The following is a 115,343-nucleotide window of genomic DNA, read 5'->3' on the forward strand; positions in this document are numbered from 1 at the left end:
GCTTTTAGGTTGAATAAAAACAAAAGCCTTAAAGACGAACGAATCACGAACACCGAATCATGAATCACGATTTACATCCTACAAAAAGCCCCGCCAGACAGCTATCGGAACGGGACTTTGGGTTTTATAAACTACAAAAGTCTTTGAAACTTTTGTTTTTGAATAGCCTTTAATTATTTGAAAGCAGCTATAAGCTGCCATTCTTGCGGGACGTAGGCAAATAGCCTAAGCCCAGTTGGGGGTTTTGGTCCAGAGGTCTAAAACGAGTTGTGTAGGTAGCATTTTGTTTGATTTTGAGGTTAAAAAATGGATTTATGATAGAGCCTTGAAGGCGATGTTTTCGATGATTTTAACATAAAAACAGAAAGATTTCGAGGCGAGCGTCTCCTATTTTGAAAAACAGACATCCTATTTTTGAAATCAGATGTCAAAGTTGAGGAGGCAGACGTCAAACCTGACGAGTTAGACATACAACCTGACGAGTTAGACGTCAAAGTTGACGAGTTAGACATACTACCTGACGAGGAAGACGTCAAACCTGACAAGATGTATGTCAAAGCTGAGGGGTTAGACGTCAGAGCTGACGAGTTAGACATACAACCTGAGGGGTTTGACATACAACCTGACGAGGAAGACGTCTTGGTGGATGAAAAATACTTGACCTCCGAATGCTGCAAATGCAGAACGGTGATGGCAGGTTTTCTAAATATTAAAAGGGTATGGGTGGCAAAACTGCTTACCACAGCACCAAAGATAACTGGTGTTTGAGAGGAGAAAAAGAATTTTTGTTTGTAGAAAAAACCATTTTGTGCGGATGATTTTTTAATCTATGCTTAAACAAAAATAGCCTCAGTTTTTAATTCAACGAATATTTATTAAATTTTTTTGAGGCTTTGGCAAAATAAAAAAAGCCTCCCGCATAATTGCGGGAGGCTTTGTATTACTGCTAACAGTGAGCTGTCAGCCGTGAACTGATTCTTACATCATTCCACCCATTCCGCCGGGCATTCCGCCGCCCATGCCGCTCATGTCCATGCCAGCACCTTTGGGTTCTGGTTTGTCCACGATTACTGCTTCTGTTGTCAACAACATAGAAGCAATCGAAGCTGCATTTTCTAATGCGATACGAGTTACTTTGGTAGGATCAATAACGCCTGCTTTCTTCAAGTTGGTGTATTCATCAGTACGGGCATTGTAACCGAAGTCATCTTTGCCTTCACGAACTTTCTGAACCACAATCGAACCTTCTAAACCAGAGTTAGCGATGATTTGACGAAGAGGCTCTTCAATAGCTCTGCGGATAATGGCGATGCCGGTTGTTTCGTCATCGTTTTCGCCTTTCAGTTTTTCTAAAGAAGATTGTGCGCGGATGTAAGCTACACCACCACCGGCAACAATACCTTCTTCAACCGCTGCGCGTGTTGCATGCAATGCATCATCTACACGGTCTTTCTTTTCTTTCATTTCAACTTCAGTTGGAGCGCCGATGTAAAGCACCGCTACACCACCAGAAAGTTTAGCCAAACGCTCTTGAAGCTTTTCTTTGTCGTAATCGGAAGTTGTTTTTTCGATTTGCGCCTTGATTTCTTCGATACGAGCTTTGATTTGGTCAGCTTCGCCCTTACCGTTCACAATCGTTGTGTTGTCCTTGTCAATAGATACTTTCTCAGCAGTTCCAAGGTAAGTGAAGTCAGCGTTCTCTAACTTGTAACCCATTTCTTCGCTGATTGAGATTCCACCAGTCAAGATAGCGATGTCTTTCAACATCTCTTTTCTGCGATCGCCAAAGCCCGGAGCCTTCACAGCACAAACCTTTATGGTTCCACGCAGTTTGTTCACCACCAAAGTAGCTAAGGCTTCGCCTTCTACTTCTTCAGAGATAATCAAAAGTGGACGTCCGCTTTGAGCTACCTTCTCAAGGATAGGAAGCAATTCGCGCATGTTGCTGATTTTCTTTTCGTAAATCAGGATGGCAGGATTTTCCAATTCTGCTTCCATGCTTTCGGTGTTGGTCACGAAGTAAGGAGAAGAATAACCACGGTCGAACTGCATACCTTCTACGGTCTTCACTTCGGTTTCGGTTCCTTTCGCTTCTTCTACAGTGATAACGCCTTCAGTGCCTACTTTCTTCATCGCATCGGCAATCATCTTTCCGATTTCGTTGTCGTTGTTGGCAGAGATAGAAGCTACTTGCTCAATCTTGCTGAAATCTTTTCCAACGTTCTCAGACTGCTTCTTCAGGTTCTCAACAATAGCTCTAACAGCCTTGTCAATACCACGCTTCAAATCCATTGGGTTTGCACCGGAAGCCAAAGCCTTCAAGCCCGGACCAACAATAGCTTGCGCCAAAACCGTAGCCGTAGTGGTTCCATCACCAGCCTGATCGGCGGTTTTAGAAGCTACTTCTTTGGTCATTTGAGCACCCATGTTTTCGATAGGATCTTCCAGTTCAATTTCCTTTGCAACGGTTACACCGTCCTTAGTGATTGTTGGAGCGCCATACTTTTTGTCAATGATAACGTTGCGACCTTTAGGCCCCAAGGTTACTTTCACTGCATTTGCCAATTTGTCAACGCCGGCTTTCAATTTGTCGCGAGCGTCGGTTTCAAATAAAATTTGTTTTGCCATTTTGTTTTGATTTTAAATTTTAGAAAATGAAAAATGAGATCAAACGATTGCGAAAATGTCTGATTCGCGCATGATCAGGTAGTCCTGACCGTCCACTTGGATTTCAGTACCAGAGTACTTGCCATAAAGGATGGTGTCTCCTGCCTTCACAGTAACAGGCTCATCCTTCTTTCCCGGACCCGCTGCGATAACGGTTCCTCTTTGTGGTTTTTCTTTAGCTGAATCGGGAATGATAATTCCTCCAGCGGTTTTTGTTTCGGCTTCTGCCGGCTTTACCAGAACTCTGTCTGCCAAAGGCTTAACTTTTACGTCGGTTGTTGCTTTTGCTTGCGCCATGATTTAATGGTTTTAATTGTTTAAAAAATTTTAGCTGATAGTCCAGATCAGCCGCTTTTTAGCGGATGCGAATGTAGCATTATTCGTGCCAATAGCCTTGAGCAGCAGGAAACTGCTTTTTTGTCTGAATGTGGCGGAAAATATTGCCGTTGGCATGACAACTTTGCATTAAAAGGCTTGAAAGACATCAATCCACCTGCCTAATCTTCCGAATGTTTCTATTGTTGTTCTATGATATTAGTTGATAATCGGAACAATACTGACCCTTACTTGAATCTTGCCTTGGAGGAATATCTGATTCGCCATATTGACTGTCAGCAGGACGATTATGTACTATTTTATATCAATGAGCCGTGTATTGTGCTGGGGAAAAACCAAAGTATATATAAGGAGGTCAATTTTGAATATTTAAGGAATGGACGCCTGAAATTGGCGCGCCGAATCACTGGCGGAGGGACTGTTTATCACGACGCGGGCAACCTCAGCTTTTCCTTTATATCCAAATTTGCAGACGATAAGGTAAATAACTACCGCTACTTTAACAGGCCAATTGTGGAGGGCTTAAGAAAGGTGGGCCTTAAAGCAGAAATGGATGCGCGGAATAATATACTGCTAAACGTGAAAAAGATTTCGGGCAGCGCTCAATTCACCGACCGAAAGAATATTATCAGCCACGGACACTGCTTTTGATTCTAATTTACCCGAACTCCGCGCTTGCCTACGGGAAAACGAATTTCAGATAGAAACCAAGGCAGTGAGTTCGGTCAGGAGCTCCGTCATGAATATCAAGGAGGCATCCGGCCATTTCAAATCTTTGGAAGAGCTAAGGCAGCAATTGATTAAAGAGTTGGACGCAAACACAACCCTTCAATTGAGCGAGGCCCAGTGGAATGAGGTAAATCAAATAGCAGATGAAAAGATGAGTTCGTTTGAGTGGATTTATGGAAGAAGTCCCATCACTATAATAAAGAAAGACGATGTGGAGATTGAAGTAGAATATGGCATCGTCCAATCGCTAAAAGGAATTGGTGAAAGGAATGTAAAACTGATTGGGGCGAAGTATGAATACTCTGAAATCCAAAAGGCCTTAAACGACGACCTTAATCAGGCTGAAATACTACAAAGGGTATTCTAAGCCCAGCTACTCCGTGGAAGAAAGCATTGGCTTTAAGGAAGGGTTCCAATTATTATCGCGTTTCCCGTCTATGTATTTAGCTACAAAAGCATCTTTAATACCCATCTTACGAATGTCAAACATAAACTCCTTGGCTGCGTCTTCATCAGTAAAGTATCCAATATTATAGCGATTCAATCCATTGGCTTTCTCATGATTGATACATCGCGGCTCATTGAGAGCGCCACTAAAGTCGAATTGTTTATAAGCACCTATTTGTACCTTGTAAGCCACCCCCATCGTCGGAACTGAGGTGGATTCGGAAGAAGTAGAGACTACTTTTCTTACCGCTCCTTTTTTCGCGTGGGCTTTTGGAGATGTTGATGGATCTCCTTTCAATACAGCGTTTTCCTGTTGCAGAGCCATAATCATTGAATCGCAAAAACTTGCTTTTTTGCCCATTTCATTTTGTATCAAGGTCGAAGCTATTAAATCCTTGTTTAGAGATTGTAACTCGACGCTACTTGAATCTATTTTTGTCTGAAGGGCTACCATAAGGGCATGATAGCTCTCTATATCATTCAGATAGTTTCTCAATTCCTTTTTCAATTGCTTTTTCTCTTCATTCGACAGAGACTGCGAAATAATATCACAATTAAAACAGGAAAGAAACAAGAAGAAGATAAATGTCTTTTTCATAATGACCGCAAAACTTTTCGCTTTCAAACCAAAGATAGCTTTGCAGATATTATCAACCTATCATTATTTTCACAAAATATAAACAAGGTATCGTATTTTGTGCTCTTAACTTTACAGATTCATGCACCAGATAGAAAACGGTTTACTGCGTGTGAAAGCCCGAGAATATGGAGCGGAACTCACTTCGCTTTACGATTTAAGAAGTAAAACGGAAAGACTATGGCAGGCAGATGAAGCCATCTGGGGATGGCATGCTCCTGTACTTTTCCCGGTAGTCGGTCGCTGCCTAAACGATGAAATAAGAATCAATCAGCGGACATTCAAAATGGAAAAACACGGATTTGCCCGACGTTCCACTTTCCGGCTGTTGGAACTAAGTGATTCTAAAATGGTTTTTTCCCTTACGTCAGACAAGGACACCCTTCTTTCCTACCCCTATCTATTTGAATTTCTGATCAGCTATCGGCTAGAGGCACACTGTTTACTGGTTTCCTACGAAGTGGTCAACAAGGACGACCAAGACATCTATTTTTCTTTAGGTGGACATCCAGCCTTTGCCGCGCCACTATATAATGACGAAAATTATGAGGACTATTATCTGGAATTTGAACAGACCGAAAATGTATTCCGTCATAAGCTAAACCAAGATGGTTTCTTTACTGGAGAGAAAGACCTAGTCCTGAACCAGGAACGAACTATCAACCTAAAGAAGGACATATTTAAAAATGATGCACTGATTTTTGAAGGACTGAAATCCAATTCGGTCACCTTGAAATCCAAGAAACATCCGCATTATGTCAAAATGAATTTCGATGGATTTCCCTTCCTCGGTATCTGGGCCAAAGAAAATGCACCGTATGTGTGCATAGAGCCTTGGAAAGGCTGTGCAGATACGAAAAATAGACCAGTGGATATTTCAAATAAAGAAGGTATAGTTTTATTGGAAACCGGTAAAACCTTTTGCATTACTTATAAAATAGAAATTGGATAAAATGTACAATTTGGCATTTCAATAATTCCTCTTTACTTTTGTTGTAATTAAACGTCCTAAATATGAGTTCAATATATCAACCCAATCAAGAGCAAGAAACTGATCTTTTAGAACAGGTAGACATTGAAAAGAAGATTATTATTCATAATGACGATATCAACACCTTTGAATGGGTGATTGAAACTTTGGTTGAAGTTTGTAAGCATAACAAACCGCAGGCGGAGCAGTGCGCATACATCATTCATTATAAAGGAAAATATGCTGTGAAACATGGCTCATACAATACTTTGAAGCCCATGAAAGATCAAATCACTGACCGAGGTATTGATGCTACAATAGAATAGCTGACCCGATTTATCTCTTTCTTCACAAGCAAACGTTCAAATCTTTTGCAAAGGTTTAACGGTGTACTACGTACATAAGAATTAGTTTTATCCAATCATTAATTAAATAGTTGACAGATGAAAAATAAAGTCTTGACCGCACGCGATATGATATACTCTCTACCACAGCGACTGAAGAAAGAGAAAGTTCAGGACAATGCGCTGCACCGTTTTCATTTAAAGCTAGATGGAGTCAACGGGGGTAATTTCACCGTCACATTAAAAAACAAGGAAGTCGTAATTCTGGATGGACTAGTGGATGAGCCTACCTGCGAGATCAAAGCATCGGCCAAAGCCTTTGAGGACTTGCAACAAGGAAAAGGAAACCCTGCCATGCTTTTTATGATGGGGAAAATTAAAGTTTCCAACTTGAATGAGGTTCTAAAGTTTGTTGAATACTTTGACCGGATCATCTAAACATAAAACCATAACTAAAAAAACATGATGAGCCAGACTCAACTTATAAAGACATTTACCCTCACCGTTATTATTGTCCTGTCGTCTATAGTAACTTTTGCGGGTGATGTAGATAAGGCCTTTAAATATCTCAATACCGGTGATTATATCAATGCAATAAAATATCTCAATGAAGCATACAGAGATGAGCCTGAAAATGTAGCCGCTAATTACGGGCTTGCCAAGTACTACTCTCTTCGTGACAACAAGTCTTTTAATCTGGATTCCGCCAACAGTTACATTATCAGAGCAGCGAATAAAATACCCTTGAATCCAAACGAGAAACAAACAAAAAAATACCTCGCTCTGGGAGTGCGTGATTACACCATTGAGACTTTAAAGCGAGATATTAACCGCGCGGCATATTCTAAATGTGAAGAAGAAAATAGCGAAGACGCCTATCAGCATTTCATTAACCTTTATACCGACCAAGGCTATCTGGACAAAGCCATCAACATGCGTAACCAGTTAGCCTATATTAGTGCAAGAGCCAAAAACGAACCAGAAGCTCTGCTCGTATTTATCAATAAATATCCTAAGTCCAATGAATATAAAGAGGCAAAAGAACTTTACGAAAAGCTACTTTACGAAAAAATCACCGCTGACCATTCTTATTCTTCCTATAAAAATTACCTCGACTCTTATCCTACCGGAGCCTATGTGAAAGAAGCACATCGCCTTTATCAGGAAAAGCTGTTGGATTATTATAACCAAAAACATGATCTCGATTCATACAATGATTTTTTAAAAAAATATCCCAACCATATTTCACGGCCAGCTATAGAAGACAGTATTTACGTCATTGCCACCGCTTCTGGAACTAAAGAATCTTTTGCAGACTTCATCAATCATTACAAGGACAACAGCCATATTCGTGAAGCTTGGGAGAATCTCTATCTCCTTTATACGATGGATGCTACGGAAGACCTTTATCGCCAATTTATGGAGGAGTTCCCTGAATACCCCGATCGTGCCAGAGTTGCAAAAGACATGGAACTCGCCCATATTGACTTGAAGCCATATCAGCAAGGTGACAAATGGGGATATGCCGTTCAGCCAACGAAAGACTCTATCTCCATTATTATTCCTTTTCAATATGAAGAAGCCTACGATTTTCATTGCGGTTTAGCAGCCGTCCGACTTAAACCCTGCTCAGACCGCTGTACTTACTTCTACATTGACAAAACAGATCACCGGGCTATTATACGCGACTTTAATTATGCAGGTGATTTTGCGGATGGGTATGCCGTGGCCGGTACCGGTAATTGCGAAGAAGATTCATGTCTCTATGGCATTATCAATAAATCAGGCACCTGGGTGGTACCTCCGTCTTACGATGAACTCAATGACCCAACCGAAGGGCTTTACCTCGTTTCTAAAAATGAACGGTATGGTTTTATAAATCATTCCGGTAAAATCGCAATCTCTATTCGTTATTCAGATGCGGTCCCCTTCAGTGAAGGAGTCGCGGCGGTTGCGCTTGACTCCAACTGGTTTTTTATTGACCATGCCGGTGTACAGCTTTTTTTCGATGGATTTCACAATGTTTCTTCATTTCACGACAGCCTTTGTGCCGCAACTAAAGATGGCATCAATTGGGGTTATATAAATAAAGAGGGCATCTTTGTCATCCAACCTCTCTATGAATCCGCAGAAAACTTTGAAAATGGTTACGCTATTATTTCTAAAAGGGAACGCGACCCTAAATACAAATCGCTGACCACTTCTGTCCGGTACCGGATTGACAAAAAGGGAAAAGTCATTGAAAAACTAACGGCTCCAAAAACGGAGAAGCCTACTAGTAAGAAGAGAAGAAAGAAGTAGGTTTTCCGTAAAGTTACTATCCCATATTTTGGGAAATGGTTTTCTATACCTAGAATAGTAGGTAGAACTGATTTCCTTCTTTACGGATAATAGGCTCCATCCCGTACGCCGCCTTAATATTTTCCTTGCTTAGAACATCCTCTTTTCCACCGGAGGACATTATCCTCCCTTGATTCATCAGAACTAGGTAATCTGCAAACTTCGCCGCAAGATTTAAGTCATGCACCACGGCCACAATGACTAAATCCTTAGCTTTAAGAAGTTCCAAAGACTTTTGCATAAAATCAAATTGGTAATGAATGTCCAGCGAGGTAAGCGGTTCATCCAACAACAAATACCGGAATTTGCCTTTGATAGGATACCAGATTTGTGCAGCAACTCTTGCAAACTGCGTTCTTTGTTTTTCTCCTCCACTTAACGTCATATAATTTTGATCCGCCAGCCTCTTTACATCAAAAAAAATCATAGCCTCTTCACAAGCAGCATAATCCTTTTCAGAAGCGTCTCCGCTAAAATGAGGATACCTTCCCATCATCACAACCTCCTGCACTCTTAATGGAAACGCTAGTTCAATATTCTGAGATAAAACCGAACGGATACACGCGAGTTCAGCAACAGATTTTTGGCGAATATTTTCCTTATCATAAAATACCGCTCCATTTTCAGCTTTAAGTTGGTTGGAAAGAATTTTTATTAAAGTTGATTTGCCTGCTCCATTAGGTCCGATAATAAGATTCAACTTTCCAGGAAAAAATGTAATGGAAACTTGTTCTAGCAGTCTCTTTGATCCAACACTATAAGTAATGTTTTCTGCCCTAAGCATCTTAAAGAAAATAATATTTCCTCCTCAACAAAAAAATAAAAACTGGTACCCCTACCACCGAAGTAATGATTCCTATCGGCAATTCGGCCGGTCTTAGAAGCATTCTTGAAATCAAATCGGCCATGCTTAGCATTATGCCTCCCAGAAGTGCGCTATGACGAAGTAGGTGCCGATTGTCTGAACCATGAAGCATTCTAAGTAAATGGGGCACGACAAGGCCAACAAAACTGATAATCCCTACAAAAGCGGTGGCCACAGATATCATCACCACGTTAACCCCCAGTACATAAATCTTCAGGCGTTTAATATTAGTGCCCAAAAGTTGTGCTTCCTCCTCTCCTATCATTAAAGCATTCAATCCTTTGGCAAAGCGAAAAGCAACCAAGCCACTTAAAACAGTCGAAATGCCAACGATGATAACCGAATGCCAATTCGCGCCTGAAAGAGTCCCAAGCCCCCAAAAGGTGATGGAACGAGCCTGTGGATCGCGGGCGATATAAGAAAGAAATCCAACCCCGCTCATAAACAAAGCATTGATTGCTATACCGGTAAGCAGAACCGCAACAATTGAACTCTTTCCTTGTTCCCTCGATTGCGAGAGTATAAATACAAGTACCGTAGATACTATAGCTCCGGCGCATGCTGCCAATGGCAAAGTCCATTCTCCCGTATTGAACTTAAACAAAGCTCCCAACACAAAATATAGAGACGCGCCAAAGGCTGCACCACTAGATGTTCCTATCAGTCCTGGTTCCACTATCGGATTACGAAATAAAGCCTGCATCAGCGTCCCCCCCATAGCTAAACTTGCACCGACAAAAATACATAGAAGTGCCCGTGGCAGACGAATCTCCAGAAATATCCTTTCGTTAAGACTCATCACACCTATCTCTGAAAAATATTTTTGGATAGATGAACCAATTTCCTCCACAGAAATATTTACCGCACCAAAGCGAATAGAAAACAGAGTCGTCATTACAAGTAGTATCAATAATAAAAGGGTGATAGTCCTTTCTTTATTCTTATTCAGCATCCTGATGAATTAACTTTTGAAGCATCAGTGTATTCTCTCCTGTTCTCGGTCCAAAATAAACAAGGTCGTGTTCTTCCACCCTGTAAATACGATTATTTTGTGCAGCTTTCGTACCCGATACTCCCGGAAGCTCTTTGATTTTCTCATTTGTGCCCAACCGGTCATACCCAAAATCAGTCAGGATAATTACATCCGGGTCAGAAGCAGCTACTACTTCCGCAGATAGTTGCCTCATACCTTTTTCATCTGTGACAGCCATTTCACCACCGGCCCATTCAATCATTCGGGCAGCTGTACTCTTTTTGGTCATTACCAGAAATACATTGGATGCCTGTCCAAAATGTATGACCAATACCTTCACCGTTTGCTTATATTTTTTTGAATTATCCAACGCCAAACTCATGTCTCTGTCAAGTTTTGCACAAAGCGAATCCGCCTCCTTTTCTTTATGAAAATAGACACCCATTTCACGCATCATAATCTTTGTACTGTCAATGGTAGTTCCGCTTGAAAACACTTTCATAGGAATTTTCAGTTGCTCCAATTGCCTCACTACATGTTCAGGACCAATATTGTTATCGTGCAAAATGAGTGTTGGCTTCGCCGCCATAATCCCCTCCAAGCTCAAAGCCCGGTGATAGCCTACGGTAGGAAGTTGTTTTATCTCTGGGGGATAGGTGCTTGAAACATCTACTGCCACTATATCTGCCTCTGCACCTAGCGCAAAAATAATTTCGCTGTATTGCTTGGCTATACATACTATCCGCTCCCGGTGTTCCTCCTTTATGTCTGCATTTCCAAATCGTCCGCAGGAAGCAAGAACAAAAGAAAGGCTGCATAAGAATAATATCCTTGTCATGGTTTTAATTTAAAAAATGGGAGGCTACCATAGAATGTAGCCTCCCGTTTAGAGTTAGAAGATGTATTTAAGATTTACTCCTCCAAAGAAGTTTACCTTCCTCGGTGCCGGCAAGTATGCATCTGGCAATTGATTCAGGAATACCATTTGGTAGTAATGTGAACTGGTAATATTATTAGCTCCAACGTATGCCTCTATACCATAGTGCTTAGCAAATACTCTTTGAAATCCAATCTTCGCATTCAGTAGGTGATAGCTGGATGTTCTATTCGCGTTGTCAGACGTGTAGAAAATAGCATCTCGGAAAGAATAGGTAATATTAGCGTATAAGCCCGGTTTAGTATAAAAGTCCAAACCTGCATTGAACGTAACCGGTGGTACTCCGGCCACACTGTTCTTGCTATAGTCCACCTCTACTACTGATTTCTTGTCGGCACTTAATTGCTGGTATTTAAAATCACCATATCTGAAATAGGAATAGGCCAAATTGGCGAATGGAGTCAGGCTTTGTACAAAACCTTTATTCGATTCGTATGCTGTTACTCTGATTAGTGCCTCAAGACCCAAGTTGTTTTGCTGACCGCCGTTTGTAACATAAACGTAAGACGTAGCCGTATTAGTTTCATCGGGAACCGCTACGGTGGTCATCTTATCCGCAAAGGTGGCATAGAACACTGCCAACTGATAATTGATTCTCTTCTTCCAAGTAGAACCCTTTGTGCCTAGTTCATATTGTGTTCCCAGTTCAGGTTTCAAACCGGTCACTACTTGGCCCGTAACGGGAATGAAGAAGTAGGAACTAACCGGTGCTTTATAACCACGACTAAAAGAAGCATAGACCGAGAATTCCTTCGAGAAAACCTTATTCAAGGCCACATGTGGTGAAAACATCTTGTTGTAAGAGGCCTTGTATTTAGATGGTTGGCGAACTACATTCGGATTGCTAGGATTGTTGTTGTTGATTGAATAGAAACGGTCGTTAAGTTCTATCCCCATAGCACTATAACCCAAGCCCGCTGTCAGCGAGATATCAAAAGGCATTGCTAGCGTCCACTCAGTAAATGCTGCTAGTGTTTTAGTAACCGTATATTGATCGCTGCGCAAAGCACCTATGATATTATAACCGGTCAGGTTAAAACTATCTGCTACCATCGGATAACCCAGAGTCTGTGCATTTTGCATTTGTGCTTCCACACCCGTCACACCAGAAAGACCAAACTTCTTTCCCAGATCAAACTTAGTGTCGAACGATGAGCGGAAACCATAATTAAAAGCTGATTTATCCGTCCAGCCACCTGCAGAACTGACGTCGCTGAAAACACCGGTTCCGAATATCGAAGTTGTGTTGGACACCGTTTTATGAAAATTGTAAGTATGGCTGATGCCCGCTCTAAAACTATTTACGTTGGAGTGAGCATTGTTTTTGACGTATCTCGGATTTCCAGAATAGTCCAATGTGTCATATTGAAGAGTGGTTAACTCTCCATTTCTTTCATCATAACTTTTACTGTATCCAAAATAGAAACCAACAGTTTGCCTTTTGTTGGGAGTGAATTCCCCGATAGCATTCACAAAGTCTTTGTTCGACTTGGTGTGGGGCATAAATCCACTATACAATTGCTTACCATAATTCACCAGTAGAGAAGCCTTTTCGGTCCCTACCTGAAGGTGGGTAGTATAGCGCTGTAATCCATAAGTGCCCAACATGACATCTTGCCCGATAGATACCTTGCGAGGTTCCGGCTTAATAGTTTTTAGATTCACCACGCCGGCAATAGCCTGTCCGTATAATGAACCGGCCGGTCCTTTCACTACTTCCACGTTGCCTATAGAACCAAAATCAATATCATCCATCAGGGTGATACCTTCTGCATCGGTAATCGGTATGCCATTTAGATACACTTTATAGCCTTGCCCGTCAAAATTACTGTTCACTCCATTGGTTCCTCGTGCGCCATTGCCATATCCGCGAATATTAAATTGCTGACCGGCAGACACCGTTCGTCTCTCCATAAACACTCCGGGAATATTGGTGTTAATGGCATCATCCATAAACAAGCCTGTACTTCTCTTTATTTCAACCGTACTCAACTTGGCAATAGAACTAGGTTGATACAACACCGATTTGTTGGTACCGGAGGTAGCCGTCACTTCCACCGTGTTTAGGTTTTTTCCCGAAGTGGTCAAGTACACCGTCAATTCGTCTTCACAGTTCTTGACGACTTCCTTATGTGGTTCATAACCCAAGTAAGATACGGTTATCTCCATAGATTCTCGACACGTTATGTAAAAGAATCCCTCCTTGTCTGAGGTGGTTCCCTCAGTCGCTGAAATCTGAATAGTAGCTTCAGAAAGCGGCATGTTATTGCTTGCATCCACCACCTTGCCTTTCAACTGTGTGGATTGTGCAAATGAAATATAGGCTAACATCATAGCAATGCCTATCAAATAAATTTTTTTCATGTTCTTTATAAATTAATGATTTAGAAAATAGAACAGCCTCTTGGGCGGCCCATTAGAAAGATTATCAATGCTCCCCCGTCTCAAAACCGAGCCGGTATATCTAATGCCAGAAATAATCAGGGGAAGGCTATCAAGCCCACGGTGGAGGAGATAAAACTTCTTTTACTCGACATGGATATTGATGGGTGTATTCTTGGAAGGATAGCAGGATATCGGGGGTGCGAATCCATAAGGAAGGTGCCGGTTCATAAAACAAACTGAACAGTATGCGCAACAAGTTTTTCATCGGCACGGTAGAGGATTTTCTCGTATCGTCGTTCTTATCAAACTGCTGCTCTATACTCGCCAGCAAGCCGGTCTCTTGTTCATCATTAATGCAATAATAAATCGTGGCTTGCTCTACTCTTCGTTTTCGAACCACATCATACATTACTCCCTGATAGCGGAATTCATTTTTATCTTCCCAAAGAAACATAGCTGCATTACCAGGATAGGCAGTAATGACATGAAGTTGATCATTCGACAAGCCCCTCTTTATTTGTGCTTTAATTTCAGTTCTTACCCGATACTGCTGCACTTTAAAAATGAGCAAAAGCCCTGTCGAATAAAAGATGAAAATGAAAAGTAAAATCAGCAGCCCTAATCTCTTCACGAAGCAATAATAACAAAGGCCGCTGAAATGCGGTTACCATCGCTGCAAGGCACCGCAGGAGACAGGGGCAAGCCCTCTCCCGCCCAAAGCATTTTCAATTATCTGATAGCGTACTCCACAGAGATAACCACCCGCACATTCTTAGTGATATCAGAACTACTGCCCGGATTATAATTTTCACCCGAGGATTGTGATAGAGATATATCTCTATCCATAATGGTAAAAAGCCCCTGATTGGCTTTTCTCATTTTACCCAAACCGGTATTACTGTTTTTAGCAAACTGCTCTGCCGCCTTTTGTGCATTGACGGTAGCTTCGGCAAGCATGTCGGGTTTAATAGAGTTCAGTTGGGTATAGATGAATTTCAAATCACTGCCTCCCCATTCAGGGCCGGAAGAAAGCACCACTCCGGCATTCAGCAAGTCACTGGTCATGCGGCTTACTTTTTGAATCTGATCCACATTGTTTGACCGCACCTCTACCGTCTCTTCAAGAATATAACGAAGTCCTGTCCGGTCGTTTGCCGATTCATATTCACGCGCCTGCTTGTCCACCACTGTCAAATTTTTCCGAATGATTTCTTCCGGGTTAATTCCATTCTTAGTTAAGAACTCAATCACCTTCACTCGTGCGCTCTCCATAGATTTACTTCCCGTCTGAATATCTCCCACCGCCATCCTGATTTTGAGCGGCCAGATAGCCAGATCGGCTTTCACCTCGCGTTCAGAAAATCCTTTTACTGAGATATAGCGATCATCTGTTTTGAACCGTTCGATTGATTTGCCGAGAATAAATGCTCCGACCACCATACCTACCAATATGGCCAAAGCCAGAATTGATAAACCTCTTTTTTCCATCGTTCTTAATTTTCAATTGATTTAAAAATAAAAAATAATCGTCGCGTTCTGCTATCTATTATCCAACATTGAATCGGTACATATCCTTTCTAAGCCACCACCTTCAATACCTGCCTGATTCTATCGGCTCGGTCCAGTAACTCATCCTTATCTTTTCCTAGAAGCGTAACGTGCCCCATCTTTCTGCCCGGCTTGGTTTCCTGTTTGCCATACAAATGCACAAACGCATCTTTCATCTGTTGCACTTCCTCCAGTCCTTCATACTTCACCGGGCCGCTGTGGTCTGCTTCACCGATCAAGTTAAGCATCAGCGAGGGGCTGACAATACCGGTATCGCCTAAAGGCATGTTTTGCAAAACGCGCATTTGCATATCATATTGAGAACTATGATTGCCTTCTATGCTTTGGTGTCCACTGTTGTGAGTGCGCGGCGCGGTTTCATTCACCCATATCTTTCCCTCCTTATCCAAAAACATTTCCACGGCAAAAATGCCCGGCGAGTCAAAAGCAGTTGCCACCTTCACAGCTATCTGTTGTGCCAACAAGGCCTTTTCTTCCGAAATTTCTGCCGGCGAAAAAAGATAATCTACCAAATTGTATTTAGGATTGAAAACCATTTCTACCGCAGGGTAAACAGCCGTCTCGCCCCGTTCATTCTTCGCCACGATGACCGAAATCTCCTTATCCATCACCACCAGTTTCTCCAGCACACTCGGTTTGTCAAATGCCTTATGGAAGTCCTCCGTATCATGCAATATCTCTACGCCCTTTCCATCATATCCCCCACTACGCAATTTCTGAACAGCGGGTAGAAAGCCAAGGTAAGTATGCAATTCATATTTTCTTTCTATCAGATGAAAGTCCGGTGTAGGGATTTGATGGTGCTGGTAGAACTCCTTTTGCAAACCTTTATCCTTGATGGTTTTCAGCGCTTGAGGTCGTGGATATATTTTCAATCCTTCTTCTTCCAACTTGAATAAGGCCTCGAGGTTTACATTTTCAATCTCGATGGTCAACACATCTACCATTTTCCCAAACCGATAAACGGCTGCATAATCTTTGATATCTCCTTCTACAAAATGATTAGCCAGCGAAGCCGCCGGTGGGTTTTTACCCGATTCTAACACAAAAGTTTCTACCGAATATTTTGTCGCAGCCTGCAGCAACATTCGGCCTAATTGCCCGCCACCTAAAATTCCGATCTTCAATGGATTGGTCATGCGCTCATAATTCGGGGCGCAAGATAGGTTTTGATTTATTTAATAAACAAATGACATTTTGTAGGATTACCCTCTATTTGCCACCATTTCCGTCCTTTTTCCAGAATATTTGATTGTTTACAAACAAAGCTTGTATAAAACACAAAGAAAAGGAGCTACTTTTCTAAAAAAAGGAGCTACTCTACAAAGAAAAGTACCTACTTTTCTAAAAAAAGGAGCTACTTTACAAAGAAAAGGAGCTACTTCTCAAAGAAAAGGAGCTACTCTACAAAGAAAAGTACCTACTTCTCAAAGAAAAGGAGCTACTCTACAAAGAAAAGTACCTACTCCTCGAAGAAAAGGAGCCACCCCACGAAGAAAAGGAGCTACTTTGTTTTGGATGGTGTCTAGTTTTCAAATATAATAGCATAACTAAGGGCACCATGCAGCTACTCGCATTATGATTGTTAATGAGGATCATTAGGCCTCTTCTGAAAATCATCCATTTGTCTCCCTTTGAAGGGAGTGATGAGGGAGGTCATTAAAACAAATCTGATTTTCCGAAGAGGTCTATTATATTTATTTTTCAATGGCGGAATTAACCGTTGGTAACAACAAATAAATTTAAAGAGATGAATTGGATTGTTTTAATTATTGCAGGCCTGTTTGAAGCCGCCTTTGCTTTTTGTTTGGGGAAAGCAAAAGGAACAACGGGAACCGAAATGTATTTGTGGTATGCGGGTTTTCTAGTTGCGCTGAGTATCAGCATGGGGCTTTTAATTAAAGCAACTCAAACCTTGCCTATCGGAACGGCCTATGCCGTATGGACAGGAATTGGCGCCGTGGGAACCGTTTTGATAGGAATTTATGTATTTAAAGAACCCGCCACCGTCCTGAGGCTTCTGTTCCTTGCCACTTTGATAGGTTCTATTGTAGGACTAAAAACCGTTGCTCACTAAAATTAAAAAAAGCCTTTTGTCCTAATGGATTGTTTCATTCATTAACCATAGCTGACAGAAATCATATCAACCATAACGAATCAAATTATCTTTGCAAAAAGCAACTTTAATGAATCCAACACATCTTCATTTATTGATAAACCATCTGCCTATATTTGGTTCGCTTTTCGGCGGCCTTGTTTTGGCTTATGGGCTGTGGGCTAAAAGCAATCAGACAAAAATCGCGGCTTACTATCTTCTTATCATTTCTTCCATCGGGGCGGTGATTGCTTATGTGTCGGGAGACGCTGCCGAAGATGTCGTTGAGAATATACCGGGCATTTCCAAAGCTATTCTTGACCAACACGAGGATGCCTCTGTCTTTGCGCTGGCTGCTTTGATTATTTTGGGTATCGTGTCGCTTGTTGGTTTGTTTTTGACCATCAAGAATTTATCATTTGTACGGCAGATTGCTTTCGTAACGCTTTTTATTTCGCTTATCAGTTTCGGGATTATAGCCAGGGTTGGTTATTTGGGTGGGCAAATAAGACATACTGAGATTAACTCACCGCCAGCAACGCCCCAACAAGAAGGAGTGAAACAACATAACCATTGAACGTAAGCCGAGTAGGTTATAAATGAGATAACAAATCAACTTTTATAACGCAATGAAAAACATAGTTCGCTATTTATCAGCAGTTGTTCTATTAGGGTTTGGACTTATAACCTTGTTTTTAAGTACCTCAATAATTCTTGACCTTTTTGATATTAGAGCCAAAGAAGGCAACTATGTTTTGTTTATTGTTTGGGCAAACTTTATCTGTAGCATTCTCTATCTGTTTTCGGGATATGGTTTTATCAAAACAAAAAAATGGACCACTCCTTTATTGGGAATCGCTTCAGCTTTACTCATAGTCTCCTTCATCGCGTTGATTGTTTACATTAATAACGGTGGTGTTTACGAAACAAAAACCGTGTTTGCCATGATTTTTAGAATCGGGGTGACTTTAGCTATTACGCTGTCCGCTTACTTCATCATTTCCAGAAGTCCAACAAACGGAGAGAGGGTAGCCGCTGGATAGAGCAATCTGCTTCTTAGCCTTTAACGCTGTATAACTTTCAAATGGACTGGCGGCTCAGACCGTGTCGCCAACCAGCGGTTTTTTTTACCCAACTAACTTCTCACATTATACCATGATAAAAGTCAACATTCAAGGAGGAAAAACTTTCGGGAAGCGATTATATTTGTCGCTCACATAATCCAATTTATTTTTTCTATGCAGCGAAACTATGACGTGATTATCCTCGGAGGAGGATTGGCCGGACTTACCCTTTCAATACAACTAAAACTGAGCAAACCTGATATTAAAATATTGGTGCTCGAACGCCGCAAGACTGCCGCACCCGAAGCAGCACACAAGGTGGGCGAGTCCACGGTGGAACTGGGCAGCCATTACCTGCGCGAAGTTTGCGGGCTGAAAGATTATCTCGAAAAGCACGAACTGCCGAAATACGGATTGCGTTTCTTCTTTAAGAGCAATACCAAAGAAGACATCGCCTCTCGCGTGGAACTTGGTCCCCGCAAATGGCTTTATACCCCGAGCCATCAACTGGATCGCGGCACCCTCGAAAACCATCTGATGGAAAAATCAAAAGAGATGGGTTGCGAAGTGATGATAGATGCAACGGTGAAAGATGTAGCGTTTGGAAAGGAAAAAAGCAGCGTAACCTATAAACATAAAGGCGAAGAATATACCGCCACCGGTCGCTGGGTGGCCGATGCCAGCGGTCGTGGCAGTGTGTTGAAGCGTAAACTGGGATTTGAAAAACCGATGGAACACCATGCCGATGCCGTATGGTGGAGGTTGAAGGGCGTGGTGGATATCACCAACTGGAGCGACAACGAAGAGTGGAGAAACTATCCCGAAGTGAAGTTGCGCTATCTCAGCACGGTTCACTTTCTGGACAAAGGATATTGGGTTTGGGTGATTCCTTTGGGAACCAAAAACACCAGTATCGGCATCGTCGCCGATCCGGCGTTCCATCCGCTCGAAACTTATGATACGTATGAAAAGGCATTAGAATGGTTGAAGGTGAATGAGCCTTTGTGTTACAAAATGCTGGAGCCTGAAACACCGAACAAGTTAGATTTCATGCGCCTGAAACACTATGCGCACGACACCGGTAGAGCCTATGATGGCGTAGATCGTTGGGGTGTTGTGGGCGAAGCCGCCGCATTTCTTGATCCCTTCTATTCTCCCGGCACGGACTTTATCGCCATGAGCAACACCTGGCTCGGCGATTTAATTATCCGGGAATTGAATGGAGAAGATGTGGGCTTCCGCGCAGAAATCTACGAACAAACCTATCTCAACTTTGTGAAAAGCTGGATTCCTATCTATAAAGATAAGTATCAGTTGATGGGCCATACGCAGGTTATGAGCACCAAGATTCTATGGGATTGGGCGATCTATTGGGCAATTCCTTCTTTGCTCTTCACCAACAAAGGCATGACCGATTTGCAAGTATTGAAGCAGTTGTTCTCGGCCTCTGATAGTTTGGGAAAGAAATTCGGACAACTTCATGAACAGATGCAAAAGCTATTCCTTGATTGGGCACCTTATGATCAAGAAATATTTTCTCACCGCTTTATTGATCCGGTAGATTTGAATTGCATGTTGGATTTTCAACACGGCATCCGAACACAACATGGCGACAAGCTGATGGAGCAGATTGCGAAGAACATGGATATTCTTGAAAAAGTAGCAGCAGAAATATTCCGTCGCGTCAGCAATCATGCCAAAGGAACACCGCTTGATATGCCCGTGGATCCTTACCTAATGGACCTGAACGCCGAAGAAAACAAAACCAATGGCAGAGCCATATTGCCCGATGAAGCGACGAAGCGCGACATTGATGTATTATGGTTTTATGGAAAAAAGGAGCTGGCGTGAACGTGGCTACCGACAGGGTAAAACACAAAATGGAAAATATCCAGCATATTTTCCGCGAAGTGCAGGATAGCTTTCCCGAAACCTATCTGCTTCAGGAACTGACAGAAAGGCTGGATGCTTATGAGCAGGAGTTCCGTTCGGTGGCTTATGAAGCGGCTTCCATGTGTATTGCTTTGAAGGCCTTTCCCTCTTGGCAAGAGTTCTTGAAATTTGCAGATGACAAACACCAAACGCAAATACATATCGGGTTGGGTTGGGCACTTGCCAACCAATCTACAGACCCTACGGATTATTTAGCCCGTACTGCACCCATGTCGCGCTATCGCGTGATGGATGGATATGGTTATTATGAAGGGATTTTCCGCAAGCGAAAAAGTATCCTCAACCAAGAACGATTAGTGCTAAAGGATGAAACCGCGTTGAAAACCTATGATCAGGGATTGGGTAGAAGTATCTGGTATTTGAATCAAGGTGATTGGGAGCAAACCATGAAAACCCTGAATACTTTTTCGGAAAAACGGAAAAACGATCTATTCAGAGGATTGGGAATTGCCATCACCTATGTAGGAGGAATGGGGGTGAATATCCTCAACGAGATGCGCTCTTCTTCCGGAATTTACCAAACACAAATGGCCACCGGTGCAGCGATGGCAGTAGTCAGTCGTCATACTGCGGGATATATACCGGAAGATACGCAGCACATTTGTCGTGCATGGTTCAGCCAAGATTCAAAAGAGATTATGAAGGAAAATGAATTGATAAAATGCGATTTGGATTTAACCAAAGATGATGCCTACGAAAAGTGGATTCAGCGCCTTGAAGGGAGTATCGTGTCTAAATATTTATAAAATTGTTTTGTTTCATTGAATAGTTATGTTAGTTCGCACTCGAAAAAATGAAGAACCTATTATCAAATTGAATTATGTCATCGAAGGAAGTATATATTAACCGCACCGCACACTTTTTGCCGAATAATCCTGTTTCAAACGATGAAATAGAGACTTATTTGGGCCTGATCAACGGCAAAACATCCAAAACCAAGAATCTGATTTTGAGAAGTAACGGAATCGTAAGGAGGTTCTATGCCTTAGACAAAAACGGAAAAACAACCCACACCAATGCACAGTTGGCTTCCCTTGCCATTCGCGAACTATTTAAAGAGAACCCTGAAGAATTACAAGATATTGAACTGCTGGCCTGCGGCACTTCATCACCAGACCAAATCATGCCCTCACACGGGGTGATGGTGCATGGCTGGCTTCCCGAAACAGACGCCATTGAAGTCATTACGCCTTCCGGCAATTGCTGCACGGGGCTTCACGCCATGAAGTATGCTTATCTGTCTATCAAATCTGGCGAAATACAAAAGGCGGTGTCCACCGGTTCAGAGCGCACCTCACCACTGATGTGTGCGTCTATGTTTTCAGAAGAAGCTAAAAAGTTAGAGGCACTTATAGAAAACCCATATATCGCTTTTGAAAAAGATTTTCTGCGCTGGATGCTTTCTGACGGCGCGGGTGCATTTTTTCTGACCGACAAAAAGAACGACAAAGGATTATCGCTGCGCATCGAATGGATGGAGTGTTCCTCCTTCGCTCATAAATTAAAACCTTGCATGTATCAGGGTTGCGATAAACTTCCCGACGGAACTTTGCAGAGCTATATGGAATATATGCCCGACGAGATTGCCGGCAAATCCATCCTCGCCATGAAACAGGATGTGAAACTGCTAGACGAACACATTATTGAATTAGGCTACCAAACCCTGAAAAGTATCATTGACAAGAAGGAAATAGACATCTCTTCCCTTTCTTGGTTCCTGCCGCATATCTCCAGCGAGTTTTTCAGAAAAAAAATTGCTGCCAAATTAGAAGAAAAAGGGATTAGTATTCCACGTGAAAAATGGTTCACCAATTTGTCCTCTGTTGGAAACATCGGCGCCGGTTCCATTTATGTCATGGTGGATGAGTTGTTCAAAGCCAACCGCCTCAAGGCAGGAGAAAAAATCCTTTTGATGGTACCGGAGAGCTCACGCTTCTCCTATGTCTATGCCTTGCTGACCGTCTGTTAAATAATATAGAACACAGATGATGCGGTCCCGTACGGACAAAACCTGATTCTAAAATTTAAGCAGATATTTGTCCGCGCCTATCTGTTGCATTCGCGTTAGCAGCGTTCCATTCCTATGAAAAAAGAAGAAATACCACAAGACCACAGCGCGCTCGAAAAGTTCACCAAAGAAGTATGTTATGCGGTGGATGATTCAGGCAATTATACCGTTGGACTCAGCACCGGCTGGCAGGTAAAGGCCGACGCACTCGGCATCACCTGGGAAGAAGCACAAGAGCGCGTGGCGCAGGCACGACAAAAGGTAGAGAAAGGAGAAGCCAGCCCCCTCCTATTTTTCATCGAATTAAACATGATGGATATTTCTTTGGTGGCCTCCTACACCGGCTTCTGGCAATGGACGGTCAAGCGACATCTGAAGCCATCCGTTTTCAAAAACCTTTCTGAAGAGAAGTTGCAGAAATATGCGGAGGTTTTCGACGTAAGCGTTGAAAGCCTCAAAAAGATGAAGCCCGAATGAAAATTGATTATCAGCACATTCAGGCAGCGCATTGCGAAAACGGAGTGACCACCAATTTACTTCGCCATGCGGGTATGCACCAAATGACCGAACCGCTTGCTTTTGGTATCGGTTCAGGTATCTTTTACATCCACATTCCTTTTCTGAAAATAAATAACGGTCCCGCAATTTCCTTTCGCACCATGCCCGGATATATTTTCGACCGCACTTGTAAGGCGCTGGGAGTTACAGTAGTCAGAAAAAATTTAGCTCACACGAGAAAGCACAACAGTTTTTAGATGAACGCATTGCCGCCAACCAACCGGTAGGATGCCAAGTGGGCGTATATTACCTCACCTACTTTCCCAAAGAGTTCCGCTTTCACTTCAATGCGCACAATCTCGTCGTGTATGGGAAGGAGGGTGACAACTACCTAATCAGCGATCCGGTGATGGAAACCGTTACTACTTTAAGCAGCCATGATTTAGACCGGGTTCGTTTTGCACAAGGTCCTTTAGCCCCCAAGGGACAAATTTATTATCCGAAGGATGTAAAAGAAGTGAGCGAAGAAAGAATCCGCAAGGCCATCATCAAAGGCATTAAACACGCCTCTTGGTTCATGACCGAAACACCGGTGCCGATTCTCGGCATCGCCGGTATCCGCTTCACCGCCGGGCGCATCAGAACATGGCGCGAAAGCCTCGGCGTGCGCAAAGGAGGTATCTACCTCGCGCAGTTAGTCCGCATGGGCGAAGAAATAGGTACCGGTGGCGCCGGCTTCCGTTTTGTCTATGCCGCCTTCTTGCAACAGGCGCACGCATATATTTCCAACGATCAACTTTTAGCATCCTCCAAAGAGTTCACCGCTATCGGCGACCTGTGGCGCAATTCATCCGTTCAGGCATCGGCTATTTATAAAGGTCGGCTCACCAGCCAGCAAGACTTCAACACCATGAGCGATATGCTGCTCGAAATTGCGGCCAAAGAAAAAGTGGCTTTTAAAACTTTATTAAAAACAAAATGGAAGTAGCCCGCGCCTCCGCCATCAGCATTGAGCATCTGAACTTTCGCTATTCCGAAAACTCCGGTGTGGTGTTTCAAGATTTCAACCTCCAGATTGCCGCCGGTGAACGCTTTGGTTTGCTCGGCCCCAACGGTGCCGGCAAAACCACCCTGATGAATCTCATGACCGGAGTGCTGCAAAAGAATGAGGGCAGCATAAAGATATTAGGTCGTGACACAGAAAGCAATCGAAACGAAGTCAAGAAAACATTTGGATTCATTCCTCAACAACATTCTTTCTATAACGAGCTTTCGCCGGTAGAGAACCTCCAGTTCTTCGGTGCTTGGTCGGGCTTGGAGGGAAAAGAAATCAAGCAAAGAACCGAAGAACTGTTGGAAGTATTGGGATTGAGTGCAGTGGCGAACAAAGCCGTGTCCAAGTTCTCCGGCGGCATGAAAAGCCGCGTCAACCTCGCTATCGGCGTAATCCATCGTCCGCAGATTCTTTTTCTGGATGAGCCCACCACCGGTGTGGACGTACAAACCCGCCATGCCATCATTGACTACCTCAAACAACTGAACGCCACAGGAACTACTTTGGTTTATACCTCCCATCATTTGACCGAAGCCGAATCTCTATGCACCCGCGTAGCCCTGATTGACGAAGGAAAAATCATCGCACAAAACGACACCCAAACTCTCCTCTGCGAACATCAACAAACCGGACTGGAAGGATTATTCCTACAACTCACCGGCAGGTCCTATAGGGATTCCTGATTTGAAGATTAGATTACCGAGAGACCAACAAAGCTCAATTACCTAATTGTAATCTCAATATACTTAGGAAGCGCAAAACAGCCCTGTGGAAACTACGTCGGCATTTGTTTTATCGAGAACGGTATGGTGGGGTCCAAGGCCCCATTTGCCAAATATTGAAAAAGAGACTCTACGGCGGAGGTAACTGGTTAGTCCCTCCGCTCGTACTCAATGGTCGGGAGCCGACAGGTCAATCTGTCCGCTGGTACTCGATAGTCGGGAGCTATTTTATGCCACCTCGCGGATTCTCCTTTTGGGGACTCTGCAGCAGGGGAAATAAATCTTTGGTTTACAGAAACACCGGGTTCCAGTACGCAATTTTGTTGTGGTCCCCGCTTTCCGCCTGTTGGATGGTCTTTTCCAGAAGGTTACACATATCAACCTGTATGGCAAGTGAAGATAGCGGCATTAGCAGTTAAGATGTCGGCTATATTGGTTATTACCCGTGCTATAGCGGTTAGGATTGTCGCTATAGCGGTTAATCCCTGTTCTATAATAGTCAGCGTAAGCGACCCATTCATAAGTTAGGGTTGCATCAGACAGAAGCTGATGAGCATCTTGTATAGGGGACCGCTTTTTTAACGGCGCTTACTTTTTTGATTTCTTCAGAAAGCAAAATCCTTTAACCGTTTTAAGTATTTTCGGCTAAAATCCACTTTCATTGCCCTCAAAAAACAACAAATGAATATAGAGCAAATAGCAGGGTTCATGGCACCGGTGTTGGTCTATGCACTTATTTTCATTCTCAACGCCTTGCTGCCCGGTCGTTGGGTGACCGGCTATGTCACGAAACCCGGTACAGAAGAAAAATTGAAATACCACCTCAATGGAATAATCGTTTTGTTTACCGTAGTAGCGGTTTGGTTTTTGCTTGGCTATTTAAAACTGATGCCCTGGGACTGGCTTTATCTTTATCGCTGGGAAGGACTCACCGGTGCGGTGATATTTGGTTTAATCTTTTCGTTTGCCTTCGTGCTGCCGAATGCACCGGTAAAACGATCATTCCTCGCTGATTTCTTTTTAGGCAGACTGAAGAATCCGCAATTATGGGGCGGAAGAATAGATGCCAAGATGTGGCTTTATTTAATAGGAGCTGTGATGCTGGAACTGAATGCACTCAGTTTTTGCGCGCATCACTATCTGGTATTCGGCGCAGAAGCATCTACAGGGATTTATCTCTGTACAGCCCTGCTCACATTCTTCCTTACGGATTATCTCACCTTCGAAGAGGTCCATCTCTATACTTATGATTTGTTTGCAGAGCGGGTCGGATTTAAATTGGGATGGGGCTGCATCGCCTTTTATCCATACTTCTATGCCATTCCACTATGGTCCACTGTAGATCTGCAACCGGCTGTTTTATCCAATTGGGTATGGATGATATATGCGCTCATATTTTTTGGCGGCTGGGCAATATCTCGTGGGGCAAATTTGCAGAAGTACTATTTCAAGAAAAATTCGCAGCAGTCCTTTTTAGGAATAAAACCAGAAGCGATCAGCGATGGAAATAAAACACTGCTCGTTAATGGATTTTGGGGCTTGAGCAGACACATCAACTATCTGGGTGAAATTCTCATGGCTACCGGTCTGGTGCTTTGCACCGGCCATCCTGATTTAATCTGGCCCTGGCTTTACCCGCTTTATTATGTAGCGCTCCTATTCCCACGGCAAATGGATGATGACAAAAGATGCGCTCTGAAATATGGAGCCTTGTGGAACACTTACATAAAAAGAGTGCCTTACCGGATTATTCCTTTTGTCTATTGAGGAGCATCAATGCCCGTATAATTTTCGGGTGGTGTCTCCCATAATGTTGATGGCCATCTTTCTGGGCAGCAGTCTGTGCATGATGAAAGAGGCTATCCTGTTGCCACCACCGGCAACCATCGAAGGCCTTTTACCTAATTGCTCAAAACATTCTGCTACCACTTCTTCCGGGGTTTGGACTTTGGGCGCAAAAAAACTTGCTTTGGCTGGGTTTGTTCGATTGAAGTTAGGCGTAGAAGTCGCTCCCGCACAGCAGGCCATTACATCTACTCCCCTACTTTTCCATTCGTACCACAATCCTTCGGCCAGAGTGCGATCAAAAGCCTTCGTGGCTCCATAAACTGATAAAAACCCACTGCCCTGAAACCCCGCTAATGAAGCCATCATGATGACTGCCCCTTTTCCCCTTTCAAGCATTGGCTCTCCAAATATTTGAATCAGGTTCATCGGTGTAATCATATTAGCCTGAGCCATTCTATTATTATCCTCGATTGATTTTTTTTCAAACGCTCCGATATGAGAAAGCGCCGCGTTATACACCAACAGGTTAATTTCTCGACCATAAACAGCCTGTTGTATATGTAGCGAGGCATTAGTATCCGCTAAATCGCAGGAAATGTTGGTCACATTAATTTTATATGCAGATTTCAAATGTTCAGCGAAAATGGCTAAGGGTTCTTTGCGTCTGGCAACGAGAATCAGATCAATCCCCTGAGCCGCAAGAAAAGTGGCGAATGCTGCTCCAATACCCTCTGATGCTCCTGCCACTAAAGCTGTATTACCGTATTTGTGTTTTAGCTGCATAAAGATGAGGGATTTTGTTTTCTGTGTACGATGATAATAAATTGGAGTTCATATAGCAGCCTCTCATTACGATTAGCTATGGTTCGTATTATCTGACTACGAAATTAGAAGCAATGTAAGCCGAGTCGGTGTAACAACCGAAAACAAAAAATCCCACTATTGGGCAGGATTTAATATAGCGGAGAGAGGAATCCAAATCCGCCTGGCGGACTCATCATCTTCATCGCGACTTTCACGCGAGATACAATCAACCGATCTTTACACTCAGTCAATATCGCGATACAATACGTAACGGAATACTAATAGGTGCACCTCCTCTGCGTTTACATTCACCGATTACCACGGAGCGGATAATTCAAGCATCTACCTAAAGGCTTTTTCGCCACTTATCATCCCTCAATCTTATATAACTAGGGCCTATTTTTACAAAATTAATTAATGATAGAACCGAGCTATTTAAACAATTACTATATATTGCACTCGGAACATACACGTTAGTATCTATTTAAACTAACCCCCTTATTATGAAAAAACACAGCAGAACCACTGTGCTTTTTACACTATTTGCGAATTGTTTGTGGGCTAATCTCACGATTACTTCCACACGTGTTTGCCATGGTGTAAATACAGAGATTCATAACACCAGCCACCTACCTAAAACTAAATTAGTAGATTGGGATTTGAACAACGATGGCTTCTTTTCCGACGCTTCGGGTGATAGCATTACTCATATTTTCTCCACGGCAGATACCTTTCAAATCCGCTTGAGGGTTACCGATTCTACAGGTAATGAATTTTTTTCTGCCTACCAATCAGTCATTGTTGATCCAGTCCCAGAAGCAGCTTTCATCACGTCTGGTTTGTGTCTTGGCTCACCGACATCGTTCACTAATCAAACGATAATCAAAGGCAATACCCCCATCACGTATGAATGGGATTATACCAACGACGGTATGGGTGATAATACGTCCATGAACACGATGTTTACTTATCCATTTGGTGGTGATTTCACCATAAAACTTAAAGCTACCTCCGATCAAGGCTGTAAAGATTCATTCGTAAAAAACATTACGATTAAGCGTCCGCCAAATGCAGACATCACCGTTCAGAATACCTGTATTAATTCACCGGTCCATCTGGTGAATACTTCTACATTGGGTGATAGCCCCGTGAAACAAACTATTTGGAGCTTCGGTGATGGAACACTGAGTTTTGATTCGGATACAGCCACACATATTTATTACTCCGCAGATACTTTTTATGTAACGCTTAAATTAATTGATAGTTCTAGCTGTGTAGATTCTATTCGCAAATTGGTAGTGGTTGATTCTTCAGTGATGAATTCCTACACATTGTCTCTCGGTAATCAGTTTTTCGAAGGGCAGTCTAACATAGCAACCGTAACCGGTGACTTCATATCTGTTTTTTGGAGTGACAGTACCGTTGATGCTACGAAAACGATTACTCAAGCAGGTTATTACTCTTATGTTGTCACAAGTGCTACCGGCTGCATTGCCTCTCAACAGTTTACGGTATCCACAATAGAACGACCGACAGAGTTAGCGCCGGCAAACGACTTTCTTACACCAAACGGTGATGGCAAGAATGATATTTTGCTTTTCACGAACGCAGATGCTTTTAGCAATTGTGTGTTGAAAGTTTATGACCAAAGAGGTCTATTGGTTTATACTAATAACAATTACAAAAATGATTGGCACGGAGACAATAACAATGCAGGAGCTTATTACTACTTACTGCACTGCGATGATACACCAGAAGTAAAAGGAGTAACAAATATTATTCGGTAAAAACTTTTTATGGGGAAAATCTACACTGCTCTATTATTCACATTTTTACTGGCAAAGTGTTCACATGCCCAAAGTTCTTCACTCCGGGATCAGGAGTTTATCATCAATCCCTATTCTATTTCGCCCGCTTATAGCGGATTTAATACGAATCATGAGATATTCGTCAACTATATCAATCATTTCAGCGGCACGAAAGGAGCACCTTACAGCGCATGGGCGAATTATAATGGAATTGTCAAAAGCAATTTGGGATTAGGCGCCTCCTTGCGTTTTGAAAAATTTGGTGCATTCAGAAATATCCGGGTAGATGTTTCTACAGCTTATCATCTGAAAATTGGTGCAGATCAAAAAGTGTCGGTTGGAATCGGTGTTTCAGTAACCCAAACAAATCTTGATTTCAACAATAGTAATTCCGACCCAATAAATGACCCTTCCCTGAATTCTGATAATGTAAAAAACGGAATGGGAATCAATGCTTCGTTTGGCATCTCTTATGCGTGGCGAAAACTCAATATTGGCATCGCTGCTCCAGCCATAATACCTATGAAGATGAATGGAAAATCAATTCTATATTCTCAGCCTATACACGCGCGGGTTTATGCAGCGTATGAAATGATGATTAACCGGAAATTTGCTGTGAAGCCTGCCTTTGTCTTGGACTATATCCTTCATTCTCCGATTAACTATAACGCTGTTATAACGGTTAAATACGACAATCTGCTTTTCGTCAATGTAGGCTTTGGCGCACAAAATATTTTCAGTGGAGGAGTTGGAGTCATCATCGCACAGCGATTCACCGGCCAATACACCTTTAAATATGGACTAAATGGAATCGCAAATTCCACCTATGGCAGCCACGAAATCTGCATCGGCATCTTAGTAGGGAAAATCAAAAATGCAACTACCAGTAATTCGATTTTTGGTAAAAAAAATAAATCACCATATCATGATTGGGAATAAAAGAATAATTGCCGCCTTACTTCTATCGTTTCTCCTTTTGGGGAAATATTCCATTAGCCAACCGGGGTCCCGCAAAGATCAACTAATCGGGCGATCGCTCGAAATAGCACTGGCAACGTATTGGCTAACAAAAATCTGATCGTCAGATTCGATTTAAAAGATCAACTCCAGAACCTCATCTGGGAAGAAGAACATTTTGTTACCACCAATCAATTCGGGCTCTTCAATTTAGAAATCGGACAAGGAACAAATACCGGTGCTGGTCTAGTGCCATCTTTTTCAAGAATAAATTGGGCTTCAGAACAAAAATTTCTTGAAGTGAAAATTGATATGGGTAGCGGTTTTATTGCTTACGGAAATGTGCAACTTATTTCAGTCCCTTATTCTTTAGTCGTAGATACAGCGTTACATGTTCCATCTCCCAATATTTACATGCAGGACATAAAAACGTTGACGTCACCGGATTAGATGTTAATGAGATATTAAGATGGGATGGTCAGAAATGGGTTCCGGCTGGAACTGTTAAGGTTGACCAACTCGTAGTTACAGGTAGTTCCTCCTTTCAAGGAGGAATAAAAGTGAATCAATACTTCATTTTAGGACAGGATACCATTGCCAAGATTAGTACAGACCCTACTTTAAGTGACAGTAGTAATTATTCTGTACCCACCGAAGCGGCTGTTAAAGCCTATGTTGATGCTATGCTCGGCAATGGTTCCAATGGCCCAACTGGTCCAAGTGGCGCAACCGGTGCCACAGGGGCGACTGGCGATACGGGCGCTACAGGAAGTACGGGTGATACCGGAGTTATAGGTGCAACGGGAAGTACAGGTGCAACCGGTGCTACAGGGGCGACTGGTGATTCGGGAACTACAGGAAGTACAGGTGCAACGGGTGATACCGGCGCTACTGGCGCTACAGGAGCAACAGGCCCTTCAGGTGCAGATGGAACGAACGGTACGAACGGTACTAATGGAGCTACGGGCGCAATCGGTGCCACAGGGGCGACTGGTGATTCGGGAACTACAGGAAGTACAGGTGATACCGGAGTTACAGGTGCAACAGGCGCCACCGGTGATACCGGCGCAACTGGCCCTTCAGGTGCAGATGGAACAAACGGTACGAATGGTACTAATGGAGATACCGGTGCAACCGGAACAACTGGCGCAACCGGTGCCACAGGCGCGACTGGTGATATGGGAACTACAGGAAGTACAGGTGATACCGGAGTTACAGGTGCGACGGGTGATACCGGCGACACAGGTGCAACGGGCCCTTCAGGTGCAGATGGAACGAACGGCACAAACGGTACTAATGGAGCTACCGGTGCAACGGGAACAACGGGCGCAACCGGTACCACAGGGGCGACTGGTGATACGGGAACTACAGGAAGTACAGGTGATACCGGAGTTACAGGTGCAACGGGTAATACCGGCGCCACAGGTGCTTCAGGTGCAGATGGAACAAACGGCACGAACGGTACTAATGGAGATACTGGCGCAACCGGTGCCACAGGGGCGACTGGTGATACGGGAACTACAGGAAGTACAGGTGATACCGGAGTTACAGGTGCAACGGGCGCCACCGGCGCTACAGGTGCAACTGGCCCTTCAGGTGCAGATGGAACGAACGGCACGAATGGTACTAACGGAGATACCGGCTCAACCGGAACAACTGGCGCAACCGGTGCTACAGGGGCGACGGGCGATACGGGCACTACAGGAAGTACGGGTGCTACTGGAGTTACAGGTGCAACGGGTGATACTGGCGCTACAGGTGCAACTGGCCCTTCAGGTGCAGATGGAACAAACGGCACGAACGGTACTAATGGAGCTACCGGTGCAACGGGAACAACAGGCGCAACTGGTGCCACAGGGGCGACTGGCGAAACGGGAACTACTGGAAGTACGGGAGCTACTGGAGATACAGGTGCAACCGGTGATACGGGAGCTACAGGTGCTACAGGTCCTTCAGGTGCAGATGGAACTAACGGCACGAATGGTACTAATGGAGCTACCGGTGCAATGGGAACAACAGGCGCAACAGGCGCAACAGGTGCCACAGGGGCGACTGGCGATACGGGTGCTACAGGAAGTACGGGTGATACCGGAGTTACAGGTGCAACCGGTGATACGGGGGCTACAGGCCCTTCAGGTGCAGATGGAACGAACGGCACGAACGGTACTAATGGAGTTACAGGTGCAACGGGAACAACGGGCGCAACAGGTGCCACAGGAGCTACAGGTGGTACGGGGGCTACAGGCGCAACGGGTGATACCGGCGCTACAGGTCCTTCAGGTGCAGATGGAACAAACGGCACAAATGGTACTAATGGAGCTACCGGTGCAACCGGAACAATAGGCGCAACCGGTGCTACAGGGGCGAATGGTGATACTGGAGTTACAGGAAGTACGGGTGCTACCGGAATTACAGGTGCCACAGGCCCTTCAGGTGCAGATGGAACCAACGGCACGAATGGTACTAATGGAGCTACCGGTGCAACGGGAACAACAGGCGCAACAGGTGCAACTGGTGATACGGGCGCTACAGGAAGTACTGGTGCTACCGGAGCTACAGGTGCAACGGGCCCTTCAGGTGCAGATGGAACGAACGGCACGAACGGTACTAATGGAGATACCGGTGCAACAGGAACAACAGGCGCAACAGGGGCTACAGGGGCTACAGGGGCGACTGGTGATACCGGAGTTACAGGTGCAATGGGTGATACAGGCGACACAGGTGCCACGGGCTCTTCAGGTGCAGATGGAACAAACGGCACGAATGGAGCTACTGGTGCAACAGGTGCTACCGGACCATCAGGAGTAGATGGCACCAACGGAACCAATGGGACGAACGGCACTAATGGAGATACCGGTGCAACAGGAACAACAGGTGCAACCGGGGCGACTGGCGATACAGGAGCTACAGGTGCAACAGGTGCCACGGGCTCTTCAGGTGCAGATGGAACAAACGGCACGAATGGAGCTACTGGTGCGACAGGAACAACAGGTGCCACAGGCGCGACTGGTAATACTGGCGCTACAGGTGCCACAGGTCCTTCAGGTGCAGATGGAACAAACGGCACGAATGGCACTAATGGAGATACCGGCGCAACTGGAACAACAGGCGCAACCGGTACTACAGGGGCGACTGGTGATACCGGCCCTACAGGAAGTACAGGTTCTACGGAGCTACAGGTGCTACAGGTCGCAGCCCTTCAGGTGTAGATGGACGTACGACTGGAGATACCGGTGCAAAGGAACAACAGGAACAACAGGCGCCAGGTGCTACAGGGGCGACTGGTGATACCGGCGCCACTGGAAGTACGGGTGATACCGGAGTTACAGGTGCAACGGGTCCTTCAGGTGCAGATGGAACCAACGGCACGAACGGTACTAATGGAGCTACTGGCGCAACGGGAACAAGGGCGAACCGGTGCACAGGGGGCAGATGGAGGTGATGACCAACAACTCGCTTACGACCCATCAACTTATTGGCTAAAACTCTCTAATAGTGATAGTGTTAGTCTTTTTAACCTTTCCTGCGAATATTGTGATAGTACAAGTGGCAGCGGCTCTGATGCTCAAACACTCAGCATCTCTAACGATACACTTTCTATTCTAAATGGCAATTTCGTGGTGTTGCCCAGCGGAATAGATGGCTCTACAGGAGCAACGGGTGCTACTGGAGTTACAGGAGCGACGGGTCCTTCAGGTGCAGATGGTACTAATGGAGATACCGGTGCAACAGGAACAACGGGCGCAACCGGTGCTACAGGGGCGAATGGTGATACTGGAGTTACAGGAAGTACCGGGTGCAGGTTCAGGGCCACAGCCTTCAGGTGCAGATGGAACCAACGGCACGAACGGTGCTAATGGAGATACCGGTGCAACCGGTGCTACTGGGGCGACTGGTGATACAGGAACTACTGGAAGTACAGGTGCAACAGGTGATACCGGCGCTACGGGGTGCTACAGGTGCAACTGGACCTTCAGGTGCAGATGGAACTAACGGCACGAATGGTACTAATGGGAGTACCGGTGCAACAGGAACAACAGGCGCTACAGGCGCGACTGGCGACAACCGGTGCAACAGGAAGTACAGGTGATACTGGCCCAAGCGGAACAGATGGAGCAACAGGAGCCACAGGTTCTACCGGAGTTACAGGTGCAACGGGCGATACGGGTGCCACAGGTGCAGATGGAACGAACGGCACGAATGGTACTAATGGAGATACCGGTGGAACGGGAACAACAGGCGCCACAGGTGCCACAGGAGCAACAGGTGATACGGGGGTTACAGGTGCAACAGGTCCTTCAGGAATAGATGGAACAAACGGCACGAATGGTACTAATGGAGCTACCGGTGCAACAGGAACAACAGGCGCCACAGGCGCGACTGGTAATACTGGCGCTACAGGTGCAACAGGTCCCTTCAGGTGCAGATGGAACAAACGGCACGAATGGCACTAATGGAGATACCGGCGCAACTGGAACAACAGGCGCAACCGGTACTACAGGGGGCGACTGGTGATACTGGCCCTACAGGAAGTACAGGTTCTACAGGAGCTACAGGTGCTACAGGTCCTTCGGGTGTAGATGGAACGAACGGCACGAATGGTACTACTGGAGATACCGGTGCAACAGGAACAACAGGCGCAACAGGTGCTACAGGGCGACTGGTGATACCGGCGCCACTGGAAGTACGGGTGATACCGGAGTTACAGGTGCAACGGGTCCTTCAGGTGCAGATGGAACAAACGGCACGAATGGCACTAATGGAGATACCGGCGCAACTGGAACAACAGGCGCAACCGGTACTACAGGGCGACTGGTGATACTGGCCCTACAGGAAGTACAGGTTCTACGGGAGCTACAGGTGCTACAGGTCCTTCAGGTGTAGATGGAACGAACGGCACGAATGGTACTACTGGAGATACCGGTGCAACAGGAACAACAGGAACAACAGGAACAACAGGCGCAACAGGTGCTACAGGGGCGACTGGTGATACCGGCGCCACTGGAAGTACGGGTGATACCGGAGTTACAGGTGCAACGGGTCCTTCAGGTGCAGATGGAACCAACGGCACGAACGGTACTAATGGAGATACCGGTGGAACGGGAACAACAGGCGCCACAGGTGCCTACAGGAGCAACAGGTGATACGGGGGTTACAGGTGCAACAGGAGCAACGGGTGATACCGGTGCCTAGGAAGTACAGGTGATACTGGCCCAAGCGGAACAGATGGAGCAACAGGGCCACAGGTTCTACCGGAGTTACAGGTGCAACGGGCGATACGGGTCTGCAGGTGCAGATGGAACGAACGGCACGAATGTACTAATGGAGATTCCGGTGGAACGGGAACAGCAGGCATGCAGGGGTGCCACAGGAGCAACAGGTGATACGGGGTTACAGGTGCAACAGGCCCTTCAGGAATAGATGGAACAAACGGTACGAATGGTACTAATGGAGCTACCGGTGCGACAGGAACAACAGGTGCCACAGGCGCGACTGGTAATACTGGCGCTACAGGGTGCAACGGGTCCCTTCAGGTGCAGATGGAACAAACGGCACGAATGGCACTAATGGAGATACTGGCGCAACTGGAACAACAGGCGCAACCGGTACTACAGGGGCGACTGGTGATACTGGCCCTACAGGAAGTACAGGTTCTACGGGAGCTACAGGTGCTACAGGTCCTTCAGGTGTAGATGGAACGAACGGCACGAATGGTACTACTGGAGATACCGGTGCAACAGGAACAACAGGAACAACAGGCGCAACAGGTGCTACAGGGGCGACTGGTGATACCGGCGCCACTGGAAGTACGGGTGATACCGGAGTTACAGGTGCAACGGGTCCTTCAGGTGCAGATGGAACAAACGGCACGAACGGCACTAATGGAACTTCGGCGCAACTGGAACAACAGGCGCAACCGGTACTACAGGGGCGACTGGTGATACTGGCCCCACAGGAAGTACAGGTTCTACGGGAGCTACAGGTGCTACAGGTCCTTCAGGTGTAGATGGAACGAACGGCACGAATGGTACTACTGGAGATACAGGTGCAACAGGAACAACAGGAACAACAGGCGCAACAGGTGCTACAGGGCGACTGGTGATACTGGCCCTACAGGAAGTACAGGTTCTACGGGAGTTACAGGTGCAACAGGTCCTTCAGGTGCAGATGGAACCAACAGGCACGAACGGTACTAATGGAGATACCGGTGGAACGGGAACAACAGGCGCCCAAGGTGCCAGGAGCAACAGGTGATACAGGGGTTACAGGAGCAACAGGTCCTTCAGGAATAGATGGAACAAACGGCACGAATGGTACTAATGGAGCTACCGGTGCAACAGGAGCAACAGGGCCACAGGCGCGACTGGTAATACTGGCGCTACAGGTGCAACGGGTCCTTCAGGTGCAGATGGAACAAACGGCACGAATGGCACTAATGGAGATACCGGCGCAACTGGAACAACAGGCGCAACCGGTGCCACAGGGGCAGATGGAGGTGATGACCAACAACTCGCTTACGACCCATCAACTTATTGGCTAAAACTCTCTAATAGTGATAGTGTTAGTCTTTTTAACCTTTCCTGCGAATATTGTGATAGTACAAGTGGCAGCGGCTCTGATGCTCAAACACTCAGCATCTCTAACGATACACTTTCTATTCTAAATGGCAATTTCGTGGTGTTGCCCAGCGGAATAGATGGCTCTACAGGAGCAACGGGTGCTACTGGAGTTACAGGAGCGACGGGTCCTTCAGGTGCAGATGGTACTAATGGAGATACCGGTGCAACGGGAACAACGGGCGCAACCGGTGCTACAGGGGCGAATGGTGATACTGGAGTTACAGGAAGTACGGGTGCAGGGCCCAGGCCTTCAGGTGCAGATGGAACCAACGGCACGAACGGTGCTAATGGAGATACCGGTGCAACCGGTGCTACTGGGGCGACTGGTGATACAGGAACTACTGGAAGTACAGGTGCAACGGGTGATACCGGCGCTACGGGTGCTACAGGTGCAACTGGACCTTCAGGTGCAGATGGAACTAACGGCACGAATGGTACTAATGGAGATACCGGTGCAACAGGAACAACAGGCGCTACAGGCGCGACTGGCGATACCGGTGCAACAGGAAGTACAGGTGATACTGGCCCAAGCGGAACAGATGGAGCAACAGGAGCCACAGGTTCTACCGGAGTTACAGGTGCAACGGGCGATACGGGTGCCACAGGTGCAGATGGAACGAACGGCACGAATGGTACTAATGGAGATACCGGTGGAACGGGAACAACAGCATGCACAGGTGCCACAGGAGCAACAGGTGATACGGGGGTTACAGGTGCAACAGGCCCTTCAGGAATAGATGGAACAAACGGTACGAATGGTACTAATGGAGCTACCGGTGCGACAGGAACAAGCAGGCGCACAGGCGCGACTGGTAATACTGGCGCTACAGGTGCAACGGGTCCTTCAGGTGCAGATGGAACAAACGGCACGAATGGCACTAATGGAGATACCGGCGCAACTGGAACAACAGGCGCAACCGGTACTACAGGGGCGACTGGTGATACTGGCCCTACAGGAAGTACAGGTTCTACGGGAGCTACAGGTGCTACAGGTCCTTCAGGTGTAGATGGAACGAACGGCACGAATGGTACTACTGGAGATACCGGTGCAACAGGAACAACAGGCGCAACAGGTGCTACAGGGGCGACTGGTGATACCGGCGCCACTGGAAGTACGGGTGATACCGGAGTTACAGGTGCAACGGGTCCTTCAGGTGCAGATGGAACAAACGGCACGAATGGCACTAATGGAGATACCGGCGCAACTGGAACAACAGGCGCAACCGGTACTACAGGGGCGACTGGTGATACTGGCCCTACAGGAAGTACAGGTTCTACAGGTGCTACAGGTGCTACAGGTCCTTCAGGTGTAGATGGAACGAACGGCACGAATGGTACTACTGGAGATACCGGTGCAACAGGAACAACAGGAACAACAGGCGCAACAGGTGCTACAGGGGCGACTGGTGATACCGGCGCCACTGGAAGTACGGGTGATACCGGAGTTACAGGTGCAACGGGTCCTTCAGGTGCAGATGGAACCAACGGCACGAACGGTACTAATGGAGATACCGGTGGAACGGGAACAACAGGCGCCACAGGTGCCACAGGAGCAACAGGTGATACGGGGGTTACAGGTGCAACAGGAGCAACGGGTGATACCGGTGCCACAGGAAGTACAGGTGATACTGGCCCAAGCGGAACAGATGGAGCAACAGGAGCCACAGGTTCTACCGGAGTTACAGGTGCAACGGGCGATACGGGTGCCACAGGTGCAGATGGAACGAACGGCACGAATGGTACTAATGGAGATACCGGTGGAACGGGAACAACAGGCGCCACAGGTGCCACAGGAGCAACAGGTGATACGGGGGTTACAGGTGCAACAGGCCCTTCAGGAATAGATGGAACAAACGGTACGAATGGTACTAATGGAGCTACCGGTGCGACAGGAACAACAGGTGCCACAGGCGCGACTGGTAATACTGGCGCTACAGGTGCAACGGGTCCTTCAGGTGCAGATGGAACAAACGGCACGAATGGCACTAATGGAGATACCGGCGCAACTGGAACAACAGGCGCAACCGGTACTACAGGGGCGACTGGTGATACTGGCCCTACAGGAAGTACAGGTTCTACGGGAGCTACAGGTGCTACAGGTCCTTCAGGTGTAGATGGAACGAACGGCACGAATGGTACTACTGGAGATACCGGTGCAACAGGAACAACAGGAACAACAGGCGCAACAGGTGCTACAGGGGCGACTGGTGATACCTACTGCCACTGGAAGTACGGGTGATACCGGAGTTACAGGTGCAACGGGTCCTTCAGGTGCAGATGGAACAAACGGCACGAACGGCACTAATGGAGATACCGGCGCAACTGGAACAACAGGCGCAACCGGTACTACAGGGGCGACTGGTGATACTGGCCCTACAGGAAGTACAGGTTCTACGGGAGCTACAGGTGCTACAGGTCCTTCAGGTGTAGATGGAACGAACGGCACGAATGGTACTACTGGAGATACCGGTGCAACAGGAACAACAGGAACAACAGGCGCAACAGGTGCTACAGGGGCGACTGGTGATACTGGCCCTACAGGAAGTACAGGTTCTACGGGAGTTACAGGTGCAACGGGTCCTTCAGGTGCAGATGGAACCAACGGCACGAACGGTACTAATGGAGATACCGGTGGAACGGGAACAACAGGCGCCACAGGTGCCACAGGAGCAACAGGTGATACGGGGGTTACAGGTGCAACAGGCCCTTCAGGAATAGATGGAACAAACGGTACGAATGGTACTAATGGAGCTACCGGTGCGACAGGAACAACAGGTGCCACAGGCGCGACTGGTAATACTGGCGCTACAGGTGCAACGGGTCCTTCAGGTGCAGATGGAACAAACGGCACGAATGGCACTAATGAAGATACCAGCGCAACTGGAACAACAGGCGCAACCCTATGCCACAGGGGCAGATGGAGGTGATGACCAACAACTCGCTTACGACCCATCAACTTATTGGCTAAAAACTCTCTAATAGTGATAGTGTTAGTCTTTTTAACCTTTCCTGCGAATATTGTGATAGTACAAGTGGCAGCGGCTCTGATGCTCAAACACTCAGCATCTCTAACGATACACTTTCTATTCTAAATGGCAATTTCGTGGTGTTGCCCAGCGGAATAGATGGCTCTACAGGAGCAACGGGTGCTACTGGAGTTACAGGAGCGACGGGTCCTTCAGGTGCAGATGGTACTAATGGAGATACCGGTGCAACGGGAACAACGGGCGCAACCGGTGCTACAGGGGCGAATGGTGATACTGGAGTTACAGGAAGTACGGGTGCAGGTGCCACAGGCCCTTCAGGTGCAGATGGAACCAACGGCACGAACGGTGCTAATGGAGATACCGGTGCAACCGGTGCTACTGGGGCGACTGGTGATACAGGAACTACTGGAAGTACAGGTGCAACGGGTGATACCGGCGCTACGGGTGCTACAGGTGCAACTGGACCTTCAGGTGCAGATGGAACTAACGGCACGAATGGTACTAATGGAGATACCGGTGCAACAGGAACAACAGGCGCAACAGGTGCTACAGGGGCGACTGGTGATACCGGCGCCACTGGAAGTACGGGTGATACCGGAGTTACAGGTGCAACGGGTCCTTCAGGTGCAGATGGAACCAACGGCACGAACGGTACTAATGGAGCTACTGGCGCAACGGGAACAACGGGCGCAACCGGTGCCACAGGGGCAGATGGAGGTGATGACCAACAACTCGCTTACGACCCATCAACTTATTGGCTAAAACTCTCTAATAGTGATAGTGTTAGTCTTTATAACCTCTCCTGCGAATATTGCGATAGTACGAGTGGAGGCGGCTCAGATGCTCAAACACTCAGCATCTCCAACGACACACTTTCTATTCTGAATGGCAATTATGTAGAGCTTCCGTGCGTCGCAAGCTCCGGTTGGAACCTCACCGGAAATGCTGGCACTGATACAACTGTAAACTTTATCGGAACTAAGGATGACCAACCTCTGTTATTTAAAACAAACAGCAATAACAATACCCGAATGATTTTTGACCAATACGGTCGTTTAGAGTTAGGCTATAATGATGACGTTATTCTAGGCAACGGTGCAGGGGGAGCATCCATTGGTGCTTACGGATCTGGAGGCATTACGGCTATAGGGTTTAATGCATTAGGCTCAGCTGCCGATGTTGGTCAATCAACAGCAGTAGGATCTGAAGCACTCAAAAGTGCCTATGATGGCTCTTGGAATAACACAGCCGTAGGATACCATTCATTGCGTAATTTAATGTATGGATGGTATAATACAGCTATAGGAACCTTTGCAGGCGAAAATGCAGGAGGTGCTTACAACACAGCAGTAGGTTACAAAACTTCTGTGAATGGGAGCAACCGTACAGCCATTGGCGCTTTAACTCAAGTTGACGCTGACAACAGCATGGTGCTTGGTTCTATCAAGGACGTAAACGGAGCTACTGAAAATACCAAAGTAGGTATCGGCACTACCACTCCTCAACAAGCATTGCACGTAAACGGGCAAGTAGAAATTGATACAGTATTACATGCCACCGATGCCGATAGCATTCTCACCATTGATGCAGGGGGTGTAATCCGCAAACGCACTGCTGCTAGTTTAACAAGTGGAGGCGGCTCCGATGCACAAACACTCAGCATCTCTAACGACACGCTCTCTATTCTCAATGGAAATTCTGTAGTGCTTCCAGGCGGCGCGAGTTCCGGTTGGAACGTAACCGGCAATACGGCTGATGATTCCGCTTTTATCGGTACTAACAACTCAGAGGCCTTGCGATTTAAAGTGGGTGGAGAAAAGGCAGGGCTTTTAGATTTAAGCGGAAATAACTCGCTCGGTCGTTTCGCTCTTAGTAATTTAACTACCGGCATACGCAATACAGCATTTGGTACCGGTGCATTAGAACAAAATGATGAGGGGAATCAGAATACCGCCATCGGAAATGGAAGCATGGAATATAATCAATCAGGTACAGACAATGCAGCTGTAGGTTTTCATAGCTTGCTACAGAACACCACCGGTACCGACAACGTAGCCATGGGCAGCAATGCCCTTGCCAGTAACGTTGATGGAACCTATAACGTAGGTATCGGGAACGGTGCGTTGAACGGAAACACAAGCGGCATAAGAAACGTTGCCGTGGGCTATACTGCACTTCAATCCGGTAATGGCTCCGACAACGTAGCTCTTGGCACTTGGTCTATGCTCAATAACCAATCCGGGAATGGCAACGTAGCAATAGGCCTTCAAGCTATGGTAGGGATTAACTCCGGCGGTTGGAACGTGGGAATAGGCGAGAATGCACTCATGCAAAATCAATCAGGCTATAGCAACATAGCTATTGGGATGCAAACGATGTACACTAATACTACCGGCGAAAACAACCTAGTTATTGGAGCATTTGGCGATGTAGGTTCCGGTAACCTCACTAATGCCAGTGCTATTGGGTACCAAGCTATGGTGAGTGCATCTAACACGATGGTACTCGGCTCCATCAATGGTATAAACAATGCAACTGCGGATACTAAAGTTGGTATAGGAACCACAGCCCCTGTCAGTAAGTTGAACGTAGTGGGCGATGTAGGTTTGAGCAATGGTTCTACAGTAGCTTCCAATGGAGTAGTTACCATCCTGCTTATCAACCGCACAGGCTCAGCATCTGTCGCAGGTGATATAGTGATTGCCGACCCATCTAACGACAATTCATTTATCACCACTACCGCCCAAGGCAACACAGCCGTAATTGGGGTAGTGTATGAAAGTGGTATTGCAAATGGTTCTGTTTGTCGTGTCGCAGTTTCGGGTATTGCCAATGTAAAAGCCAACGGCACTATATTAAGAGGACAGCATTGCATCACCAGCACCACCGCCGGGGGAGCAGATGCCATTGGCAGCCCGGGTGCAGGAACCAGTATTGGTGTTTGGCTCACAGCCCCTTCATCGGGCAATTTGGGTAAAGTATTGTTGAAATAAAAACAGGATTATAGGTTGGGCAGCTTTCGGAGCGGTCTAATAAAAATTTGAAGAAAAGATGAAAACGTACTATCAGAAATTGGGAAGCATTCGGGAGGTTTCCTCAAACTTAGGAGCACCTTTTGTCTGGTTTGGTGACCTTTCTGCAAGGTTTGGTGACTGCTCACCAAAGTCTGGTGACTGCTCACCAAGGTCTGGTGACTGCTCACCAAGGTCTGGTGACTGCTCAACAAGGTCTGGTGACTGCTCACCAAGGTCTGGTGACTGCTCACCAAAGGCTGGTGACCGCTCAACAAGGTCTGGTGACCGCTCAACAAAGTCTGGTGACCGCTCAACAAAGTTTGGAGAAAGTTCACCAAACATTGGAAAACTTTCTGGAATGATCCAAAAGACCTCTTTTCTTGTTAAAATGAGTGGAAAACAAAATAAAGTAACAGTATTAAATAGTTGATTAGCTTTTTAAGGATAACGATTAGTAAGATAAAGAAACAAAGAAGTAAAGGTTTAAAAAGAATTTTATGAAAAAGTACTTAATCATTTTGCAGTTCGCCATCTGCCTCTCGGCCTATTCTCAGGTTCAATTGGTTTCAGGCGGCTCATCCAATGCCTATACGCTTACCTTTCCGGGCGTGTTTTCTTATAGCAATGGAATATCGGTCACCTTTAAAGCCAACTTTGGCAACACCGGGGCGGCCACTATCAATGTGAATAGTTTGGGGGCAAAGACACTTAAAAAGCAGGCAAATACTGACATAGCCTCCGGCGACATTCTAATTGGACAGATCGTGACCTTGGTTTATGATGGAACCAACTTCCAGGTTACCAGTGCCTTGGGCAGTTCGGGTGGTGGTGGTGGCGGAAACGATGAGCAGACCCTCAGCATCTCAAACGATACGCTTTCTATTCTTAATGGCAACTATGTGGTGTTGCCGGGCGGAGCAAGCTCCGGTTGGAATATAACCGGCAACCCAGGCACCAATACAGCTACTAACTTTATAGGCACCACCGATTCTATCGGCTTTATCATAAAAGTTGATAGTATTACAAGAGGTATATTAACTCCGGAAGGCGACGTATCATTTGGTACGAGCAACACCATTGGCGGCAACGGCGGTGGTGATCCTACTTATGCAACGGTCAGCGGGGGCTATGGCAACGGTGCAACGTATAAGTATTCAACCATTGGTGGTGGCATGCTTAATACAACATTTGGACAAAGAGCGACCATAGCTGGTGGTGGATATAATACCGCTCTAGATGAAGCAACTGTGGGTGGTGGGTTCAACAATCACGCCAATAGCAGTTTCTCGGTTGTTGCGGGTGGCAATAATAATAATTCTTTAGGCGCTGCTAGTTTTATTGGTGGCGGCTATAATAACAATGCCAGTAGCGAATATACCATTGTTGCGGGTGGAAGTTCCAATAATGCTAGTGGTTCTTTTTCAACTATTGCAGGGGGTGAATCTAATTCTACCCAGGGAGATTATTCGTCCGTAGGCGGCGGTGTTGGAAATTTTGCAAGTTCGTTTGGCGAATTTATAGTTGGAATTTATGGTACCGCAGATCCAGCTTATAGCACCACTGCTTTTGATTCAAGGGACAGGATATTTTCGGTGAGCAACGGTACTGATGATATGACCCGATCTACTGCCTTAACTTTACTTAAAAGCGGTTATATGGGTTTAGGTACTACCACCCCTACTGCCACTTTACATGTGGATGGCACCATGCGTTATCGGGTAAATGGGGCAAGCCCTCCGGCTAATTATGTACTAACCAGCGATGACGAAGGTAATGCCACCTGGCAAGCCGGTGGCGGTGCCGGTTCCGATGGACAGACACTTAGTATATCTAACGACACCCTATCCATATACAACGGTAACTTTGTGGTATTGCCGGGCGGTGGCGGCTCAGGCTGGAACGTAAATGGTAATACCGGAACAGATACTAGTAATTTCATTGGCACTATTGATAGTGTAGGCTTGCGGTTTAAAACTAACAATCATTATGCGGGAGGGGTTTCTGCTCTTAATACCTCTTTTGGTTATGGTAGCATGGAAATTGAATCATCTTATAGCGGAGGAAATACAGCCATAGGCGAAAGAGCATTGAACCACCATGTAGATGGTGAAATGAATACTGCCATTGGCTGCATGAGTATGTTTAATAAAAGCTCGGGGCAGTATAATACTGCGGTGGGGGTTCAGAGCTTATATGCCGATGGCTATGGATATCGCAATACAGCTCTAGGCACCTTCAGCCTCTTCGGAAACGGTAGCGGGATTTCTAATACTTCTGTTGGGTATAGTTCTCTTCAAAACAACATAATCGGAAATAATAACGTAGCAATAGGTGGTCAGGCACTGTATCTTAACTACAGCGGAAACGATAATATTGCTATTGGTACCGACGCTCTATTCAATTCCTCAGCATCTAACAACATGATTGCCATTGGCGACAGCGCTTTATATAGCAACACAATAGGGGCTGATAATACCGCCATCGGCTCAAAGGCATTGGCGGGAAATACGGAGGGCATTCAGAACACCGCCTTGGGTTTTCATGCTCTAAGCGCAAGTCAGTATGATTCTGGAAATACAGCAGTGGGTTGGTATTCAATGGCAAACAGCACCATGGGTAGCTGGAATACTTCATTAGGAAGCGAAGCGCTTCATAACAATATGGGCTTTGGCAATGTGGCGGTTGGACAAGCTTCAATGCTGCTTAATTCATCTGGAAGCTACAATGTGGCCGTAGGCCTAAGTTCGTTACAAAATAATACAACAGGAAACGATAATGTAGGCTTGGGAACGTCAGTATTACAATTCAACACAGAAGGATATGGCAACACCGCGGTTGGTAAAGAAGCTATGCTTGCCAATACTTCCGGTACCGGTAATGTCGCTATGGGTTACCAGACATTTAAAGCTAATACTGTTGGTTCCAACAATACGGCAGTTGGCACTTATTCATTACAACTTTCCCAAAGCGGTGGTTCTAACGCAGCTCTGGGTTACGAAGCATTGGGTTCGGTTACTACCGGCTCCTATAACACTGGTGTTGGACACGGTGCCAATGTGAACACAGGCACATTAACCAACGCCACAGCGATCGGCGCCAATGCCACAGCCACCGCCAGTAACATGGTGATGCTGGGCGACGGGCGGTGACCTACGTGGGTAGTTCGGGTCAAAACTTTATCACCTCCGATGCCCGCTTTAAACAAAATGTAAGCAGCAGCAATGTTGCCGGGCTTGATTTTATCTCAAAACTCCGCCCTGTTCAATACAACCTTCAGGCCCGTGCGCTCGACATTTTCCGCCGGGGCGGAAGCACTAAAAGCATTGAAAAAACCGACTATTCTAAAGCCGAATCCATGCTAAGAACCGGGTTCATTGCCCAGGAGGTGGAGCAGGCCGCCCGCGAAACTCATTTTAATTTTGATGGAATCCATGTGCCCGAAAACGATAAAGACTTTTACTCCATATCCTATTCCTCGCTGGTGGTGCCTTTGGTGAAAGCCGTACAGGAATTGAACCAAAAAGTAGAAGTGCTTGAATCAGAAAACGCCAGACTAAGAGGCACGAATACTGTTGCTCCGGTCACAAAAGAATCGGATGTTTCTAAGGGAGAAGGAAACCCTGTATTGACCGAGCAGCAAAAAACCATAAACCAGTTGACGTTGGTGAATGGCACTACCCGCGCTAAGTTGGCTGAATTGCAGCAGCAGTTGGATGAGATGAAGAAAATATTAGAAGGTATAAAGAAGAAGGATTAAAAAAGTACGATCATGAAAAGCATATTAATTGTGTTGGTTAGTCTGGCGCTTTCACCCGCCTCTTTTGGAGCTAAGGACGACACCAGTTCAGTAAGCAAAACAAAAATAGCAAGCCCCAACGTGAGTAAGGCCGATATTCTTTTCACCAACCAGCAATATCGCGAAGCGCTCAATGCCTATTATCCTGCCTATCAAAACAACAGCAGCAACGCCGACCTAAACTTTAAAATGGGTTTGTGTTACCACTATCTCTTGCAATATCCTGCATTATGCAAAAGTTTTTTTACCCGCGCGGCAACTAAACTTTCTTCTAAATACGATTTCTATAACAACAAAAATGCCCAAAGCAGTTTAGATGCTAAATACTTCCTTGGCAAAACCTATTTAGAGCTAAACAATGCCGATAGCGCCATGCTTTACCTCGCCGACTGGAGTAGCGAATTGAAAAATCAGGTGCCGATGGATGGCTCGCGCCAGATTAAAATGTGCATCAACTTTAATACGCTGAAAAGTCATCCGCATCATGTTACCCCAGAGCGTTTGCCTCTTCCTGTCAACACCCTTTTCAGCGAAACTAATCCTGTCCTTTCGATAGACCACTCCACTTTATTCTTTGCGTCGCGCAAACCCGAAACAGAAAAGGAAGGGGAGGTGATGGCCAATAGTAATATCTACTCCTGCACCATCCGCCCCGACGGAACTTGGAACGACCCCGTCAGTTTTACACATAATACCGCCTTTGATGAAGAGCCTCTATACCTCACCACCGACGGAAAGAAACTTTATTTCCGCCGCACAGATAAAACCGGTAAGGGAGATATTTATTTCAGTACACAAGATGGTGGCATCTGGGCAGCACCGCAAAAATATAAAGAGGCAAACAGCAGCTCCGATGAAAACGGCATCGCGTTTTCTACCGATGGAAACTGGATGGCAGTATCCAGCAATCGGCCCGAAGGTATGGGAGGCCATGATTTATATATCGCCAAAGGTAAGGATGGCAAATTTGGCAAATTGAAGAATATGGGAAAGAAAGTGAATACAGCGTTGGACGAATTGTCGCCTTATTTCCATCCGGTTGATAAAAGAATATACTACAGCAGCAACGGCAATACCCAATATGGCATGGGCGGATTTGATGTTTTCTTTACCCAATTCGATTCAACTGATAATTGGTCGGAAGCCTTTACTATGGGCTATCCGGTGAACAAAGGAGGCAATGAAATGAATTATTACGTCGTGTCTGATGCAGTGAGTTATTACACTGCTATAGGCGACAATGGCGATTTTGACATCTACGAACTGAAACGCGGCAATGGACCTGCGGAAGATATTGAGGACAAAATTATTGCCGAACATAGGATTGCTGCTCCTGCTGACAATTCTATAGTAGAAATTTTGGAGGTGGAGAAAGAAAAAATTGTAGAGAAGGAGAAAGAAGTAGAAGTATCGAAGGTAGAAGAAGTGAAAGTGGAAGTGCAGAAAAACGTTGGAATGGTGGAGGCATCTCAGGCTAAAGATCTAGATAATGTCATTGCGATTGAACAGCATGAAGTGCAGGTGCAGGTACCGGTAGAAGTTGAAGTGGTAAAAGCCAGCGGTACTCGTCCCGTGATGCAAACAGATGGAACGGTGATAAACCAGGACGGCACTATTCACCAAGAGTTGACAGATCAGAATAAAGGGGTCTCCGCTCCTACCCCATCTTTGGATATAAATGCAATAACACCTTCTGCTGATAACCCCAACGACGCCAGCAGCAGCTCATCGTATAACAACACGGATAATTCATCCAGCTATAACAGTACAGATGGGAATACCGGTCAGGATAATTCAGCCAGTAATATCAGCTCGTATAACAAGTCGCCTGCTTCTGCTACCCCTGTGGTTACAAAATCACAAACAGGGAAAAGCGAAGAAAAAATATCGGATATAGAGTTGCCGGACATTTCTCACGACACCATTGACCCTGTAAAGGCAAAAGAAAATTATGAACTGGCAATGAAACAACTCGACCAGGCAGGAGTGAGTGACGAAGGCAAGGTCGGCATCATTGCGAACGTTACACGCATGTTGGAAGAAAAACTGCGCCATGAGCGAACAGCAGTATTCAAGAGTATCTATTTCGACTTCAATAGCAAATCCTTAGGTCTGTCAAAGGTGAACTGGATGTTCTGATCAAGTATATGAAGGACCACAAGGATGTAAGTATTGAGGTAGTGGGGCATACGGATAATATAGGTAGCTGGGAAACCAATTTCTGGCTATCACACAAAAGGGCTAAAAGTGTTTACGATTATCTCTTCACTAAAGGCATCACCACCAACCGGATGATATATAATGGCAAAGGAAGTATTGAGCCGGTGGCCGACAATGACACTGATCTTGGAAGAGCGAAGAACAGACGCGTGGAAGTTATATTGATACAGTAATCAAACTCATAGGTACTCTAACAAATCTGAAAAATGAGCAGCGCACAATGACGAAATTGAAATGCAGCCCATTTACACAGAAGGGACATTTATCCTCTACAAAGTTGCTTATGTCATCTACTATGCGGGTGTCATAATTAAGCATTTTGTATTTTTATGACTAGACCTTATACGGATTCATATAGTTATGATAAACTATAAACACAACTTCTACTACTCCATTAATACCTTTTTATTCCAAAATTCAAGTTATTGCTCCAATAATCTAACTTATTGCCGCAATAACTTGAGTTTTTTCTCTAAAAACCCAAGTTATCAGAGAAAAAACTCGAATTACCACTCCTAAAACAACTGTTTTTAGCGCAGAAACTCGAGTTATTGATGCGATAACTGGAGTTTCAGGAGCAAAAACTCGAATTTTTAGTGTGAAAATTCAATCTTTTTAAAATCTCTAAGAATTGACTTGTTCCAAAAAATTTCATCTTTGAAAGGCAATTCAATGCCCTATGAAATACAGCCTGCTTATAATAACCATAATTACCTTCTTTATTTCTACGGCTCAACAGCCAGAGCGTACCATCAGCAATGCACACACTTCGGCTATTAAATGCCTCGCCATCTCTTTCGATGCCAGTAAAGCGTTAACTGGAGGTGCAGACAACCGGGCTTATTGTTGGGATCTAAATTCCGGTTCTAAACTGCGCTCCCTTGCTGCACAGGACGACGTTATCACCGACGTAGCGTATAATAATGATCAGACGCTGTTTGCTACCTCAAGCCAAAATAAAACCGTAGTGATATGGGATGCCAACACTTTCAAACCTCGCAAAATACTGAAGGGACACTTAGCAGCAGTAGCAGCCATTGCTTTCCATCCATTCCGGGATGAAATGTTAAGTGTGGGTGCTGATGGAAATATTAAACTCTGGGACGCACAGGGAGGAAGAGTAACCAAAGACACTTTTATTATTTTTCAGAAAAACAACTTCACTTCTGCTAGGGCTAAGTATGCAAAAGATGCCAGTTGCATCGGTATAAATGCCGGAGGGTCTTTTAATCTTTATAAGACCGATGGTGCCCTCATTAAATCATTTCCGGCCAGTCTCACGGCAGCTTTTGATATTTGTGGAGATTCAAAAACCGCCGCTTACTTAACTGCTACCAACAATATAGAAATCATAAACAGTAAAACCGGCACCGTTTTGCAAAATCTGACCGAAGATTTCTCAAATGTTACTTCTATCCGTTTCGCTCAGAGCAGCTCGAAACTTTGTTTAAGTCGAAGTAACGGAAAGGTGGAGATATATGACCTAGACGGAAAGCAAGTCATCTATAATGTGACGGCCCACACTACCGGTGTGGTGGACGCGGAACTCAGTGAAGATGGAAAGGTTCTTGTTACTGCAGGTAATGACCTTGCCGTAAAAAAATGGAATGTAGAATCTTTAGATTTAGGATATGTACAACTTCCATCAATGGCGGCCAAGGGTGATTTATCAGTTAACCGGCCCACTTTGCGGGAAGATAACAACAACGGAATGCTAGAAGCCGGAGAAAACGCCTCGCTGAGTGTCACCTTGGTAAACCCGCAGCAAAAGTTCTTATACGACATTTATCTACGTATATCTTCGGATAAGCAGTTACAGGGTTTAGTATATCCCCAAATGTTTTTCGCCGGTCAGTTTCCGGGTAAAGGCAACAAAACATTCTCTATACCGCTTAAAATGTCTAACGACCTCGGTTCAGGTTCTGCTAACTTGACCATCACTGCCGAATCAGGCGGTGTAGAAATCGCTTCACAAAATGCAACTATTCAAACAGGTTCTAAAAACAATGCCGGTGTGGCGGTACAGTTGTTTCGCTTCTTTTCACCATCGGGGAAAGCTGCAATTGGTGAGCCAATTACTTTACAACTAACCATTGAAAATATTACCGGCGTGACTGCCGAGAATATTGAAGTAGTATATTCTTTCCCTCAGGGAATAAATGCGATTGATAAAGCAAGGGAAACAATCCCCAAACTCGCTCCCGGTGAACGGGTGAATATCGCTATGCAATTTATGGCTCAAAAAGGATTCACCGGTGATAAGTTAAGTGTCCGACCGGAGATAAACGGCGTAGGATATTCCAATGTGAAAGAAATGAATATCTCCTCCCCTATTAATGCGACTATCGGTACCCGCGATGAATTTCTTGCTATGACCAATGGCACATCCCGTACCTTAAACAAAGGCAGTCAGACCGCTACAGAAGACTATGGCAGTGGCGAACCTATTGAAAAGACAAGGTATGTAGCTTTGATGATTGGTATTAATTCCTATACCGGCACCTGGCCTGTTTTAAACAATGCTGTTAATGATGCGAAAGGGGTAGCCCTAGAACTTCAAAAGAACTATAACTTTTCTTTGGTTCGTGCAGTTTATGACAAAGAAGCCACCCGCGCAAAAATCATTGACGAGTTGGAATGGTGCGTGGATAATCTCGGAGAAAAAGACAATCTCGTTATTTTTTATTCAGGACATGGAGAGTTTAAAGAGTCGCTTAACAAGGGTTTTTGGGTTCCGGTAGATGCACTGACCGGCTCTACCTCTCAACTAATATCGAATGCTGACCTGCATACGTTCCTTGCTTCTATCCGAACTAAACACACCTTGCTTATTTCAGACGCTTGTTTCAGTGGTGATATTACTCGCGGAAGACCTAATTATGGAGAAACGGATAACGATAAGTTTTACAAGAAAGCACATAGCCTGATGTCAAGACAAGCAATTACTTCAGGAGGTATAGAACCGGTTATGGACGGCGGCAAAGATGGACATTCTATTTTCACCTATTACCTGATTAAAGCATTGCGGGAGAACAAAGCTAAGTTTATTGATGCCTCGCACATGTATGAGAGCATTAAAGTACCCATAGTTAACAACTCTGACCAAAGTCCTAAACTATCGCAACTAAAGAATACGGGTGATGAAGGCGGTGAGTTTATTTTCTACCGTCCATAATAGCTACTGTTTAGCTAGCACCCCGCTATCGAAATCACTGAGGATATTTCGGAATGTTTCATTGCTCGGTTCAGCAATACAAGCCTTTACATAACAATTACGGGCGTTCTCATAAAACCCCTTCGATTCAAAGAATTTACCGATAATAGCTTCTCTCATTCCACCGTTATAGTCCATCTGTAATTTCAATTTATTCAATTCAAAAGTCATTTTGTCCTGTTCCTCTTTAGTCATAAATGAAAATGAAAAGATTTCGCACGGGCGGCTATTCTCCGCAGTTATCGTCCAGTAATAAGTTTTTCCTGATTCAAACTTCTGAGCAAAACGATTCACCGACAAAGCAGTGTCTTTGACCACTTGCTTTAATTTTATTGACTTGCGGTCAATATCATTGTAAATAACGATTGAATAGTTATCGCGATGAAAATCACTCCACTCAAATCGAATATTGGAATCCAGCACATAGGTAGCATTTACCGGTCCCTGCAAACAATGATAGTTGTTGGGCTCTCGATACACCTCCCAGGTTCTTCAGTTGTTCCTTGTAATTCTTTTCCGGATTGGATTCTTTGTGAGTTACCTGATGGGCTATGAAACTCAGATAATAGGCTGATAAAGACGATTTATCGCTGGACGTAACGTGATTCTGAAACTCCGTTACAGGATAAGTGTCCGGTTTGTTTAAATGAATCGTTTCTCCCTTTACACCCGTAAAAACCGCTTCTGATTTGTCAGCTAATTTTACCGACTGATTTTTGCCAACAACAGCGCCGATTGTATTTAAAGATGTCCAGACGCCTCCGTTCATCACCTCAAGGTTTCCCTTAAAATAAGCCAGCGTATAGTTTTGAGACTGTAGGTTTAGTCCGATTAATGAAAGAAAAATGATAGTAGCTGTTTTCATGTTTATTATTTAGTGTGCCTTCATAAAATAAGTGTGATAACCAAATCGTTTGTGGAGCCATTTCACAAATGCATCGTAAAAGTATAATAAGTCCACTGATAATACCATAGGCACCAACATTATTTTATCGGAAAAACGAATGTTCAGTTTACTTAGAAAAAAGAGTTCGATAAAAAGTAATAACACCACAAAAACAAACTGTGTAATCTTTGCCACTAAATGATACCAGATATGCTTCTCCACGTAATAATAGGTGTAATATACAACGGTTACATAGGTAAATAGAACAGAAAACAACAGCATCAACCAATCCGGTATTTTATTGACATAATCCTTGTGTAATATCATATCAACAATATTGGCATGAATAAAAACACCCGGCATGTCAGGTTTTGATCTACCTGACATTTGGTCATTCATTGGGGTAAAGTGAAGGTCATCCAGATTGTCTTTATCAATGGCCCCAATAATTACAATCTTATCCTTCAGGAAAGCGAGAGAAGAATTATTTTCAGTAATATCTTCCGGTTTGAGTACTGGAAGATATTGATCTGGGGACTTGCGGTAATTAATATACTCCACTTTTGCTTTACGCTTCATCAACTGATTGAACTTCACACTATCATACTGTCGCACTATTTCTGAAGCAAATGAATTAACTGACTGGCCTTCTGCTTCTAAATGTGGGCTAAACAACCGGATGGTCTTATTCTCCTCCCCCACAAAATTGATAAATCCGTTCGTTGTGAACCGTTCAACCGGGCTAAAACTTTTGACATAATTCAACTCCTTGTTGTCCTCTCTTTTTTCCAAAAAACATCCTACAACTAAACTTTTCACACCACTGAACGATGCTAAAAGCACGGAGTCCTGCAAATCTTCCTTAGGAGCAAGAAAGTAGGCATCAAGAGCAATCACTCTAGGATTAAAGGAATTAATCACATTTATCTGATGCGCTATTTCTTCTCTTGTATTGCCAATGCCCACAATGACTATCGGGCTATTGATATCTCCTGAATTTCTATCCCGCTGGTAATGATAAACTATATCCGAAAATTCAAAATCCTCAAAAGCTGCATTGATAGGATCTAAATGCGGAATATGAACCAACGACAACTTCAATAAGCCAATAAAAGCGAATACGAAGAGCGTTGAAAAGATTACATCCTTGTCCTTAAAAAGACTGGGCCTCATGAGTCAGAAATTGCGGCTAATATAAACTTGTCATAATCAAAGAAGACTAAAAGTGATATAAATGATATTCACCAGTAAAAGAAAAAGTTCTTAAAGACACAGTCACAAAAATGACTTGGGTGAAACGATATTCCGAAGTGGATGCCTACCACTTGTCCATCCCGTTGATTCAGCTATCTCCGAGTTAGCTGCGCTCCCACAGAGTTGAACTGCCTATTACTGAGCCTAATAAAAATTATCTGTCCTGATTCCTTTCTCCAGTTCACACTTTCACGTCGGGATGAAATCAACCACTACTTTAAGTAAAAAAGCGACCCTAAAGTCGCTTTTTTTGATGCGGAGAGAGAGGGATTCGAACCCACGGTAGGCTCATCACCTACGGCTGTTTTCAAGACAGCTGCAATCAACCGCTCTGCCATCTCTCCGGGGGCGAAAATAGTAAGTTGATTCAATAATCCTACTGGTTATAAAACCGGTTCTGATTCTTCTTTTATTTCCAGTTCGCGGGTGCGCAGCCGTTTGTTGTAGTGGATACTGACATTGATTTCATATCCTACCAACAATATAAAGGAATTGATATTCAGCCAAATCATCAAAAGCATAATTGTGCCGATGGAACCGAAGATAACATTCAGCTTACTGAAATTAGCCACATAATAAGAGAATCCCACCGAGACAAAAATAGAAAGAATGGTGGCTACCGTGGCACCAGTAGAAATGAATTTGTATTTGGTTTTGGTGGCTGGGCCGTAATAGTAAATCAGCGAAATTCCCACGAAAAACATTATTAGTATCAGCGCATATCGAAGGATACCAAACAGCACCTCATTAATACTTCCATCCAAGGGCATCATCGAAAAAAGAAAGTTAAATAAAGTACGTCCCAGTACAATAAGCGAAATAGAGCTGATGAAAAGTAGGGTAAGCAGCAAGGTTATTTTAAAAGCTACCAGTCTGGTTTGTATGGCGTTTCGTTTTTTATAATAGTCGTAAGACTTATCGAAGGAACTCATCATGGCGATAACCCCTTCTGATGTTAAAAACAACACCAGAATAAATGAACCGGTAAGCAAACCGCCCCGCTTGTGTTTGGCTAAATCTGTCAGTAGTGGTTCAATAAAGTTTTTGATAAAAATATAGCTTTCTTGGTTGGGCAATACTTGCCGTAAAAAGTTCAGCACCACTACATCTAAATCTCTGAAATAGGGCAGATAAGGCATCAGGGTAAATACAAAAGTGAGTGCTGGGAAGATAGCTAGGAAAAAACTGAAAGCAATAGCTTTGCTGCGGGTAGGTAATGAATTTGATCTTATCTCCGCAATAAAAAATCGGTAAACATCATAGACCGGAATACCATCCAGACCGGGGACAGTAATGCATAGGGAGCGCTCTTCCCAATCAACTAAAACTGGGTATTTAATTTTGAGCCTGTACCAAATTTTTTTCATGAACTGGTTGTGGCATCGCTATTCCAAATCATGCTGCCTTATGTTTGGCCGGAACATGGAAGTAAGGACGAAATTTATCCATGATGAAATCAGGAGCCACGATAATTCTATTGGTCTTAGCGTTGATAAAAATCATGTGCGTCTCGCCCTGGTTGATAAGAATGTTCTTTTCGTTATAGACTTCATACATAAATACGATGGTACGGTTAGGCATCTGCGGAACAATCGTTTTAATCGTGAGCAATTCATCATAATAAGCCGGACGAATATATTTGATGTTCATCCGCGTAATGGGCATAAAGGTACCAGACTCTTCAATCTCTTTATAGGTAAGGCCGATAGAACGAACCGTCTCTACACGGGCCTGTTCGTAATAGTAACCGTAGTTACCATAATACACATAACCCATTTGGTCGGTATCGCCATACCGGACTCTAATTTGATGATTATAGGTCAACATTGCCTCTGATAAGTTCGGCATACACTACTGGATGTTAATTTTAAATAAATGGTATAATCTGAGTGGAAAGATGAGAAGTATCTTGAGGATTATGACCATTGTGATATGGAAAATTTCCACAGGAATACGGAAATGTACAATAATTAGAATGGACCAATATGAGTTTATTACGTTTTTGAATTAGCATATATTCGCGTGGTGTTTCCCGGAATGAAAAAGAAGTTTTTGGATGAATCGGTTAGTTCGGCTGAATTCTTCTTGACACACAATAGAAAGAAACCGGACATTGTACTGAGCCAAAAGTTGTATAACGAACTCAGCACTTTAAAAGGAAACTGGCTCTGGATCTTTTGTTCGCAAAAAGATAAACCGGAGGTGTTTCACCTTGCTTCGCTGTTTCATTCAGTTGCTCTTTCCAACGAACAGATAGATTTACGCATCGCAGAAATAGAGATGGACGAGATGCCAATATTGTTCTGTTTTGAACAAGACAAAGAAGAACATTTAGATCCTTTTTTTGTTACCGGAGATTATGTCCCTATTGAAAAAAACGACCGGATATTGTTGGGTAATTTATTTGAAACCATCAAATCCTGGAAAGAACCAAGACCATCTTATAACTAACACCACATTATTAATTCACCTTACAATTTTACAATGTCAGAAATTACGAAGACCTCAGAAATACGCTTTAAGATTGGATTGAACGAACAGAATGTTCCGCTGGACATCAAGTGGATGGCGACCGACTCGAAAAATCACGAATTACGCGATTGTAAAAGCATCATGATTTCTATTTGGGATATGGTTCAAAATCAAACATTAAAGATTGATCTCTGGACGAACGATATGAATACCGACGAAATGCATTCGCATTATTTCCAAACCTTACTTTCTATGACTGAATCATACTCCAAGGCTACTGGCAATCCTTATGCTGTAGAAGAGATGAAAAAGTTTGCTCAACAATTAGCAAAGCAGACTGCAGAATGGGAGGACACTAAAAAGTAGCCTTATAAGTACTCGCTGTATTGCAGACTTATAGATGAAGTAAACATACAGAGTCTCGTTCAATATTCAGGTTGCAAAAATGTATCAACCCTCGGTCAGATTTGAACCGGAAGGATTGTAAGATTCGTTGTTCATATCCGATGACCTTTATCAAGGCCCCTAAGCAGTTGTGTATAATTGTCTCAGGATTACGGTCATTAGGTTTTAAAACCACAAAAGACCTCTTCCCCTTTTAGGGCTTATTTTAGGGGTAATTAATGCGCAAATCTCAATATAAGGCGCTAATATTTCTTTTCAACATCCTTAAATCTGCCACTTTCCCCTTTTAATATGCGCGATTTCTTCAGATTATCAACATACAACTTGTAAAATAAGTAAATTTTTCTAAGAGCCGAGGGAAAGTTCTGCGTATAATAATCTACTATTGAACGAATTTTATGGCAGTTAAGAAAATCTACCAGAAAAAAAAGAAGGAATTACAAACCGTGACTTGTGAAAGATTTATGAGCCAGTTTGGCATTCAGTTTCTCTATGCATTTTTGCTCTTGTTACTTGCTGATAATTCCTTTTCGCAAGTCGCCATTACTTATAATGGTGATGCGCAGTCTATTACTCAATTCCTTACTGGCTCTGGTGTTACGATAAGTAATTACACAATAAACTGCGACAACAAGGGGATTGGAACATTTACAAGCACCGGAACTAACCTTGGTATTTCACAAGGAGTTGTATTATCTACGGGGAATATAGCATCCATTCCACAGGTGGCAAGTTCTCTAGCATCCACCAAATTTACCAATACAGGTGATGCTCAACTTTCTACTTTAACAACAGGTGTTATCAATGACAAATGCGTTCTTGAATTTGATATTGTACCCCAGGGCAGTGTTTTGAAATTTGAATATGTATTCGGTTCCGAAGAATATCCTGAGTTTGTTTGCTCACAATACAATGATGTGTTCGGTTTTTTTATCAGCGGCCCAGATCCGGGAGGAGGGAATTACACAAATAAAAACCTTGCTACCATTCCAAACACTACGGTACCTGTGTGTATCAATAGTGTGAATCCGGGAGTGCCTGGGACTTACCAGGGGAACACGTGGAGTTCAGGCAATTGTCAGTCATTGGCTAATACAGGGTTTTATGTAAATAATGCACTCATCAATAACCCGAATATCGTTTATGATGGGATGACCGGAGTATTTTCTGCTATTGCACAAGTAACTCCTTGCCAAACTTATCATTTGAAAATTGCTATTGCTGATGTGACGGACCGGATTTATGATTCCGGGGTATTTCTTCGGGCATATTCTATTAGTGCCGCGCCATATAACGTTTCGGTTACTTCGGCTATAAATTATCCGGGATATACCTCCACTTACGAAGGTTGTGTAAACGGAACCATTAATGTCGGTATATCTGCGGCCCAAGCATCTAATGTGACATTAAACCTAACGGTTACTGGTTCTGCAACAAATGGAACTGATTACAACACTATCCCTTCCACTGTTACAATTCCTGCCGGACAAACCTCTGTTTCACTTCCGTTCACACCCGTGAATGATAATATAACTGAAGGCACAGAAACAGTGACGATATCAGTTGTGGATGTTTGTACCGGTCTCCCTTCGGCCACAACTACAATTAGTATTCAAGACCCTCCTACATCTACTTTGGTCGTGGGCGATTCAACATTATGTTCTGGACAGTCCACCCAATTGACGGCTTCAGGAGCTGCGGTTTATGCATGGTCTCCCTCAACAGGATTAAATAGTTCTAGTATTGCTAATCCAATAGCATCTCCAACTTCTACTACCACATACACAGTGACAATGACAGCGGGAAGTTGTGTTAAGATTTTGTCCAAAACAATTTCAGTCAGCAACTTATCTACTTCTATAACTGCTTCGCCCAACGGCTTGGTTTGTAACGGAGGCTCAGTCCAATTGACTGCTTCCAATACAGGAGGTGTTAATCCAATCTCTTTTTCTTGGAGTAATGGAAATGCAACATCTTCCATAAACGTTTCCACTAGTGGAACATATAACGTCACAGCAACGGATGCATTTTCTTGTACTGCATCTGCCTCACGGGCTACTAACATCTCAAATATCAATGTGAGCGGGTCATCCACAGATGTCTCTTGTTTTGGAGCCAACAACGGTAGTATCTCTCTGTCCGTGGCTGGATTGAATAGCCCATTCACATACAATTGGGGTGGAGGCATTTCAACTCAAAACAGGACGAACCTTACTGGAGGTAGCTATACAGTAACGGTGAGTAATACGGCGGGCTGTACGGCTACAGCATCATTCTCCATTTCTCAACCATCTTCTTCTTTATCTATTTCAGCATCTACCGCAAATATCGCTTGTTTCGGAGGAAACAACGGAGCGATTAATCTAAGTGTCAGCGGAGGAAGCAGTCCCTATACCTTTAGTTGGGGTGCTGGCGTTACTACGCAAAACAGAACTAATCTGTCTGCCGGTAATTATACGGTCACGGTCACCGATGCCAGTACTTGTTCTTCTACTTTCAGTACCGCCGTTACTCAGCCTGTTTCAGGTGTCAATATTACTCCTGTGCCCGTCTCCGCTTCTTGTTTTGGTACCAGTACCGGTAGTATTAGCCTCACTCTTGCCGGTGGAACTGCTCCTTATACTTATAACTGGGGAGGAGGTGTTACTACTTCCGCCAGAACCAATATCCCCGCAAGGAAGTTATAGCGTTACCGTCACCGATCTCAACGGTTGTACCGCTGCTCAAACTACTAGTGTAACTCAGCCTACGCTCCTCTCTTGCTTCTGCCAACCAGACCAATGCAGGTTGCTTTGGAGCCAGTAACGGGCTATCCAGTTATCCGTCACCGGAGGTACTGCTTCTTACAGCTATTTGTGGAGTAATAATGCTACCACTCAAAACTTATCCGGCCTCAGCAGTGGAACGTATTCTGTCACCGTACAGGATGCCAAAAGTTGTACCGCTACGCAATCGGTAAGCATCACTCAGCCTACGGCAATATCTGTCAGTGCTATCGCCAACAGTCCTTCTTGTTCCGGACAGTCAATGGTTCAGTTAACCTGACCGTCAGCGGAGGTACAGCAGGGTATACTTTCGTGTGGAATAACAGTGCTACCACTCAAAACCTCAGTAATGTAGCCGCCGGAACTTATCAGGTGACGGTCACCGATACCAAAGGATGTTCCGCTACCGGGTCGGCTAACTTATCGCAGGCATCTGTACTCAATATCAGTGCTACAAACTCCGCTATCGCTTGTTTCGGAGGAAACAACGGAGCGATTAATCTAAGTGTCAGCGGAGGAAGCAGTCCCTATACCTTTAGTTGGGGTGCTGGCGTTACTACGCAAACAGAACTAATCTGTCTGCCGGTAATTATACGGTCACGGTCACCGATGCCAGTACTTGTTCTTCTACTTTCAGTACCGCCGTTACTCAGCCTGTTTCAGGTGTCAATATTACTCCTGTGCCCGTCTCCGCTTCTTGTTTTGGTACCAGTACCGGTAGTATTAGCCTCACTCTTGCCGGTGGAACTGCTCCTTATACTTATAACTGGGGAGGAGGTGTTACTACTTCCGCCAGAACCAATATCCCCGCAGGAAGTTATAGCGTTACCGTCACCGATCTCAACGGTTGTACCGCTGCTCAAACTACTAGTGTAACTCAGCCTACGCTCCTCTCTGCTTCTGCCAACCAGACCAATGCAGGTTGCTTTGGAGCCAGTAACGGGGCTATCCAGTTATCCGTCACCGGAGGTACTGCTTCTTACAGCTATTTGTGGAGTAATAATGCTACCACTCAAAACTTATCCGGCCTCAGCAGTGGAACGTATTCTGTCACCGTACAGGATGCCAAAAGTTGTACCGCTACGCAATCGGTAAGCATCACTCAGCCTACGGCAATATCTGTCAGTGCTATCGCCAACAGTCCTTCTTGTTCCGGAACAGTCAATGGTTCAGTTAACCTGACCGTCAGCGGAGGTACAGCAGGGTATACTTTCTTGTGGAATAACAGTGCTACCACTCAAAACCTCAGTAATGTAGCCGCCGGAACTTATCAGGTGACGGTCACCGATACCAAAGGATGTTCCGCTACCGGGTCGGCTAACTTATCGCAGGCATCTGTACTCAATATCAGTGCTACAAACTCCGCTATCGCTTGTTTCGGAGGAAACAACGGAGCGATTAATCTAAGTGTCAGCGGAGGAAGCAGTCCCTATACCTTTAGTTGGGGTGCTGGCGTTACTACGCAAAACAGAACTAATCTGTCTGCCGGTAATTATACGGTCACGGTCACCGATGCCAGTACTTGTTCTTCTACTTTCAGTACCGCCGTTACTCAGCCTGTTTCAGGTGTCAATATTACTCCTGTGCCCGTCTCCGCTTCTTGTTTTGGTACCAGTACCGGTAGTATTAGCCTCACTCTTGCCGGTGGAACTGCTCCTTATACTTATAACTGGGGAGGAGGTGTTACTACTTCCGCCAGAACCAATATCCCCGCAGGAAGTTATAGCGTTACCGTCACCGATCTCAACGGTTGTACCGCTGCTCAAACTACTAGTGTAACTCAGCCTACGCTCCTCTCTGCTTCTGCCAACCAGACCAATGCAGGTTGCTTTGGAGCCAGTAACGGGGGCTATCCAGTTATCCGTCACCGGAGGTACTGCTTCTTACAGCTATTTGTGGAGTAATAATGCTACCACTCAAAACTTATCCGGCCTCAGCAGTGGAACGTATTCTGTCACCGTACAGGATGCCAAAAGTTGTACCGCTACGCAATCGGTAAGCATCACTCAGCCTACGGCAATATCTGTCAGTGCTATCGCCAACAGTCCTTCTTGTTCCCGGAACAGTCAATGGTTCAGTTAACCTGACCGTCAGCGGAGGTACAGCAGGGTATACTTTCTTGTGGAATAACAGTGCTACCACTCAAAACCTCAGTAATGTAGCCGCCGGAACTTATCAGGTGACGGTCACCGATACCAAAGGATGTTCCGCTACCAGGGTCGGCTAACTTATCGCAGGCATCTGTACTCAATATCAGTGCTACAAACTCCGCTATCGCTTGTTTCGGAGGAAACAACGGAGCGATTAATCTAAGTGTCAGCGGAGGAAGCAGTCCCTATACCTTTAGTTGGGTGCTGGCGTTACTACGCAAAACAGAACTAATCTGTCTGCCGGTAATTATACGGTCACGGTCACCGATGCCAGTACTTGTTCTTCTACTTTCAGTACCGCCGTTACTCAGCCTGTTTCAGGTGTCAATATTACTCCTGTGCCCGTCTCCGCTTCTTGTTTTGGTACCAGTACCGGTAGTATTAGCCTCACTCTTGCCGGTGGAACTGCTCCTTATACTTATAACTGGGGAGGAGGTGTTACTACTTCCGCCAGAACCAATATCCCCGCAGGAAGTTATAGCGTTACCGTCACCGATCTCAACGGTTGTACCGCTGCTCAAACTACTAGTGTAACTCAGCCTACGCTCCTCTCTGCTTCTGCCAACCAGACCAATGCAGGTTGCTTTGGAGCCAGTAACGGGGCTATCCAGTTATCCGTCACCGGAGGTACTGCTTCTTACAGCTATTTGTGGAGTAATAATGCTACCACTCAAAACTTATCCGGCCTCAGCAGTGGAACGTATTCTGTCACCGTACAGGATGCCAAAAGTTGTACCGCTACGCAATCGGTAAGCATCACTCAGCCTACGGCAATATCTGTCAGTGCTATCGCCAACAGTCCTTCTTGTTCCGGAACAGTCAATGGTTCAGTTAACCTGACCGTCAGCGGAGGTACAGCAGGGTATACTTTCTTGTGGAATAACAGTGCTACCACTCAAAACCTCAGTAATGTAGCCGCCGGAACTTATCAGGTGACGGTCACCGATACCAAAGGATGTTCCGCTACCGGGTCGGCTAACTTATCGCAGGCATCTGTACTCAATATCAGTGCTACAAACTCCGCTATCGCTTGTTTCGGAGGAAACAACGGAGCGATTAATCTAAGTGTCAGCGGAGGAAGCAGTCCCTATACCTTTAGTTGGGGTGCTGGCGTTACTACGCAAAACAGAACTAATCTGTCTGCCGGTAATTATACGGTCACGGTCACCGATGCCAGTACTTGTTCTTCTACTTTCAGTACCGCCGTTACTCAGCCTGTTTCAGGTGTCAATATTACTCCTGTGCCCGTCTCCGCTTCTTGTTTTGGTACCAGTACCGGTAGTATTAGCCTCACTCTTGCCGGTGGAACTGCTCCTTATACTTATAACTGGGGAGGAGGTGTTACTACTTCCGCCAGAACCAATATCCCCGCAGGAAGTTATAGCGTTACCGTCACCGATCTCAACGGTTGTACCGCTGCTCAAACTACTAGTGTAACTCAGCCTACGCTCCTCTCTGCTTCTGCCAACCAGACCAATGCAGGTTGCTTTGGAGCCAGTAACGGGGCTATCAGTTATCCGTCACCGGAGGTACTGCTTCTTACAGCTATTTGTGGAGTAATAATGCTACCACTCAAAACTTATCCGGCCTCAGCAGTGGAACGTATTCTGTCACCGTACAGGATGCCAAAAGTTGTAATACAATCACGAGCGTTGTCCTTCAAACACCTTTGGAATTGGCTGCAACACTTAACACTTCAGGTATTGTTTGCAGCGGTGCAAGCACAGGCTCAATCACCGCGATTGTGATTGGAGGCACCTCCCCATATTCATATTCTTGGAATATTGGTGGATCTTCACCCACTAAAAACAATCTTGCTGCTGGGAACTACGAAGTGATCATAACGGATGCCCAAAATTGCCATACAACAAAATCAACTGTAATAGCCGAATCACCAAAGATGGTGTTAAATGAAAGTGTAACTGATGTTAAATGTCACGGTGAAAATAGCGGATCAATAAACATTCAATCTAGTGGAGGCACAGCTCCATACAGCTTCTTATGGAGTGGAGGAAGCACGTCACAGAACAGAACCGGACTAATCAGTGGCAATTACCAATTGACCGTTACTGATGCTAATTCCTGTACGATAGAATCTTCTTATCAAGTTATCGAGCCATCCAAACTTTCCATAACTTCCTCCAAAAACAATGTACGTTGCTATGGGGAAAACAACGGGAATGCCAATATACTTGTTAGCGGTGGGACCATACCATTTCAATATAGCTGGAGCAATGGGAAAACCAGTGAGGATCTATACGACGTAGGTATCGGCACCTATTCACTGACCGTTACAGATATTAACCTATGTAAGGCTTACGAATCCATTACTATCACACAACCTTCGAAACTTGCCATGTTGGATAGTACTACTACTAACGTATCCTGCAACGGTAGAACCGATGGTAGCATTCATATAAAAATGAGTGGCGGAACTGCACCCTATGCTTATGAATGGACTGGTTCAACTAAAATAGGTCCCAGCATAGACAACCTGACCGCCAGAAAATATTCAGTAACAGTAAACGATGCCAACAACTGTTCTACTAGTTCAGAATTCAACATTAGCCAGCCGCTATCTTTAAAAGCTACTGTTATTTCAAAGAATATTGAATGTTATGGCGATGCCTCTGGAAGCATTGAAACCACTATCGCCGGTGGCACACCGAACTATATATATCAATGGTCCAACGGATCAAACCAAAAAGATCTTTCAGGAATAAAAGCAGATACCTATAATCTTGAGATTCAAGATTCAAAAGGCTGCACTACAACAGTTACCAGTATTATTTCGCAGCCGTCACCAATGATTCAATGCAAAGTATATCTACCCGTTTGTGCTAACCTTAGAGGAATGATAGATTTGACAGTAAGCGGAGGAAGTCAACCTTACACCCATAATTGGAGCAATGGTTATAGTACAGAAGACCTATATGACCTCGTTTCGGGAACTTATGATGTAACCGTTAACGACGCCAATGGATGCAGTATGGATTCTTCCTTTGTAATTAGCAATTCGGATGCGTTTCATGTAAATGCTTCCGGAGGGGGAACAATAAAGTTGGGGGAAAGTACTGAGTTGTCGGCTGTTGCTACCGGCTCTAATCAAACAACCTTTAGCTGGACTCCAACTCAAACTTTAGAGTGTGCTTCGTGCAACCACAGTGTAGCCAGACCTCTTGAGAATACATTGTTTACGGTTGTAGCCATAGACACCAACGGTTGCATGGCCCAAGACACGGTATCTGTAATTGTGATAGATGATTATAATCTTTTCGCTCCAAATGTATTCACTCCAAATGGTGACGGCAACAATGACGTATTTCAGCTATTTGGCAATCTGGAAAGTATTCACACCATTAGTGTGACCATATTTGACCGCTGGGGTGAAAAAGTATTTGAATCCGAAAACCCACACTTCCAATGGGATGGTATTTATAAAGGCGAATTCCTACAGCCCGGCATTTATCCGTATCTTTTGAAAGTAGTACGTGTAAATGGTCGCAGCGAATCTTTGCAACGAGGCAGCATCACCCTCTTGAAATAACTGCAACGGTTATCTTGTAAGAATCCAGTTAAAAAAATAGATTTGCGCTCCCTAATGGGGGATTAGCTCATCTGGCTAGAGCGCTTGCATGGCATGCAAGAGGTGGTCGGTTCGACTCCGATATCCTCCACAACATTTGAATAAAGCGTCCCGACGGTTTGTCGGGAAGTCGGTCGGTTTGATTACGATATCCTCTAAACTTCTTTTCTGGTTCTCCTGACAGCAGGTGAGAATTTACTTGACAAACGTCTTTTACAAAAAGCTATCAATAGCTAACACATAGCTTTCCAAACCAAAACCTGCGATGATTCCTTTACAAGCACCGCTGATTAGGGAAGTATGGCGAAACTCCTCGCGAGCATAGGGATTACTAATATGCACTTCAATCACTGGTGTTTTGACGGATACCACAGCGTCGCGTATCGCTACGCTGGTATGTGTATATCCTCCGGCATTCAGAATAATGCCGTCATACCCGAAACCAACTTCTTGTATTTTATTGATGAGTTCTCCTTCCACGTTGGACTGATAGGATGTCAGCTGAATTTCGCTGCTGTAAACATCCTTAATCTCCGCGAAAAAATCTTCAAAACTAATATCCCCGTATATTTCTGGCTCCCGCTTTCCTAGCAGATTGAGATTGGGCCCGTTGATGATGATAAGTTTCTTCACAACCAGATTAGGTTACACGTCATAATTCAAGACAATGCCATGACTTTTAGGGTGCGATTGGCAAGTCAATACATATCCCTTGGCAATCTCCCCATCCGTCAGGCTTTCTCGGTCATCCATTTCTACTTTCCCGGAAACCAATTTAGCACGACAAGTGCAACAGGCAGCCACCATACAGGAGTAGGGAGGGTCGTAGCCAGCATCTAAAGCTGCTTCTAGTATTGTTTCTTTTCCGCTCACCTCAAACTCACGTTCCTTGCCGTCGTATATAATCTTCACTTTTGTTTTTCCCTCAAAAGGGACATCACCTATCACTGCAGCACCCACATCGGCAGCCTTTTTATCTTCATCTAATCTCGCAGTAAAATATTCAATATGAATTTGCTCTTTGGAAATTTGTAGCGTCCCCAATGCCTCCTCAATACTCTTCATCATCGGAGTAGGTCCACAGATGAAGAACACCGCTTGCTGAAAGTTCAGATCGGTATTTTCACGCATAAGCCTTAAAGCCATATCCTTGACCATATAGCCGGTATAAGGCCATGCGCTACTAGCCGGTGCATCAAAAATATGAACCAGTTTAAGTCTGTCGGAATGTTGCGCCGAAGCCTCCTCCAGTTTATCCTTAAAAATAATACTGCTCTCATTTCGGTTTCCGTAAAAGAGCGTCACCTTACTTTGAGGTTCTTTTGTTAAGACCGATTTAAGAATGGAGATAATCGGAGTGATGCCGGAACCTCCAGCAAACAATATATAATGCTTTTGATTACTCGCTTCAATAGGAGCGTGGAAATTACCCATCGGCTCCATCACTTCTATTTCAATCCCCGGCTTGAAGTTGTCGTTGATGAAGTTCGACCCCTTCCCTCCTGATACTCTTTTAACCGCAATGGTCAGCGGTTCATTGAGATATGGAGAACTGCAAAACGAATAAGAACGATTTACATGCTCTCCGTTGATGAGTAATTTAAGTGTAGTGTATTGGCCAGGGTGATAAATGTAATGTTGTTTTATCTCTTCAGGCACTTCAAAAGATACCGAAACTGCTTCCGCAATTTCATTCTTTACTCCCGACACCTTGAGTTTATGGAATTTAGACATCAATAGATTTTTGAGGGCGCTAATATAAAAACAGTAAGGGCGATTAGTAAACCGCCCTTACATGATTCTTGTCAATCGAAATAACCTAACAATAATGTTCGAAAATCTTTTTGAGATGTGCCGTGACTGTTTCCGCGCTATTTCCTTCTATTTGGTGGCGCTCAACAAAGTGTACAAGCTTCCCATCTTTGAACAACGCAATACTGGGAGAAGATGCGGGATAAGGCAAGGTATATTCTCTGGCCTTGCTTACTGCTTCTGTATCTACGCCTGCAAAGGCTGAGACCAGTTTCATCGGAAGTTTGGTAGATTCTTTTACTGCCGCTTTGATAGCAGGACGAGCTGAACCGGCTGCACATCCGCAAACAGAGTTAAATACTAAAAGTACTGTACCGCTGTCCGGCTTCAACGCAGTGTCAACATCGGCAGGGGTTAATAATTCTTCAAAACCAACTTGTGCTAAGTCGGCTTTCATCGGTGCTATTAATTCTTGTGGATACATGTTGTTTATTGAGTTTTAATTATTAAAAATGATTAATCGCCTAATTCTGAGTTGGGAGTGCTGAATGTGGTTGCATTTTTACGAAGTACAGTTTTTAATTCCTATTATGTTCCAAACTCAGCATTATAAAAATCCTAATTCCAATTTTGCTTCTTCGCTCATCATCTCCTGATTCCAAGGCGGTTCGAAGACCAATTCTAAGGTTACATCTTTTACCCCTGCTACTGTTTTTGCTTTTTCTTCTACTTCTCCGGGCAGTATTCCTGCCACCGGACAATTGGGTGAAGTGAGGGTCATCACTATCTCTACATTAAAATCAGCCAGAACATTGATTTCGTATATTAAACCCAAATCAAAGATATTAACCGGAATCTCGGGATCGAACACCGTCTTAAGAACTTCGATGATTCCAGTTTGAACCTGTTCTTCAGTAATCACTTCACTCACAGTGGGGCAAATTTAGATGAATTCTATCAAATGAACGTAAATAACCGTTAAACCACCTCTGTTTTGAATTCAGAATTAAAGTGAAACTCAATCTCAGGATTGTTTTCACGCTCCATCTTGAGGAACCACTCCGAAGGGGCGAGATATACCAAGTGCCCGTCTTTATCATGCACAATATTGCTGTGTTTAAAGCGGATAAAATCTTCTAGTTTCTGCTGATTATCAGATCGCAACCAACAGGCCCTCGTCATACTGATCGGTTCAAAACGACAACTGGCAGCGTATTCGTGAAGTAAGCGATATTGAATCACTTCAAATTGCAACTCTCCTACCGCGCCTACAAACCTCCGGTTGCCGGGCTGTTGGGTAAATAACTGTGCTACGCCTTCGTCGGTCAGTTGCGTGATTCCTTTTTCCAACTGCTTGCTTTTCATCGGGTCGGTGTTTACCAGTTCCTTAAATATTTCGGGAGAGAAGGAAGGAATGCCTCTTATCTGGAAATTCTCCCCTTCGGTCAACACGTCGCCAATTTTGAAACTGCCGGTATCATATAGCCCGACCACATCGCCGGGATAGGCTTCATCCACAATGTTTTTGGATTGTGCCATAAAGGTAACGGGTGTACTGAACCGGAATTTTTTATTCAACCGGACATGGTGATAATAGGTATGTCGCTCAAAAGTTCCGCTCACTATCCGCATAAAAGCTATCCGGTCACGGTGCTTAGGGTCCAGGTTGGCATGGATTTTAAAGATAAAGCCAGTCATCTTTTTTTCATCCGGCTCTACAAAGCGCGTATCGGTTTCTCTGCCACGCGGTGTAGGACTAATTTCTAAAAAGGTATCGAGCAATTCTTGTACTCCGAAGTTATTGACCGCAGAGCCAAAGAACACCGGAGCAAGATTTCCCTTCAAATATTCGGCTACGTCAAAAGTATCGTAAACGATTTCCAGCGTCTCCACATCTTCGCGCAGTTGGGTGGCATCTTTCTCGCCGACCATAACATCCAATTCCTGATCGTTAATATCAGTGATATTCAGCACCTCATCCGCTACTTTGGTAGTGCTGGGTTTAAAAAGATTCAGATATTTTTTGTGTAAATTATAAACCCCCTTGAACAAAGTTCCCCGGTTGATAGGCCAGGAAAGCGGGCGCACACGAATCTTCAATTCCTTCTCTATTTCATCCAACAAATCAAACGGGTCGCGTCCCTCGCGGTCTAATTTGTTGATGAACACAATTACTGGCGTTTTCCGCATGGCGCAGACCTCCATCAATCTGCGGGTTTGCACCTCCACTCCTTTCACCGAATCTACGACCATAATGACCGAGTCCACGGCGGTGAGGGTGCGATAGGTATCTTCAGCAAAATCTTTGTGGCCGGGCGTATCGAGAATGTTGATGAGCTTGTCTTTATATTCAAAACTCATAACGGAAGTAGCCACAGATATTCCCCGCTGCTTTTCAATCTCCATAAAATCGCTGGTAGCCGTCTTCTTGATCTTATTGCTCTTCACCGCGCCCGCCGTTTGAATGGCGCCGCCAAAAAGCAATAGCTTTTCGGTCAGCGTGGTTTTGCCCGCATCGGGGTGACTGATAATGCCGAACGTTCTTCGTGTGTTGATTTCCTCCTTTAATCCCATCTCTTTTCTAAAAGGTTGCGAAAATAAGAGAATTGGTTTCTTGATGGTGATGAATGGAGAGTGCTACCTGCCCGTCCGGCAGTGGGAATGCTGAGTAGAACATCCGTCCCAAATCATATAAATCCTGCAGCCGGATATGTAAGTCCCCCCAAAAACTATGTTACGCTCGTTGCAAACTATATAGTTCGTGGCAAAAACCATATAGTTCGGCCCAAAAACTATGTAGGTCTGGGAAAAAACCATGTAGGTCTGTTCAGAAACTATATAGGTTCAGAAAAAAACTATGTGGGTCTGGCTGAAAACTATGTAGGTCTAGGGAAAAACTACATAGGTTCAGGCAAAAACTATGTAGGTCTGTTCAGAAACTATATAGGTTCAGGAAAAAACTATGTAGGTCTGGCCGAAAACTATGTAAGTCTAGGGAAAAACTATATAGGTTCGGGTAAAAACTATGTAGGTCTGCTCAGAAACTACATAGGTTTAGGAAAAAACTACTTAAAAATGGCCGCCTTTTTAACATTTACTTCAGCTCAAAAGATGATTCGGAGCTAAAATCTTAATTTTTAACACTAAAATCATTCAGAACATTCAAAAACCTATCAATTATATGATATCGTCCAATTTTGGTAAAAGACAATCGGAATAGAGTTTTGTTATTTACAATGAAATGAAACATTTACAAACCTAGCTCGTATAAAAATGCAATGATTCTTGACTAAGTTAATTCCAACGCAGTTTAAAAATCAAAAGCAAACCGATATGAAACATCTAAACAAATCTTCTCTAAGCAAAGCAGTTAAATTTGATAAAACCAATCGTTTTAACACCATTCTATGGATGGCCTGCTTTCTGTTGGTAGGGATGTACGCTCATGGGCAATATTCCACTTTCTATTTTAATTCGGCAAGTCCGGCGGATGGACCGAGCGCGCATGCTTCGTACTGTTATTCTAGTACAAGTTTGCCTTACACGTATTGTCAAGGTACTGATATGCCCGCTTACTTTGCCGCAGGCACTCCTCCTAGCTTCAAAGCTTTCAATGCCGCGCAAACACTAAGCGATGCTGCAGTTGTGAACTGGGGAAATAAATTCTTAACCTATTCACTAGGATTGACCGGAGCTATCACCATCACCTTTGATCCTAACTATAAGGCAGATTTCGGAGGACTTACTGTATATAATGTGGATGATTTTGACCGTGATTTTACCATTAATGCGTATGATGTGGAAGGAGGTAATTTGATTGCTACTAAAACCCAGACAGTAGCTGTGGGACAAGCGGTCCCTATTACTATTGACAATGCAAGCCCTGTAGGATTTGTGAAAGTTACGCCTTCAGCTCCTGCCGGTTTCGGCATCAACAATATATTGTTAGCTGAACCATTGTTGTGTAGTATGCCTTCAACTCCTACCATATCCGCTACCAGTTCAGCGATTACAATAGGCGGTTCGACCACATTAAGCATTTCTGCTGGTTCATTAAATGAGGCAACCAGTTGGAAATGGTATTCTGGCAGTTGTGGCGGAACATTAGTTGGCACCGGAACCAGTGTGGATGTTTCGCCTACTCAAACCACCACCTACTTTGCTCGTGGTGAGGGAGGCTGTGTGGTAAATGCTGTCTGCGGAACAAAAACTATTACTGTCAATCCTTTAACGATGACTTGGACTGGTGCAACAAGCAATGATGTGAACAACCCAAGCAATTGGAGTCCGGCAATGGTTCCATCTGGATGTATGAACAATGTGTATATTCCTTCTGTTTCAAGAATGCCATCTTTTGAGGCGACTATGAATATTAGAGATCTTAAATTAGGAAATTCTGTAGCCATCACACTCAATGCGAACGTGAATGTTTGCGGTGATTTAATCGGAGGCGGTAGCACTACTTCCTCCATTAACGGAAATGGATTAATAGTTCTTTCCGGAAACAGAACACAGCAAATTAGCGGAAAAACATCTATCAACTACTTGCGCTTAGACAACGCATCAGGAGCAGTTCTATTGGCCGGCGCTAATGTGGATATAAAAAAGTCTCTGGAGCTTAAGAATGGAGAGTTCGTTGCTTCTACCGGGACCATCACGCTCAAAAGCACCTCTGCAAGCAACCTGGCGATTATAGATAATTTCAGTGCGGGCTATTCAGGAACATTCACTGGTACGATTACAGCAGAAAGAGTTTTTGCAGCCTCCGGCACCTATGATCAGCACTTGATGGGTTCGCCAGTAAACAGGCCCTCTTTAAGTCAATTTGGCGCAAGCGAAAGCGGCTTCGTTGTTCCTACCAATGATTGTGATGAAACCAAGCTGACGATGAAATCTCCTTATGGAACGGTATTTACCTATCATGAAGAAATGGGAACCACTTGTGCTCTGGCAGGTTGGAAAGCGGAAAGTTCGGGAACGGCTGAAAACGGTTTGGGATATTCCGTTCTACAGAAAGGTGCTGGGAAAATCACGCTCACCGGTTCGCCAAATTTGAATAGCTCCTATTCGGTGAATAATTTAACCAACACTGGTTGGATGAACTTTACCAAACAAGGAAATGCCATGTCATCTGGTTGGCACCTACTGGCGAATCCTTATCCTGCCACTATGAATATTACTGAATCGAATGCAGGCTTTGATAATCAAATACAGATTTGGCATTCAGATGGCCCTTATCAAGGTTCTTATCAGGCTGGAACTATTGGAAGTAATGTAGTGGTTGCTCCATTTCAAGGCTTTATGGTCCATAAAACGGATGTAGGAGGAACTGCAGACTTTACCATACACGGATCGGACCGAGTAACTACTGCACAGCGATTCTATAAAGAAGACAAGGAGAATACAATCGAACTCGTTGTGGAAAACGCTACTCAAACACTGCTTGACAAAACGACTGTTGGATATAATCTTGATGCTACTGATGGTTTTGATCCGGCTTTCGATGCCAATAAACTGTCTGGCACTCCAGACCGCCAGTTGATTTATAGCGTGAGTGATACGCAGTGGATGTCTGTAAATATGCTAAAATCTATACAAGAATCTCCAGAAGTACCTGTGCATTTTTATGCGGGGACAGATGGTCAGTTTAATCTCTTGTTTAACGGGGTGAGTAGTTTTGATCCTACTGTTCTGATTATGCTGGAAGATAAAAAGCAACATCTGTTTCATAACATCAGAAGCGGGAATTATGCTTTCTATTCCTCTGTTTCTGATAATCGCGATCGGTTTGTACTTCACTTTACCCCTGCTGCTATTATCCTTTCGGTTCCAGCCACTTGCACGAATAGTGGAAAGTTGATTGCTGAACAACAAGGGGAAGCTGATTGGGACTTTACTATCACCGGATCAAACAACAACAACATTTGTACCGGGAGATTCAACCAGAACTCGGCTATTAATACCAGTCTGGCAAAAGGAGTTTATACTCTTACTTTGAGAAATGACTATAACTATGCGGTGCTCAAGACCTTTACTATTGAAGGAGCAGATACTTTAATCGCCTCCTTTAACCTTTCATCTGAAAACCTGAACACAGGCGAAACTCTTGAACTGACCAGCGAATCTAACAATGCCACAGCTCACAATTGGAGCTTTGGAGATGGAACGGACGATGTTGGCACTACTACTTCACACACCTACAATGAAGAAGGTATCTATACGATTACTTACACCGCCACTAATGCAAGCGGATGCGAAAGCACTGTACAGAAAACAGTGACCGTAACCAAATCAGTGGCAAGTGGAATACAAGAGAAAAAAACAAGCTCAAAAGATATTTTGATCTGGGGGCATGAAAATGAAGTGATAGTTGACTTTACGAAAACACCGAGTGTAAAAGCTACTATTACAATCTTCAATATCCTTGGACAAGAAGTTGTAAGTGTCCGCCACGAGCAGAATAATGTTTTCCGATTACCGGTTAATAATGTTTCCGGGGGTTATGCCATCGTAAAAGTGATGAACCAGAACGAAACTACCATTGCCAGAGTTTACTTAAAGTAACTAAGCTCTCCCCCCATATTCTTAAAAGCGCTGCCCATTTGGGTAGCGCTTTTTTTATGGGCAGTTTACTCTCCTTCTTTTGGCTTCAGCCCCTCTTTAGAACGGATAAAATTATATGGGTCAGTTTTACTCTCATACATTTTTTCTATTTTCGGAAGGAAATCGAACCTCATGAAATCTCTATTCATATCTTTCTTGTTTGCTTTTACCTCCTTGGGCGCCTACGCACAATACTCTTTAATATTTTGTGAAGATGTCAACCCCGAAGGAGTTCCTAAAATGCCGGCGAGCGCCTTTATGGTAAGTGATCGAGGAGGCGTACTTAGGTTTATGGTTCGTGGAGATGAAGAATTAAACATGGACAGTATCAAGTATCAACTGTACTTTATTAATCAAGGCGGCGATGAAGAATTCGTTACAGAGTTTATGCAGAATGTGGAACCGGGATGGAATTATGCTTGGAAAGAAGTAGTCTTTTTTGACCCGGGCAATTATCGGGTCAAGGTTATTGATTCTAAAGATTCTTACCTCACTTCGGCTAATCTTACTATTAAACGTCCTTAAGGTTTCGTCATTTTTTGAACTGTTTTATAATCCCTTACTTTATTCTCTATGAAATATAGTCCGCTCTTTGTTTCCTTACTTTTTGTTTTCTCCTCCATATCCGCTTTTTCACAAGCTAAGAAGGAGCCGGTGAAGGAAAAGAAAAGTTTGTTGGATAAGGTCAGTGAACTACCCGATGTCCTTATTTCGCAAAAAGAAAAGGTGGACACCAATGCGAGCAGATTTATTCAGGACATTTTATCTATAGAAGTACCGCCAATATGGAAAGAAAAAGGTGTCATGCTTTTCAATGACTTAAAACTGAACAAAACGGATAAAGAGCCGTTAAATACTTCATTGCCCTTGCCCGCAAAGAAAATTATTCAAGGCGTTACCATCACGCTGAACTCAATTAAGAAATCTCCGGCTGACAAAAAAGCAATGACCGTTGCGTCTATTAAATCACACTTGGTGGCATTTTATAAAGATGCCGGAACAAAAGTTGATCAGAAGGAGTTGGATGAACAGGTAAATAGCATGATTTCTGCCCCCCAGTCCTTCACAACGTCTCAAGGCAAAACAGGAGATTTATATTTCATCAACGACATTCAAACTCAGCAGTCGAGTTATATCATATTACTCATCGTCCCAGATGCCGTTCCCAACTTCTGCCATTTTGTACAATTCCAGTATTATCGCTTTATCTACGAAACCACCATCCCTGAAGATGTGATGGAATGGAAGACCTTCGTATATCCCGATGAACAAGAAGTCTATGTAAATTTCACTAAGGATATTTTGAAAACATTAGTCATTAATAAATAGTTAGCCTTTATGAATCTCTTAAGCTATTTTGCAAATCACCTGAACTACTATTAATCTATGGACGATATTGTATGCAACATCAATAATGCAGAACCTGATAATTATTGCTCTAAAGCTGCGTTTACTGTTGTAGAAGCGCTAATGTCTCACCCGCTTTCAGGAGTTCATCCCTTTATCAAAGCTGTGGACAAGTTTACAGAAGATGACTTCATCCGACTTAACCATAAAGTTCAAAACGAGGTGAATACCAAGATATATTTGACTGAGCGAGACCTGATTGTCTATTATTCTGTCGTATATTTTGCCTCTATTGCAGTCAATAGCAGCGCGGAAACCCAATGGCTCATCCCGTATTATTCTGGAAAGGAATCTACATTCAATATTCTTAAAGCTCAGGTCACAGATTATGCCAAATCTATTGCCATTCAATTCAATCAGAATTTATCCCATTTGGACGAGTTTATGGAGATAGTCAAAATGATTCCGGTGGAATAAAATCGGCTAAGTACCTTGAATTGAAAGTTGAAAAAATAAGCTGCTGTTTGAAAACCTCTTCATTTTGGTTCAACATAATATTCATCCTGGTATTGGTCTTCCATTTTACCTCGCTGCATGCATCTGGGGACAAAAGAAAAATTTATGATAACAAGCGACATAAAATCGGTATCCAACGCGGTTTCAGTTTTCAAAACGGATTGGCGGTAGATTACATCTATCGAGTCCATTATTTTCAGTTGCAATACCACTATGCCTTTTTTGTGACAAAAAATTGGTCTTTCGAATTGGTATTTCAGCCACAATACAACGAGGTGCAACTGAAAAATGATCGAGAAGACGCCGCATTCTCCAAAGCTTGGGAAGTCGGGTTGAACGGTGGTCTGATGGTGCGCAAAAATATCTTGAAAGACCGGCTAGGCTTTTTCGCCTGCGTCAGTTCGGGGCCGCACTATCTGTCACAGTCTGTGCCTCGACAGGCACATGGCTTTATCTTTTCGGATAATTTTTTTGCAGGGATTAATATAAAGTTGATAAAGATTATGCACCTCGATACGCGCTTTGGTTTACGCCACGTCAGCAATGCAGGTATCAAAAACCCAAACGGTGGCATCAACAATCTGTTTGGCAGCCTAGGGTTGTTCTTTGTTTTATAAAGAGCAAACACTGATTCCTATCATCCAGTTCTTTGCTTTGCACAAAAACATCTAACCTTATACCCTATTTAAATACATAGGCTACTTTGATAAAGGCTATCATACAATAACTAAATAAAAAAAGAAAGATGAAAATTACCTTTCATGGTGCTGCACGCACCGTAACCGGCAGTAAACATTTGTTGGAACTAAAAGATGGGACAAAAATCCTGTTGGACTGTGGCATGTTTCAGGGCAACCCCAAAGAAGCAGACCGCCTGAATCGCGAGTTCGGTTTCAATCCGGCAGAAATAGATGTAGTGCTCCTCTCCCACGCCCACATTGACCATTGTGGCCTCATTCCTCGTTTGGTTAAGGAAGGATTTACCGGAACCGTATATTGTACACCCGCCACCTTCGATTTGGCAAAAATTCTGTTGATGGATTCGGCTCATATCCACGAATCTGACATCCGTTATCTCAACAAAAGAAAAACCGCCAGAGGCGAAAAGCCGCTCACACCGCTGTATACTACCGACGATGTGTATCTCGCACTCAGCCATTTTCAAACCATAGACCGCGACCAGTGGCTGGCACTGAAAGACGGAGTTGAGTTTATGTACAGTAGCGTTGGGCATATTTCAGGAAGTTGTGCTATCAACCTGCGGATAGATGAAAATGGAAAGAAAACCCGGCTAACCTTCAGCGGCGATGTTGGGCGATACGGAGATGATATCCTGCTTTCGCCTGATCCTTTTCCACAGGCAGATTATATCATTCTCGAATCTACCTACGGCGATCGCTTGCACGATAGTTCGCAGCTGACCTCTAACCGGTTGCTCGAAATCATCGTAGATACCTGCTTGAAGAAAAAGGGGAAGCTGATTATACCGGCTTTCAGCGTAGGACGCACACAGGAAATCGTTTATATCCTTAACCGGTTGGAAGTGGAAAAGCAATTACCCAACATTGATTTCTTTGTGGATAGCCCGCTTTCTGCCAAAGCTACCGAAGTGGTGAACCAGCATCCGGAGTGTTTTAATAAAAACCTATTGGAGTATATGAAGAAAGACCCCGAACCTTTTGCATTCAAGCGATTGAAATATATTACTAAGGTAGAAGATTCCATGGCGCTAAATAACCGCCATGAACCGTGTGTAATTATTTCAGCTTCGGGCATGGCCGATGCCGGACGAGTAAAGCACCATATCAAATACGCTATCGAAAACAAAAAGAATACCATTCTGATGGTCGGATACTGCGAACCGAATTCATTAGGTAGAAAGCTCATTGACCGCCACGAAACCGTCACGATTTACGGAGAACCTTTTCGAGTGAAGGCGGAAGTGGAGGTACTGCGCTCATTAAGTGCTCACGGCGATTATGAAGATTTATGTCAGTACCTTTCTTGCCAGAATCCCAAGGAAGTAAAAAAACTTTTTCTCGTACATGGAGAATATAAAGTGCAGCAAAATTTCCAGAACCGCCTAATTAAAAAAGGATTTGCTGAGGTGGAGATACCGGAAATACACCAAACATTTTTTATTTGATTGAATGAATGAGTTGAGCTAAGTAAATATGAACGTCAAACAACGGATTCATCAGGTCTCATCACCTTAGAGGTGGGCGAGCACACGGCGCTCTTCATCTTACTCACCAAACAAGGAATAGTTCAGCGCAAGGGCGACGGCAACCCGGGACATACACACCCTGCCACTAATGCATGGTGTTCGAGCGATGGACATTCTGAAGCCTTGATGATGACGATACCGGAGGATACTTTTAATTATATTCATGTTTACCCTCGCCCAAATATCATCGGAACTGAATGTAGGCTGACGACTATCTTTCAGGCAAAGGATGATCTAGACTATTCATTCCGTGTCGTATATGGTTCCGATTCAGAAGGACCGCCAAGTGAATTGGCCGAAATCCTAATCAACGCCGTAAAGATTACCGAGGGTTGGTACCAGCGTCAGATCAATGAAAATACCCCGGCAGAAAAAAAGTGGTGCCAGGTTTGGAAATAGTCTGCTGATGGTTCTGATTCCATAAAAATGCCCCTTCCGATAAATGGAAGAGGCTGTATATAGAGAGCGAACAAAAGATTAACGCATGGCTAAGTATTGGTTTAACTCCCGCGCGCTGCTCGAAAAGGTGAATGCGTTGTTCACCAGATAATAACGCTGCGGATCCACGGTTTTGGGGTAAGCCATCTTGGCAATATCCAACCGAGAGCTGTCGAAGTAGAATAAATCCATCAGTTCCAGCACCTGAGCAGTCGTGAAGTAGTTGTACGCCATAGCCTGACGAAAGATGGAGAGTTTAGTACTCTCAAAAGATGCGTGGTAAATAGTTTGATGCAAACCGGCAAAGTCTCGGGAAGTCATGGGTACAGGTACGCAAACCGGAACCGGTGCAGGACAAACAGAGCGAACATGCAATACCGGCTTAAAGTATTGTGGATGGCTGTATGTCCTTTCATTTCCTTGACGAGCTAAAGGGCGATATACATTTTCCTGACGGCTGTCGTGTCCGACCCTTCCATTGTTTCCAGCAAAGGCGAATTGCACAAAGGCAATAAAGGCGGCGATGATTATTTTCTTTTTCATAGTTGGTTTCTCCTGTTGCTATTTTAGTGAATGAATATGTTCTTAAGATGAAACCAAGACGTGAAAGTTTAATTCATAGAAAAAGATTGTTTGTGAAAATATGTAAAGCAAAAGTTGCTCCTTGACCCAAACCGGCTTAAAGTATAAGGACTTCTCCGTTGAATAGTTATGCCTGTGGTTTAACATAAAATGGAGCGTTCGTTAGGTAACAAATGCCTAACTTAGTTTCGGCTAACAGGACTTAGGTTCTGGCGTCCAGTTTTGTTGAATAACAAAATCAGTTGCATTAGAATGGTAAATTATTGTTCACTTTCCTAAATCTAAATTTATGAAATGGTTATCAGACTTGTGGCATTTGCCGATGCTTTGGGACATTATTGTTCCAGTAATAGTGGTGTTTCTTTTCGTCGCATTTCTTTTGTGGGAATCCAGATTGCCACCTGAAAAGAAGATGCTACGAAGGTTTCGGAGAAAAATAAAGCAAGACCCTCCTCAGAATTAAGGTGATTATAGGAAGGAGGTAACGTCGGCAATCTTGTAGCTTCCATTCACTTCAAGAAACCCGAAAAACTTGCGGTCTATCCGTTTGGGAGAGATGAATAAAACCTCTACCACGGGCATGCTGCGGCCATCAGGTTGAGCCATTTCAAAAGTGCGGGTATAATCTCTGGTTTCAATCCCACTGTTCCACTTATTAAAAACATAAGCGGTAGTTCTGATAACTGTTTTGTCGTGATTGTTTTTATAGCTAAACACATCATTTCCAAAACGTCTTTCATCGGGGCCTCGGTAAACAATTTCGGAAGCCAAGCGCTCGTAATCTTTCTTTTCGCAGGCATCAAAAACATTATCGAGAATCGAAGACAATATCGGTATCAAAGAAGTATCGGCATGAGGCAGGGTTGTTGTATTCGATGACTGAAAAGAGGTATGGGTAGAATCCACAGCAACCGCTGCGGGATCCTCTTTTTTATTACATGATTTGCATGACGGCAAAGTGAACAGCAAAAACAAACCAGCAGAGAATAAAGACAGCAAAAACATCCTATAATTCATGCGCCGAATATAGAGGTCTTTTTATTGCAAGCGAATTTTCAACATCTGCTGTGTTCGTGAGCTGATCTTGAAGCGCTCATCCAATCGGTAACCTGCCACCCATACAATTTTCTTGTCTGACTCAATAACCCAAATATTTTCCTTTTCGTTCAAAGGAACTTTCTCATCCGTCAGAAACTTCTTGAGCTTCTTCTTTTTCATCTTCATTCCGAAGGGATAGAAGTAATCGCCGGGTTTCCACCGGCGGACAATGAGCGGAAAGTAAGCTTACCCATATCAATATGCACCACGTTTGAAGTAGTAGCCAATTTCAATTCTGATGGCGGACTATTGATTTCAATTCGCTCCATCAACAACTTCTTTTCGCCCAAACTCACCTCTACATCCTGGTCATCTATCAAGCGGATGGTGAAATCCTGCTCGGGTAATCGGGTGAGGATAAAGAATCGGCGGTCTTTAATCACACGTGCGGTACTGGTTAGGAACTGCTTCCCGGGTATGTCGTCAAGATTTGTGAGCATGTCGTTCACTTGCGCAGCATTGAAACCATAATCTTTCAAGTACTCGTAAAGAACCGTCGAAATATTCTTGGTTTTCTTCAGTTTCAAAATAGGAATATAGATATCGTTCCTTCGCGGAATAAATAGTTGAGCGGATGATTTACTTACCGACCGGTTATATAACGCTTCCAGTTCTGACCATACCGCAATCTTCTCTGAAATGGTTTTCTCTAAAGACGGATTGATTTCTTTCATCAAGGGGATAAGGTGATGGCGGATTTTGTTCCGCATATATTTATCCTCTGCGTTCGAGCTATCCTCTCTGTATGCTAATTGGTACTCCTTCATGTACGATTCTATCTCTTCTCTGGAAGCAAACAAAATCGGACGAACGACATTTCCCTGTCGAACAGGTATGCCGCGCAAGCCGCGAATACCGGTGCCCTTAATCAGGTTGTAGAAAATGGTTTCTATGTTGTCATTCAATTGATGTGCTGTGGCAACCAGTTGAAAGTCCTTTTCCTTTCTTAAGTCTTCAAACCATTCATAGCGCAGTTGTCGCGCGGCTAATTGTATGGATAGCTTGTTTTCCTCAGAATACTCTTTCGTATTAAATCGCTTGACAAAAACCACTACCGAATATTTTTCTGCTAATCTCTTTACAAATGATTCGTCTTCGTCAGACTCTATTCCCCTTAATTGAAAATTGCAGTGCGCTATGACAAACGGAAATTCAGCTTGGTGAAACAAATCACACATCACAACAGAATCCACGCCACCGCTCACCGCCAGAATAGTTTTCTTCTTTCGGCTCGCCATTCGATTATCGGCGTTAAACTCCTGAAATTTTTGCAGCAACGATTTATTCTTGTTCATGCTCGATAGATTCCAAAGCCTCTTGTAATTCACGGAGCGTCTTTTTCTCTGACGCCGCCTCCGATTGTTTCATTCCCAACCGATACACTTCGACAGCACGCTTCCTATTATCCATCTCTTCATGCAACTTTCCCAGTTGATAGTAAGTAGGAATGTATGTGGGTGTTTGGTGAAGAATAAGTTCGAATAAACGAATGGATTCTTCTTTGTTGCTGCTCATATACTCCAAAGCAATGGCAAACTTGAGAAAGGTATCGCCGGGACTGGCCTGTTCCATTTCCTTCAATTTTTCGAGGCGATTTATCATGGGTTTGTAGATAGAATTACGTTTTGATAGTTGGTAAACTTACATACTTTCGCACGTCAATTTTAAAATAATAATCATGAAGATATTAGTTCCGATAGCAAAAGTACCCGACACCACCTCCAAAATCACCTTCATCGAAAATAACACCAAATTCAATCCGGATGGAGTTACGTTCATTATGAACCCAACGGACGAATGGTATGCACTGGTTCGCGCCATCGAGCTGAAAGAAAAGCAAGGCGGCGAAGTAGTGGTCATTCACGTAGGTGGCGCAGATTCTGAGCAGGTGATTCGCAAAGCCTTGGCCATCGGCGCTGATAGAGCAGTTCGGATAGATGCAGAGCCTACCGATGCGTACTTTGTAGCTTCTCAAATTGCAGCACATGCCAAGAACGAAAACTACGATTTGATTATCACAGGCAAAGAAACCATTGACTACAATTCTTTTGAGATAACCGGCATGATTGCCGAGTTTCTGGATTTACCCTGTGTTATATTAGCTGCAAACCTCCAGGTGGAAAACGGTGTAGCCACCATCAAGCGCGAAATAGAAGGCGGAACGGAAACAGTTGAAGTCAAACTTCCTTTGGTTTTGGGGGCGCTGAAAGATTTAGCCGAAGCGAGGATTCCGAATATGAAAGGAATCATGGGAGCCAGAAGCAAACCTTTAGCGGTGGTACCTGCTGAAGCAACAGACAAATTAACCACCATGGTGAATTATTCTCTGCCTAGTAAGGAAAAGCAGGTGAAAATGATATCGCCGGACAATGTAGCCGAACTGGTCAAGTTGCTACACGAAGAAGCGAAAGTCATTTAATTAGAAATCAATAATCAATAGCAATGAGTGTATTAAGTTTTGTAGAAGTATCGGAAGGAAAAATAAAAAGCCTCGGTGGAAGCCGCTTATTATGGCTCTAAGTCAGCAGAAGCCATGGGAACAGATTCTATAGCGGTCGTGTTGGGCGAGGCATCAACGGATGTATTAGCAACGCTCGGCCAAGTGGGCGTGAAGAAGGTGCTTCATGCCAACGATGCTCGGTTCAATAATTTTGACTCCAAAGCATTTACTAAAGCAGTAGCCGAAGCCGTGAACACATCGGGCGCTACCTTGGTAGTTTCTTCTTTCAACCAAAATGGAAAGCTTCTGGCCTCGCGCCTAAGTGTGAAACTGAAGGCGGGCTATGTGCCCGGTGCGGTAGATTTGCCTAAAGCAGAAGGAAATAGTTTGACGGCGCGCAAGAACGTCTTCTCTGGCAAAGCTTCTGCGTTTTACCAAATGACGACTGAGAAGAAAGTAATTTCTGTCAATCCTAATTCACTTTCGCCGGTGAGAGGAACCGGAGTCGCCAGTGTCGAAACTTTTACTCCCACAGTGACAGATGCAGACTTTTCAGTTCAAGTAAAATCAGTTGACCGCGTTGTAGGAAAGGTGCCGTTGAGCGAAGCAGAGATTGTCGTTTCTGCCGGACGCGGATTGAAAGGCCCGGAAAACTGGGGGATGATTGAAGAACTGGCTAACGAGTTAGGCGCTGCTACGGCCTGCTCTCGTCCGGTGTCGGATGTGGACTGGCGTCCGCACAGTGAACACGTGGGACAAACCGGTTTAACCGTACGCCCCAACCTATACATTGCTATCGGTATTTCGGGAGCAATCCAACATCTGGCAGGTGTGAACGGATCTAAAGTGATGGTCGTGATCAACACCGATGCCGAAGCACCTTTCTTCAAAGTAGCCGATTATGGAATCGTGGGCGATGCCTTTCAGGTAGTGCCTAAACTGATTGAAGAAATCAAGAAGTTTAAAGCCGCTCACTAATCATGAATCGGTTATATGATATGAATGACCCTTTACCATACCTGTCATTTTTATTTACGAAAAATCGCTGTACATTTCGCCTTTCAATAATTCATGGACAAGATTGAACTGGAAATAATTGCGCTGTCACACAGCGTTACTCAGTCTCACTCTTTCGCAGTGGTGTTGGGCGAAGTGGGTGGCAGCCGAAGGCTTCCTATTGTCATTGGAGGGTTTGAAGCACAGGCCATCGCGGTGGCGCTGGAGAACATGCACCCTTCGCGTCCGCTCACTCATGACCTAATGAAAACCGTCTGCGACACTTTTGACATCGTATTGGATCATATCCATATCACCAAACTGGTAGACGGAGTGTTTTACTCCAACCTAGTTTGCAAACGCGGTGCTGAAACCTTTGAGATAGATTCCAGAACATCTGATGCTTTGGCGCTTGCCGTCCGATATGATGCCTCTATATACATCGAAGAAAGTATCCTGAACGAAGCTGGCGTAGAGGCCGATCCTAACGAAGATATTCCTATAGCCTCCGGCGAGGAGAAAGAGACCTCTGCTCCTGGTGGTCCCAGACCTTCGGCAAACTATGCCGAGATGTCGGTAGCCGACCTGAACGCCGCCTTGAAAACGGCCATAGAAAATGAAGACTACGAAATGGCTGCGCGCATCCGCGATGAATTGAATAAGAAAAAGTAGTAGCCCCCTAACCCCCAAAGGGGGAACCGGTGTAGTCTTTATTATTAAACTTCTCTTAATTCGGCTGTCTTTATTCCCCCTTGGGGGTTAGGGGGCTTTCACCCACATCTTCCTCACCGCCGCTCCATTCATCTTCACCTCTACAAAGTAAACACCCGACGCAAAGCTGCTGACATCTATTGGTGAAGCAAAGTTTTGTTCGCTCAGCCTTCTTCCGTTCATATCAAATATCGAAACAGCCCCAAGACTCCCGAAGGGGACTTTACCTGTGATTTGGATGAAGAGTTGAGCGGTGGCGGGGTTAGGGTAAATATGTATCGAAGAGTTTGCTGCTAATTCACTGACACCGCTAATGACAACAGAGCTGGACGTAGCGGCACATCCATTTATATCCGTTATCCCCAGACTATACTCTCCGGGTTCAGCGGCAACATACACGGAGGTGGTCGCGCCGGGAATCTTTTCCCCGTTCAGATACCATTGATAGCTCGCTGCACTAAAGGAAGACATCGTATCTCCCTGAAGAACGATGGAAACCGAAGATACCGGATACACGGCCACCCCCTTTCTATCAGAAACAAGGGAGCATCCGTTCGATGCGGTCACGCTCACCCAATAATTTCCCGCAAGGCTGGTAGTAGTACAACTCGCTGTTCCTCCATTGTTCCATTGGTAGGCAACAAAAGTGTCGGGCGCACAAATCTCCATCATATTTCCGGAGCAAATGATGGTGTCATCGCCGAGGCTGACAGGCGCGGTGGTGAAGGATGAAATGGAAATCGAATCGCGATACGCGCCACAAAGGTTGCTCACCTCCAACCAAAAGAGGCCATTCGAGGCATTGATGAAGGTGCTGTCTGTGGTATTATCCTGCCAAAGGAAATTTCCCGATGGAACCGGAGCCGGTCGAAGCGTCAGCGAGGCGCCGTTGCAAATCAGGGTGTCGCCGCCCAAGCTGAACGGAGCAACTTCACTTTGGAAAGTGAGGTTCACCGAATCCCTGCCGGTGCCACATTCATTGATAACCTGTACCCAATACAGACCGGTGGCGCTGGCCGAAACAGTCGCCGCTGTGCTATTATCCTGCCAAAGATAATTGGAAGGTACGCCGCCAGTAAGGATAGGCAGAAGCGCATGAGCCGTTGTGCTGCATAATATCGTATCGCTGCCCAAAGAGACAACCGGTGCCAAAAGCTGTTGGACCTTTATTGAATCTCTGCTTGCCCCACATTCATTGCCAGCTTGTATCCAATAAAGCCCCGAACTGTCGGCCATTGAAGTTGAGTCGGTGCTGTTGTCCTGCCACAGAAAACTTAAAGGCTTACCGCCATTGAGCAAGGGAATAAGCGGGTAAGCAGATCCGTTACATATCAACGTGTCATTCCCTAAGGCTACCAAGGGGGCAAACTTCTGTGTGATATTGATAGAATCTCTACCGGTACATACTCCTTGTTTCATCGAGAGCCAATACAATCCGGGAGCACTCACCCTTAGCGAACTAGCGGTGCTGCTATCATTCCACAAATAAGTAGCACCGGGTGTCGAATCTCGAAGCAGAAGCGATTGTCCGTTGCAAATCGCGGTATCATTTCCCAAACTGAAGCTAAGGTCGGTTGGACTGCCGAAATAAACATCATCAATGCCCAAATCTGTCCAGCCCTGACCGCGGCGGCTCTCGATGCGCAGATCTGCGGTGGTGTCTGAACCGGATTGCCAAGTAGTGCACAACTGTTTCCATTGCGGACAACAAGGAACGGTGATGAGTCCCAAATCAAGTTCCACCATATCCACCCCGTTGATACGCAGGCCCACCAGCGGCGCGCCTCCGCTGACGCAATTATTGTTCCGCGACAGGTCGCGCACCCAGCTCGAAAAAACATACGTGGTGTTTGGTGTTACGGCAATCAGGTTCTCCTTGCCGGTTGGCAAATTCGGATTGTAAGGTTTCCAAGCGGTGGCCGGAGTAGCGACACTTGCACTAGGGCCGGTATCGAACCAGAGATAATTTCCGTTGCTATTGCCGGAAGTATGGTCATATTGAGGGGTAAAGGTACAAGCACCAAAATTGCGCGACGCAGTGATCATGTATGTTCCATAGCCTACCGGTGTAGGCCAATAGGTATTATCTGTTTGAAAGCCCGGAGGCACGGTGGAAAATGTATCGGCGAAGTTGGAATTGTAAGCAGCCAACAGGTTGATGCCGCTGGTGCAGCATTGTCCATACGCACTGGTGTAGCCTATGGCAAACCATAGTCCTAACAAACTTAAAGTGTAAAATCTCTTGCTCAATGATGTACTTTGAAAGCTAAAAATAAAAAAGCCTCCCACAATGCTGAATGATGAACGCTGAGTGCTGAGTTGAAACGCTGCCCTGCGAAAGGGCTTTGTATTGACAAGGGGTCATGACACAAAGTTACAACAAGGGGTCATGACCCCTTGCTGCAAAAGGGCTTCTGATGGAGTTTGGTAAAACTTACGACGCCGGTACCGCGCGATAGGGTCGCAAACAAGACTGGCGCCGAAATCATTCACGGCATACACACTGACAGTGTATTTGAATTGAGACGTGAAGCCTGAAAGCGTCGTCTTGCGATGGGTATCGGTTTTGAAGGCTACAATTTCCGCCGCTGCTGCGGTGGGTGTTCGTTTTACCAAGCACCTTTGGATGGTTAGTGATAACACTGGCCCGGACGCAAAGCGTATTTGCACAGGCGCTGTGCAAATGTGCATGACCTCTTTGCAAACTTGCATCACCCTTTGCAAACGTGCATGGCTGCTTTGCAAATTTGCATCACCCTTTTCATTTGCTTGCCCTCTTTGCAAACTTGCATGAGTCTTTTGCAAACTTGCTTGCCTTCTTTGCAAACTTGCTTGCCCTCCATGCAAACTTGCATGAGCCTTTTTGCAATTTGCATGGCCTCTGTGCAAATTTGCTTTTGAGGCCGGAATGGATAAAGAAGGCTGATTTGGGTTCATTTTGAGGCTTTTTTGGGCTTTTTACCACTTTTCAAAAATATAAGCAAACCTAAGCCCCGAAGCATTACCCAAAAATGGGGAATTGTCATAATAGTGTCATTTTTTTGGGGGGTAGGCGCGATTCCATCCCTCAAAGGGATGGAATCGCTGAAAGAAGTTATACTTTCAAACCTGAAAATTCATTTCATATAAAACCAAATCCTATGAAACACATTTACCTCCTGTTCATCATTCTTTCATCCGCTTCCTTGGCACATAGCCAATGCACTGCCGACATCCGCATCAACTCCAATGGCCGAGGCGGATATACTTTCGATACGCTTAGTGTCAATAGCCCCGATGCCGTCGCCACCTTCCTCCTCACGGTGGGCAACGACACTTTATTGCTTGACACCAACACCTTGCAGTCGTCCTACAACTTCGACACCAACAGCACCTATCGAATTTGTATGCACCTGATGGATACGGTGACGCTCTGCGAATCGGACACTTGCAAAGATTTTGTGGTGGAGGATGCCGAGTATCATAAGTTGTTGGAGGAGGTGAATGAATGGTCTTTGGCTAACTATATCTGCTTAGTGAGAAGGGAGCCAACGGTGATTACATCCCGGTCATCATGTTCAAATTCGTCCAACGATTACCCCGCGAGGATATTTTCACAGAATGACACAATAATTGATTCTCTACCGTATAAAATAATCATAACCGATGGAGGTTATTTTGGCAGTCAACCGTGTGTGTTCGGATATATGAGAGAAGATACCGTGCTGCGTAGAGTTTATTTCAGGGATGATTATGATACCACAGAATCACTTTTGTATGATTTCTCGCTGAAAGTGAAGGATACGATTTCTCTTCGCTTTAAACGCTCATCCCTTGCATATTACCCCAACGGGACTTATCGGGTGGATTCTATCAAGTCCTTTACTATCTTTTCTATTCAGTACAGAACGTTTTTTCTTCGCAACCATAATGCGCCATATTCAAGGACATTGGTTTGGCTTGAAGGTACCGGTCATTTAGGAAATCCGGTTATTACTTATGTCAGAAATGATGGATCATGTGGCGGCGGTTTGTGTAACGAAGGCCCTTTCTACGAAATCTCTGCACGGGATTATGGCTCAGAAGTTCTTTGCTTCAGCCACAACCAAAAGGTGTACTTTAATGATTGCTCCTATCAGCAAGCTGTGCTAATTTGGGACAACTGTTTCCATTTTGTTGACTCATGCAATTACGGTTCAGCTTGCGGAGCCATCCATGAAATCGGCTCGCTCAAATCATTAGACATTTCACCTAATCCTTCGGATGGAAAAATCACTTTGCAGTTTGATGTATCCGAAAGTTCAGAGTTTGAAATCATCCTTCATGCTTTGGATGGCAGAACAGTTTCCGGCAATTATAATCTCGGAAGATTAAGCGCGGGCTTGCAGTCTCGGTCCCTCAACTTTGCGCATCTTCCCGCTGGTCTTTACTTGCTTGAATGCCGCAACCAAGAAGGCTCGGTGTTTAAGAAGTTGGTGGTTAATTAAGTACTGAGTTATGAATGCTGAGTGCTGAAAGAAATACAAATACAGTTTCACGCAGAGTACGCGGAGGTTATCGCAGAGAACGCAAAGAGATTGGCCGTCTTTCCTTTGCGCGCTCTGCGCGGTATTTTCTTTGCGGCCTCTGCGTGAAACAGATTCAGCCCTCAGCAACCCAACTCACAATTGCCGAATAACCTTATGTTTGTTTTATAACCACTCCACATGGAAAGATTCACCGGTCTTATAGGCGTTGTACTTATCTTGGGCATTGCCTACGCGCTTTCAAACAATCGCAAAGCCATTAACTATCGGCTAGTGTTCAGCGGCCTGGCCTTGCAACTTTCTTTGGCTTTGTTTATTCTAAAAACTCCGGTCGGGCAAAGCGTCTTTGGCTGGACGGGCGGCAAGATCAAACGACTGCTGGAACTGGCCGATAAAGGTGGCGAGTTTGTGTTTGGGGGTTTGATGCGGCCCGATTTGCTGCATCCTATCTTCGGCGATCACTATAGTTTTCTATTCATGTTCCGCATCATGCCTACCATCATTTTTGTGGCCGTGTTGGTCAGCATTGCCTATCATATCGGATTGATGCAAGTCATCGTTTCGTTCATCGCGCGCGGGGTTCATTCCCTGATGCGGGTGTCGGGCAGCGAGGCGCTGAGCAATGTGGCTTCGGCTTTTGTCGGGCAGGTAGAAGCGCAGATAATGATTAAGCCCTACATTTCGTCCATGACGATGAGCGAACTGCTGGCCTCGATGAGCGGCAGTATGGCTTGTATAGCCGGAGGGGTGATGGCGGTGTATATTGCGATGGGGGTGCCGGCGCCTTATCTGCTGGCGGCGAGCATCATGGCCGCACCGGCCTCGCTGGTGATCGCAAAGATTGTTTGGCCCGAAACGGAAGAGTCGGCTACGAAAGGCGCGGTGAAACTGGAAGTACATAAAACCCATGCCAACGTGCTGGATGCTATTGCGCACGGTGCTTCGGATGGATTGAAAATCTCGCTGAACGTCATCGCTATGCTGATTGGATTTATTGCGCTGATCGCACTGGCCGATGCCATCCTGATTAAAGTTGGGTTGATGCTTTCCGCCACCGGTCTAGACCTCAGCCCGATTGGCATCAACCTCGCCAACTTTACGCTCGATTCTATCTTCGGTGCCGTCTTCTCTCTCTTTGCTTGGGCGATGGGTGTGCCGGGACATGAGATAAAAACAGTAGGGGCACTGCTCGGCACCAAGATGGTCATCAATGAATTTGTGGCCTATGCCAACCTGACTCCTTTAATCGCGGCACATACACTTTCGCCGAAGGCGATTGTGATTGCCAGTTTTGCGCTCTGCGGCTTTGCCAACTTTGGTTCTATTGCTATTCAGGTAGGCGGCATCGGCGAGCTGGCACCGGACCGGCGCAAGGACCTTGCCCGCTTGGGTTTCAAAGCCTTGATTTGCGGCACACTGGCTTCTTATCTATCGGCCACCATCGCCGGAATCCTGACCTAAGCCGGTTCCGAAGGGGGATAGCAGGCTTGGTATAATCGAATGACTTCTTTTGCTTCTTTCACGTCATGCACCCGCAGGATGTTGGCTCCATTCGTCAGCGCTATGGTATGAAGCGCAGTTGTTCCGTTCAAAGCTGATTCGGGATGGATACCCAATGGTTTGCAGATCATAGCCTTGCGCGAAAGCCCCACCATCAAGGGCAGATTCATGTCAAGAAATGAATCCAGATGGCGCAGCAAAGTATAGTTGTGTTCCACTGTTTTCCCGAAACCAAAGCCGGGGTCTATCACCAAGTCGGTCAATCCGGCTTTCTGACATTGCTCCACTTGTTTAGCTAGAAAGGCTTTCACTTCTTGAACCACCTGCTCATATTGTGGGTTCTCCTGCATATCTACCGGGTTGCCTTTTTTGTGCATGATGATAAAGGCCGCTTTATGTCTGGCAGCTATCTTTATGATCTCGGGTTCATAAGTTCCTCCCGAAATATCGTTGATGATATGTGCGCCAATCTGCAAGGCCTCTTCTGCCACTTTTGCATGAATCGTATCTATCGAAATAATCGCTTCGGAAAACCGGTACCTGATTTGGCGCAAGACGGGAATCACCCGCTCTAACTCCTCTTCCACAGAAATAATTTCTGCCCCCGGTCGCGAACTCATCCCGCCTAGATCAATAATCTCAGCCCCTTCGCGAAGCATCCGCTCGGTTTGGTTCAAAGCATGCTCGCCTGCCCTGCTCTTGCCCCCATCATAAAGGGAATCGGGGCTAAGGTTCAGAATCCCCATGATCAAAGGAGTGTGGAAATCAAGACTTCTATCACGGCATTTCAATCGCATTTGTCAATGTTTATTAAACGGTTACGGAAATATCTTTTCTTATCTATTTTTGGGGCGATGGCTCAAAAAACTTGTTCACGGTTCAATCAGCACGCCGCGAAAATAAAAGTCTTGAGGTTTGTAAGAAATCCAGCAGTCAATAAATCAAAAACATGACGGTATATACCATTTTCTCTATCGTAGCTGCGGCGGCCCTCGCGCTCGGCATTCTTCGCTTCTTCGTCAAGAAGCCGACCAATATCTACGTCACCTTCCTTCAAGATTTTATTGGTGTGTTCTTCATCTTCTCCGGCTTCGTCAAGGCCGTTGACCCGCTGGGAACCAGTTTCAAAATGCACGAATACTTTGAGGCTTTTGCTCAAGAAGGCTTCCGCCCGCTTTGGGAATTTCTGACAGGCTTCTCTACTGCGTTTGCTATCCTGATGATCGCCGCAGAACTCTTCTTTGGTTTCATGTTGCTTCTGGGATGGAAAACCAGATGGACCGTTGGCTTCATCTGGCTGCTCACTCTGTTCTTCACCTTCCTGACGGGCTATACCTACCTGTCCGGCTATTGCATCACGCCCAAGTTTATCCTGTCGGCTGCTTTTGTGTTTGGATTATTAGCCCTGATTGTGTTTCCCAAAACAATGGGTAAAAAAATCACCATCCTGGGGCCCTCAGTACTGCTTCTAGTAATTCTGTGTGGTATGTTTATGAGCGACTCTTCGGCTGCTTGTTCTTTTACCGAAACAAAGATGAAGGTAACGGACTGTGGCTGCTTTGGCGACTTCATCAAGCTGAAACCCTGGGAGACTTTCTATAAAGACATCATCCTCGACCTCATGATTCTGGTACTGGTTCTCACGCCTCATTTGATTAGCGAAGCGCTGAGCACCACTTTCAGAAATATTGCCGCAGGAATCATCGGCGGTCTCGCTCTGCTGTTCTGTCTTTACAACGTATATTGGAACGAACCGGTACTTGATTTCCGTCCTTATGCCGTGGGCAATAATATTCCTGAATTGAGAACGGAAAAGAAGCCCGCCAAAGTCGAGATGATCTTTGTTTACCGAAGCAACAAGACCGGCGAGGCAAAAGAGTTTTCTTATGATGATGTGATGAAAGGTAAAATGGATTATGCCGAATATGACAGCATGATTGAGCGTAAAGACAAAGTGCTTGATCCCGGCATACCGGCAAAGATTACCAATCTGCGAATTGAAAATGATGAGGGCACCGATATTACGGACGAGCTTTTTGCAGAGCCGGGCTATTCCTTCATGGTAGTGGCCTACAACCTGCATAAGACCAATGAACCGGCTTTTCAAAAGCTCAACGAGATTGCAGCGGGCAGCGGACAGGTCGGGGCAAAGTTCTTTGCCGTAACGGTGAACGATGGCAAGGTGGAAGATTTCCGCCACCGGAACCAAACTGCTTACCCTTTCTACCACGCCGACGAAACCCCCTTGAAGACAATTATCCGCTCGAACCCCGGTTTGGTGTTATTGAAGAACGGAACAGTGGTGGGTAAATGGCATTACCGCCACCTGCCTTCTTGGGAAGATTTGAAGAAGGAATATTTTTCAAATAAGTAAATGACAATCCTCCGCTTCATCCTCCGGCGATTCTTCAACGGGCTGCTCGTTATGGTTGGCGTGGTCTTTGTCATCTTCTTTTTATTCAACGTTCTCCCCGTCAATTCGGCGCGGATGACCATGGGGCAGCGGGCAGATGCTTCTTCAGTTGCCGCCGTAGAAAAAGAGTTTCGCTTGAACCTGCCCTGGCAAGAACGGTTGCTGCTTTATTTCAACGACCTGTCGCCTATATCGCTGCATCATTTATCTAACGAGAGTTCCCCTTCATATCTCAAAGCCAGCGAGGTTCCTTATACAAAACTTCTTACGGTTCGGTCGTTATCGCTGGTAATGAAGACCCCCTATTTAGGTAAGTCCTTTCAAACCAGAAAAAAGGTGAGCGAGATATTAGGCGAGAAAGTATATCCCACCTTTGTATTGGCTCTTTCGGCCATGTTGCTCGCCACGATATTGGGAATTGTACTGGGCGTCTTTGCTGCCATCCGCCAATACAGCTTTTGGGATAACTCCATACTCGTGCTTTCTACCTTTGGTATTTCACAGCCCTCCTATTTCTCCGGTATCGTGATCGCTATGGTCTTTGGCTATTACCTCAGCGACTGGACGCATCTGAATGTGCGTGGTTCGCTGATAGACCTGAACTATGACGGCGAAGTAATCACCTTATGGAAAAATCTCTGGCTACCGATGTTCGCGCTTGGCATTCGACCGATAGCGATTATCACCCAACTGACCCGAAGTTCCATGCTTTCGATGTCATGAAGTAAGGACTATATGCGCACGGCCCGCGCCAAGGGGCTTGGTTATTACACCATTATTTTCAAACACGGTTTGCGAAACGCCATGAATCCGGTGGTCACTTCCATCTCGGGTTGGCTGGCAGCTTTGCTCACGGGTGCCTTCTTTATAGAAAAGGTATTTGATTATAAAGGCCTCGGACTACAAACCATCGAGTCGCTCCTCTCCTTCGACTTTCCGGTGGTCATGGGTTCCGTGCTTTTGGTAGCCTTCGTTTTTGTAGTGATGAATATCTTCACCGACATACTCTATTCGCTGCTCGATCCGCGAGTGGCTGTGTGACAATCAATTTAATAATGCTGAATGGAAATCCGGTAGCCGCAGAGATTAAAAAGAAAACTTAGCGCCCACCATACCGTTGATGCCATAGCTTTGGTATTGGTTCCATCTTTGGTAGCGAATGTTGGCAATGTTGTTAAGGTTGCCGAAAAAGGAAAAGGACTTGGTGAGTATGTATTCTAAACTCAGGTTTAAATCTGCGGTGCCTTTCACTTTCTTTTCGCCTCCATCTTCGATAGAGAGCTTAGCGTAGGTATGACTGGTGGCAAACAAATCCAATCCGACAACAATCTTGTTTTTCCAAACGTAATTGGCGCGAAGTGTGAAACGGAAGTTGGGCTGATGCCAAGGTCTAGTCTCCGTTTTCATTTGATAAAACTGATAGTCGGCTACCGCCAACAGGCGCAGCCATTCTTTGATGTTATATCCGGCTTCTCCGTGAAATCCAAGCGTGCGCATATTAGCCTCATAAATCATCACGAACCGTTTCATGTCCATGGTGTCATTTACATATAAAGGCAAGTTCTTGATCCTGTTCAGATCAAAACCCAGTTTATAATTGAACTTATCAATCGTTCCTTTAATTCCGGCGGTGAAATGATCTATGGTTGAATTGCGAATGGAAATACTGTTCTGAACAAAATTATTATCCGTCGCAAAAGCATTTAAAGAGTTTTTCTGATAACGGCGTTCAAAAGAAGTATAAGCGATTATAGATTGCTCATAGAGCCGCTTTTCGAGATAGGCTTCGGTGACGAATACTACTTTGCTACTATCCACCGCCACACCCAAATCAGCGTGACCGCGCCAGTCGTCGTTGTTAAATTTGTAACCTACCTTTGGCGTAAAGATATGTCTGCGAAGAATGAGCGAATCGTTCTTTAATCTAGAGATATCAAAGTTGAAACTGAAGGAGATGGTGTGAAACTTCTTAAACTTCTTATCCAAATCAGTTCTTCCCTCCACGAACCATTCATTGGCCTTGCCGAATGTTTCTTGCAAATAGTTAAAGCCCAACAACTGTGAGAAATTGATGTCGTATTTATTTCGCTTGGCATTCTGGAGATAAATTTTAGCATCGTAAGTTCTAAAAGTTTGCGCTACATCCTTTGCTCTGAATATACTGTCGGTTCCATAAAAGTGCGTGCGGTAGTTCCGAAAATTGAACCGAGTTCCAAACACGACCGATTTAGGATACCACTTTAAATAAACTCCCGCTTGATTATCACTGAAGCGTTGGTTCTTCACTTTGAATTCGCGGGCAGAGAGGTAGTTATAGAAGAATCCAAAATTCAAGTCCTTGGTCTTGTTGTCATTATACGCCAACTGGGCTAAGGGCATGATTTGACTGCCGAAGCCGGCCTTGATGAAGGAGGTGTGATACTTCTCCAATTTCTCTTTGCTGATGGAAAGTGGTTTCAGGGGACTGGTTTCAAAGGCGAAGTCCCTGAGTCCCTTTTGAGGGACGGTGTAATCCAACTTGGGTTTTGAATCTTCCACTTCGGGAATATTGGGCTGCAAGTTTACCTTGTCTGCGTCAGGAATGGTTACTTCATATTCTTTCACCACGATGACCTCTTCATTGGTAATACCTTTGCCACCCGCTTGCGCAAGAACTCCACCGGTTGTAAAAACCGTGGCGAAAAGCAAAAGAACTATTTGTTTTTTCGGGAACATGCTCATCTGTTTATTAATGAATCGGGTTCCATAATGATATGGTCGCTTGAATCGGGCAAAAGAATTTTTGATTTACCCAGTTCATCCGTTCTAATCGCTTCCAGTTTTGTTTTGGCTTCTTCTAAAACAGTCTTATCGCCTTCATAATTTTCAACGATACTTTGCAGCGTCGCCTTGGCCTGGAATTGGTTGCCTAAGGCTATGTAATTGTCGGCAATAAGAATAAAGGTTTTCGCTACCCAGTATTCATAGCTGCTGTATTTATTCTTCAAGCGGAAACAGGTATCAAGCGATCGTTTGTATTCTTTTTGTTCAAACAAAATCTTTGCGGCCATATATTTGGCTTCCACGGCCTTTTCGCTCACGGGGAACTCGGTTACCCGATTAAATGCCCCGGCCGCATATTCCTTATCACCACGACTATAAGAGGCTTTAGCTTTCTCAAAGTAGGCTTCCTGAATATCCGCATCTTTTGCCATACCTGAGTTCAACAACTGGTCAGCATATTCAATAGTTTCCGTCGTGTTGTCCAATTTGACTGCCGTTCGAAACAAGCCAATCATGGCCGTGTAGGTATTCTGCTCACTCGTACTTGAAATATAGAGTTGCTTATAAAAGGTGTTTGCTTTGTTATAATCCTTCAACTCATAGAAAGCAATGCCGGATGCCTTCAGTAGAGCCTTTTCAAAATATTTACTGTATCGGTTTTGAATAATATCTTCTAGTTCAATGAGCGCTACCGAAAATTCTTTCGCTTTCAAATGGCAGTCTGCTTTTTTCCAACGCGCTTCATTCGTAAAGAACCCCTGTGGAAACTTACCGATATAGTTCGCATACAAACTGATGGCCCGAGCACAGTCGTTAGCATTATAGGCATTCTCTGCACTCTGAAAAGTCAGTGAGTCCTGTTCTGAGGAACTGATCGTCACTGAAGAATTATTTTTGACAAAATCGAAATACTCGTCTGCTCTCCCCAACTCGACGTAGAGATCCTTTAAAGCATCTAAAGATTCTCTCGATTCTTTTGATGAGGGAAATTTCTTCACCACTGTTTTGTAGTCTTCCAATGCCTGCTCCTTTTTGCCGGTGCTGTAATCTATCACAGCCATCTTCAAATAACACTTAGGGAGCAAATTGCTATTAGGGTAATTGGCAATAACATTTTGATAAGCCGATCTGGCCTGAGCCTTGCTGCCTTGCTCCAAGTAGGTTTCACCTATTTCAAAATAAGCCTCATCGGCATAATTCGAGGATGGATATTTGCGAATGAGTGAGTTCATCGCTTCAATTTTATCGTTGCTCCGGTTGGTCAATCCGAGAATAACTCCTTTCCTGTATTGAGCATAATCAGCAGCGCTCCATTGATTTTCTACTACCTTGCTGTAAGCCTCAATTGCTTTGGAATAGTTTTTAGTAGCAAAAGAGCAATCGCCATAACGCTGATATAAGTCGGGAACTAAAGCAGTCTTTGCCTTTTTATCAGGAGTATGATCAGCTTCTGAGATGGCCTGGCTGAAATACACTGCCGCGTTGGAATAGCTTTTCTTCTTAAAATAACAATATCCTATGTTGTAGTAGGCTCTGAATTTAGAAGCCTCTCCTTTTTGTTCTAATGAAGGAGTAGCCAATTGCGCGAATAGGAGATAGTTGCTAATTGCCTCGTCATAATTTTCATTTCTGAATTGAATCTCTGCCTTCAAATAGGTAGCTAAGGCCTGCAAATCAACATTGATAGCGAGCTGAAGAGATTTGTTGCATAAGGCTAATGCTTCCTCTGTCTTGTTGTCATTAAATAGCTCAATAGCACGGAAGTAGGTAACTTTTTGATAGGCCTCCTTAATCAAAACACTATTGAGTTTCATGTTTTCCATGATGCGGTATGCCTTGTCATAATTCTTGGTCTGCACCAAAACCGCCGCTAACAATTCATTGACTCCATCCCTATTGACCCCTACAGGATACTTATCCAGATAACTTTGAAAACTCTGAATGGCCTCACTGCTAAATCCCAGTTCAAACGAAAGTTTTCCATAATTATACATGGCATTTTCTTGAATACTTTCATCAGAATCTTTATTTGCTGCGTTCTGGAAAGCAGCGCGGGCTTCTGTTTTCTTTTCAAGATTCAAATAACAATCAGCCATCGCATAAGCGGCATTTTGACCCAGCTTCTCTTCTAAGCTGTATATCTGTTTGAAATTCTCAATGGCCTTTGCATACTCTTTGTTTTGATATAAAGCATAGCCCAATTCATAAATATCCTCTTTCCCCATTTTAGATTGCTTGCTTAGATAAGCATTCAGCAAAGGCAGTGCTTGTTTATAATCTCCCTTTTGGAAATAGGTTTTGCCAAGTAAATACTTCATTTCCTCTCTATACATCACATCACTACGCTCTATGTTTTTATTCAGATAGGGGATTAGTTTATCGTAATCTTTCTTCAAAAAATAAATCTGTGCGATGTAATAAGGAATCACCTGCGAATACATCTTTGAATCTTCGATGGCACTGAAACTACTTAATGCCTCATCATAATCTTTGTTGTAAAAACAAATGAAGCCATAGTAATAGGTGGCTGGATAGTAGTACTTCTCTTTAATCTCTTTAATAGAAGCAAATAAGGGCTTGGCCTCAGTGAATTTCTTTTTTACAAAGTAGCAATAGCCCAACTGAAACCGATATTCATATAGCTGGTTATTGTCTAAGTCTTTGGTTTTTACCTGAGTGAAGTATTCTACCGCCTCGTTGTAATTGCGATTGCTGTAATAATATTTACCGAGATAGAAGTTTATTAAACGACGCTTATCGTTTTCATGATACTTTTCACGGTAATCCAACAATAGCTTTTCTGCATCCTTGTCATTTGCTTCCGTAGCACAGACTGCCACATAATATTCTAGATTTTGAATCAGGATGTCGCTGCGGTGATTAATAGCTTCCTGCTTCTGCTTATAAATTTCTTCAAATTTTTCTCTGGCTGCAAGGAAATTTTTCTCATCAAAAAGCTCCATCCCCTTTTTATAGGCCGCTTCTTTCTCTATAAAAGAAAGCGTCTGCTGGCCCGCACTCTGAAGTGCAAACACAACTAAGAAGACTGCAGAAAGATAATTCTTGAGCACCTGTTGAATGGGTTAATTTCCTTTAAACGGAGCAAAGCTATGTTTTAGTATATCGGCATGGAGGTATATATAGAGGTCAATTTCCACAAAACGGGGGGTTTGTCTATTGGGTTGAACGCCTGAGCGATGAATTTGAGCAGGACTTCGTTTTCTTTGTCCCGTATGAATCCTTACCGAACCATTGTCACTCCGCCACGAGCCCCATTTTCGCTCAATCACCAAGATAGAATCGTCAGCATCGGATCTTGCTTTTCTGAAAACATTGGCAAAAAGCTAAATGACCATAAATTCAGGATAAACGTCAACCCCTTTGGACAGCAATACAATCCCTATTCTGTAGCTATAGCGCTCCAACGGCTTCTACAGCCAGTTCCTTATACCGAAAGCGATTTGGTCTATCATAATGAACTCTTTCATTCTTTCGATCATCACGGAGATTTTTCCATGCCTACGGCGGAACTCACTTTAAAAGGGATCAATCAAAACCTGACTCAGGCTTCGGAAGATTTAAAAAGGGCCACCAAACTTTTTCTCACTTTCGGTACTTCTCATGTTTTCCGATTGAGAGAAACCGGAAAGATTGTTTCTAATTGCCACAAACTATCCGGCAGCCATTTCGAGCGTGGTTTATTGAAGCCTGAAGAGATAGTTGAAAATTTGGAGCATGCGCTACAAAAACTCATCAAGATCAATTCTGAGATTCAGGTGATATTTACCGTCAGTCCGGTTCGATATTTCGCCTTTGGGCATCATGAAAATTCAGTGAGCAAAGCGCATCTTTTCACAGCCATACATGCTTTGCAACAAACACATCCAAAGCACTTTTATTTTCCAGCTTATGAACTGGTGATGGATGATCTGCGTGACTATCGTTTTTTTTCGGAAGACATGCTGCATCCCAATTATGAAGCTACTAATTATGTGTGGCAGGCTCTATGCAACACGTTTATGGATAAGGATTGTCTCCAATTACTTAAAAGCATAGGCGAAATACTACAAGCTGCGCGTCATCGGCCACGCCATTCTCAATCATTAGCCCATCAAAAATTTGTTAGTCAAACTATCAAGAAGTTAGAGGTCTTGGAAAATATCCATTCACTCGATTTCACCGCTGAACGGCAATTGTTGTTGGCTAATCAGAAATAATGAGATAACTATAGTCGGACGAGCCTTCGCGAAACGGCACCTTGAGGTGAGTTAATCCGAACGAGATATACTCCTTTCTGGAGAGGAGCAATAAATTCTGATTCGGCGGTTTGTATTTGGTACGCAGCAATCTGTCTGCCCAAATTATCAAAGACTTCTATCAAACTGCCAACCAAACGATGGTCCACAGATAACTGAACAAAAACACCGGAAACCGGATTGGGAAAAATGCGAAGATCCGATTCTTCTGCTCGCTGATCGTTGGTACTAGTAAAGTACACCGGAGCTGAGGTAGCGACGCATCCGTTCGTGTCTTTCACTTCCAGCCAGTAATAACCAGGACTCTTTACTTCCAGCTCATTGGAATTCGCGCCGTTGATAATCACTCCATCGAGATACCATTGATAATTACTCCGCATCACGGTATATATTTTGTTTCCGTCTACAGAAACCGACATTGCCGGTGGGGGAATGACTGTTATATTAAGATGATTGGAAGTAGCCGAACATCCGTAATGGTCTGTAGCTGTTACCTGATAATTTCCTGCCATACCCGACTGGATGCACACATTGGTCCCTCCATTGCTCCAACGATACGAATCATATCCTGATGTGGCACATATCAGGGCAGTGTCATTGGCACAGATGGATTTATTCTCTGTACGGATTTCTACCGGTACCGGTACTGCGTTGATCAAAGAAACGCTGACCACCGACGAAAGCCCGGTAGCATCTTGAACCGTAACAGAATAATTTCCAGCACATAAGCCATTTACCACACTTCCCGAATGGTTACCCGGCTGCCAGGTATATTGATAGGGAGCGAGACCATTGGAAACGCTGACCTGAGCACGGCCTTCGCAGGGATTATTACAAGGAATTTTATCTACGGTAACAGTAACATTCAGTTTTACTTTGACACCGAAATAAGAAGTAATAAAGTTTGGAAGTCCAAGTTGGGTATAAGAACTACCGCTCCAAGTAAAACCTTTCGCTTGATAGCTACAGGCAGTCCCCGGCACATCGGGCTGTTGAATCACATTCAACCAATGTTGCGGATAAGACGTAATATATATCTTCCCATCTACCGCCAACTGCATGCCACAATTATCATAAGTCATACCCCGGGCTATAGTGGTACGCGAAGCAATGACCGCTACAGAACTCCCCGCCATTAAATCATATTGAAACAGATGCGAAGAATCCATATAGTTCATTTCGCTGGCATAAAGCAAGCGACTGTTCGGTGAAAATTCAACTCCGTAAGGGCCGTGTTCATTATAGGTATTATCAGTTATAAACTGAGCAGGAACACCAGTTTGATTATTAAAGTTCAGAATGTCTAGCCATCCGCCCACACCCCAAACCGCCACTGCCAGTTTAGTTCCATCCGGGGAAGCTTTCATATATCCATAAGACTGATTGGCATGACCATTGGAAAATGCATGCACTGCACCAACGTTTGTCACCACCGGATTAAGTTGAATACCAGAAGCTGTTACCAAATAAGCATAAAAGGAACTGCTGTTCCATCGGTGACTGATGAGCCAGATATCGCGACCATTGGCATGACGGGTAGCTGTCAGTTTTTCACAGGAAGGAGAATAGAGTAGTACATTTTTATCGGTTACCGCTCCCATACCTCCATCCTGAGTCATGTCCACGGTTGAGTAGTTCAGACCATTAGCCCCTCCGTCAGCGTCAGTGGTAAATATATAATAAAGCCCATTGGATCCAGGCTGAGGAACAATGAGTGCCGATTGGGTACTCGAAAAGTTACCCTTCAAGCCTGTGCCGTTCATCATGACTTGGTGTTGGCGGTTTCGGACAGTCACTCCATCTGTATAAAATAGGAGTTGGCCAGCGGCATCTGAAATACTGGCAAGCCCTTCGTTTTGGTTCATTACTGCACCCGGCACCGCCACCGGAGCGCCGCTATTCCACGACACACCGACATTATATCCCAAAACCCAGTTGTTAGCTTCTTTCTGCGAAAAGGCGAAAGGAGAGAAAAGTATTAAGCCCGAAACCAGTAAAATTGCTTTCATTCCATTAGGCTTCTGTAAATATACTATTTCCCTTTCGGATGGCCCCGAATTATTCCAAGAGAACAGGATGTTGTTTAAACCTTCAACAACCTTTCCGGATTGGTCTCGGTGGATTTTGGGACTTCGGTTTTGGAGATATCCTTATATCCGCCATCTACCTCGGTAAAATTGCGGTAGCCGCGTGCCTGCAAAATACTAGCGGCTATCATGCTACGATAGCCTCCTTGACAATGCAGAAAAAAGTGTTGTTTGGGGTTAATATCCTTTATCCATTGGTTGATGGAAGCAAGCGGTTTGCTGTAAGCGTCTTTCACATGTCCGCCCATGTATTCAGATTCTTTGCGCACATCATGAACTACATCGGTGGCTAAATTTAGTTTGCCTGCAAATTCTTGGGTAGAGATACGATTTACCGTGTCCACCTCTTTGCCCGCAGCCTGCCATGTTTCAAAGCCACCTTTCAAATGACCAATCACATGGTCAAAACCAACGCGGCTGAGGCGGGTGACCGTTTCTTCTTCTCGGCCTTCTTGTGCCACAAGCAAAATGGGTTGTTTCACATCTACAATCATGGCGCCTACCCAAGGAGCAAAGTCATCGTCAATACCAATGTTGATAGATTGAGGAATGAAGCCTTTCCAGAAAACCTTTGCCGAACGGGCATCGAGAATCAAAGCGCCGGTTTCTTCAGCCGCAACTTCAAATTCATCGGCGCTCAAGGTTCTCATTCCCTTGTTTAATACCGTCTCAAAACTTTCGTAGCCCTTTTTGTTCATAGCTACGTTCATGCTAAAATATCCCGGAGGCGGGGTAAGCCCTTCGGTCACCGCTTTTATAAACGCCTCTTTGTTTGGTTGGTTCAGGGCATAGTTCATTTTCTTCTGACTGCCGAGTGTATCCACTGTTTCCTTCATCATATTTTTGCCACAGGCACTTCCTGCACCGTGGGCGGGATAAACAATCACTTCATCACCCAAAGGCATTATTTTGTTCATCAGGCTTTCGTAGAGCATACCGGCTAGGTCTTCTTGCGTCATGTGTGCGGCCTTTTGCGCCAGATCAGGGCGACCTACGTCACCAAGAAACAAGGTGTCGCCAGAGAAAATTGCATGGTCTTTTCCGTTTTCATCAGTTAACAGATAGGTACTGCTCTCTAAGGTATGGCCGGGGGTGTGTAATACTCTAATTTTCACCTTGCCAATTTCAAATATTTGCCCGTCGGTAGCCACTATGCTTTCAAATTCAGGTTCCGCAGTAGGTCCGTAAACAATGGGCGCACCGGTTTTCTTGCTCAGGTCCAAATGGCCGGAAACAAAATCAGCGTGAAAGTGTGTCTCAAAAATATATTTGAGACGAGCACCATCTTTTTCCAACCGCTCTAAATAAGGTTTGACTTCCCGAAGCGGGTCAATAATGGCAGCCTCGCCATTGCTGGTTATGTAATAAGCTCCTTGAGCCAAGCATCCGGTATAAATCTGTTCTATTTTCATAAGTTGCTTTTTAATTTCTAGTTAAACTTGTTCGTGAAGATACATATTGAATGGATCATTATTCGTGACTTTTATCACCAATTATTTTGGAATCATCCAACCGATGAAAACCATTCTTTGAGAATGATATAAACACCCATAACCAAGATGAACCACCCAAAGCCTTTTTTCAATTTCAGTCCGTCCACCTTTTTGCTTAATGCATCGCCGACGATAATTCCCAGCACAGCGATAGCAGTGATAGAAAGTAATAAAACCCAGTCCATCGAACGATGCGCCAAATCGCCGGTGAATCCTATAAGCGAATTGGCGGCAATAATTGCCAGCGAAGTGCCTATCGCTTCTTTCATAGGCAGTCTAATCAAGATTACCAATGCGGGAATAATTAAAAACCCCCCTCCCACTCCCACCGAACCGGTTACCGTTCCTACCATTATTCCGTCGAGCGCTACCAACCAAAAATTTCTTGGCGGAACTTCGGGTAAAGTATCGCCACCGCTCAACACCTTTTTATTTCGAATCATGCTGAATGATGCTGCCACCATCAAAATAGCCAGAAATACCATAATCAAGATATTCTTGGTCAGCACCCAATCACCCACCTGAAATATTATGGTGGGAATCATAGGAACCAAAAACGCACGAGCCGTGAATACGGCAACTATGGAAGGAATGCCAAACATAGCAGCCGTTTTAAGGTTGACCAATCCTTGTCTGTACTTGGGGATAGCGCCTACCAATGCCGTAGTTCCGACAATAAAAAGTGAGTAACCGGTAGCCACCACAGGCTCCACGCCAAATAAATAGACAAGCACCGGTACGGTGAGGATAGAACCACCACCGCCAATCAAACCCAGTGAAATACCAATGGCCGCAGCAGCGAGATAAGATAAGGCAAGCATCATCATGCGCAATTTATTAATCTTAACGTAATAATGATACAGAGGGAATAAGAAAGGGAGCAACCGGAGTTGATTTCTTTCAAGAATTTCAACGGGCAAAAGCTACAGCGCCGCTATTGCTTCGCAAGGAGCAGATAATCAACAGACCAGACTTTGGTGGGATGTAAATTGAATATCCATTCATCCTAAATAAAAAAAACCGTTCCTGATTGCTCAGGAGCGGTTTTTTATTTTGGCTTATACCGGTTGTTGAGAAAGTAGTTTTTACAGAGCTTTGGTGGCCACTTCTTTCATCTCTTCCTGCGTCAAGAGCTTTTCCATCTTCTCCCAAAGCTGATCATCTTCGGCTATCTTGCACATCTCTTCATATTCCAGCGCAATGTGTTTTGCCCGGTTCTTCTGTTTGTTGTTCAGCATGAAATGGGGCAGATAGGTTCGCATGGTCGTAATCCCTGTTTTTGCATTCATGGCACCAACCCCTACACCTTCTTTAAAAACATAGTTGACGATCAACGCGCCGGACTTGTCCACCTCTGTCACTCCGGCTTTGTTCTCCCAATTATTTTTGAAAAAACGCGCCACCACTTGATTAGGACTTATATGCTCCAATTCTTCCCGCTCCCGATACCGGGAAAAGAAATGCGCATTATATCTCAGCATCAGCATCGCGTCCGTCTGTGCGAAGCCGCCTATTTGATAAGCAATCTTGCCACTGCGGTCTTCAGATTCTATATAATAACTAAGGCCTATGCTCTCCGTCGTTAACCGGCTGATGATATTCCATTCGTTATGCAATTTGGTTTTGTATCTCGTTTTCAAGGTCTGGCGCTTCAGGCGGTTGCGCATCATTTCCATCCTTTTCAAATTCGAGAAGCATAAAGATTTGCGCAGAACACTGCCAAAATCTCTTTCCATTTGTTCAAAAATCTCTTCGGGTGACATAGTTGGTACTATCATGGTTTTTTGGTTTAGGTTAGATAAAACATCTTCCTACTTGTACGGAACATGAAATCAAAGGTTTCATCTATGCAGCAGAAAGTTTTGTTTCGGCAATGCCTAATAATCAAGGAGAATCAATAAAACAGGAGAAGAAGATAAACTTCGTTGGAACGGAAATAGCCAGATTCTAATCGGCAACGAATATCTTCCACCATAAACTACCTATCTTCATCCATAAAAAATATGAAGCCTGTCGAAAAGCAGTGATTTCTTACGAAAAACAGTGAAAAGACCATATAAAACACTGTATCTCCCGATAAATCATATCTAAAGTTGGCAAAAAAGTAGGTGTATCCAAAGAAATTCCATGTTATAAATACAAGTTATTGTGTAATAAATTGAATTTATTACACAATATTTCAGATTTATTAGTCCATAGACTTAATTTATTACACCATGTTTTTGGGTTATTACCTAATTAATTAGAATCATACTGTAATAATTTAGATTTATAAGACCATAGTTATTATTTATTAAGTAATAAATTTGGTTTAATAACTAATAAATTAGACTTATTGTATTATTTTTGTCCCATCCTAGATGCTTTCAGGAAGAATGTACCTACTTTTTCACCAAAATAAAACCGTATGAGCCAGGTAGTATTAGAACTGTTGAACACCAAACCTATTGAGAAGCACACCTTAGCTACTCACATCCTGAAGTCTATGGCTGGTAACCTGGATTATCCATTTCCGAATCCAACGTTAGTAGAGTTGCAGGCCGGTGCTGATAACTTGAAAAAGGAAATACTGGCAGTAGCCAAAGCTAAAGCAGCTTTGAAAATGGCTGTAGATAGGCAGAAGAAAGCATCAGATGATTTGGTGCTGTTGTTGCAGCGCGAGTCTTGGTATGTAGAGAGTGCCAGCGGAGGCGATAAGGATAAAATTATCGGGGCAGGTATGAAATCGAAGAGAGATAAATCATACATGCAGCGCCCACCTATGGTGCAGAACTATCGGGCTTCGGCCAACCGCAAACCGGGTGAAATCATGCTGCGTTGGAAGCGGATGTTGAAGAGTTTGAATATTCAGTTCTATCAATTCCGCTACAAACTAGACAAAGTAGAAGGCGGCGAATGGACGACTTATGATGATATGACAACGAAGTCGAAGTTGCTGTTCATCTCACCGGTACCGGGCAGAAAAATATGGATACAAGTGCGCGCCAAAAACAGCGCAGGCTTCGGCCCTTGGAGTAATCCGATTGGAATTATTTCGTACGAGGAGGATTGATGAATGAACCTTCGGGAAATTCGAGCAGACGATGTTTTGTTTGAGTTATAACCCTGCGGCTAGCCGCCTCATAGTGAATCGCGGAGCTATAACTCCGCCATAATGGCTTTAGCCGTGACTATTAAAACTTTCAGGGCTAAAGTCCTCTGCTCTGATCTCTATCGTAAGGCTGACTCCAAAAATAATTTTCACGAAAAATTACTTTTGATGTCCATTAGAAAACAGGAGCAAGATGAAAACAATCAATGATTATAATTTTTCGGGCAAAAGGGCACTGGTGCGCGTAGATTTTAATGTGCCGCTTGATAAACAGTTCAACGTGACAGACGACAGCCGCATCCGCGGAGCGCTGCCGACGATTCGGAAAATATTGAAGGACGGTGGCTCGGTAGTGTTGATGAGCCATTTGGGCCGACCGCTGAAGAAGTTGAAGGAGGACGGCACGGTAGATTTTAAAAAGTTTACGCTGCGACATATCGTCAAAACCTTATCGGATCAACTGGGGGTGGAAGTGAAGTTTGCGGAAGATTGTGTGAGCGATGCAGCCTTTGCGCAATCGGCGAGTTTAAAAGCCGGTGAAGTTTTGCTACTAGAAAATCTTCGTTTTTATAAGGAGGAAGAGAAAGGCGATGCGGCATTCGCCGAGAAACTTTCAAAACACGGCGACGTGTATGTGAATGATGCCTTCGGCACGGCGCACCGGGCACATGCCTCGACGACTATTGTTGCCAATAGCTTCGATACATCGAACAAGATGTTTGGTTTGTTGATGGCAGATGAAATTGCAAATGCTGAAAAGGTGTTGAAGAAAGCCGAGTCGCCTTTCACAGCTATTCTGGGCGGAGCAAAAGTTTCGGACAAAATTTTGATTATAGAAAACCTGTTGAACAAAGCCAACAACATCATCATAGGCGGAGGCATGGCCTATACATTCTTCAAAGCGATGGGCGGCAAAATTGGAAATTCATTGGTGGAGGAAGATAAACTGCCACTGGCTTTGGACTTGATTGAAAAAGCAAAGAAGAAAGGCGTAGAACTTTTATTGCCAATTGACAGCGTGATTGCCGATAAGTTTGATGCTGAGGCGAATACGAAGTCCTCTCCTTCCAACAATATTCCGGACGGATGGATGGGCTTGGATATTGACCACAACGCAATTTATGATTTCACGCAGGTGATTCTTTCTTCCAAAACCATTTTGTGGAACGGGCCGATGGGTGTTTTTGAAATGGATAAATTTCAGAACGGCACCAAGTCTATTGCTATGGCCGTTGCACAGGCTACGGAGCAAGGCGCCTTCAGTTTGGTAGGCGGCGGCGATTCGGTGGCAGCAATCAACAAATTCAAATTGGCAGATAAAGTGAGCTATGTCTCCACCGGCGGCGGCGCTATGCTGGAATTCTTTGAAGGCAAAGAGTTGCCGGGTATTAAAGCGATTGGGGGATAAAATTCTAAGGACTGAAAAACAATCCCTTGGATTTATGATTCCGGCTTGATGGTTTGGTTAAACCATAAGGGGAAAAGTCTTTCGTCTAACCTTTCCCCTCTGGGTTTATTTAGCTGCGCTACGCTTTGGCTTTTTCGCCTCTTCAACATTTAAGGGATTGATAAACACCAAGCCCTCGCCGAAGGATTCTATCTTGATCACTCCCTGCTTTTCAATTTCGCCGGAAAGAATCTTCTTAGATAGCTCGTTAACGATTTCTTTTTGAATCACCCGCTTCAGCGGGCGAGCACCGTATTGCGGATCGAAACCCACCTCGCCGAGATAATCTAATGCGGCGTCGGTGATTTCTAAACTCACATCCTTTTTCGCCAACAACTCTTTCAACTGTTGCAATTGTAGGGAAACGATTTCTCGAATCTGTCTTTTAAGCAAAGGATGGAACATGACAATCTCATCTATCCGGTTCAGAAATTCAGGACGAATCGTGCTTCTTAACCGGACCATCACTTCCGCCTTTGTTTTCTCCGTCACCTCGGCTTCATTCTCTTCTGTCACCTTTTCAAAGTTTGCCTGAATAATATCGCTGCCCATGTTGGAAGTCATAATTATCAGCGTGTTCTTGAAGTTGACGGTTCTACCTTTGTTATCGGTCAGGCGGCCATCATCCAACACCTGCAAAAGAATATTGAACACATCGGGATGTGCTTTCTCAATTTCATCAAACAGGATGACACTATATGGCTTCCGACGAACGGCCTCGGTCAGTTGTCCGCCCTCCTCATAACCCACATATCCCGGAGGCGAACCTACGAGTCGACTGACGCTGTGTTTTTCCTGAAACTCGCTCATATCAATCCGCACCATTAAATGTTCATCGTTGAACAATACCTCGCTCAAGGCTTTGCTGAGTTCGGTTTTTCCCACACCGGTGGTGCCAAGAAATAGGAAAGAGCCAATGGGCCTCCTCTCATCTTGTAACCCGGCGCGGCTCCGACGAATAGCATCGGCCACCGCAGTGATAGCTTCGTCTTGACCTTTCACCCGTTCGCGCAGCCGCTCTTCCAGGTGGATGAGTTTTTCTCTCTCACCTTCTAACATGCGGGTGACGGGTATGCCTGTCCATTTGGCGACAATAGAAGCAATATCTTCAGACGTCACCTCTTCCTGCAACATTCTTTTATCGCTTGAAATTTTTGCCAATTCTTCATCCAACTTTTTGATCGCATCCTCGGTGGACTTGATTTTTCCGTAGCGGATCTCCGCTACCTTGCCATAGTCTCCTTCGCGTTCAAAACGTTCAGCCTCCAGACGGAAGTTTTCAATTTCGCGTTTGCGAGCAGTGATTTTATCTACGATATCTTTTTCGGTTTGCCATTTAGCTTTAAACTGACCGCGCTCTTCTTTCAGGTTGGAAAGTTCTTCATTCAGCTCGTCCAGTTTCTTCTTGTCATTTTCGCGCTTGATGGCTTCCATTTCAATCTCAATCTGCATGATGCGTCTTTCGATTTCATCCAGTTCTTCGGGCACAGAGTCCATTTCGAGGCGGAGCTTTGCGGCAGCTTCATCAATCAGGTCAATAGCTTTGTCGGGCAAAAAGCGTTCGGTGATGTACCGATCGCTCAAAGTCACGGCGCTGATAATGGCATCGTCCTTAATTTTGACCTTGTGGTAGTTTTCATAACGTTCCTTCAAGCCTCGAAGAATAGAGATAGCATCTTCAATACTCGGCTCGTCTATCATTACCTTTTGAAAACGGCGTTCGAGCGCCTTGTCCTTTTCAAAATACTTCTGGTATTCATTCAAAGTGGTAGCTCCAACAGCACGCAACTCACCACGAGCCAGCTCCGGTTTGATGATATTGGCGGCATCCATCGCCCCTTCGGTAGCACCAGCACCAATCAGCGTATGAATTTCATCAATAAACAAAATGACTCTCCCGGCAGATTCCTTCACCTCTTTCACCACACCTTTCAGCCGCTCTTCAAAATCTCCGCGATATTTGGCCCCGGCCATCAGCGCCCCCATATCTAAGGCATAGATCACCTTGCTCTTTAAATTCTCGGGCACATCACCACGCACAATGCGATGGGCAATGCCTTCGGCAATGGCTGTTTTACCCACGCCCGGCTCACCTACTAATAAAGGATTGTTCTTCGTTTTCCGCGAAAGGATATGCATCACGCGACGAATCTCTTCGTCTCTGCCAATGACAGGATCCAGTTTACCACTTTTAGCTTGTGCATTTAGGTTAATGGCAAATTTTTCGAGTGAGTTATATTTGGCATCGGCACCTTGTTCCGTTACCTTGGAACCGCGCCTTAACTCTAAAATAGCCTTGCGCAGCTTACTTTCTTCCAATCCATTCTCTTTTAAAATCCGAGTGCTGTCATCGCCGATAGCGAGCAAGGTAAGTAGCAGTATATCCACTCCTACGTAAGTGTCATCAAATTCTTTGATGAGTTTGTTAGCTTGTAAAATCATTTTTGCGAAACCGGGCGAAGGAGCAATGTCCGCGCTTTGCCCGCTTACTTTAGGAAGCGTTTTTATTTTTTCTTGCACCTTCCCCAGAAGGATATTCCGATTAACCCCGACTTTTTCCAATAGAAAAGGCAAGGCATCTTGGTCAACGTCAAGCATGGCTTTGAGCATGTGGATAGTTTCCATCTGCGGATTACCATTATTGAAAGACTCCTGCTGAGCAGCGCTCAGGGCTTCGAGTGCTTTGGTTGTGAAATTATTTGCGTTCATAGTGCTATACTTAGAATTTAGTAAATAGTAGTTAGAAGAATATGGCGGCAACTCAGCAAAAAAGTTTCCAACGTATATATAGGTACATTTTGTCAGGTAAATACCTGAATTCAATGACAAAAAGTACAAAAAAGAAGGAGGAGAGCGGAAATTATTTCCGATTGGGCCAATAGATTCCTAAAACTAGCGAAGCCGAAGGAGCTTCCAGATTTCTGATAAGTACTTCACGCTGAGGAAGGGGTAGTTTGATGTTGTTTTTCTTCAGTTAAAAGAATTATCCGCCTTTATAATCGCAATATAGGTATTAGGACAAGGCCTAAAACAAAAAAAGCCCATGCTTTCGCATGGGCCTTGACACACTAACAATTGCCTACTATGAGGCTAAGGAGAGAAAGTTACTAACTTGAAATCTAGAAGGAGAAATATTTTATCCCCTCCTATTTATCCGCTCTCTTTGGCGGCTTCTTTCTCATCAAGTCAAATATCGTTATGCTTTTTTGAAATAATTTGCGATGCCATCGCCCTCATCATCTCTTTGCACAGCAAATGTAAAACTTTTCTCTGAACCTGTATATTATTTATGAACAATTTCAACTCACCACCTGTAATCGGGTCAAGGTTAGTAATCCTCATTCTTATTCTCCAGTCGTTCAATTCCTTGATCTTGCCTTTTCCCTTTATCCCAAAAAGCTCCCAAACGCAGTTTAAAACCAACATTAATAAGCCTTCCTTCTAAGGGAGCATATATTTCTGCAAAACGAGGATGGGAATAATCGGGGTTTGCAAACACCACAGGGCCATAGGACGTCTGCCGAATGTTGAGGATGTTTTCAAAGTTGGCAAACAGAATCAAAAACTTGAAGGCATATTGAGTATTGATTCCCACCTCCCAAATACCTCGTCCCACGCCTCCATTTGCTAACTTTACCGGACTATAATAGTAACAGTCCAACCCAATGTAGAAACGATGTACTTCATAGCCCGCTAAAAAGGAAATAATATGTTTAGAGGTAAGAGGATTAATACTTCGAACCTTCTGTATGTTGCGGTGATTATCCGTCAGAGTATAAATTACTGAAGCACTCACACCTTTATAGCCCACTTCCAAACCGGTCTCTACTCCAATCGTTTCCACAAACCCCTTACCGTTATCATAACTGATGCCCAAACAATCTCCTGACAGACAAGTGGAACTCGTCGCGGTGTCTCCCAGTAACGGACGAAAAATATGCGTAAAGAAATATAGCTGATGTATAGAAACTCTCCACCCGTTAGAAAACGGTACTTTAATCTTTAAATCTACGGTACCGCCAATCGAAAGTTCAGGCTTTACTGCTGCACCTATTCTCGATATGTTTTTAAACCAGACCGCCTCCGTTTCATCCTGAAATATCGTCGGCAATTTATAACCCATTCCAAAATTCAGGCGCGTACTAAAACTGCGATTCCAATGGCGAAGCAGAGCAAGGTGAGGCAGCGCATAAAATCTATACCGGTTATTATAATCAAACCGCAAGCCTGCCTCCAGGGTAGTCTTTACATTAAAATGATACAGATACTGCCCAAACACCCCACCGGTCAGATATTGATAATCATTCTTTATGACGGTAGAATCTTTTTCTTCCACAAACTTATCCGTTCTAAAATCCACTCCCAACACCACATCATGTTTTCCCGAATGGAATCGGTAATTGATTTCTGTGGCAGAGGCCAACTGCCTGCCGCTAAACAAAAACCCTGGCACCTCCACCGAGCGTCGAAATAAATGTATCGAGTTCTTCACCGTCAACACTCCCTGCTTTTCAAAGTCATACTCAAAGCGGGTGGTAGTCGAGAGGCGCGAAGACCGGTTCTCTTCCAAAAAATGATTCAAAGAATCACTTATGCCTTGCAAAGCCGCCATACTTCCGCCCAAGCGGCTTTCATCCGTATAACTCACTCCGACATTTAGGCGGGCATGCGGCGAAAGATCAAAATATAATTGTGGCGAAAAGCTATAGCGCTTCAATCGAGGTGTTTCACTGAATCCCCACCCACTCCAGTCCTTTTCCTTTTGATAACGATAAGCACCCGTCAGCGAAAACCCAAACCATTTAAACTTTTGCGAAGCATACAAGCCCCCGTCAAAAGCAAAAGCAGATTCACCATTAAAAAGCAAATCATACACCGGTTCTTCCGAAGGTGTCTTAGAAATAAGATTGATCACCCCAGCCATCGCATCTCCGCCATAAAGAGTGGAGGAAGGCCCTTTAATAATCTCAACCTGTTTTAAATCTAAAGGAGGAATTTGCGTGATGCCCAGCACATTTGAAAAGCCCGCAAACAGCGGAAACCCATCTTTCAATATCTGCACATAACGACCCCTCAAGCCCTGAAGCCGGATATTCATAGCACCGTTTGTAGCCGAAGTGCGCTGCACCTGAACGCCCGGCTGTTCGCGAAGCAAATGCGACACGTCAGACGGCTTATCATGCGACCGCTCTTCTACTTCTTCTTCATCAATCACTTCTACTCGAGTAGGAATCAATTCTGCCCTCTGATAATTACGGGTAGAAGACACAATCACTTCATCCATCTCCACCCCCGCTGCCTGCATGTAAATCTTTACAACGCCCGTATCATAAGAAAGAGGAAAGATCCATTGCATTTTTCTCTTTCAAATCCCAAATAAGAAAAGATAACGCTCTGCTCGCCGCTCGGAACGTTCTCCAACTCCACTTGACCAAGAGAATCAGAAAACGTAGAAAGGTTTGTACCCACCACCTGAACACTCACACCCGAAAGAACCTCCGAATCGTCTCCGCCCTCCATCACCACTGCCCGCAAAGGATACTGAGCAAAAACCAATAACGGTAATAGATAAAAAAGAAGAAGAGAGGTTAGGGGCTTCAACATGCAAGAACTAAGATGAAATAAAGGTCAGAACTTCGTGTGCCAGTAAAAATTCTTTTATGCACAGTTATACCTTAACGGTTTATTTAACCTGCAAACTCGCCCAAACCTTCGCGCACCAACACCGGCTCCTTGCCCGTATAATCTATGATAGTAGAAGGAATATTCCCGCCCGTGCCACCGTCTATCACAATGTCCACCTGCTTTTCATAAATCTCATAAATATCGTTCGGGTCGGTGATATATTCCAACACCGTATCTTCATTCTTGATCGAAGCCGAAAGAATCGGCGCGCCCAGCGCATCCACAATCGCCCGCGCAATCGCATTATCCGGCACCCTGATACCAATCGTCTTTTTATTATAGCCGTAAATCTTCGACAAGTTATTGTTACCGTTCAGAATAAACGTATAAGGCCCCGGCAGCGAACGCTTCATCATCTTATAAACCGGCGTAGCCACATTCATCGTAAAATCAGTGATATGGCTCAGGTCATAACACACAATTGAAAAGTTCGCTTTGTTCGACTTAATATTTTTCAACCGACACACCTTTTCATACGCATCCCGATGCGTCAAATCGCAGCCCAGCGTATAAACCGTATCCGTAGGATAAATAATCACCCCACCGTTCTTCAAACAGTTCACCACCTGAAAAATACGCCGATCATCTATATTATCCGGATTGATATGTATCAACATCACCTATAATTTTTCAGGTTCATAAGCCACAATCTTCTCGCGCAAAAAATCAGGCATCGCCATAGACTCTTGCCGCGCATAATCAAACATCACCAACGTCGTCGAACCGGTCGTGGCCAACTTTTCCCGGCCCTTCATCTCCGTCGTCATCAAATAATTCAACTCAAAACTCTTCGTGCCGATCTTGCCCGTCCTCAAATAAATAAACGTACGATTCGGATACACCACCGGTCTCAAAAAATCAATATGCGCATTCGCCAAAATCACCCCCGTCTCCTTCCAATTCCACTCACAACTCTCCTGAAAATAATGAATCCGCGCCTGCTCAAAATAAGTCAGATACACCGCATTATTCACATGCCCCAACTCATCCATATCGCTCCAACGCATCTCCAACGGCATCCGAAACCGAAACTTCTTCCTTTCATCCTCTAACAAAATCATAAGCAAATATGAACTGCGAAAATAGCGCGAATTTCATACCCATCCACTCCACGTCCAAAAAACTCATGAATAATAAAATACAAAATCCTTTGGGCGGCTGACGGGCTTTCGGCTATATCTTTTTCTTAACTCTAAAATATTTTTGGAAAGAAAAAGGATGCCGCCTCTATCCCTGCCGCTGGCTCAGCCCTCCTTTATCTCTTAACTTGTATTTTTCATCCGTGTTCCCAGCTCCTCTGCACCCTCTGCGCGAAATAAAGTCAAAAACAAAAGTCTCAAAGACTGTATAAACTACAAAAGTCTTTAAGACTTTTGTAGTTTCAATATGTTTATTTTAGAAAAATACTACAAATTTGACAAAATGTCCATTCCATTTAATGAACTTACTACACCCTTTGTCCGAATTTTATAAAGATGTCTGACAAATGGTGTAACTATTTCCATAAATTGCCTTCATAGTTCATTATATATAGTATATAGTGTAGCATATTGCCAGCATACTATACTATATATAGACCATAGTTTTGCATATTGCCTATCCGATTTATTAAATTGTGGATAAAATTTAATAATAATGAAGATAATTCGTGAAACCTTCCTTATATTTGCTTCGTATTAATAGAGATAAACAAACAAAACATGGGAACGACACAGGTAAATAGACTTTATGGCGGCATCAAAGATTCAAGAATGTTGGAAGAATCAGAAGTGATGTACGCAATGTTGGTGGAAGACTTGACCGACTTCACCGGCTTCGATGCCGATTTGGATGCGGGTTTTGTCGCCAATTTACAAACCGACATTGATGCGGCCAACAACGTGCCGACCGATGAAACGGTGCAAGACCAAATTCAACAGTTGACCGAGGTGATGCAAGCCAAGTGGGATGCCTGCAAAAGCCAGTTTCAGAACGTGAAATATTTTATCGAAAAAGCATTTCCGAAACAAAAAACGGTGTGGAACGAATTTGGCTTTGATGATTATGACGAGATGAGCACGGAGCAAAGCAAAGT

98 protein-coding genes, 2 tRNA genes and 14 pseudogenes (1 of these 114 cut by a window edge) are annotated in these 115,343 nt (G+C 44.5%); 73 read left to right on the forward strand and 41 right to left on the reverse strand.

The annotated features are described in order from the left end of the window. Positions 1–414: 414 nt before the first annotated feature. Positions 415–768, forward strand: a complete 354-nt coding sequence (locus IPP77_01260) for a hypothetical protein (protein MBL0308361.1) — start codon at positions 415–417, stop codon at positions 766–768. Positions 769–978: 210 nt separating this feature from the next. Here IPP77_01260 and groL read toward each other — a convergent pair whose 3' ends face one another. Beyond that, positions 979–2,628: a chaperonin GroEL gene (groL, locus tag IPP77_01265; protein MBL0308362.1), complete on the reverse strand. Its 1,650-nt coding sequence runs from the start codon at positions 2,626–2,628 to the stop codon at positions 979–981. Positions 2,629–2,667: 39 nt separating this feature from the next. Further along, the gene (locus IPP77_01270; protein MBL0308363.1) at positions 2,668–2,964 is read right to left on the reverse strand and encodes a co-chaperone GroES; all 297 of its coding nucleotides are present in this window, start codon (positions 2,962–2,964) and stop codon (positions 2,668–2,670) included. Between the two features lie 231 nt (positions 2,965–3,195). On the opposite strand from IPP77_01270, the gene IPP77_01275 reads away from it, so the two are divergent. After that, positions 3,196–3,654: a hypothetical protein gene (locus IPP77_01275; GenBank protein ID MBL0308364.1), complete on the forward strand. Its 459-nt coding sequence runs from the start codon at positions 3,196–3,198 to the stop codon at positions 3,652–3,654. A 64-nt stretch (positions 3,655–3,718) separates the two neighbouring features. After that, entirely contained in the window at positions 3,719–4,099 is a 381-nt protein-coding gene (locus IPP77_01280; GenBank protein MBL0308365.1) for a hypothetical protein, read from the forward strand. Positions 4,100–4,105: 6 nt separating this feature from the next. Here the strand turns inward: IPP77_01280 and IPP77_01285 are convergent, their stop codons facing one another. Continuing rightward, positions 4,106–4,777 carry a hypothetical protein gene (locus IPP77_01285; GenBank protein ID MBL0308366.1) on the reverse strand — a complete coding sequence of 224 codons (672 nt, stop codon included), beginning with the start codon at positions 4,775–4,777 and terminating at the stop codon, positions 4,106–4,108. A gap of 121 nt (positions 4,778–4,898) precedes the next feature. On the opposite strand from IPP77_01285, the gene IPP77_01290 reads away from it, so the two are divergent. The 4 genes from IPP77_01290 to IPP77_01305 all read left to right on the forward strand — a co-directional run bounded on the left by IPP77_01290 (position 4,899) and on the right by IPP77_01305 (position 8,431). Beyond that, the gene (locus tag IPP77_01290) at positions 4,899–5,768 is read left to right on the forward strand and encodes an aldose 1-epimerase family protein (GenBank protein ID MBL0308367.1); all 870 of its coding nucleotides are present in this window, start codon (positions 4,899–4,901) and stop codon (positions 5,766–5,768) included. 62 nt (positions 5,769–5,830) lie between these two features. Then, positions 5,831–6,112, forward strand: a complete 282-nt coding sequence (locus IPP77_01295; GenBank protein ID MBL0308368.1) for an ATP-dependent Clp protease adaptor ClpS — start codon at positions 5,831–5,833, stop codon at positions 6,110–6,112. Between the two features lie 117 nt (positions 6,113–6,229). Then, on the forward strand, positions 6,230–6,568 hold the full coding sequence (locus tag IPP77_01300) for an SCP2 sterol-binding domain-containing protein (GenBank protein MBL0308369.1): 339 nt from the start codon (positions 6,230–6,232) through the stop codon (positions 6,566–6,568). Positions 6,569–6,592: 24 nt separating this feature from the next. After that, positions 6,593–8,431 carry a WG repeat-containing protein gene (locus IPP77_01305; GenBank protein ID MBL0308370.1) on the forward strand — a complete coding sequence of 613 codons (1,839 nt, stop codon included), beginning with the start codon at positions 6,593–6,595 and terminating at the stop codon, positions 8,429–8,431. A 49-nt stretch (positions 8,432–8,480) separates the two neighbouring features. On the opposite strand, the gene IPP77_01310 is transcribed toward IPP77_01305, so the two are convergent. The 7 genes from IPP77_01310 to IPP77_01340 form a co-directional block, all read right to left on the reverse strand. Further along, the gene (locus IPP77_01310; GenBank protein MBL0308371.1) at positions 8,481–9,254 is read right to left on the reverse strand and encodes a heme ABC transporter ATP-binding protein; all 774 of its coding nucleotides are present in this window, start codon (positions 9,252–9,254) and stop codon (positions 8,481–8,483) included. Position 9,255: 1 nt separating this feature from the next. Further along, positions 9,256–10,287, reverse strand: coding sequence for an iron ABC transporter permease (locus IPP77_01315; GenBank protein MBL0308372.1), 1,032 nt, complete (start codon positions 10,285–10,287; stop codon positions 9,256–9,258). Beyond that, positions 10,277–11,146: an ABC transporter substrate-binding protein gene (locus IPP77_01320; GenBank protein MBL0308373.1), complete on the reverse strand. Its 870-nt coding sequence runs from the start codon at positions 11,144–11,146 to the stop codon at positions 10,277–10,279. The genes IPP77_01315 and IPP77_01320 overlap by 11 nt, the downstream gene beginning before the upstream one ends. A 54-nt stretch (positions 11,147–11,200) precedes the next feature. Beyond that, on the reverse strand, positions 11,201–13,609 hold the full coding sequence (locus IPP77_01325) for a TonB-dependent receptor (GenBank protein ID MBL0308374.1): 2,409 nt from the start codon (positions 13,607–13,609) through the stop codon (positions 11,201–11,203). A gap of 130 nt (positions 13,610–13,739) precedes the next feature. Further along, the gene (locus IPP77_01330) at positions 13,740–14,261 is read right to left on the reverse strand and encodes a hypothetical protein (GenBank protein ID MBL0308375.1); all 522 of its coding nucleotides are present in this window, start codon (positions 14,259–14,261) and stop codon (positions 13,740–13,742) included. Between the two features lie 98 nt (positions 14,262–14,359). Beyond that, positions 14,360–15,118, reverse strand: a complete 759-nt coding sequence (locus IPP77_01335; protein MBL0308376.1) for an SIMPL domain-containing protein — start codon at positions 15,116–15,118, stop codon at positions 14,360–14,362. 89 nt (positions 15,119–15,207) lie between these two features. Then, complete coding sequence (locus tag IPP77_01340) at positions 15,208–16,338, reverse strand: 5-(carboxyamino)imidazole ribonucleotide synthase (protein ID MBL0308377.1); 1,131 nt, start codon at positions 16,336–16,338, stop codon at positions 15,208–15,210. 130 nt (positions 16,339–16,468) lie between these two features. On the opposite strand from IPP77_01340, the gene IPP77_01345 reads away from it, so the two are divergent. From IPP77_01345 to IPP77_01395, 11 genes and pseudogenes are all read left to right on the forward strand, one after another. Further along, complete coding sequence (locus IPP77_01345) at positions 16,469–16,741, forward strand: hypothetical protein (GenBank protein MBL0308378.1); 273 nt, start codon at positions 16,469–16,471, stop codon at positions 16,739–16,741. Between the two features lie 208 nt (positions 16,742–16,949). Continuing rightward, positions 16,950–17,276: a multidrug efflux SMR transporter gene (locus IPP77_01350; GenBank protein MBL0308379.1), complete on the forward strand. Its 327-nt coding sequence runs from the start codon at positions 16,950–16,952 to the stop codon at positions 17,274–17,276. 109 nt (positions 17,277–17,385) lie between these two features. Continuing rightward, a complete protein-coding gene (locus IPP77_01355; GenBank protein MBL0308380.1) occupies positions 17,386–17,871 on the forward strand; it encodes a hypothetical protein in 486 nt (161 codons plus the stop codon). A 52-nt stretch (positions 17,872–17,923) separates the two neighbouring features. Then, complete coding sequence (locus IPP77_01360; GenBank protein MBL0308381.1) at positions 17,924–18,337, forward strand: hypothetical protein; 414 nt, start codon at positions 17,924–17,926, stop codon at positions 18,335–18,337. 195 nt (positions 18,338–18,532) lie between these two features. Continuing rightward, positions 18,533–20,209: an FAD-dependent monooxygenase gene (locus IPP77_01365; GenBank protein ID MBL0308382.1), complete on the forward strand. Its 1,677-nt coding sequence runs from the start codon at positions 18,533–18,535 to the stop codon at positions 20,207–20,209. Further along, the gene (locus IPP77_01370) at positions 20,206–21,057 is read left to right on the forward strand and encodes a DUF1702 family protein (protein MBL0308383.1); all 852 of its coding nucleotides are present in this window, start codon (positions 20,206–20,208) and stop codon (positions 21,055–21,057) included. The genes IPP77_01365 and IPP77_01370 overlap by 4 nt, the downstream gene beginning before the upstream one ends. Positions 21,058–21,131: 74 nt before the next feature. Next, entirely contained in the window at positions 21,132–22,280 is a 1,149-nt protein-coding gene (locus tag IPP77_01375) for a beta-ketoacyl-ACP synthase III (protein MBL0308384.1), read from the forward strand. A gap of 114 nt (positions 22,281–22,394) precedes the next feature. Beyond that, entirely contained in the window at positions 22,395–22,796 is a 402-nt protein-coding gene (locus IPP77_01380; protein MBL0308385.1) for a hypothetical protein, read from the forward strand. Further along, positions 22,793–23,805 (forward strand): annotated as a pseudogene (locus IPP77_01385) (BtrH N-terminal domain-containing protein). Before IPP77_01380 ends, IPP77_01385 begins: the two are co-directional and overlap by 4 nt. Then, on the forward strand, positions 23,796–24,554 hold the full coding sequence (locus tag IPP77_01390; GenBank protein MBL0308386.1) for an ABC transporter ATP-binding protein: 759 nt from the start codon (positions 23,796–23,798) through the stop codon (positions 24,552–24,554). Before IPP77_01385 ends, IPP77_01390 begins: the two are co-directional and overlap by 10 nt. Positions 24,555–25,274: 720 nt before the next feature. Further along, on the forward strand, positions 25,275–26,360 hold the full coding sequence (locus IPP77_01395) for a DUF1295 domain-containing protein (protein ID MBL0308387.1): 1,086 nt from the start codon (positions 25,275–25,277) through the stop codon (positions 26,358–26,360). 6 nt (positions 26,361–26,366) lie between these two features. Here IPP77_01395 and IPP77_01400 read toward each other — a convergent pair whose 3' ends face one another. Continuing rightward, entirely contained in the window at positions 26,367–27,164 is a 798-nt protein-coding gene (locus IPP77_01400; GenBank protein MBL0308388.1) for an SDR family NAD(P)-dependent oxidoreductase, read from the reverse strand. A 524-nt stretch (positions 27,165–27,688) separates the two neighbouring features. On the opposite strand from IPP77_01400, the gene IPP77_01405 reads away from it, so the two are divergent. The 23 genes and pseudogenes from IPP77_01405 (at position 27,689) to IPP77_01515 (ending at position 51,762) form a co-directional block, all read left to right on the forward strand. Further along, positions 27,689–28,972, forward strand: a complete 1,284-nt coding sequence (locus IPP77_01405; protein MBL0308389.1) for a gliding motility-associated C-terminal domain-containing protein — start codon at positions 27,689–27,691, stop codon at positions 28,970–28,972. A 9-nt stretch (positions 28,973–28,981) separates the two neighbouring features. Continuing rightward, positions 28,982–29,932: a PorP/SprF family type IX secretion system membrane protein gene (locus IPP77_01410; GenBank protein ID MBL0308390.1), complete on the forward strand. Its 951-nt coding sequence runs from the start codon at positions 28,982–28,984 to the stop codon at positions 29,930–29,932. Positions 29,933–30,052: 120 nt separating this feature from the next. Further along, positions 30,053–30,400: a hypothetical protein gene (locus IPP77_01415; protein ID MBL0308391.1), complete on the forward strand. Its 348-nt coding sequence runs from the start codon at positions 30,053–30,055 to the stop codon at positions 30,398–30,400. Between the two features lie 341 nt (positions 30,401–30,741). Further along, positions 30,742–31,101 (forward strand): annotated as a pseudogene (locus tag IPP77_01420) (hypothetical protein). A 27-nt stretch (positions 31,102–31,128) separates the two neighbouring features. Next, a pseudogene (locus IPP77_01425) lies at positions 31,129–31,269 on the forward strand (hypothetical protein). A gap of 696 nt (positions 31,270–31,965) precedes the next feature. Further along, positions 31,966–32,652 (forward strand): annotated as a pseudogene (locus tag IPP77_01430) (hypothetical protein). Continuing rightward, positions 32,650–33,392: pseudogene (locus IPP77_01435) on the forward strand (hypothetical protein). The pseudogenes IPP77_01430 and IPP77_01435 overlap by 3 nt, the downstream one beginning before the upstream one ends. Further along, positions 33,304–33,807 (forward strand): hypothetical protein, encoded by a 504-nt coding sequence (locus IPP77_01440; GenBank protein MBL0308392.1) that lies wholly within the window; start codon positions 33,304–33,306, stop codon positions 33,805–33,807. The pseudogene IPP77_01435 and the gene IPP77_01440 overlap by 89 nt, the downstream one beginning before the upstream one ends. Beyond that, positions 33,716–34,040: pseudogene (locus IPP77_01445) on the forward strand (hypothetical protein). Before IPP77_01440 ends, IPP77_01445 begins: the two are co-directional and overlap by 92 nt. Beyond that, positions 33,934–34,769: pseudogene (locus IPP77_01450) on the forward strand (hypothetical protein). The pseudogenes IPP77_01445 and IPP77_01450 overlap by 107 nt, the downstream one beginning before the upstream one ends. 7 nt (positions 34,770–34,776) lie before the next feature. Beyond that, positions 34,777–35,094: pseudogene (locus IPP77_01455) on the forward strand (hypothetical protein). Positions 35,095–35,152: 58 nt separating this feature from the next. After that, positions 35,153–35,371 carry a hypothetical protein gene (locus IPP77_01460; protein ID MBL0308393.1) on the forward strand — a complete coding sequence of 73 codons (219 nt, stop codon included), beginning with the start codon at positions 35,153–35,155 and terminating at the stop codon, positions 35,369–35,371. Next, positions 35,368–35,475: pseudogene (locus IPP77_01465) on the forward strand (hypothetical protein). Before IPP77_01460 ends, IPP77_01465 begins: the two are co-directional and overlap by 4 nt. After that, positions 35,466–36,147, forward strand: a pseudogene (locus tag IPP77_01470) (hypothetical protein). The pseudogenes IPP77_01465 and IPP77_01470 overlap by 10 nt, the downstream one beginning before the upstream one ends. Next, positions 36,147–36,491 (forward strand): hypothetical protein, encoded by a 345-nt coding sequence (locus IPP77_01475; protein MBL0308394.1) that lies wholly within the window; start codon positions 36,147–36,149, stop codon positions 36,489–36,491. Before IPP77_01470 ends, IPP77_01475 begins: the two are co-directional and overlap by 1 nt. A gap of 152 nt (positions 36,492–36,643) precedes the next feature. Then, entirely contained in the window at positions 36,644–38,809 is a 2,166-nt protein-coding gene (locus tag IPP77_01480; protein ID MBL0308395.1) for a hypothetical protein, read from the forward strand. An 825-nt stretch (positions 38,810–39,634) separates the two neighbouring features. Further along, a complete protein-coding gene (locus IPP77_01485; GenBank protein ID MBL0308396.1) occupies positions 39,635–42,550 on the forward strand; it encodes a hypothetical protein in 2,916 nt (971 codons plus the stop codon). Positions 42,551–42,684: 134 nt separating this feature from the next. Then, positions 42,685–42,933 (forward strand): hypothetical protein, encoded by a 249-nt coding sequence (locus tag IPP77_01490; protein MBL0308397.1) that lies wholly within the window; start codon positions 42,685–42,687, stop codon positions 42,931–42,933. A 135-nt stretch (positions 42,934–43,068) separates the two neighbouring features. Then, positions 43,069–45,720 carry a hypothetical protein gene (locus tag IPP77_01495; GenBank protein ID MBL0308398.1) on the forward strand — a complete coding sequence of 884 codons (2,652 nt, stop codon included), beginning with the start codon at positions 43,069–43,071 and terminating at the stop codon, positions 45,718–45,720. A 5-nt stretch (positions 45,721–45,725) separates the two neighbouring features. Beyond that, positions 45,726–46,328, forward strand: a complete 603-nt coding sequence (locus IPP77_01500; GenBank protein ID MBL0308399.1) for a tail fiber domain-containing protein — start codon at positions 45,726–45,728, stop codon at positions 46,326–46,328. Positions 46,329–46,340: 12 nt separating this feature from the next. Beyond that, the gene (locus IPP77_01505; protein MBL0308400.1) at positions 46,341–48,506 is read left to right on the forward strand and encodes a PD40 domain-containing protein; all 2,166 of its coding nucleotides are present in this window, start codon (positions 46,341–46,343) and stop codon (positions 48,504–48,506) included. Positions 48,507–48,514: 8 nt separating this feature from the next. After that, positions 48,515–48,760, forward strand: a complete 246-nt coding sequence (locus IPP77_01510; protein MBL0308401.1) for an OmpA family protein — start codon at positions 48,515–48,517, stop codon at positions 48,758–48,760. A 506-nt stretch (positions 48,761–49,266) separates the two neighbouring features. Continuing rightward, the gene (locus tag IPP77_01515; protein ID MBL0308402.1) at positions 49,267–51,762 is read left to right on the forward strand and encodes a caspase family protein; all 2,496 of its coding nucleotides are present in this window, start codon (positions 49,267–49,269) and stop codon (positions 51,760–51,762) included. Positions 51,763–51,765: 3 nt separating this feature from the next. Here IPP77_01515 and IPP77_01520 read toward each other — a convergent pair whose 3' ends face one another. From IPP77_01520 to IPP77_01545, 6 genes are all read right to left on the reverse strand, one after another. After that, positions 51,766–52,251 (reverse strand): hypothetical protein, encoded by a 486-nt coding sequence (locus tag IPP77_01520; protein ID MBL0308403.1) that lies wholly within the window; start codon positions 52,249–52,251, stop codon positions 51,766–51,768. Next, positions 52,199–52,666 (reverse strand): hypothetical protein, encoded by a 468-nt coding sequence (locus IPP77_01525; GenBank protein MBL0308404.1) that lies wholly within the window; start codon positions 52,664–52,666, stop codon positions 52,199–52,201. The genes IPP77_01520 and IPP77_01525 overlap by 53 nt, the downstream gene beginning before the upstream one ends. 9 nt (positions 52,667–52,675) lie before the next feature. Next, positions 52,676–53,860 carry a CHASE2 domain-containing protein gene (locus IPP77_01530; protein MBL0308405.1) on the reverse strand — a complete coding sequence of 395 codons (1,185 nt, stop codon included), beginning with the start codon at positions 53,858–53,860 and terminating at the stop codon, positions 52,676–52,678. A 337-nt stretch (positions 53,861–54,197) separates the two neighbouring features. Then, positions 54,198–54,285 (reverse strand) — tRNA-Ser (locus IPP77_01535). Positions 54,286–54,324: 39 nt separating this feature from the next. Continuing rightward, the gene (locus tag IPP77_01540; GenBank protein ID MBL0308406.1) at positions 54,325–55,308 is read right to left on the reverse strand and encodes a YihY/virulence factor BrkB family protein; all 984 of its coding nucleotides are present in this window, start codon (positions 55,306–55,308) and stop codon (positions 54,325–54,327) included. Between the two features lie 28 nt (positions 55,309–55,336). Continuing rightward, the gene (locus IPP77_01545) at positions 55,337–55,768 is read right to left on the reverse strand and encodes an acyl-CoA thioesterase (protein MBL0308407.1); all 432 of its coding nucleotides are present in this window, start codon (positions 55,766–55,768) and stop codon (positions 55,337–55,339) included. 210 nt (positions 55,769–55,978) lie between these two features. Here IPP77_01545 and IPP77_01550 point away from each other — a divergent pair, with 210 nt between their 5' ends. The 13 genes and pseudogenes from IPP77_01550 to IPP77_01610 all read left to right on the forward strand — a co-directional run bounded on the left by IPP77_01550 (position 55,979) and on the right by IPP77_01610 (position 65,410). Continuing rightward, positions 55,979–56,392, forward strand: coding sequence for a hypothetical protein (locus IPP77_01550; GenBank protein MBL0308408.1), 414 nt, complete (start codon positions 55,979–55,981; stop codon positions 56,390–56,392). Between the two features lie 33 nt (positions 56,393–56,425). Next, complete coding sequence (gene gldC / locus IPP77_01555) at positions 56,426–56,779, forward strand: gliding motility protein GldC (protein MBL0308409.1); 354 nt, start codon at positions 56,426–56,428, stop codon at positions 56,777–56,779. A gap of 437 nt (positions 56,780–57,216) precedes the next feature. Beyond that, the gene (locus IPP77_01560) at positions 57,217–59,505 is read left to right on the forward strand and encodes a choice-of-anchor L domain-containing protein (GenBank protein ID MBL0308410.1); all 2,289 of its coding nucleotides are present in this window, start codon (positions 57,217–57,219) and stop codon (positions 59,503–59,505) included. Between the two features lie 124 nt (positions 59,506–59,629). Beyond that, complete coding sequence (locus tag IPP77_01565) at positions 59,630–59,863, forward strand: hypothetical protein (GenBank protein ID MBL0308411.1); 234 nt, start codon at positions 59,630–59,632, stop codon at positions 59,861–59,863. Continuing rightward, positions 59,755–60,459, forward strand: a complete 705-nt coding sequence (locus IPP77_01570; protein ID MBL0308412.1) for a SprB repeat-containing protein — start codon at positions 59,755–59,757, stop codon at positions 60,457–60,459. The genes IPP77_01565 and IPP77_01570 overlap by 109 nt, the downstream gene beginning before the upstream one ends. A gap of 71 nt (positions 60,460–60,530) precedes the next feature. Next, positions 60,531–60,818, forward strand: a pseudogene (locus tag IPP77_01575) (SprB repeat-containing protein). A gap of 132 nt (positions 60,819–60,950) precedes the next feature. Next, entirely contained in the window at positions 60,951–61,487 is a 537-nt protein-coding gene (locus tag IPP77_01580; protein MBL0308413.1) for a SprB repeat-containing protein, read from the forward strand. After that, the gene (locus IPP77_01585) at positions 61,414–61,665 is read left to right on the forward strand and encodes a hypothetical protein (protein MBL0308414.1); all 252 of its coding nucleotides are present in this window, start codon (positions 61,414–61,416) and stop codon (positions 61,663–61,665) included. The genes IPP77_01580 and IPP77_01585 overlap by 74 nt, the downstream gene beginning before the upstream one ends. Continuing rightward, positions 61,613–61,810 (forward strand): SprB repeat-containing protein, encoded by a 198-nt coding sequence (locus IPP77_01590; protein ID MBL0308415.1) that lies wholly within the window; start codon positions 61,613–61,615, stop codon positions 61,808–61,810. The genes IPP77_01585 and IPP77_01590 overlap by 53 nt, the downstream gene beginning before the upstream one ends. Then, positions 61,776–61,934: pseudogene (locus tag IPP77_01595) on the forward strand (SprB repeat-containing protein). The gene IPP77_01590 and the pseudogene IPP77_01595 overlap by 35 nt, the downstream one beginning before the upstream one ends. After that, entirely contained in the window at positions 61,931–63,481 is a 1,551-nt protein-coding gene (locus tag IPP77_01600) for a SprB repeat-containing protein (GenBank protein MBL0308416.1), read from the forward strand. The pseudogene IPP77_01595 and the gene IPP77_01600 overlap by 4 nt, the downstream one beginning before the upstream one ends. After that, a complete protein-coding gene (locus tag IPP77_01605; GenBank protein ID MBL0308417.1) occupies positions 63,409–65,280 on the forward strand; it encodes a gliding motility-associated C-terminal domain-containing protein in 1,872 nt (623 codons plus the stop codon). Before IPP77_01600 ends, IPP77_01605 begins: the two co-directional genes overlap by 73 nt. 56 nt (positions 65,281–65,336) lie before the next feature. After that, positions 65,337–65,410 (forward strand) — tRNA-Ala (locus IPP77_01610). A gap of 122 nt (positions 65,411–65,532) precedes the next feature. Here the strand turns inward: IPP77_01610 and aroQ are convergent. The 5 genes from aroQ to IPP77_01635 all read right to left on the reverse strand — a co-directional run bounded on the left by aroQ (position 65,533) and on the right by IPP77_01635 (position 69,645). Further along, complete coding sequence (gene aroQ / locus IPP77_01615; GenBank protein MBL0308418.1) at positions 65,533–65,952, reverse strand: type II 3-dehydroquinate dehydratase; 420 nt, start codon at positions 65,950–65,952, stop codon at positions 65,533–65,535. Between the two features lie 12 nt (positions 65,953–65,964). Then, positions 65,965–67,053: a 2Fe-2S iron-sulfur cluster binding domain-containing protein gene (locus IPP77_01620; protein MBL0308419.1), complete on the reverse strand. Its 1,089-nt coding sequence runs from the start codon at positions 67,051–67,053 to the stop codon at positions 65,965–65,967. An 85-nt stretch (positions 67,054–67,138) separates the two neighbouring features. Beyond that, on the reverse strand, positions 67,139–67,555 hold the full coding sequence (locus IPP77_01625; protein MBL0308420.1) for a BrxA/BrxB family bacilliredoxin: 417 nt from the start codon (positions 67,553–67,555) through the stop codon (positions 67,139–67,141). A gap of 123 nt (positions 67,556–67,678) precedes the next feature. Beyond that, positions 67,679–68,002 carry an SUF system Fe-S cluster assembly protein gene (locus tag IPP77_01630; GenBank protein ID MBL0308421.1) on the reverse strand — a complete coding sequence of 108 codons (324 nt, stop codon included), beginning with the start codon at positions 68,000–68,002 and terminating at the stop codon, positions 67,679–67,681. Between the two features lie 47 nt (positions 68,003–68,049). Further along, on the reverse strand, positions 68,050–69,645 hold the full coding sequence (locus tag IPP77_01635; protein ID MBL0308422.1) for a peptide chain release factor 3: 1,596 nt from the start codon (positions 69,643–69,645) through the stop codon (positions 68,050–68,052). A gap of 60 nt (positions 69,646–69,705) precedes the next feature. Here IPP77_01635 and IPP77_01640 point away from each other — a divergent pair, with 60 nt between their 5' ends. The 8 genes from IPP77_01640 (at position 69,706) to IPP77_01675 (ending at position 78,163) form a co-directional block, all read left to right on the forward strand. Continuing rightward, entirely contained in the window at positions 69,706–70,197 is a 492-nt protein-coding gene (locus IPP77_01640; protein ID MBL0308423.1) for a hypothetical protein, read from the forward strand. A gap of 207 nt (positions 70,198–70,404) precedes the next feature. After that, positions 70,405–73,635: a PKD domain-containing protein gene (locus IPP77_01645; GenBank protein ID MBL0308424.1), complete on the forward strand. Its 3,231-nt coding sequence runs from the start codon at positions 70,405–70,407 to the stop codon at positions 73,633–73,635. 171 nt (positions 73,636–73,806) lie between these two features. Then, a complete protein-coding gene (locus IPP77_01650; protein ID MBL0308425.1) occupies positions 73,807–74,199 on the forward strand; it encodes a hypothetical protein in 393 nt (130 codons plus the stop codon). A 48-nt stretch (positions 74,200–74,247) separates the two neighbouring features. After that, entirely contained in the window at positions 74,248–75,003 is a 756-nt protein-coding gene (locus tag IPP77_01655) for a hypothetical protein (GenBank protein MBL0308426.1), read from the forward strand. A 57-nt stretch (positions 75,004–75,060) separates the two neighbouring features. Then, entirely contained in the window at positions 75,061–75,498 is a 438-nt protein-coding gene (locus IPP77_01660) for a hypothetical protein (GenBank protein ID MBL0308427.1), read from the forward strand. A gap of 47 nt (positions 75,499–75,545) precedes the next feature. Then, the gene (locus tag IPP77_01665; protein MBL0308428.1) at positions 75,546–76,154 is read left to right on the forward strand and encodes an acyloxyacyl hydrolase; all 609 of its coding nucleotides are present in this window, start codon (positions 75,546–75,548) and stop codon (positions 76,152–76,154) included. Positions 76,155–76,282: 128 nt separating this feature from the next. Then, positions 76,283–77,683, forward strand: coding sequence for an MBL fold metallo-hydrolase (locus IPP77_01670; GenBank protein MBL0308429.1), 1,401 nt, complete (start codon positions 76,283–76,285; stop codon positions 77,681–77,683). A 72-nt stretch (positions 77,684–77,755) separates the two neighbouring features. Beyond that, a complete protein-coding gene (locus tag IPP77_01675) occupies positions 77,756–78,163 on the forward strand; it encodes a hypothetical protein (protein MBL0308430.1) in 408 nt (135 codons plus the stop codon). Positions 78,164–78,241: 78 nt separating this feature from the next. Here the strand turns inward: IPP77_01675 and IPP77_01680 are convergent, their stop codons facing one another. From IPP77_01680 to IPP77_01700, 5 genes are all read right to left on the reverse strand, one after another. Continuing rightward, a complete protein-coding gene (locus IPP77_01680) occupies positions 78,242–78,745 on the reverse strand; it encodes a DUF4476 domain-containing protein (GenBank protein ID MBL0308431.1) in 504 nt (167 codons plus the stop codon). A gap of 507 nt (positions 78,746–79,252) precedes the next feature. Next, a complete protein-coding gene (locus IPP77_01685) occupies positions 79,253–79,801 on the reverse strand; it encodes a hypothetical protein (protein MBL0308432.1) in 549 nt (182 codons plus the stop codon). Between the two features lie 21 nt (positions 79,802–79,822). Further along, entirely contained in the window at positions 79,823–80,053 is a 231-nt protein-coding gene (tilS, locus tag IPP77_01690; protein MBL0308433.1) for a tRNA lysidine(34) synthetase TilS, read from the reverse strand. After that, positions 80,005–81,177: a tRNA lysidine(34) synthetase TilS gene (tilS, locus tag IPP77_01695; GenBank protein ID MBL0308434.1), complete on the reverse strand. Its 1,173-nt coding sequence runs from the start codon at positions 81,175–81,177 to the stop codon at positions 80,005–80,007. The genes tilS (IPP77_01690) and tilS (IPP77_01695) overlap by 49 nt, the downstream gene beginning before the upstream one ends. Then, positions 81,164–81,484, reverse strand: coding sequence for a hypothetical protein (locus IPP77_01700; protein ID MBL0308435.1), 321 nt, complete (start codon positions 81,482–81,484; stop codon positions 81,164–81,166). Before IPP77_01700 ends, tilS (IPP77_01695) begins: the two co-directional genes overlap by 14 nt. Positions 81,485–81,560: 76 nt before the next feature. On the opposite strand from IPP77_01700, the gene IPP77_01705 reads away from it, so the two are divergent. The 3 genes and pseudogenes from IPP77_01705 (at position 81,561) to IPP77_01715 (ending at position 83,990) form a co-directional block, all read left to right on the forward strand. Continuing rightward, positions 81,561–82,301 carry an electron transfer flavoprotein subunit beta/FixA family protein gene (locus IPP77_01705; GenBank protein ID MBL0308436.1) on the forward strand — a complete coding sequence of 247 codons (741 nt, stop codon included), beginning with the start codon at positions 81,561–81,563 and terminating at the stop codon, positions 82,299–82,301. 23 nt (positions 82,302–82,324) lie between these two features. Continuing rightward, positions 82,325–83,300 (forward strand): annotated as a pseudogene (locus tag IPP77_01710) (electron transfer flavoprotein subunit alpha/FixB family protein). Positions 83,301–83,393: 93 nt separating this feature from the next. Continuing rightward, a complete protein-coding gene (locus tag IPP77_01715; protein MBL0308437.1) occupies positions 83,394–83,990 on the forward strand; it encodes a bifunctional nuclease family protein in 597 nt (198 codons plus the stop codon). An 87-nt stretch (positions 83,991–84,077) separates the two neighbouring features. Here the strand turns inward: IPP77_01715 and IPP77_01720 are convergent, their stop codons facing one another. Both IPP77_01720 and IPP77_01725 read right to left on the reverse strand, forming a co-directional pair. After that, positions 84,078–86,279, reverse strand: coding sequence for a T9SS type A sorting domain-containing protein (locus IPP77_01720; GenBank protein MBL0308438.1), 2,202 nt, complete (start codon positions 86,277–86,279; stop codon positions 84,078–84,080). 111 nt (positions 86,280–86,390) lie between these two features. Continuing rightward, the gene (locus tag IPP77_01725; GenBank protein MBL0308439.1) at positions 86,391–86,966 is read right to left on the reverse strand and encodes a hypothetical protein; all 576 of its coding nucleotides are present in this window, start codon (positions 86,964–86,966) and stop codon (positions 86,391–86,393) included. A 203-nt stretch (positions 86,967–87,169) separates the two neighbouring features. Here IPP77_01725 and IPP77_01730 point away from each other — a divergent pair, with 203 nt between their 5' ends. Continuing rightward, positions 87,170–88,495, forward strand: a complete 1,326-nt coding sequence (locus IPP77_01730) for a T9SS type A sorting domain-containing protein (GenBank protein ID MBL0308440.1) — start codon at positions 87,170–87,172, stop codon at positions 88,493–88,495. Between the two features lie 219 nt (positions 88,496–88,714). Beyond that, positions 88,715–89,995 carry a NupC/NupG family nucleoside CNT transporter gene (locus IPP77_01735; protein MBL0308441.1) on the forward strand — a complete coding sequence of 427 codons (1,281 nt, stop codon included), beginning with the start codon at positions 88,715–88,717 and terminating at the stop codon, positions 89,993–89,995. Here IPP77_01735 and folP read toward each other — a convergent pair. Further along, a complete protein-coding gene (folP, locus tag IPP77_01740) occupies positions 89,992–90,831 on the reverse strand; it encodes a dihydropteroate synthase (GenBank protein MBL0308442.1) in 840 nt (279 codons plus the stop codon). The two genes, IPP77_01735 and folP, sit on opposite strands and share 4 nt — an antisense overlap. 152 nt (positions 90,832–90,983) lie before the next feature. On the opposite strand from folP, the gene IPP77_01745 reads away from it, so the two are divergent. Both IPP77_01745 and IPP77_01750 read left to right on the forward strand, forming a co-directional pair. Next, positions 90,984–92,408 (forward strand): DoxX family protein, encoded by a 1,425-nt coding sequence (locus IPP77_01745; protein ID MBL0308443.1) that lies wholly within the window; start codon positions 90,984–90,986, stop codon positions 92,406–92,408. 6 nt (positions 92,409–92,414) lie between these two features. Next, positions 92,415–93,488, forward strand: a pseudogene (locus IPP77_01750) (ABC transporter permease). Positions 93,489–93,533: 45 nt separating this feature from the next. Here the strand turns inward: IPP77_01750 and IPP77_01755 are convergent. Together IPP77_01755 and IPP77_01760 are read right to left on the reverse strand one after the other, a co-directional pair. Further along, positions 93,534–95,162: a TonB-dependent receptor gene (locus IPP77_01755; protein ID MBL0308444.1), complete on the reverse strand. Its 1,629-nt coding sequence runs from the start codon at positions 95,160–95,162 to the stop codon at positions 93,534–93,536. 2 nt (positions 95,163–95,164) lie between these two features. After that, on the reverse strand, positions 95,165–98,281 hold the full coding sequence (locus tag IPP77_01760; protein ID MBL0308445.1) for a tetratricopeptide repeat protein: 3,117 nt from the start codon (positions 98,279–98,281) through the stop codon (positions 95,165–95,167). A gap of 162 nt (positions 98,282–98,443) precedes the next feature. Here IPP77_01760 and IPP77_01765 point away from each other — a divergent pair, with 162 nt between their 5' ends. Further along, entirely contained in the window at positions 98,444–99,427 is a 984-nt protein-coding gene (locus tag IPP77_01765; protein MBL0308446.1) for a GSCFA domain-containing protein, read from the forward strand. A gap of 8 nt (positions 99,428–99,435) precedes the next feature. Here IPP77_01765 and IPP77_01770 read toward each other — a convergent pair whose 3' ends face one another. The 4 genes from IPP77_01770 to IPP77_01785 all read right to left on the reverse strand — a co-directional run bounded on the left by IPP77_01770 (position 99,436) and on the right by IPP77_01785 (position 104,824). Then, positions 99,436–101,475 carry a T9SS type A sorting domain-containing protein gene (locus IPP77_01770; GenBank protein ID MBL0308447.1) on the reverse strand — a complete coding sequence of 680 codons (2,040 nt, stop codon included), beginning with the start codon at positions 101,473–101,475 and terminating at the stop codon, positions 99,436–99,438. Between the two features lie 74 nt (positions 101,476–101,549). Further along, the gene (locus tag IPP77_01775; protein ID MBL0308448.1) at positions 101,550–102,965 is read right to left on the reverse strand and encodes an MBL fold metallo-hydrolase; all 1,416 of its coding nucleotides are present in this window, start codon (positions 102,963–102,965) and stop codon (positions 101,550–101,552) included. 92 nt (positions 102,966–103,057) lie between these two features. Then, a complete protein-coding gene (locus tag IPP77_01780; GenBank protein MBL0308449.1) occupies positions 103,058–103,867 on the reverse strand; it encodes a sulfite exporter TauE/SafE family protein in 810 nt (269 codons plus the stop codon). A 264-nt stretch (positions 103,868–104,131) separates the two neighbouring features. Continuing rightward, positions 104,132–104,824 (reverse strand): hypothetical protein, encoded by a 693-nt coding sequence (locus IPP77_01785; GenBank protein MBL0308450.1) that lies wholly within the window; start codon positions 104,822–104,824, stop codon positions 104,132–104,134. Positions 104,825–105,453: 629 nt separating this feature from the next. Between IPP77_01785 and IPP77_01790 the strand changes: the two genes are divergently transcribed. Together IPP77_01790 and IPP77_01795 are read left to right on the forward strand one after the other, a co-directional pair. After that, positions 105,454–106,098: a fibronectin type III domain-containing protein gene (locus IPP77_01790; GenBank protein ID MBL0308451.1), complete on the forward strand. Its 645-nt coding sequence runs from the start codon at positions 105,454–105,456 to the stop codon at positions 106,096–106,098. 232 nt (positions 106,099–106,330) lie between these two features. Further along, positions 106,331–107,545, forward strand: coding sequence for a phosphoglycerate kinase (locus IPP77_01795; protein ID MBL0308452.1), 1,215 nt, complete (start codon positions 106,331–106,333; stop codon positions 107,543–107,545). Between the two features lie 105 nt (positions 107,546–107,650). On the opposite strand, the gene clpB is transcribed toward IPP77_01795, so the two are convergent. From clpB to IPP77_01820, 5 genes are all read right to left on the reverse strand, one after another. After that, positions 107,651–110,293: an ATP-dependent chaperone ClpB gene (clpB, locus tag IPP77_01800; protein MBL0308453.1), complete on the reverse strand. Its 2,643-nt coding sequence runs from the start codon at positions 110,291–110,293 to the stop codon at positions 107,651–107,653. Positions 110,294–110,912: 619 nt separating this feature from the next. Next, the gene (locus tag IPP77_01805) at positions 110,913–112,940 is read right to left on the reverse strand and encodes a TonB-dependent receptor (GenBank protein MBL0308454.1); all 2,028 of its coding nucleotides are present in this window, start codon (positions 112,938–112,940) and stop codon (positions 110,913–110,915) included. Beyond that, on the reverse strand, positions 112,898–113,188 hold the full coding sequence (locus IPP77_01810; protein MBL0308455.1) for a carboxypeptidase-like regulatory domain-containing protein: 291 nt from the start codon (positions 113,186–113,188) through the stop codon (positions 112,898–112,900). Before IPP77_01810 ends, IPP77_01805 begins: the two co-directional genes overlap by 43 nt. A gap of 83 nt (positions 113,189–113,271) precedes the next feature. Next, positions 113,272–113,886: a threonylcarbamoyl-AMP synthase gene (locus IPP77_01815; GenBank protein ID MBL0308456.1), complete on the reverse strand. Its 615-nt coding sequence runs from the start codon at positions 113,884–113,886 to the stop codon at positions 113,272–113,274. Positions 113,887–113,889: 3 nt separating this feature from the next. After that, complete coding sequence (locus tag IPP77_01820; GenBank protein MBL0308457.1) at positions 113,890–114,330, reverse strand: acyl-CoA thioesterase; 441 nt, start codon at positions 114,328–114,330, stop codon at positions 113,890–113,892. A gap of 639 nt (positions 114,331–114,969) precedes the next feature. Here IPP77_01820 and IPP77_01825 point away from each other — a divergent pair. Continuing rightward, positions 114,970–115,343: the 5' end (the start) of a carboxypeptidase regulatory-like domain-containing protein gene (locus IPP77_01825; GenBank protein ID MBL0308458.1), read on the forward strand. The gene runs 571 nt beyond the window's last position; only the first 374 of its 945 coding nucleotides appear in the window; it begins with the start codon at positions 114,970–114,972; its stop codon lies off the right edge, out of view.

Source organism: Bacteroidota bacterium, assembly GCA_016722375.1.
Lineage (GTDB): Bacteria > Bacteroidota > Bacteroidia > Chitinophagales > LD1 > Bog-950.

Excerpts from the sequence above, each read along its gene's own strand:
- groL (MBL0308362.1), bottom strand. The coding sequence starts at position 2,628 with ATGGCAAAACAAATTTTATTTGAAACCGACGCTCGCGACAAATTGAAA.
- IPP77_01270 (MBL0308363.1), bottom strand. The coding sequence starts at position 2,964 with ATGGCGCAAGCAAAAGCAACAACCGACGTAAAAGTTAAGCCTTTGGCA.
- IPP77_01275 (MBL0308364.1), top strand. The coding sequence starts at position 3,196 with ATGATATTAGTTGATAATCGGAACAATACTGACCCTTACTTGAATCTT.
- IPP77_01285 (MBL0308366.1), bottom strand. The coding sequence starts at position 4,777 with ATGAAAAAGACATTTATCTTCTTCTTGTTTCTTTCCTGTTTTAATTGT.
- IPP77_01290 (MBL0308367.1), top strand. The coding sequence starts at position 4,899 with ATGCACCAGATAGAAAACGGTTTACTGCGTGTGAAAGCCCGAGAATAT.
- IPP77_01295 (MBL0308368.1), top strand. The coding sequence starts at position 5,831 with ATGAGTTCAATATATCAACCCAATCAAGAGCAAGAAACTGATCTTTTA.
- IPP77_01300 (MBL0308369.1), top strand. The coding sequence starts at position 6,230 with ATGAAAAATAAAGTCTTGACCGCACGCGATATGATATACTCTCTACCA.
- IPP77_01305 (MBL0308370.1), top strand. The coding sequence starts at position 6,593 with ATGATGAGCCAGACTCAACTTATAAAGACATTTACCCTCACCGTTATT.
- IPP77_01310 (MBL0308371.1), bottom strand. The coding sequence starts at position 9,254 with ATGCTTAGGGCAGAAAACATTACTTATAGTGTTGGATCAAAGAGACTG.
- IPP77_01315 (MBL0308372.1), bottom strand. The coding sequence starts at position 10,287 with ATGCTGAATAAGAATAAAGAAAGGACTATCACCCTTTTATTATTGATA.
- IPP77_01320 (MBL0308373.1), bottom strand. The coding sequence starts at position 11,146 with ATGACAAGGATATTATTCTTATGCAGCCTTTCTTTTGTTCTTGCTTCC.
- IPP77_01325 (MBL0308374.1), bottom strand. The coding sequence starts at position 13,609 with ATGAAAAAAATTTATTTGATAGGCATTGCTATGATGTTAGCCTATATT.
- IPP77_01335 (MBL0308376.1), bottom strand. The coding sequence starts at position 15,118 with ATGGAAAAAAGAGGTTTATCAATTCTGGCTTTGGCCATATTGGTAGGT.
- IPP77_01340 (MBL0308377.1), bottom strand. The coding sequence starts at position 16,338 with ATGACCAATCCATTGAAGATCGGAATTTTAGGTGGCGGGCAATTAGGC.
- IPP77_01350 (MBL0308379.1), top strand. The coding sequence starts at position 16,950 with ATGAATTGGATTGTTTTAATTATTGCAGGCCTGTTTGAAGCCGCCTTT.
- IPP77_01355 (MBL0308380.1), top strand. The coding sequence starts at position 17,386 with ATGAATCCAACACATCTTCATTTATTGATAAACCATCTGCCTATATTT.
- IPP77_01360 (MBL0308381.1), top strand. The coding sequence starts at position 17,924 with ATGAAAAACATAGTTCGCTATTTATCAGCAGTTGTTCTATTAGGGTTT.
- IPP77_01365 (MBL0308382.1), top strand. The coding sequence starts at position 18,533 with ATGCAGCGAAACTATGACGTGATTATCCTCGGAGGAGGATTGGCCGGA.
- IPP77_01375 (MBL0308384.1), top strand. The coding sequence starts at position 21,132 with ATGTCATCGAAGGAAGTATATATTAACCGCACCGCACACTTTTTGCCG.
- IPP77_01380 (MBL0308385.1), top strand. The coding sequence starts at position 22,395 with ATGAAAAAAGAAGAAATACCACAAGACCACAGCGCGCTCGAAAAGTTC.
- IPP77_01390 (MBL0308386.1), top strand. The coding sequence starts at position 23,796 with ATGGAAGTAGCCCGCGCCTCCGCCATCAGCATTGAGCATCTGAACTTT.
- IPP77_01395 (MBL0308387.1), top strand. The coding sequence starts at position 25,275 with ATGAATATAGAGCAAATAGCAGGGTTCATGGCACCGGTGTTGGTCTAT.
- IPP77_01400 (MBL0308388.1), bottom strand. The coding sequence starts at position 27,164 with ATGCAGCTAAAACACAAATACGGTAATACAGCTTTAGTGGCAGGAGCA.
- IPP77_01405 (MBL0308389.1), top strand. The coding sequence starts at position 27,689 with ATGAAAAAACACAGCAGAACCACTGTGCTTTTTACACTATTTGCGAAT.
- IPP77_01410 (MBL0308390.1), top strand. The coding sequence starts at position 28,982 with ATGGGGAAAATCTACACTGCTCTATTATTCACATTTTTACTGGCAAAG.
- IPP77_01440 (MBL0308392.1), top strand. The coding sequence starts at position 33,304 with ATGGAACCAACGGCACGAACGGTACTAATGGAGCTACTGGCGCAACGG.
- IPP77_01475 (MBL0308394.1), top strand. The coding sequence starts at position 36,147 with ATGGAGATACCGGTGGAACGGGAACAACAGGCGCCCAAGGTGCCAGGA.
- IPP77_01495 (MBL0308398.1), top strand. The coding sequence starts at position 43,069 with ATGAAAAAGTACTTAATCATTTTGCAGTTCGCCATCTGCCTCTCGGCC.
- IPP77_01505 (MBL0308400.1), top strand. The coding sequence starts at position 46,341 with ATGAAAAGCATATTAATTGTGTTGGTTAGTCTGGCGCTTTCACCCGCC.
- IPP77_01510 (MBL0308401.1), top strand. The coding sequence starts at position 48,515 with ATGAAGGACCACAAGGATGTAAGTATTGAGGTAGTGGGGCATACGGAT.
- IPP77_01515 (MBL0308402.1), top strand. The coding sequence starts at position 49,267 with ATGAAATACAGCCTGCTTATAATAACCATAATTACCTTCTTTATTTCT.
- IPP77_01525 (MBL0308404.1), bottom strand. The coding sequence starts at position 52,666 with ATGAAAACAGCTACTATCATTTTTCTTTCATTAATCGGACTAAACCTA.
- IPP77_01530 (MBL0308405.1), bottom strand. The coding sequence starts at position 53,860 with ATGAGGCCCAGTCTTTTTAAGGACAAGGATGTAATCTTTTCAACGCTC.
- IPP77_01540 (MBL0308406.1), bottom strand. The coding sequence starts at position 55,308 with ATGAAAAAAATTTGGTACAGGCTCAAAATTAAATACCCAGTTTTAGTT.
- IPP77_01545 (MBL0308407.1), bottom strand. The coding sequence starts at position 55,768 with ATGTTGACCTATAATCATCAAATTAGAGTCCGGTATGGCGATACCGAC.
- IPP77_01550 (MBL0308408.1), top strand. The coding sequence starts at position 55,979 with ATGAAAAAGAAGTTTTTGGATGAATCGGTTAGTTCGGCTGAATTCTTC.
- gldC (MBL0308409.1), top strand. The coding sequence starts at position 56,426 with ATGTCAGAAATTACGAAGACCTCAGAAATACGCTTTAAGATTGGATTG.
- IPP77_01560 (MBL0308410.1), top strand. The coding sequence starts at position 57,217 with ATGGCAGTTAAGAAAATCTACCAGAAAAAAAAGAAGGAATTACAAACC.
- IPP77_01620 (MBL0308419.1), bottom strand. The coding sequence starts at position 67,053 with ATGTCTAAATTCCATAAACTCAAGGTGTCGGGAGTAAAGAATGAAATT.
- IPP77_01625 (MBL0308420.1), bottom strand. The coding sequence starts at position 67,555 with ATGTATCCACAAGAATTAATAGCACCGATGAAAGCCGACTTAGCACAA.
- IPP77_01635 (MBL0308422.1), bottom strand. The coding sequence starts at position 69,645 with ATGGGATTAAAGGAGGAAATCAACACACGAAGAACGTTCGGCATTATC.
- IPP77_01645 (MBL0308424.1), top strand. The coding sequence starts at position 70,405 with ATGAAACATCTAAACAAATCTTCTCTAAGCAAAGCAGTTAAATTTGAT.
- IPP77_01650 (MBL0308425.1), top strand. The coding sequence starts at position 73,807 with ATGAAATCTCTATTCATATCTTTCTTGTTTGCTTTTACCTCCTTGGGC.
- IPP77_01655 (MBL0308426.1), top strand. The coding sequence starts at position 74,248 with ATGAAATATAGTCCGCTCTTTGTTTCCTTACTTTTTGTTTTCTCCTCC.
- IPP77_01660 (MBL0308427.1), top strand. The coding sequence starts at position 75,061 with ATGGACGATATTGTATGCAACATCAATAATGCAGAACCTGATAATTAT.
- IPP77_01670 (MBL0308429.1), top strand. The coding sequence starts at position 76,283 with ATGAAAATTACCTTTCATGGTGCTGCACGCACCGTAACCGGCAGTAAA.
- IPP77_01680 (MBL0308431.1), bottom strand. The coding sequence starts at position 78,745 with ATGAAAAAGAAAATAATCATCGCCGCCTTTATTGCCTTTGTGCAATTC.
- IPP77_01685 (MBL0308432.1), bottom strand. The coding sequence starts at position 79,801 with ATGAATTATAGGATGTTTTTGCTGTCTTTATTCTCTGCTGGTTTGTTT.
- tilS (MBL0308434.1), bottom strand. The coding sequence starts at position 81,177 with ATGAACAAGAATAAATCGTTGCTGCAAAAATTTCAGGAGTTTAACGCC.
- IPP77_01700 (MBL0308435.1), bottom strand. The coding sequence starts at position 81,484 with ATGATAAATCGCCTCGAAAAATTGAAGGAAATGGAACAGGCCAGTCCC.
- IPP77_01705 (MBL0308436.1), top strand. The coding sequence starts at position 81,561 with ATGAAGATATTAGTTCCGATAGCAAAAGTACCCGACACCACCTCCAAA.
- IPP77_01715 (MBL0308437.1), top strand. The coding sequence starts at position 83,394 with ATGGACAAGATTGAACTGGAAATAATTGCGCTGTCACACAGCGTTACT.
- IPP77_01725 (MBL0308439.1), bottom strand. The coding sequence starts at position 86,966 with ATGAACCCAAATCAGCCTTCTTTATCCATTCCGGCCTCAAAAGCAAAT.
- IPP77_01730 (MBL0308440.1), top strand. The coding sequence starts at position 87,170 with ATGAAACACATTTACCTCCTGTTCATCATTCTTTCATCCGCTTCCTTG.
- IPP77_01735 (MBL0308441.1), top strand. The coding sequence starts at position 88,715 with ATGGAAAGATTCACCGGTCTTATAGGCGTTGTACTTATCTTGGGCATT.
- folP (MBL0308442.1), bottom strand. The coding sequence starts at position 90,831 with ATGCGATTGAAATGCCGTGATAGAAGTCTTGATTTCCACACTCCTTTG.
- IPP77_01745 (MBL0308443.1), top strand. The coding sequence starts at position 90,984 with ATGACGGTATATACCATTTTCTCTATCGTAGCTGCGGCGGCCCTCGCG.
- IPP77_01755 (MBL0308444.1), bottom strand. The coding sequence starts at position 95,162 with ATGTTCCCGAAAAAACAAATAGTTCTTTTGCTTTTCGCCACGGTTTTT.
- IPP77_01765 (MBL0308446.1), top strand. The coding sequence starts at position 98,444 with ATGAATCCTTACCGAACCATTGTCACTCCGCCACGAGCCCCATTTTCG.
- IPP77_01770 (MBL0308447.1), bottom strand. The coding sequence starts at position 101,475 with ATGAAAGCAATTTTACTGGTTTCGGGCTTAATACTTTTCTCTCCTTTC.
- IPP77_01775 (MBL0308448.1), bottom strand. The coding sequence starts at position 102,965 with ATGAAAATAGAACAGATTTATACCGGATGCTTGGCTCAAGGAGCTTAT.
- IPP77_01780 (MBL0308449.1), bottom strand. The coding sequence starts at position 103,867 with ATGCTTGCCTTATCTTATCTCGCTGCTGCGGCCATTGGTATTTCACTG.
- IPP77_01785 (MBL0308450.1), bottom strand. The coding sequence starts at position 104,824 with ATGATAGTACCAACTATGTCACCCGAAGAGATTTTTGAACAAATGGAA.
- IPP77_01790 (MBL0308451.1), top strand. The coding sequence starts at position 105,454 with ATGAGCCAGGTAGTATTAGAACTGTTGAACACCAAACCTATTGAGAAG.
- IPP77_01795 (MBL0308452.1), top strand. The coding sequence starts at position 106,331 with ATGAAAACAATCAATGATTATAATTTTTCGGGCAAAAGGGCACTGGTG.
- clpB (MBL0308453.1), bottom strand. The coding sequence starts at position 110,293 with ATGAACGCAAATAATTTCACAACCAAAGCACTCGAAGCCCTGAGCGCT.
- IPP77_01805 (MBL0308454.1), bottom strand. The coding sequence starts at position 112,940 with ATGCAATGGATCTTTCCTCTTTCTTATGATACGGGCGTTGTAAAGATT.
- IPP77_01810 (MBL0308455.1), bottom strand. The coding sequence starts at position 113,188 with ATGTTGAAGCCCCTAACCTCTCTTCTTCTTTTTTATCTATTACCGTTA.
- IPP77_01815 (MBL0308456.1), bottom strand. The coding sequence starts at position 113,886 with ATGTTGATACATATCAATCCGGATAATATAGATGATCGGCGTATTTTT.
- IPP77_01820 (MBL0308457.1), bottom strand. The coding sequence starts at position 114,330 with ATGATTTTGTTAGAGGATGAAAGGAAGAAGTTTCGGTTTCGGATGCCG.